The organism is Micromonospora lupini, assembly GCF_026342015.1.
GTDB classification, from domain to species: Bacteria; Actinomycetota; Actinomycetes; order Mycobacteriales; family Micromonosporaceae; genus Micromonospora; species Micromonospora lupini_B.
Window position 1 is genome coordinate 1,770,573 of the sequence record NZ_JAPENL010000001.1, and the last position, 115,343, is coordinate 1,885,915.

The following is a 115,343-nucleotide window of genomic DNA, read 5'->3' on the forward strand; positions in this document are numbered from 1 at the left end:
CCCCCAGCGCCATGGCCGGCCGACGTGCCGGTGACCGGCTCGCCACCGGTGGCGGCCGTGCCGACACCATCGGCGGACTCGGCGCCGCCACCCCTCCGCGCCGCATGCGTGGCGGTACGCGCCACGGCGACGCCACCTCCGGCCGCGCCGCCACCGATGGCCGTCGACGACCCCACGGCCTCGACGGGACACGTCGCCGCGCGCCCCGCCCCGTTGGACGTGGCCGCCGACTATCCCGTCCGGCCCGTCGCGCCGGCCGACCAGGATGCCGCAGGCGTCGACGACGGATCGACGCCGGGACCGGGTCTGCTCCGGCCGGTCGACCGGCAGTCACCCCTCGGTCCCAGAGTGCCCTGCGCACTCGTACCACTTCTCGTCGAGAGCCGCGCTCCGTCTGCGATCGCCCGCCCGGGCTGAGGCCTGTCGACCGACCCGGGTGGCCGCCGACACGCTCGGTTCCACCCTGGCCTGGTCGATAAGCGCCCGTGCCCGTCCGCCGTGACGGTGCCGCGGGCCCATGCCTGTCCGTTCGTCGCGCACGACCGCCCTGACCAACCCGTGGATTTTCCGGGATCGGTGGCCGGTGTGACGCGTACCTGAGATCGGAGAAACGTGGTGATCCACGTTGTCGTCGCCGAGGACATGGGTTTGCTTCGCGGTGCGCTCTGCGCCGCGCTGTCAGGTGAGGAGGACATGAAGGTGGTCGCCGACGTCGAGGGTGTCGGCGAGTTGTTGGCTGTTGTCCGCCGGTGCAGGCCCCAGGTGGTCGTGCTGGCGCTGACACCGGAGTCGCCCGACCCGGTGGAGGTGGTCGCCCGGATCAACGCCGAGGCGCCGCACGCCGCCGTGCTGGCCATGAGCCCACGGTGGAGCCCCAACCTGGTGGAGGCCGCGCTGGCGGCCGGCGCACGCGGCCTGGTCGGGAAGGACAGCTCCCTGGTGGAGCTGGTGCGGGCGATCCGCGCGCTCGCCGCCGGGGAACGGGCGATCGACCCGGGCGCCGCGGTGGCGGTGCTGAGCCCCCCGGAGATCCCGTTGACGGCTCGGGAGATGGACGTGCTGCGGATGGCGGCCGAGGGCCTGCCCCTGAAGGAGATCGCGGCCCGCCTCTTCCTGGCACACGGGACTGTCCGCAACCACCTGTCGGTGATCCTGCGCAAGACGGGCGCTCGCAACCGCTTGGAAGCGGTGTGGCGCGCGCGAAGTAACGGCTGGTTGTAGCCGTCGAGGGGCGGGGCCGGCGGGGGGCGCCGGACCCGCCCTCTCGCCGTGCGGGTCCGGCGGATGCGTGTTTGACTATTGACGTTGTGTGATCGCCGCCGCAGTACGGGAAGGTTCATCGTGATCCGTACCCTGCTCGCCTTGGACGGCGCCCTGGTGCTGGGCGCGCTGTCGTTCGTCCTCGCGGCCGAGGACGACATCCGTGTCGTGGCGGAGGTGGATCGCGGCGACGCGGTCTCCGCGGCCGTCCGCGCCCAACGCCCCGACGTCGTCGTGGCCGACCTCGACGTCGTCGAGGGAGTCGATCCGAGCCGCCTCGGCCGGTGCCCCGTCCTGGTGCTGGCCCATCCACATCGGGCGCGGCGACTGCGCGGCCTGCTCTGCCCGACCCGGACGGTCGGCATCCTGCGCAGCGACGCGGGCCCCCAGCGGGTCATCGACGGGATCCGCCGGCTCGCCCGCCGGGAGCCGGTGCTCGACGCGGATCTCGTCGTCGCGGCGCTGCGCTCGAACGGTCCGCTGACCAGCCGCGAGACCGAGGTGTTGACGCTTACCGCGGCCGGGGCGCCGGTCGCGGAGGTGGCGGCGTCGCTCGGGCTCAGCCGAGGCACCGTCCGCAACCATCTCGGTCGAATCACCCGCAAGGTGGGTGCGCGCACCCGGGTGGAGGCCGTGCGGATGGCGGGCGAGGCAGGCTGGATCTGACGGCGCCGTCGGCTCGGGCGCGTGCAGTTCAGCTCCGCCGCGTCGCCGCCGTCCGGGGCAGCGCCACCGGCTCGTCCCAACAACCGACGAGCGCCCGGTAGGTGGCCGAGCGTGCCATCAACTGCTCGTGCGTTCCCACCACGGGCTCGTCGCCGTCCAGGACCAGCACCCGATCGGCCCGCAGCGCGGAGCTGATCCGGTGCGCGATCACCACGAGGCTGCCGGCCCGCCGGGCGAAGGCGTTCTCGACTGTCGCCTCAAGTACCGGGTCCAGGTGACAGGTCGCCTCGTCGAGAACCACCAGTGGAGCGGGTGCCAGCCAGGCCCGGATCGCCGCGACGAGCTGCCGTTCACCTGCGGAGAGCACAGCCGGCACGACCCGAGCGTCCAGACCGCCCAGGCGGGTCGCCAGGGGACGCGCGCCGAGCGCGGCGAGGGTGACCTCCAACAGGTCGCCGTCGGCTTCCGGCCGCAGGTAGCGGAGGTTGTCGGCAAGGCTGCCGGTGAAGACGTACGCCTCCTGCGGCACCAGCACCCGCATCCGGGCCAGGTCGGCCGGCGCGACGTCGGCCACCGTGACGCCCGCCAGGTGGACCGTGCCGGCCTGCGGTGGCACCAGACCGGCAAGCAGCGCGGCCAATGTGGACTTGCCCACTCCGCTCGGGCCCACCACGGCGAGGTGCTCCCCGTCGGCAAGCGTCAGCGAGAAGTTCTCCAACACGGGCCGGGCGCGCGGGCCGTACCCGAAGGTCAGTCCGCGGACCTCGACGGCCGGTGAGCCGTCGACCGGACCGGCCGGCGGGCGGGCGCGTGGCGTCCGGGCCGCGGGAGCGGTCGGGTGGGGTCCGTCGGACACCGGACCGGCCCGCAGGATGTTCTCCAGGGTGACCGCATACCGCAGGCCGCCGCCGCCGAGGCCCTGCACAAGCGTGTGCAGGGCCGGTTGCAGGCCGGTGGAGACATAGATCAGCGCCCCCAGCACCGCGCCCGCCGTCAATCCGCGCTCGACAAGCCATGGAGCCGCCGAGAGCACCACGACAAGCGGCAACCAGCCGCCGATGCCGAGGCTGAGGCTGCGGATCACCGCCATCCGGGCGAGGGTGCGTTCGGCGGCGGCCTGCGCCGACACCCACAGCTCCACGTCGGACGTGACGCGTGCCTGCGCGCCGCAGGCCACCACGTCGCGGTGGCCGGCCAGCGCGACCGATGCCGACTGGCCGAGCTGTTCACCGGCCCGGACGTACGCGCGCTGGTGCCCGGCCATCGCCGGCAGCGCGGCGAGGAACACGACCAGGCCGGCGAGCAGCGGCGCGGCGGCCAGCGCCGCCACCACCGGCGCCAGGGCGAGCAGGCCGAGCAGGGCCGCGCCGGCGGAGAAGAGGAAACCGCGGGTCACCATCAGCAGACCGGCGAAGGTGTCGCGGACGATCTCCATCTGGTGGGTAAGCCGGGTCACGGCTGCGCTGTCCGGGCGACCACCCGCCCTGGTGGCCTCGCACAGCGCGCCCCCGACCACCCGGGCGGCCACCTCGTCGCGGAACGGCTCGACCACGGCGCCCAGGCTCCGGTACGTCCGACCGGTCGCCGCCGCGCCGACGAGAACGGTCACGGCGAGGACCGCCAACCACGCCAGGCCGGTGAGGAGACGTCCGGCCAGAAACCCTTGGTCGACGGCGCGGGCGACCAGGAGACCGGCGAGCAGCGCGGGCAACGCCTCGACGAGCGACCAGCCGCACAGCCGGGCGAGGTCGCGTCGGCGGGCCCGTAGCGCCCACCAGGTCACCCGCCGTACGCTCGGACGGCTCACGGCCCACCGCCGACCGGCTGGAAGAGCGCCCGGTAGTCCGGGTCGGCCCAGAGTCGCCGGTGCGGCGCCAGGGCGCGCAGCCGACCGCAGTCCAGCCAGGCGACGACGTCGGCCGCCGCTGCCGCCGCGGTCCGGTGGGTCACCACCAGTCGCGTACGCTCGCCGCCGCCTCCGAGAACCGCCTCGCTGATCCGGTGTTCGGTGGCGGTGTCCAGGCTGGACATGGCGTCGTCAAGGATGAGCAGCCGCTCGGCGGCGAACGCCCGAGCCAGGCCGAGGCGTTGCGTCTCACCGCCGGACAGCGGTGCGTCCACAAGTGGGGTGCGGTAACCGTCGGGCAGTCGGTCGATCACGTCGGCGACCGCCGCCAGGCGGGCTGCCCGCCGGACCGCCGGCGTGACCGGCCCAGGGTCGGCGGCCGACGCCGTCGAGTCGACAGGCAGCGCCAAGCCGATCGCGTCGTGCACCGTCGCGCCGATCAGCACCGGTTGATCGAAGGCGTAGCCGACGGCCCGGCGCAGCGCCGCTCTGTCGAGGTCGCGAAGCGGCACGCCGTCGAGTCGCACCTCACCGCCGTCGGGGTCGTGCAGCCGGCCCGCGACGGCGGCCAGGGTCGACTTGCCGGCGCCGGACGCTCCGACGACGGCCACTGTCGCGCCGGCCGGCACGTCCAGGTCGATGCCGTCGAGGAGGGGCCGGCCGTCGTCGGCGTACACGCGCACACCGCGCAGTAGCAGTGCGCCGCCGCCGGGTGGAAGGGGCCGGTCGCCCGGCGGCGCGGCGGGTTGGTGCAGCAGCTCGGCGACCCGGTGCGCTCCCGCGCGGCTGCGCACCAGGTGATTCAGGGTGGCGAGCACGGCACCGAGCCCGGCGCCCATGGCCGCGTACCGGACCGCGGCGACCAGTTGGCCCGGCGTGAGCCAGCCCACCGTCAGGGCGTACCCGCCGACCGCGATGACGCTCAGGTGCAGCAGCGGCGCCACGGCGGCGGTGCGCGCGCTCGCCCGGGCCAACAGGTCCCAACCGCGCCGGCCGTGCCGGCCCAGCTCCGGGAGGTCGGCCAGCACCCGGTCCTCCTCGCGGCGGGTGGTGGCCGCTGCGGCGATGGTCCGGGCGCCGCTCAGCGATTCCAGCAGTCGGCCGGCGATGACGCCGAGCACCCTCTGGTACCCGGCGGTCGCGGCCGAGGCGTCGGCCACGAAGGCACGCATGAGGACGGCGAGCAGACCGAGACCGGCGAGCAGGGTGATCCCCAGGACCGGTTCCATGATGGCGAGCGCGATGACACTGCCCAGTGGCGGGAGCACCGCCACGGTGGCCAGGACCACCGCGTTGCCGGCCTGCCCCGCGTCGGCGACCTGGCCGACCAACCGGCCGACGAGATCACCGACCGGGTATCGGCGGGTGGCGCGGACGTCAAGCGCGAACAGGTGACGCAGCAGATGCCGGCGCAGGTCGGCGGTGGCGCGTGCCGCCCCGAACCCGCTGGCCAGGTCCGTGAGGGCGTCGACGCCGATGAGGACGACCACCAGACCACCTGCGGACACGGCCCACCAGCCGGAGCCGCCGGCGAGGGCGGCGTCCACGGCGCGGCCGAGGGTCGCGGGTAGCAACAGTTCGGCGGTCGCGCCGAGCAGCGCGACCGCCGCGAGTCCACAGGTCCAGCCGCCACCGGCCAGAGCCGTCCGCCGGAGCAACAGGTCCCCCGCGGCGATCGTCGGCATCGGTTCCTCCCGGTGGTACGCCGCTGCCCTGGGTGGGCACGTCTACCCACCCAGGGCGTGTGCGACGGATCAGTTGCAGGTCGTGACGGAGAGCGAGCTGTCGCCGCAGAGCAGCAGGCTCGCCCGGCTACCGCCACCCGTGCGGTCGGCCGGAGCCATCTCCAGGCCCTGGAGGTCCAAGAGCGCCATGTCGTGTCACCTCCCTTCCATCCGTGCATCGGTTCGGTCGCCCCCGCTGTCGCGAGGGAGTCTCTGCGCGCCCGGCAGGGGCGCGAGGAAGGGCAGCACCGGCGGTTGGTCGTGCCGTGCGCTGGCCAGCGCGTGGAGCACGCCGGCGGTGCCGGTGCCGAAGTCCATGGAGAGCCGCAGCAACTGTTCGCCGGGGAACGCGGTCCCCTCGCGGTACGGCAGCGCGTGCCAGGTCAACCGATCGAGCTGCGCGTCGAGCTCCCGGCGGCCGGCGTCGTCGGTCGAGGCGGCGAGGTAGGTGATGATGCCCGCCCGGCCGGCGAAGAGTCCGGACTGCGCGTAGAACGGTGACCGCGCCGCGCGGCGGATCCCCGCGCTGGCCTCGGCGAAGCTGTCGTCGGCGCGGTGGCGCAGGTACTGGTCGAGGACCAGCCCGATACCCACGCTGCCTTGCGCCAGGTACGGCATGGTCCGCCAGCCCTCGTTGACCTCCAGGGCGCCGTCCGGGCGCAGCACGCACCGGCGCAGATCCTGGCGCAGCGCCGTGGCGGCGTGCTCCAACAGTTCGTCGTCACCGCCGAGCTCGTAGAGCCGCAGCACCATCAGCGCCGGTCCGGTCCGGCCGCGCAGCAGCCCGGCGTACGGGTTACGTCCGCCGCTGATGTCCGGGCCCGGGTCGTCGGCCAGCTGCCCGATCACTCGTTCGGCGGCCCGCCACGCGGCGTCGCGCAACGAGGTCTCCCCGGTCCGCGCGGCCATCTCGGCCAGGTTGAGCGCGATCCCGGACAGTCCGCTCGCCAGGCTGTGGTCGAGCCCGTCCAGGGGTTCCCGCAGGCAGATGTCGAGCACGTCCAGCGCGTCCTGCCGGCGTCCGAGGTGATCGAGGGCGTACGCGACGCCGTGCAGCCCGTCGTAGAAGCCGCAGCGGGTGCCGGACGCGGGCGCTGTCGCCCGCCGCACCAGCCAGTCCTCGTGCTCGGGCCACCGCCCGGCGCCGCTCCTGTCGAGCGCGTACAGCACGCCCGCCGCGCCGTGGGCGAGGTTGAGGCCGCCGCTGCGGAACTGCTCGATGTCACCGGGAAAGAGCCTGTCGTCGCGCTCGGGGGTGGCGCTGGCCAGGATGGCTGTCGCCAGCTTCTCCCGCGTGACGGACGCGTCGTGGACGTCCGCGACCTGCGGGCCGCCGGTGATTTCCTCGACCGCGGCGTCCAGGAAGGACCTGGGCACCGGGAAGTTCGCGGCGATGATGTCGGCGAGGTGGGCCGCCTTGCCCGGGGCGAGCCGGACCAGCTGGGTCAGGGGTAGGAACAGCGCCAACCGCAGGCACGCCAGGGCGTACCTGTCGACCGCCGGCCCGCTGCGGTCCCTCGGCGCCGCGAAGCCCTGGTTGCGCAGACCGGGCCGGCGGTGTCCGGCGATCGGCGCGGCGACCTCGAAGTCGACAAGGGCGACCCGGTCGTCCGGCCGGATCATGATGTTGAACAGGTGCAGGTCCCCGTAGACCAGGCCGCGCTCGTGGATCGCCGCGACGACTGACTCGACCTGCTCGTAGGTCTCCCGCGCCCACCTGGCGTACGCCGCGCGGTCGTCGTCCGTCGCGTCGGCGTCGATGAGGGGGTACCTGTCGACGAGCACCTTGTTCAGCGGTCGGCCCTCGATGAACTCGAGCGCGAGGAACCGGTGCTCGCCGAGGGCGAACTCGTCGTGCACCCGCGGCACCTGCGGCAGGTCGGCGAGTTGCCGCAGGGCGTCCGCCTCGCGGGCCAGCCGGGCGACGGCGTCGGTGCCGTCGGCGTCCAGGCCGGCGTGCGGCCGGGCCTCCTTCAGCACCACCTCGGTGTCGGTACGCAGATCCCGGCCCACGTAGAGCCCGCCGCCGTTGGAGAAGTGGATCACTCGCTCGATCCGGTACGGCACCTGGTCGGTGCTGGTGTGGCTGCGGGCGGCCAGGTGCGGGCCGAGGAAGTCGGGCAGGGTGACCCAGGACGGCACGTGGAAGACGGGCTCGCGGCGGTCCGGCACCAGCGTGCCGGAGTCGTCCTCGATCGCCGGCACCACCTGTCCGTCGGGCGAGTGGCAGTAGCGGGCGGCGAAGCCGCCGTAGCGCACGTGGACCGGCCCGTCGCCGTAGCGGAGGTCGCTGAGGATGTACGGTCCGGTCTCGCCGGTGAGCAGTTCGTCGAGCTCCTTGCAGACCAGCTCCAGCTCGGCGTCGTCACGGGGGTAGACGGTGACGAACTTGCCGCTGGCGGCCCGCGCGGCGTACTTGGAGTTGCGCAGCAGCAGCGTGCGGGGCCCGCGCAGGAACTTGAAGGACAGGCCGCGGGGGACGCAGTAGCTCCAGACGGCGTCCAGCACCCGCTCGGCGTTCGCCAGGCCCGCCGAGACGTGGATCTTCCAGCCCTGCTGCGGCAGCGAACCGCCGTCGGGGGCGTAGATCAGCCAGTCGTCGAGCGGCTCGCGGCGCCAGCCGGTGGGGATCGGCCGTTCGGCGGCCGCGAAGACGGGCTGTGCGACGGCGCTGCCGAGCGAGTCGTAGAACAGCCGGTCCGCGGCGCAGTAGCTGTCGTAGCGTTCGTCCACCGTCTCGCCGCCTCTCGAACTCGGCCGGCTGTCGTTCCGGCGTTGAATCGAGTCTCATCGACGGGAGGGGGCGGGCCCCAGTGCGCTTAGTCACGGACTGCGATGCGGGGCGCACCGGTCGGCATGACATTAGTCAGGCCCCTGAATCCAGGGCCGCGGTCGCCGTCCACAGGTTCGCACCTCGGGGATGCTCGCGGACCGCGCGGTGCGATGAAGCCCCTGACCTGGGACCACTCCTCCTCGGGCGGTGACGCAGAGAGTTTGCCCGCTCACTGCCATCCGCGTTCTTGACCCCTGGCACGGGCGGAACTTAGACTCCGGTGATTGTTAGCGTTAACAGTTACGTCACTCGATCGAAATCAGAAGGGTCGTCGCCACCTGACCCACCGTCACTCTCGGTGGCGACGTCGTAGGCCGGTGCCGGCCGGGCCGACGGGACCGTGACGGCGCGTACCACCACCACCCAGGAGGACGAGACATGACGAACGATCAGAACGAGCCGGTACGCGGCGAGCGCAGACTGGTGAGCCGGAGAACCATCCTGACGACCATGGGCGCCGTGCCCGTCGCGACAGTCGCGGCTGTCGCGGGGGCCACGGAAGCCTCGGCGGCTGCGGCGAGCATCAACCTGTCGGCGCAGCGGCAGACGATCCGCGGCTTCGGCGCGATGGCCCACGCCGCCTGGATCGGCGACCTGACGGCCGCCCAGCGGGAGACGGCGTTCGGCACCGGCGAGGGCCGGCTGGGCTTCTCCGTGCTACGGATCCCCGTCAACGAGAACCAGGCGGACTGGAGCGCCGACCTGGCGACGGCGCAGCGCGCGGCCGAACTGGGCGTGACAGTCTTCGCGTCGCCGTGGAATCCCCCGGCCAGCATGATCGAGACCTTCACCCGCGGCGGTCAGACCAACGCGAAGCGCCTCAGGTACAGCTCGTACGGCGCCTACGCCCAGCACCTGAACGACTTCACCACGCACCTGCGCAACAACGGGGTCAACCTGTACGCCATCTCGGTGCAGAACGAGCCCGACTACGCGACGGAGTGGACGTGGTGGACGTCCACGGAGATGGTCCGGTTCCTGCGGGAGAACGCCGGCTCGATCAGCACCAGAGTCATCGCGCCCGAGTCCTTCCAGTACGTGAAGTCCATGTCGGACCCGATCCTCAACGACTCCACGGCTCTCGCGAACGTGGACATCATCGGCGCGCACCTCTACGGCACGTCGTACTCGAACTTCCCCTACCCGCTGTTCAAGCAGAAGGGCGCGGGCAAGGAACTCTGGATGACGGAGGTCTACTACCCCAACAGCAACACCAACTCCGGCGACGCCTGGCCGGAGGCGCTCGACGTGGGCGAGCACATCCACCACGCCATGGTGGACGCGGAATTCCAGGCGTACGTCTGGTGGTACCTGCGGCGCAGCTACGGCCCCATGCGCGAGGACGGCCAGATCAGCAAGCGGGGCGCGATGATGGCGCACTTCGCCAGGTTCGTCCGCCCCGGGTACGTGCGGGTCGACGCGACTGCGAACCCTGCCTCTAACGTCTACGTCTCGGCGTACCGGGGTGGTGACACCGTCGTGATCGTCGCCGTCAACAAGAACACCTCGTCGGTGAGCCAGCAGTTCACCCTGTCGAACACCACCGCGTCCGGCAGCGTCTCGAACTGGCTGACCGACGGGAGCAGGACCGTCGCGCCCCAGGGTGCGCTCACCATGTCGAACGGCTCCCTCACCGTGTCGCTGCCCGCGCGAAGCGTGATGACCTTCGTGGCCAACGTGAGCGGCGGCGGCACCCCCACCGGGGACACCTACAAGCTGGTGAACGTCGACACCGGCGTGGTCCTCGGCGTACAGAACATGTCCACCGCCGACGGCGGTCTGGCCGTGGTGTGGGGCGACACCGGCACCGCCGACCACAACTGGGTCCGGGTCACCGACGGCAGCGCGTTCCGGTTCCGCAACGCCAACAGCGGCAAGGTCCTCGGCGTCGAGAACATGTCGACCGCCGACAACGCCCGCGTCCTGCAGTGGAGCGACAACGGCACCGCCGACCACCGCTGGACGCTGGTGGCCAACAGCGACGGCTCCTACCGGATCCGCAACGTCAACAGCGGCAAGGTGCTCGCCATCCTCAACGGCTCAAGCACCTGGGGCACGCAGGCCGTCCAGTACTCGGACAACGGCAGCACCCGCAACAACTGGCGCCTGGTGCAGGTCGGCTGACCACTGCACGTTCCGGGCCGACCGCACCCGGCCGGCCCGGAGCCGTCGCCACACCGTTCCGCGCGAGCCTCAGCCCGACGGCTGCTCCTTCGTCAGGTGCAGCAGCCACCCCTCGCCGGTGCGGATGAGCGCGTACCGCCTGCGGCCGGATCGCCCGTGCAGCGTGAACAGCATCCGGCGGTCGGTGCGGTCGTGCTCCTCCCAGGTGCCGATGTCGGCGATCGACTTGTCGGCGTCCTCGTAGGTGAGGTGATCAAGGTGGTGGTCAGGCACCGCGATGGCGAGCCGGTTGTCGCGGGGACTGTCCGGCAGGCCACGGGGAACCGCCCACGAGCGCAGCACACCGTTCTCCTCGAGCCGCAGGTCGAAGTGCGGTCGTGGTCTGCGGTGGTGGTGCAGGACGAAAGCCGGGTCCACCCTTGCCATTGTCGGCGATCTCCGGCACGGCCGCCGGGCCGGTGGGAATCAGGCAGGTCTCCCGATCCCCACCGGTCGGTGTGGCGTGCCCTCAGCCCAGGTACTTCTCCCACGGGCCGGTGATGGCCAGGGTGAGGCCGGGGTCCTGCATGTTGACGAAGAGCACCCTGCCGTCGGCCGTGAAGGTCGGCCCGCAGAACTCCGAGTCGTTGAGCTGGTTGCGGGCGATCGGGTACGTCGGCCCGCCCGGGATCGTGCTGAGCACGTGGGAGGCGCCGGTGCCGTCCTCGGCGAGCACCAGGCTGCCCCACGGGGTGACTGTCACGTTGTCCGGGCCGTCGAAGGTGAGGTCCGTGTACTTGACAGGCGTGCCCTCCTCGGAGGCCGTCTGGTGCGGGAAGTAGGTCACCAGTTGGATGGTCTGCGTCCGGAAGTTGTAGAACCAGACCATGCCGTCGTGCGGCGCGGCGTCCGCCGGCAGGTCACCGTCGTCCCAGGCGTACGAGTTGACCACGTACACGCCCTCGTCGGTGGCCCACACGCCCTCGAACTTGCGTCCCCGGGTGACCTGGCCGTCGGCGAACTGCTCGCGGACGGACGTGGTCCGCGCGTCGCGGTCCGGCACCTCGATCCACCGCACCGGGAAGGGGCGGCCCAGCTGGGCGGAGGTCAGGTAGGCGACGTCCGGCAGCACGGAGCCGTCGTCCATGATGATCTGCATCGCCGCGAGGACGCCGGCGTTCGGCGCGAGGCGGGTCAGCACGCCGGGGCCCAGCTTGACCCCGGTCGGGGCCGTCCAGCGGTAGAAGAGGCCGTTGGGCTCGTCCGCGTCCTCGGAGAGGTAGACGTGGGTCCGGTCCTTGTCGACCGCCACTGCCTCGTGGGAGTAGCGGCCCAGGCACTTGATCGGCCGCGGGTCGGCGCTGCCGTCGGCCCAGACCTCGAAGACGTACCCGTGGTCCTTCTGGAAGGTGCCGGTGCGGCCGCTCTCCTCCCACTCGTCGCCGGCCCGGTCCTCGGCCTCCTCGCAGCTCAGCCAGGTCCCCCAGGGGGTCGGCCCGCCGGCGCAGTTGGAGATGGTGCCGGAGAGCGCGACGAACTCGCCCAGGTTGCGGCCCGCACGGTCCGTCCGGATCACGGTGCAACCACCGGCGTCGACGGCGCCCGCGTCGTAGACCGTGCCCTTGACGTGCGGTACGCCGAACTCGGCGCCCGGGTCGATCTCGTGGTTCTGGATGAGTGTGTAGCGGCCGTGGCCGGCGTCGTAGACGGCCATGCCGTCGTGGTCCGACGGCGTCGCGCCCTGACCACGGTCGAGTCGGGTGACGCCGGTCCGGGTGACAACTGTGTAGCTGAAGCCCTCGGGCAGGGCCAGGATCCCCTGGGGATCGTCGACGAGCGGCGGGAAGGGCACGTGACCGCCCTGCACCGGCGGGTGCGGCCGAGCGGGGCTGGCCTGCGCCAGGGACGGCAGGCCGCCGGCGACGGCAAGGCCCACACCGGCGGCGGCGCCGCCAGCGAGGAAGGTACGACGGGAGGAAGGCACGCGGATCAGCTCCTGGTCAGGACAAGTGCGACGGCTGACAGCGAACCCCTGCCGACGGACACCGACACGTCACCCGTGGGGTCGGGTGGTGACATCGGGGTGAAGAATCAGGGTCGCACCCGCCGACGCCGGCTCTCGCCTCACCCGTTTCGGCGCGGCGAGGTCCAGCCCTGCTGGTGCAGCCGTTCGATGCCGTCAAGCAGCAGGTCCAGAGCGAACTCGAACTCGAACTGGTCATCGCAGCCGTCCCCCACGATCGACTGGTCGTCGTGGGACGCCGCCCCGGCGATCTCCGCCAGGTGGGGGAACCGGGCGGCGAACTCCGGCGGTAGGGCGGCGGGCGGCTCGGGGCTTGTGGCGCCGGACCGACCGGCCTGGCGGGAGGCGTCGAACAGTTCCTGGCTGAAGCCCAGAACCCGGCTGCCCATCGTGTGCATCACGTGGTGGGCGAGGTTGGCGGAGAACCCGCCGGCCGTGAAGGTCGCGACCACCGAGTCGAGGTAGGCGAGGACGGCAGGCGTCGCCATCGTCCGGGACTCGATCGCGAGCGGCGCCCAGGGGTGCCGGCGCAGCACCTCCCGCGCCGAGAGGATGCGACTGCGGACGGCGTCCTTCCAGGGGGTGTCGGACGCGGGCGGGTCGATCTGGCCGACGATCACGTCGATCATGCCGTCGAGCAGCTCGTCCTTGTTGGCCACGTGCTTGTAGAGGGCCATCGGCACGACGCCGAGATCCTGGGCGAGGTTGCGCATGCTGAGGGATTCGATGCCTGTCTCGTCGGCGAGCGTCACTGCGGCACGCAGGACGCGGTCCCTGCTCAGCGGCGTCCGGCGCAGCGTCTCAGCCTGCTCAGCCATCTCGTCCTCGTCCTGTCCGGCGGTTGTTGAACCATAACCGCCTTGACAGGTGTACAGCGTACACCTACCGTCGGTGTACGCCGTACACCCCCGGGAGGGACCATGAAGGCGATCGTTCAGGACCGATACGGCCCACCGGAGACGCTCGCGCTCGCCGAGGTCGCCACGCCGACGCCCGCTCCCGACGAGGTGCTCGTCCGGGTGGAGGCCGCCTCGCTCAACGCGTACGACTGGCATGCCATGCGGGGTGATCCCCGGATGGCGCGGTTGGCGCTGGGCCGGACGCGGCCCCGGGCGCGCATCCGTGGCCGCGACGTCGCGGGCCGGGTGGAGGCCGTCGGCGCGGAGGTCCGGCAGCTACGCCCGGGCGACGCCGTCTTCGGTGACCTCGGTGACGCCAATGGCGCGTTCGCCGAGTACGTGTGCGTGCCCGAGACGCTTGTCGCGGCGACGCCCGCGAACCTGACGCCGCAGCAGGCGGCGGCCCTGCCGCTGGCCGGCGTCACCGCGCTCATGGGACTTCGCGACGTCGGTCGGGTCGAGCCCGGCCACCGTGTGCTCATCAACGGCGCCTCGGGCGGCGTCGGCACCCTCGCCGTGCAACTGGGCAAGGCGCTCGGCGCCACCGTGACCGCCGTGTGCAGCGCCCGCAACGTCGACCTGGTCCGTTCCCTCGGCGCCGACCACGTCGTCGACTACCGACGGGACGACTTCGCCGATGGCGCGGACCGCCACGACGTCGTGTTCGACCTGGTCGGCAACCGCCCACTCAGCGAGCTGTTGCGGGCGCTGACACCGACCGGGACGCTCGTGCTCTCCGGTGGCGGCGTGTACGACGGTGGCAGTCTCATCGGACCGGTCTGGCTTATCGCGCGCGGACGGCTGCTGGCACCGCTGGTCCGGCAGCGCATCGTCACGCTCGCGACGACGCCGAGCCGACCGCACCTCGACGCGCTGCGCGGCTACGTCGAAGCCGGCCGTCTCACCCCGGTCATCGACCGTACGTATCCACTCCACGAGGTGCCCGCGGCGATGCGGTACGTCGAAGGCGAGCACGCGCGGGCGAAGGTCGTCATCACCATCTGACGGCCCTGTGCGCCTCCGCTGTCACCACCGACGTGCCTCTTGCGTCGTATGGCCGATTGTCCCCACCGATTGCCGTCGATACCGTGATCCCCGTGTTCGGGGAGGCCGTACAGGAGCTGCGGCGGCACAGCGCGCTGACGCAGGAGGATCTGGCCGCGAAGACGGGGCTGTCGGTCCGGCACCTCCGGGACCTGGAGGCGGGCCGGATCGCGCGGCCGCGACCCGCGACGATGCTGCTGCTGGCCGACGCCTTCGGCCTGCGCGGGGTCCGACGGGACCGGTTTCTCTCCGGTACACCGACGCCTGCCGCCACGGGCGGCGTTCCGGCGCAGTTGCCGGCGGACGGCTTCGGTTTCGTCGGCCGAGCAGGCTCTCTGGCTCGCCTCGACGAGATCCTGGCCCGGGTGGTGGAGCAACCGACAGCGATGGGACTCGCGATCGTGTCCGGCACCGCCGGGGTGGGTAAGACCGCGCTCGCGGTGCACTGGGCGCATCGCGTCGCCGCCCACTTCCCCGACGGCCAGCTCTACGTCAACCTGCGCGGTTTCGACCCGGGCGGCGTCCCGGTCAGCCCGAGCACGGCGCTCGCCGGATTCGTCAACGCTCTCGCGGGACCGGGTGCCCGACCGCCGACCACCCTGGACGAGCAGGTGGCGCGATATCGCAGTCTGCTGGGCGGTCGCCGGGTGCTTGTCGTCCTGGACAACGCCGGCGATGCCGACCAGGTACGTCCGCTCCTGCCGGGCGCGCCGGGCTGCTTCGTCCTCGTCACCAGTCGGGACCAGTTCCTGGGTCTGGTAAGCGTGAACGGCGCCCATCCGATCACCCTGGACGTCATGTCCGGTGGCGACTCCCGCGAACTGCTGACCCGACGCCTCGGCGCGGAGCGCGTGACCGCCGAGCCCGAGGCCGTCGACGTGATCGTCGGCGCCTCCGCCGGGTTGCCTCTGGCGTTGGCAGTCGTCGCCGCCCGAGCGGCCATTCACAGTGGATTTCGCCTGCTGGAGCTGGCGGCGAATCTCCGCCCGATGGCGGGGCGCCTGGACGCCTTCGACGGCGGCGAACCGGTCACCGACCTGCGGCTGGTCATGTCGTGGTCGTACCGGACCCTCGACCCGCTCACCGCCCGGCTGTTCCGGTTGCTGAGCGTCCATCCGGGGCCGGACTTCGCCGTCGCGGCGGCGGCCAGTCTCGCGGGGATCACGCCCGCTCAGGCCCACCGCCACCTGGCCGAGCTGACCCGCGCCCACCTGCTGAGCGAGCACCGCCCCGGACGGTACACGTACCACGATCTGCTGCGCGCGTACGCCGCCGAGCTGACGACCGCCGAGGACAGCGACGCGAACCGTCACGCCGCCCGGTCCCGCCTGCTCGACCACTACCTCTCGGTCGCGTACGCCGCCGACGAGCTGGTCTATCCGCAGCGGGACCGGTTGCCGATCGATCCGCCGGGGCCCGGGGTCGCTCCGGTGGCGCTGCCCGACCGGGACGCGGCCATGTGGTGGTTCGCCGACGAGCACCAGGTGCTGCTCTCAGCCCTGCGGCTGGCCAGCAGCCACGGCTTCGACAGGCACACGTGTCACCTCGCCTGGGCCATCACCACCTACCTCAACCAGCGCGGCTACTGGGAGGACTGGGCCAGCAGCCTGCAGGCGGCGCTGGCGGCGGCCGTCCGGCTGGCCGACGACCGGGCCGAGGCGTACGCCCACGGGGTGCTCGGCTTCGCCGACATCGCGCGACAGCAGTACGCCGACGCGCAGCACCACCTGGAGTCGGCGTACGACAGGTACCGGCGGCTGGGCGACCTGGCCGGGCAGGCCCGGGTCGAACTCAACCTCGGGTGGATCCGCGACCGGACCGGTCAGCCCGAGTTGGCCCTCGACCACGCCCGGGAGGCGCTGCGCCTGCACCGGCAGGCCGGGCATGTCACCGGCCAGGCCTTCGCGCTCAACGCGGTCGGCTGGTCGCACAGCCAGCTCGGTGACCACCACGCCGCGATCGAGAGCTGCGAACAGGCGCTGGCCCTGTTCACGTCGGTCGACAACGTCCTCGGCCAGGCGATCACCTGGGCCAGTCTCGGGCACGCACACCTGCAACTCGACGCGTACACGGAGGCGGTGACCTGCCATGGGCACGCGGTCCGGCTGCGCCGCGAGATCGGTCACCGACGGTTGGAGGCGGATGCGCTTGTGAGCCTCGGCGACGCTCACGTGGCCGCGGGCGACACCGGTTCGGCCCGCACGGCCTGGCAGCAGGCGCTGGACATCCTCGTGTCGCTGCGGGAGGCCGACACCGACGCGATCGAGGCCAAACTCGCCGCACTGCGCTGAGAGCGCGAAGTGCCGGTCAATCTCCGGTCCGGCTCCTGTCCGGGCTACGCGGCGGACGAAACGATTGTGAGGCAAGCCGCGCGCCGCAGCGATGCGCGTGCGACCCACACCTCGACCTGGGGGTTCCCATGTTCCGACGTCTCCTCCGCCTCGGCCTCACCGCTCTGCTCACCGTCACCACCGTGGGCGGCGCGGTGGCGATCTCCTCGCCCGCTCAGGCCGCCCTGCCGCACTGCAACGGCGCGGGCGTCTACACCTCCACGTGGTCCGGCGCCCGCGGTGCGACGGCCTGGATCCCGGCGTACGTCAGCAGCACCATCAACTTCAACTGCCTGCTGATCCGCGGCGACCACAGCTCGGGCGTCGGTGAACTCCAGCGCACGCTGACAGGGATCTACGGGAGGTACCTCGGCCCCAACGGAGTCGACAACGACTTCGGCGGCTACACCCAGAGCGCGTTGCGCAGCGTCCAGGCCGACATCGGCATCTCGGCCGACGGCGAGTACGGGCCGCAGACCCGCGACAACCTGTGCTGGCGGTGGACGGGTAGCGACAACTCCTGCATCTGGCTGAACAACAACCACTGAGGACGCGCGGGGCGCGCCTACGGGGGGCACCCCGCAACCGACCGCCTCGGCTCCGGCCGGGGCGGTCGCCCCTGTCCGTACGACGATCGGGGTATGACCACAAAGCATCGATGGGGAGCAATTGACGGGAGGCCCGCTGTGCCTCTATAACGTGGTACGGGTGCCACCCGACGCCCACCGCCCGCGCGCTTCGGGCTCGGCTGCACGGCCCGCGGCGACCCGCCCTCCGGGAGACGGCATGACACGTCAGGTCACCACCCGCCCCGCCCTGCCCCTACTGCTGCTCCTCACCCTCCTCGTCGGCGTCATCGCCGCGCCCGCCCGACCGGTGCGGGCCGCACCGGCCAAGACGCCGCCGCTGACCACCCCGTGGACCAGCCAGGCGCTGGCCGGAACGCCCCTGCCGGAGTACCCGCGACCGCAGATGACCAGGCCGGACTGGCTCAACCTCAACGGCGAGTGGCAGCTACGCCAGTCCGCCACCGACGACGCCCCGCAGTTCGGCACCGACCTGCCCGAGCGGGTGAACGTGCCCTTCCCGGTCGAGAGCGCGCTCTCCGGCATCAAGCGGGCGGCCAACGACAACCGCAACTACCTGTTCTACCGGCGCACCGTCACCGTCCCGACGAACTGGTCGGGACGGCGGACGCTGCTGCACTTCGGCGCGGTCGACTGGCAGAGCACCGTCTGGGTCAACGGCGTCCGGGTCGGTGCGCACACGGGTGGCTACGACGCCTTCACCTTCGACGTGACCCCCCAGCTCACCGCCGGCGCCAACGAGATCGTCGTCAAGGTCTGGGACCCCACCGACACGCGGCAGAACGGCAGCCTTCCCCCGATCGGAAAGCAGACCAAGCAGCCCGGGGGGATCTTCTACACCCCCAGCTCGGGCATCTGGCAGACAGTGTGGATGGAGCCGGTGCCCGCCGCCTCCATCAGCAGCGTGGACGTCTACCCGAACCTCGCCACCAACACCCTGCGGGTCCGGGTCTTCACCCGGGGCGACGTGAGCGGCCACAGCGTGCTCGCCGAGGCGCTGAACGGAAGCACAGTCGTCGGGTCGGCCGCCGGCGGCTTCACCGACTTCAGCGTGCCGGTGCCCAACGCCCGCCGGTGGTCACCCGACGACCCGTTCCTCTACAACCTGCGGGTTCGCCTGCGCAACGCCAGCGGCGCGACAGTCGACCAGACCGCCCACTACTTCGGCATGCGGGAAACCACCACGGGCCTGGTGAACGGGGTGCTGCGCCCCAAGCTCAACGGCCAGTTCGTGTTCCAGGTCGGCACCCTCGACCAGGGCTTCTGGCCGGACGGGCTCTACACCGCGCCGACCGACGCCGCCCTCGCCTTCGACCTGCAGAAACACAAGGACCTGGGCTTCAACATGGTGCGCAAGCACATCAAGGTCGAACCGCAGCGCTGGTTCTACCACGCAGACCGGCTCGGCCTGCTTGTCTGGCAGGACATCCCGTCGCTTACCGCGCAGAACATCGACCCCACAGATGCCCAGCAGGCGCAGTTCGAGAACGAGGCGCGCGAGATCGTCGACGAGCACCGCAGCTCCCCCGCGGTCGTCGCGTACACGCCCTACAACGAGGGCTGGGGCGAACGCAGCCTGGCCGACACCCGCCGCGTCGCGCAGAACATCAAGACTCAGGACCCCACCCGGCTTGTCAACCCGCACAGCGGGCACAACTGCTGCCAGTCCCTCGGTGACCCCGGCAACGGCGACATCGACGACTGGCACGCCTACCTGGGTCCGGACTCACCCTCGCCGTCGAGCAGCCGGATCGCGGTGCTCGGCGAGTTCGGCGGGCTGGGCCTGCGCACACCGGGCCACGAGTACAGCCCGAACGGGCAGTTCTTCGCCTACGAGTGGCAACCCACCTCCGCCGCGCTCACCGACCGGTACGTGGGGCTGGTGGAGGGTGCGCGGAACCTGATGCTCGGCAAGGGTCTCAGCGCCTCGATCTACACCGAGATCGCCGACCAGGAGGGGGAGTTGAACGGCTTCCTCACCTACGACCGGCAGGTGGTCAAGATGGACCAGGCCCGCGTCCGCGCGGCCAACACCGCCCTCGTCAACGCCTCCCGGACGATCGGCAGCTCCGCCCCCGTCGCCCTGCCGGTCAACACCCGCCGATCGCTGCAGGTGACCACCCCCGGCTACACCAACAGGTACCTGCGCCACCAGAACAGCCTGGCGTACACCGAGGTGGTCGACGCGGGCAGTTCGACGCTGCTCAAGAACGACGCGACGTACACCGTCCGACCCGGCCTGGCCGACGGCGCCTGCTACTCCTTCGAGTCGGTCAACTATCCCGGTCAATACCTACGGCACCAGGATTCCCGGGTCCGCAACTCGCCTGACGACGGGTCGGCGCTCCTGCGGGCCGATGCCACCTGGTGCGCACGGGTGGGACTGACCGGCAGCGGCGTCTCACTGGAGTCGTACAACTTCCGCGGCAAGTACCTCAGGCACTACAACTCGGAGGTCTGGCTCAGCAACGGCACGGGCGGCGACGCCTACAACACGCCCACCCTCTGGGCGGCCGACAGTACCTGGAACATCGCCGCCCCCTGGGCCCCCTGACGTATCGTCGCCACAGCCGCACACGGTGACGGCCAGCAGCTCCGGTCACTCCGGGCGGTAGCCGTCCCGGTCCAGCCGGGTCTTCCAGTCGTCCAGCGGAGTGAGCGGGACCGGCGCGGGCCGCTGCGCCGCAGTCGTCAGCTCGATGCGCCGGCCCTCGGCCGCCGACCGGAGCAGGGTGGTCATCGTCTCGAGGACGTGCAGCGCGATGGCGCCGTCGGCCCGCGGTGGACGCTGACCGTCGGCTCGGACAAGGTCGATCAGGCCGATGCCCCGGGAGCCCTCGGCGTACCCGGCCCGCGGTTCGAGGACGCGCCATTCGGTGTCGCCGAGCGCGCGGAGGCGGACCGTCCCGTCGAAATTGTTCGGGTCGGGTACGGCGAGGGTCCCGGTCTCCCCGTGGACCTCGATCGGTGCGGCGGTGGTCGCGACGCCGTCGAAGCTCGTGGTGATGGTGGAGAGAGCGCCGCTGACATGTTCGAGTACGCCTGTGACGTGGGTGTCCACCTCCACCGGAATCCGCTGGCCGGCGCGCGGACCCGAGCCGATGACGCGCTCGGCGCGCAGGCGGCTGGCGGCCCCGACCACCGCGCGCACCGGCCCGAGCAGGTGGATGAGCGCCGAGATGTAGTACGGCCCCATGTCCAGCAACGGGCCGCCGCCGGCGACGTAGTAGAAGTCGGGGTGGGGATGCCAGCGCTCGTGCCCCGGCGTGACCATGACTGCCGTCGCCGACAGCGGGCGTCCGATCAGCCCGTCGTCGACAGCCGCCCGCGCCGTCTGCGTGCCCGTCCCCAGGACGGTGTCCGGTGCGCATCCCACGTGGACGCGAGCCGCCGTGGCCCGCTCCATGATCGAGCGGCCGTCCGGGAACGTCACAGCGAGTGGCTTCTCGACGTACACGTTCTTGCCCGCGTCGATCGCGCCGAGCGAGATGTCGGCATGCGCCGCGGGGATCGTGAGGTTGAGGACCGTCTGCACGTCCGGGCGGGCGAGCAGATGCTCCACGCTGGACGCCTCGCTGCCGGGGACAGCGGCCGCGACCGCGGCCGACCGGGAGGCGTCGAGGTCGGCCAGGGCGACGATGCGCACGGCAGGGTGGTTCGCGAGGGTGTCCAGGTACGCGCGGGAGATGACCCCGAGACCTACGATGCCGACGCCGTGCGGGTCGCCCACACCATCCCCCTCTCGATGACGGTACGTACGCCCGCGTGCTCCAGCACGTCGAGGCTGTGTCCCGGTGTCGTCACGACGATGCGCCCGGCACCCCAGCGCCGGGTCCAGATCGCCGGCGAGGTGACCGGCCGGTGCCAGGGATGCCACTGCTGCGTGGGGTGGGTGGTGACGGCCAGGACGTCGATCAGGTCGTCGTGCAGCACCCAGTACTGCTCGGTGACCAGGTCGAAGTCCTCGACACCCGCGGTGATCGGATGCTTCCGGCCGAGGTCGGTGATGCGCACCGTGTGCGGCAGGAAGTTGTCCGCCGCGTCGCCGTGCCGCTCACACGGCTCCTTGCCCGGGTGGGTCGCGAACTGGCCGCCCACCAGATGCAGGTACTCCGAGGACGCCCGGAACGAGTCCACGATCCCGCCGTGCCAACCGGTGAAGCCGGTGCCGGCGATGACCGCCGCGCTCAGGCCGGCCGACTGGGCGGTAGTGATCTCGGACATCGTCATGCACTGCACGACGAGGTCGGTGTCGGCCATCTCGGCGGCGTCGGCGTAGATCTCCGCCGACTCCTCGACCCGTACGGCGTAACCGCTTCGTTCGAGGAAGGGGATGAACAACTCGGTCGCCTCGACCGGCTGGTGCCCCTCCCATCCGCCCCGAACCACGAGTGCTCTCCGCTGCGCCACCCTCGCTCCCTTCCCCGTTCCGTCGCCACCGGGTCGGCCCGCTCCCGCCCGGCACCGTGTCGCCGGTGCCCGTGCGTGTCGAGCACCGAAACCGTACCCGTGGTTGCGGGCCGCGGCCGACCAGCGTGACGGCACGGTTCGGTCGGGGCCCCGGTATCGGGGCCCCGACCGAACCTCAGATCGCGGACGTCACGACCACCACGATGGCCGGCAGCAACGCCGTGGCGACCGCCGCGGACTGCACCAGCCGTCGTGGCCCGGGACGCCCAAGGTCACTCACGCTTCCGTGACCGGCGAGAATCGCCACGACCAGCGGTCCGGTGAACGCGAGGCCGAACACCAGCCCACTCCATTGCGGGGCGACGTTGAGCAACGCCGCCACCAACAGGACCCAGGTCGTCGCCGACACCCTGAAGGTGCTCCACATGAGTCCGGTGTCCAGGCCCCAGATCATCGGCGGAACCCACCAGGGGATGTTCTCCCGATGACCGAGTTCCTTGGACGTCTGCCGTCGCAGCCCGGGGGCGTACGAGTCGGTCCGGATCGCCTGCACGTCGAAGGACGCCGCCACCAGTGCCGCCGTCAGACACAGCCCCACAGCGACCCGGGTGTCGAGCCGCCCGGCGAACAGTGTGCCGATCTGGTACAGCGAAGCGGTGACGAAGCCCGCCATGGCGATGTGCGCGACGGACAGTACGGCGACGAAGCGGAGACCGCTTCGAACGAGACGGGACGAGTCCCCTTGCACGAAGGGGCGGATGACTCCGATGAAGGATTGACCTCAAGGGCTGAAGAGCTGAGCGAAGCCCGCCACCGCGGCGAGCACGATTGTCCACAGAACTACCATACGTACCAGATCGAGCAGGCGAAGGGACCTGACCAGCACGTGGTCTTGCTCTTGCTGCATTCACCGCAGCCGTACGTGCGGCCGCCGCTGGTGCAGGTCCAGAACGTACGGTAATAGCCCGACGGGCAGGTGTATCGATCGGGTTCGACCTGGTAGTGGCACCGGGTGCAACTGGCCAGCGAGCAGCAGGGCGACCCCAGGCAGTCGGCGACCGCCGGAGATGCCTTCAGCACGGTGGCCAGGCCCGCGACGACCGACGAGGCCGCGCCCATGAGGGCGAATCGGCGGCTACGACGGCGGTCGGTCAACACCGCCGTCTCGGTCGGTGTCACGCACTCCATCTGATTCGTCATAGCCGTACGGTTCCTTCCTTCGCGACGGGCAGGCTGGTGGGGACGGTGCGGGCGTTCAACAGCGGTTGTAGTTGTCGGAATGACGGCAGCGTCTGGGCGAGGAACGCCTCACCCGAGCGGTAGAGGACCACCGACGGCACGGTGTCGATGCCGATGGCCCGCGCGACTCGTTCGTCGACATCGATGGTCGCCCGATCCAGCGGCATGTTCAGTCCTGCCAGCCACGCGCGACCCTCCTCCTCGGAATGCGCCTGCTGCAGGACGACCCAGACGAGTTCCTGATCCTTGCGACGCAGACCCTCTGCGATCGATCGGCAGGTCGTGCAGGACACGGACAGAAAGAGCAGCGCGAGGTGCGGCTGCACATCGAGCCGTGACGGGAGCCCCACCAGGGAGGGTTTGATCGAATCGTCCATCGGGATCGGGATCGGCGACGGGTTGTCTTCGAGCTTGAGGGACGTACGGATAAGTTCCAGGGTTTGGTATTGGTCGATCAGCGCCAACACGCAGATTCCCATCAGCACGCTCAGTGCGGCGACGACGACCCAGAGGAAGCCCATTGACTCTCCAACACTTTGAGGTAGCTCCAGCTCCGCAGGGCCAGAGGCAACAGCTGACGGATGACGGTCACCACGCACAGCCCCAGCGCCGTCAGCGCGACGGCGTCCGGACCGACGAGCAGATCCGACGTGCCGGTGTGCGCTGTCGCGGCGACGGCGAGCCAGATCGGGAGCAGCGCGAGCTGCGTCCACCCCAGCTTGGCCTCGGACGTGCCGCCGAAGCAGGCGCAGCGCACTGACGCACCCCGGACCAGGGCGATCGTCGCCGCGCCTGCGAACGACCCGCCGAGTGCGACCACCAGGCCCGCTGTCACCCAGGCACGGGGTGCGGTCAGCAGGAGGACCGCGGTGACCAGCTCCACACCGCTGACCAGAACGGACAGGCCACGCGGGTGCGGCATCCTGAGCGCCACGAGCGTGTGGCGGAAGGCGGCGGGTGCGGCGAGCTTCTGACCTGCCGTGTAGAGCAGGACGGCAGCCGCGACGATCCGCACCGAGGCGTCGATCACCGGCAGCATCTCAGGCTGCGACGACCGCGAGGACCTGGGCGTCGGCCAGTTCCGTGTCCAGGACGCAGACCCGTACGCGCCGCGCGGTCCGCCTGTCGAGCAACGGCGACGCGGCCAGCCGCTGACCCGCGACGGCATAGCCGCTGCCGTCTCGCTTCGGCACTCCCGTCACCCAGTGCACCACCGGCACGGCGGCCACCGCGAGACCGGGCCACAGGTCGGTCACCGTGACCAGGTCGCCCGGCCGTGGGGCGATGCCCTCGGGGAAGCCGGCGAACGGAACACGCTCCGCGGCCCGGATCGCGGTGCGGTTCGCCACCCTCGGCGTACCCACCACCGCGCCGCCGGTCTCCACAGTCGACACGCGGGCGAGTTCACCGCGCGACCCGGCCTGCGCGGCATCCGTCCCGGGGTCGGCCGACGCCGACTCGCCCGAGACGGCCACCACTGTGACAGCCGATCCCACCACGGCGCCCACCCGAAGGATCTGCCGCCGTGATAGTCCCTTTTCCTGGTTCATCCGCACTCCTCGGATCTGGTCCATGAGGACGATCTACCGGTATCGGTGCCCGTATCGAGCGATAACCCGCAGGTCCGGAGAAACGCCGCGGCAGGACTGCCAGCCCACTCGTCGACCACCTCTCCGGGCTGCCGTGACCGGTCCGCGGAACGACGAACGGCGTCCCGGACTTTTGGCAGGGTCGATGTCTCTCCGGGCATCGATGCTGCCCCGGCCCATGCCCACAACCGTTTCAAGCGAACATTCGAAGGGTCCAGGGCCGGGAGGTGTTCTTGAAGAGATCTTGACCAAAGCAACCGCGACGAGCGGCTGTCTCGCCGCGCCACCGCAGCCGGCGCACCGGTCCCCGGGCATCGACGGCGCAGTGATCCACGACACGCAAGAATGTCCAGGTACGAGCTTCGATGGGCAGTCGGGGGCATGCCGTTGGTGAGATCATTTCCGGAGTCGGGGTTACCTACGGATCGGACCTGACGTGGACCAAGTCGAGGACGGCCTGCGGATCCGGCTCCTGGGTCCGGTCGGCGTGTGGCACGGCACCCGCTGGCTTGGCCCGTCTGCCGCGCAGCACCGCACCGTGCTGGCCATGCTGGCGCTGGAATGCGGAAACATCGTCTCCTTCGATCGCCTGGTGACGGCACTGTGGGGTTCGGCACCACCCCGATCGGCCCGCAACGCGGTGCAGGGCTGTGTCTCCCGATTACGGGCCCTGTTCAACTCGGTCGACCTGTCGCCACGGTCGGTCGAACTGGTCGCGACGGGGCCCGGCTATCGGCTGACCGCCGACCGGTCCGCGGTGGATCTGCACGAATTTCGTCATCTCCTGCTCCAGGCGCGGACGCGCGAGGCGGAACCGGCTCGTGAACTGGTCGACAGTGCTCTGCGCCAGTGGCGCGGGCCGGCACTGGCCGATGTCGCCGGCCCGTGGCTGGACGAACTCGTCGCCCCGCAGCTCACCGAAGAGCGGTTCGCGGCACTTGAGCTGCGTGCCGACCTCGACCTCAGGCTGGGCCGATACGCTGAGATCATCGACGGACTCTCCGACGTGCTGGCTGAGAACCCGGTCCGGGAGCGGCTCGCGTTGGCACTCCTCATCGCGCTGCACCGGTGCGGCCGTCGGGTCGACGCGCTGACGCTGTTCCGCCGGGTCCGCGAGAGCCTTGTCGAGAGGCTCGGCATCGAGCCGGGCGAGGAGCTCCAGCAGGCCTACCGCGCCATGCTCGCCGGCACCGAGCCCACCGCGAAACCCCCGGGGCAGTGGGCACGGGATCCGACCGGAGAGGTGCCGCGGCAACTCCCCGCGGTCACCCCCGGCTTCGTCGGTCGCCACCGGGAGCTGGCAGTCCTCAACGAGGTGCTGCAGACGCGGTCATCACCGATCACCGTCGTCTGCGGCCCCGCGGGGGCCGGCAAGACCAGCCTGGCCGTGCGATGGGCGCACGACGTCCACCACCAGTTCCCCGACGGGCACCTGTTCCTCGACATGCGCGGGTTCCATCCGCGTCCACGCCGGACCCCCGGCGAGGCGCTGCCGCTGTTGCTGGACGCGCTTGGCGTACCCGCCGAACGGATACCGCCCGAGGCGGACGCGCAAGTCGCGCTGTACCGGTCGGCGCTCGCCGGCCGGCGGGTTCTGCTCCTGCTGGACAACGTCGCCAATGCCGACCAGATCCGGCCACTCATCCCCGGCGGCCCAGGCTGTCTGGTCGTGGTGACCAGCCGAGACAGGCTCAGCGGCCTGGTCGCCCGTGATGGAGCCGCACGGCTCACGCTCGACGTCCTCCCCGCCGCCGACGCGGTGGAACTGCTCGTCGGCACCGCCGGCGCCGAGCGGTTCAACGCCGACCCGATGGCTGCTCGCGAGCTGGCCGAGGTCTGTGGACATCTGCCGTTGGCCCTGCGCATCGCCGGGGCACGCCTGGCCGACCGGGCACACGTGAGCGTGCGCAGGCACCTCGACGAGCTGATCGCGCGGGGCCGGGTCGCGCAGCTACGAGTCGACGGTGACGACAGCTCCGCGGTCCGGGCCGCCTTCGAGCTGTCGTACCAGGCGCTCCCGGCTCCAGCGGGTCGCGTGTTCCGACTGCTCGGGCTGGTGCCGGCGCCGGCGGGCGTCGCCCTGCCCGCGGCAGCAGCGCTGGCCGGCCTGTCCTGCGACGACCTCGAACCGCTCATCGACGCCCTCGCCCGGCTGCACCTGATCCGAATCACCCGGACGGCCCGGATCGTCAGCCACGACCTGCTGCTCGAATACGCGGCGCAACTCGCCGCCGAACATGGCGACGCGGCCGACAACGCCGCCGCCGTGCACCGGCTGCTGCACTTCTACCTGCACGCGGTCGCGCAGGCAAGCACCGTGCTGAACGGACCGTCGCGGCTCCGCCTGCCGCCGGACCCGCCACCACCCGGCGTGTGGGTGCCGCAGCTCGATGACCAGGCGCACGCCCGTGAGTGGCTCGTTGCGGAGTCGGCGAACCTGGTTGCCGCGTTGGAGCACGCGGCTGCCGATGGCCGACACCGGATGGCGTGGCAACTCGCCCACGTCCCGTACGACTTTCTCCGTATGCGGACACCGCTGAGCCAGTGGCGGTCGATCGCCCAGACCGGACTGAGAGCGGCCCGCCGCGACGGCGACCTGCGCGGCGAGGCCGTGATGCGGCAGAGTCTGGGCCTGCTGAACTGGCGGGCCGGCGATCTGCGCGCCGCCCGCACCGAGTACGAGGCGGTCGCGGCCCTCGCTGCCCGAGCCGATTGGCAGGTCGGCGCCTCGGCGGCACACTGCAGCATCGGCATCACACTGGCTCAACTGGGCCGACCTCGGGCCGCGATCAGCCGTTTCGAGCAGGCCCTCGCCATCGACCGGACGATCGGCGACCGCCGAGCGGAGGCCGGCACACTCGCCAACCTGGCCGCCGCCTGCGAGGAAGTGGGCGAGCTGGCCGCAGCCGCCCAGCACGGCGAGCTGGCGATGCGGCTGCTGCGGGAGACCGGCCAACATCTGGGGGCAGCCGTGGCCAGCGAGAACCTCGCGCTGGTCGCCCGGGAGCTGGGCAAGCTCGACGACGCGCGGGCGGCGGCGGAGGAGGCGGTACGCATCGTCAGGACGATCGGCGCGCGGCACGAGGAGGCCGCCTCGCTCACCACGCTCGGCCGCGTACACGGCGACGCGGGCCGCTACGCGGAGGCCGAGGAGGTGCTCGACCTCGGCCTCGACATCGTCCACGGGCTACAGGACGACCAACTGGAGGTGGTCACCCAGACCGCGCTCGCCGAGGTACTGCTGCGACAGGACCGCCTCTCCGAGGCGGACCGCCGGCTTGAGCTGGTGATGGCACTTGTGGACCGTCCCGGCAACGAGCGCGGCAGAGTCGAGGCGCTGATGCTGCTCTCCGACCTCTGCGCAGCCCGTAAGGAGTTCGACAGCGCCCACGAACACGCCAGCAGTGCGATGGCGGCGGCCCGCTCCGGTGGGTACAAGCTGATGGCTGGTCAGGCGCGCAGCCGCCTCGCCGCCGCGATCCTGGGCCTCGGCGATCCCGCGGGGTGCCTCGTCGAGGGCCGTCAGGCACTGCGCGTCCAACGCCGGGCGGGGCAGCGCCTGTCGTACGCCCGCACGTTGATCACCCTCGGCCACGCGGACGCGGCCCTGGGTCGCCCGTCGGCGGCCCAGACCCGGTGGCGGGCGGCGCACGAGCTGTTCCGGGAGATCGGCGCCGCCGAGGCGGCACTGCTCGGCTAGCCGGGACGTCCATAAAGACTCTCTCAAGTTCGATCGCGACGCCTCGACGGCGAGTCACCCACCGAACAGCATTCCGTGCGGGACACGTACACCTCATGCCCTCGACGTCCGCCCATCCGACCGCCGCCTCAGCGGGAAATCAGTGCGGCCTCAGCGTTGTCGGCTGTTATTCGCACCGGAACGACCCCCCGTCCGTTCGGGGCTGACGAGGTGCAGCGACGTCGTCGCCGGCCGCCCTGGCCCGGCGCCGATCCTGCTCTCGTCCGGCGGCGGGTGGGCGCCGCGACGGTGACAGGCGGGGGCGATGCGGATCTTGCTCGTGGAGAATGACCGGCGGATCTCCGCGGCCATGGATTCGAGGCTGCGGCGGCGCGGTTATCAGGTGGAACAGGCGTCGAGCGCCGCGGCGGCGCTCGCGGCGGCCCCCTGCGACCTGGTCCTGCTGAATCTCCACCTGCCCGACGGTGCGGGTCTCGGCGTGTGCCGGGCACTGCGAGAACGCAGCGCCGAGCTGGGCATCATCGCGGTCACCGAACGGGGCGAAGAACGCGACGGCATCGCCGGACTGCGGACGGGCGCCGACGACTATGTCGTCAAGCCGTTCGCAATGGATGAGCTGCAGGCGCGCATCGAGGCATTGCTGCGACGAACAACGCGGCAGGGCCCGCCGCCCGGCGACATCATCGACGTGGGCGGGTTACGGATCGACCTCTCGGGCCGCACGGTGCACGTGGACGCCCGTCCGGTGTCGTTGACCCGCAAGGAATTCGACATCCTGGCCTCGCTCGCCCGCCGGCCCGGCCTCGCGCTCCCACGCGAGCGCATCATGCTTGATGTGTGGCAGACCACCTGGTCGGGCCGGCACACCCTGGCGGTCCACGTGGCGGCGCTGCGCGCCAAACTGGGTCGGCCCGAGTTGATTCAGACGGTACGAGGACTCGGCTACCGCCTACCTGTCGAGTGAGGCGGCACCGCTGGGCTGCGCGCCGAGCTTAATTGCGTAACGCGCATCTTTGCGGGACGCGCAACTAGTGCTACCGTTGTGGCATGACGGGGTTACGGGAGCGCAAGAAGGCCGAGACGCGGGCGGCGCTCGGCTGGGCCGCGATCCACCTCACCGCCGAGCGCGGCTACGACAACGTCCGCGTCGAGGACATCGCCGAGGCGGCAGGCGTCTCCCCGCGCACCTTCAACAACTACTTCTCCAGCAAGGCCGAGGCGATCGCCTCCCGCCACCTCGACCGCAGCATGCGCACCGCCGCCGCGCTGCGCGAACGCCCCGCCGACGAGCCGCTCTGGGCGGCGCTCACCCAGGCCTCGCTGGAACAGTTCACGCGCGGCCCCGAGGTCGATGCCATGCCGTCGCCCGCGCACGCCCAGTGGGTGGCCGGCGTCCGCACCATGCTCGCCGAGCCCGCCCTGCAGGGCGAGCGACTGCGGGCCGTCGCGATCGCCGAGGCCGAGTTGGCCGCCGCGGTCGCCGAGCGCACAGGCACCGACCTCGCCACCGACATGTTTCCCCGGCTCGTCGCGGCCGCCGCCAGCGCGGCAGTCGCCGTCGCCATGCAGCACTATCTCGACAGCCCCGACCCGCCCACCCCGATCGAGCGCCTCATCACCGACGCCTTCGCCCAGGTCGCCGCCGGCCTTCCCGCGCCGCCCCGCTGAAGCCCGACCCTCGCTCAGGGCACCGCCGCACCGAGACGTCTCCAACAGCGTCACACCCCACGGTGGGCCGGCCGCGTGCCGCGCCTGCCGGGGCGATGGCGCGCACCCCGAAGGGATCACTGCCATGATCGACGTCCTCATCGTCGGTGCCGGCCCCAACGGCCTCATGCTCGCCTGTGAGCTGGCCCTCGCCGGCGTCCACCCCGTCGTTCTCGAACGCCACGCCACACCCACCGGCGAGCCCCGCGCCAACGGCGTCGTCGGCCAGGTCGTCCGCCTGCTCGACAGGCGCGGCCTCTACACCCGGCTCAGTGGGGAGAGCACCCCGCCGTCGCCCCAACCAGCCTTCACCTTCGGCGCGTTCCCGCTGGATCTCACGATGCTCGCGGAGAACCCGCACTACGTGCTCGGCGTGCCGCAGGCCCAGCTTGAGGCCACGCTCGCGGCCCGAGCAACCGAGCTCGGAGTCGACCTGCGCCGCGGCCACGAGGTCGTCGACCTTCGCCAACGCCCCGACGCGGTCGAGGTCTGCCTCGCCGACGGTACGCAGCTCACCTCCCGTTTCCTCGTCGGCGCCGACGGTGGCCGCAGCGTGGTGCGCCGCCTCGTCGGCATCGACTTTCCCGGCGCGACGAACGACCGGTCGGTCTCCCGCACCGCCACCGTGACCGTCCCCGCGTCGTCCCTCGACCCCGAGACCGGCGGCCTGCTCGTCCCCGGCTACGGCGTCGTCCCACCGTTCCTGCACACCCGCACCGAGCGCGGCATGATCGCCTGGGCCCCGTTCCCCGGCCGCCCGGCGATCCTCAGCACGACGGAGTGGCCCGACGCGCCGACGAGCGACGAGACCCCGATGAGCCTCACCGACCTCCGCGCCAGCGTCGCCCGGGTACTCGGCGCCGACGTCCCCCTCGGCGAGCCGGACGGCCCCGGCCTGCTGCGGCGGCTGAACGGCCAGAACACCCGCATCGCCGCCCGCTACCGCGCCGACCGGGTGCTGCTGGTCGGCGACGCCGCGCACGTGCACCCGGCGATCGGCGGCCCCGGCCTCAACCTGGGCCTGCAGGACGCCGCCAACCTGGGGTGGAAACTCGCCGCCACCGTGCGCGGCTGGGCGCCGCAGGGCCTGCTCGACACGTACGAGACCGAGCGCCGTCCCGTCGCCGAGCGGGTGGTCATGTCCACCCAGGCGCAGTCGGCGCTCGTCGGCCCCGGCGACGAGATCACCGGCCTGCGGGAACTCCTCGCCGAACTGCTGCGCAAGCCCGAGGTGACCGGGCACATCGCGGCGCTGATGTCCGGGGCGGACACCCACTATCCCGGCGACCCCGCCGACCCGTTGGCCGGCCGGAGTGCCCCCGACGTGGTCGTGGACGGTGACCACGGGACGGTACGCCTCGCCGAGCTGACCCGCACCGCCCGGCCGTTGCTGCTGGATTCCACCGGTGTCTACGCCGAGGTGGTCGCGCCCTGGCGCGACCGGGTCGACGTCGTTACCGGAGCGCTGCAAGGCACGACCGCGACCGCGTTGCTCGTACGTCCGGACTGCTTCGTCGCCTGGTCCGCCGGGGACGCGGACACCCTGCGCGCCTCGCTGACCCACCACTTCGGTTTGCCCGGCTGACCGGAGAACACCGTCCGTCGGATCTCGTGCGGCGAGTACGACCAGCCGTATCGTGGCCGGAGGAGGTGGCGATTCGCAGCCTTCGATGACCCACCACCTGCGGCGGCCGAGGAGATCATGATGATCGGTGTGGCGACCATCGGTGCGATAGTGGCCGTCCTGCTCGTCGGTGTCGTGGTCCTGGTCCGCAAACCGGACGACGCTCGGTGGGTCCTGCGCTGGTCGGCCCTGGCGATCACCGTGCTGGTGGCCGCCGCGCTGACCCCGTACACGGTGGACGACTCCGGGGCCGCTGCCGGTTATCTGCTCGGGGTGCCCGTCGTCGCCGCGGTGCTGCCGGTCCTCGCACAGCGGATCGGCCGGCTGAGCCTGGTCGTCGACCTGGCGGCCGCGCTCGTCATCACCGGGTGGGGGCTGCTGCTCGGGCTGGGCATCGGCGGGGCGTTCCTGCCGGCCGTGGTGCTCCTCGTCGCCAGCGCCGTGAGCACCAGGGCACCCCGACCGTCCACCACCGCCTGACCCGGGATGCACCTCGTGGACGCCGCACACCGCGACGAGTTCCCGGCGGAGCCGGTGGCGGCGCCAGCGTCGGGCGCTGGTGCCGGCCACCGACCACACCGACGACGGAATCAGCCGGTGATCACCGGCCAGGCGTAGGCGAGCAGGGCGCAGGCGGCACCCAGCAGCGCGAACGACACTCCCCGAGTGGGCAGTGGCAGGGCGGCGAGCACGATCAGGATGACCGCGATGACGTAGAGAAATGCCTGGACCGACATGGAGTTCTCCTCAAACGGGGAATTGATGGCGACCGACGTCGACCGCCGGGGTGACACCCCGCTCGTGCAGCGAACGCCGCACGGGCGGGCCGGGCGAATGGGCGTGCTCAACCGTCCGGCGTGAAGAGCCCCTGGATGCCGACGACGATCGCGATGAGACCGAAGATCGCGAGCAACAGGCGGACTCCGGTCGCGCCGTCCGACTGCTCGGCGCGTGGCGTCGGTCGCCCGGTGAGCCGGCCCCACAACAGGGCGAGCCCCACACCGATCCCCACCACCTCGAAGTGGAACACCCGGGGGCCGGACACCAGGTGGACGATGAGGTAGTAGCCGCCTGTCACGAGCGCCACGAGGCCGACCACCCACGCGATCGGGGCCGCCCGACCGGCGAGGCGGCCCAGGTCGTCACCGACGCGCGGCACCAGCCGCAGCACGGAGACGGCGAGCAGGAAACCGCCAACGATGTTGGCGAGGTCGAGCAGCAGAGCCATGATCACGAGGGTCTCCGTCGATCGGATGATCAGCCGGTGGGAGCGTACCCACGGACACGGTCTGTTGAAACGAGTTCTGGTGGCCGACGACGCACCGGCGGCGGTGGATGGTCGAGGGCTCTGCGGCGAAAGGTCCCGGTAGGATGAGTTCCGGTGCGCCGGGAAGTCTGGTCGGCAGATCGCTCCGACCTGTCTTCCGAAAGCTGGCCCGCTTGTGACGTCGAATCCCCCGCCCCGTGTCCTCGGCCGTGGTTCCTGGGCTGAGGCACGCCGCATCGCCGACGTGCTGCGCAAGGAGACGATCGGCGGGGCGCTGCTGCTGATCGGCGCCGTCGTGGCGCTGATCTGGGCGAACTCGCCGTGGGCGCACCGCTACCACGACATGACCGCGTTCACCGTCGGGCCCCGCGCGCTGCACCTCGACCTGCCGCTGGCGATGTGGGCGGCCGACGGGTTGCTGGCGATCTTCTTCTTCGTCGCCGGCCTCGAACTCAAGCGCGAGTTCGTCGCCGGTGACCTGCGTGATCCCCGTCGCGCAGCGGTTCCGGTCGCCGCGGCGGTCGGCGGCGTACTCGTGCCGGCCCTGCTGTATTCGGCGGTGAACTGGGGCGGCGCGGTAAAGGGCTGGGCGGTTCCGACCGCCACGGACATCGCGTTCGCCCTCGCCGTGCTGGCGGTGATCGGCCGGCATCTGCCGAGCGCGCTGCGCACCTTCCTGCTGACCCTGGCAGTGGTGGACGACCTGCTGGCGATCGTCATCATCGCGATCGTCTACACCGCCCACCTGTCGCTGCTGCCGCTGCTGGCCGCGGCGGTGCCGCTGGGCCTGTTCGCGCTGCTGGTACAGCGTCGGGTGCGCTCGTGGTGGCTGCTCCTGCCGCTGGCGTTCGCGACCTGGACGCTTGTGCACGCCTCCGGTGTGCACGCCACAGTCGCCGGAGTGCTGCTCGCTTTCACCGTCCCGGTGCTGCGCTCCACGGGCGCCGGCCCGGGGCCCGGCCTGGCCGAGCACTTCGAGCACCGGTTCCGGCCGATCTCCGCAGGCGTCGCGGTGCCGATTTTCGCGCTGATGTCCGCCGGGGTGGCCGTCGGCGGGCTCGACGGCCTGGCGCGGGCCGCCAGGGACCCGATCGCCGTGGGCATCACGCTCGGCCTGGTCGCCGGCAAGCCGATCGGCATCCTGCTGGCGACCTGGCTCGTCGCCCGGTTCACCAGGGCCCGGCTGGACGCGGGGCTGGCCTGGATCGACGTGGTCGGCCTGTCCGTGCTGGCCGGCATCGGGTTCACCGTCTCCCTGCTGATCGGGGAACTCGCCTTCGGTGTCGGCACCGACGCCGACGGCCGGGTCAAGATCGCCGTGCTGTCGGGCTCCGTGATCGCCGCCGCGCTCGCCACGACCGTCCTGCGGGCGCGGAATCGTGTCTACCGGCGGCTCTACGAGGCCGAGCACGTCGACGAGGACCGCGACGACATTCCCGACGTCTACCAGAACTAGGGCCTGTTTCATAAGGGCGGTCGAGCCGAGGCGGAGTCCGGGCGGCGATCCGGCAAGGCGCGGTTTCGTTCGGATACCGGTGTTGTATCCGGACGAAACCGCAACGCCGCCGGTCGTCGTCCGGGCCCGCCGCAGGCCGGCCAAGTCTTATGAAACAGGCCCTAGGGCCTGTTTCATAAGGGCGGTCGAGCCGAGGCGGAGTCCGGGCGGCGATCCGGCAAGGCGCGGTTTCGTTCGGATACCGGTGTTGTATCCGGAAGAAACCGCAACGCCGCCGGTCGTCGTCCGGGCCCGCCGCAGGCCGGCCAAGTCTTATGAAACAGGCCCTAGGGCTGCCACGCGGCACCTCGGGCCTGCCGCCGACGCGAACCGGAGCGTCGTAAGAGTTCCGCAAGGGGCTCACGACCGGTCCGACCACTGCGACGGTCGTACGCTCCGGGGGTGGGAAAAAGGATCTTCCGGTCGCGAGTGGCCTGGGCCGGTCTCGCCTCCGCCGTCCTCGTGACGGCTCTGGCCCTCTACTGGTTCCAGCCGTGGAAACTGTTCACCGACACGTACGTCGACGAGGCGGTTCCCCCCGCGCGGACTCCCGCGTCCGCGACTTCGGCGACTTCGGCGACGACACCTGCCGGGAACGAGATCCTGGCCGTCGGGGAGTTCGTCACCCACGAGCACCTGACGACCGGCAGTGCGAAGATCCACCGGCTCGCCGACGGGCGCCACCAGCTCGTCATCAGGAACCTGAGCACGTCGAGCGGGCCAGACCTGCGCGTGTGGCTTACCGACCAACCGGTCACCCTCGGCAAGGCCGGGTGGCGGGTGTTCGATGACGGCGAACGGGTCGAACTGGCGAAGCTCAAGGGCAATCAAGGCAACCAGGTGTACGAGATACCGGCCTCGGTCGACCCACGCGACTTCCGGAGCGTCTCCATCTGGTGCAAGCGGTTCGCCGTCTCCTTCGGCGCGGCCGACCTCAGGGCCGCCTGACGCGGGAGTCGCCGGGCTCGCCCGGTGCGAGGCCGACACCCCCGGCGTCGATACGGCGCACACCCCCGGTGCCGGCCATCAGCTCGGTACCGGGGGGTGCGGGCTTCCGTGGATCGGTCGTCACGTCGAGACGAGCGTCAGACCGCCGTACGCGACCACTGCTGGTTGGCGCCGGTGTTGCAGGTGTACTGCTTGAGGATCACGCCGTCCGCGGTCGAGGCGGCCGGTACGTCCACGCACTTGTTGCTGTGTCGGGCGCGGAGCTGGAAGTAGTTGCCGTTGGTGACCATCTGGAACTGCTGGTTGGTGCCGCTGCCGCAGGTGTACTGGACGAGCTCGGCGCCGTCGGCCGTCGACGCGCTCACCACGTCGAGGCACTTTCCGCTGTTTCGGCTGACGATGCGCCAGTAGCCGCTGCCGGCGTCCTGGAACTGCCACTGCTGCCAGGCGTTGCCGCCGTACGTGTACTGACCGACGCGCGCGCCGTTGTCGGTGTTCGGCTGCTGGACGTCCATGGCCTTGCCGCTGTGCCGCACGTCGAGCCGGTAGAACGTTCCCGTCGTGGGCGGAGGCGTCGTCGGGTCACCGCCGCCGATGGTGTCGCCCCACGCGTACCGGATCCGGTCGGCGCCGGAGGTGTTGCGGACGGTCAGGTTGAGGTCGGTGCCGCTGCCGCTGAGGGCGAACATCGAGTACCAGTCGTAGCCGATGGTGCCGGTCTTACCGCCGAGGGCGGGCCAGTAGGTGCCGCCCATCTGGTTGTCGCGCATGACCTGGGCCATCGCGCGGATGTAGCGCACGAAGTTGTCGGTGCTGCCCGCGTCGGCGTAGTTGCGACCGTCGTTCATGGGGCCGCCGAACTCGGTCGCGACCGCGCGGGAGGCGCAGTTGCCGAGGCGGGCCTGGATGTGGCTGCGGAAGCCGTCGTAGGTCATCGCGCCGTAGAAGAAGGCGTAGTAGTGGAAGGACAGCAGCGTCGAGTTGAAGCGGCTGTCGTTGCAGATGTCGCGCAGGTCCTGGCTGAAGCCGGTGCCCCCGATCAGCACCCGGCCGGGCACCGCCGAGGTGTGGTAGCTGAGCCAGTTCGCGGCGACGTTGCGCCACTCCGTCGAGCTGTAGCCGTGCGGCTCGTTCATCGGCTCGAAGTAGACGTTGCTGTTCGAGCCGTACGTGTTGGTCACCGTGGACCACATCGTGTTCCACGCGGCGAGATTCGTGATTCTGCCGCCGGAGGCGGCGGCGTCCTCCCAGTAGGCGAGGATGACTTTGAACCCGCGGGCGGTGGCGGCGTCGATGGCGCCTCGGTAGGCCTCCCACCAGGCGGTACCCACGGTGTGGGTGTTGATGGGCAGCCGGACGGTGTTGACCCCCATGGTGGACGCCATGTCGTCGTAGAGGGCGTTGGCCTTGGCCCGCACTGTCGCGTTGCTGTCGGACATGCTGAGGCCCTGCACGACGAGCGGGCTGGTCTTGAAGTTGTCACCAAGCATGGCCCAGTTCATGCCGCGGAACTGGCTGGTGGCGGCAGTGGCAGGCGACGACGTGACGACGACGATGCCGACGAGCGCGGTCATCGCGCTCAGCAGAGCGATCAGGAGCCGGCGCAGCGGCCGGGTGCCCGGCGAAACGTCTCGGTGGGACAGCCTTTTCCGTTTCATGACAGGTCCAATCGGTGTGGGGGACGGTCGGCGTTCAGGTGGTCAGGCGGAAGGTGGCGGCCGATTCCTTCGGCGTCGCCACCGACCAGGTGGTGAGCAACAGGCACGCGGCGAGCGCCACCGCGTAGAGCCGGGGCGAGGACTCTCGACATCGGTCCTTCTCCTTTGCGGAGGGGCCGTCGCGTCGAACCTCCGATGGGGTGCCGTGGACGACACGCCTCGGGTCGACTTCACGTGTGAGCGCTAACAGCACTGAGGAGGCTCGCCCCCGGGCTGCACGGCTGTGGGTGGTGGTAAACGTGCCGAGCCGGTGTCTCCGGCGAGGCAGACGCCGTGTGTCCAGATCATTAAGTACGTGTTGCGCACAAGTGTTAGCGATCCCATCTGGCGTGTCAAGGCATCGAAGAAGCTCGTTCCACAACGAATGACGTCATACGTCACACCATGATGCTAGTCTATGTGTGGCGTGGCTCACTGCCAGCCGTCGGCCCGGCGACCAGAACCACACTTCGGGGCGTCGGCAGTTCGTCCACCACCACCACAAGGAGGCGCGACTGTGCCACTTCGTAAACTCTCCAGCCCCTGGATCGGGGCCGCCATGGCGGTCATGGTTCTCGTCGCCGTCGGGGCGTACGTCATCATGGCCGGCGGATCGGCATCCGCCGCCACCACCGCCGGTTGCGGCAGGGCGCCCGGCCTGAACAGCGGCACCCACACCGTCCAGAGCAGCGGAAAGACCCGCAGCTTCATCCTTCGGCTGCCCGACAACTACGACAACACCTACGCCCACCGGCTGGCCTTCGGGTTCCACTGGTTGGGCGGCACCGCCGAGCAGGTCGCGTCGGGCGGCAGCGACGGAGCCCCGTGGGCCTACTACGGCATGCTCTCCCAGTCGAACAACACCACGATCTTCGTCGCCCCGCAGGGCATCGGTAACGGCTGGGGCAACTCCAACGGCGAGGACGTGACCTTCACCGACGACATGGTCCGCGTCATCGAGAACGCGCTCTGCGTCGACACGACGCAGCTCTTCTCGGTCGGGTTCAGCTACGGCGGCGCGATGAGCTACTCGTTGGCGTGTTCCCGGCCGACCGTGTTCCGTGCGGTAGCGGCGATCGCGGCACCGGGGGCGATCAGCGGCTGCAGCGGTGGCACCCAGCCAGTGGCGTACCTGGGGATTCACGGCGTCAACGACAACATCCCGAACGGACGGGCGTTGCGCGACAGGTTCGTCCGCAACAACGGTTGCGCCGCGCAGAACCCGCCGGAACCGAGGGCGGGCAGCCTGACCCACATCACCACCGCCTACTCGTGTCAGGCCGGCTACCCCGTGGTCTGGGCCGCGTTCGACGGCGGCCACCAGCAGGGTCCGGTGGACGGGTGTGCCGGCTGTGAGAGCGGCGCGCGGAGCTGGGTCAAGCAGGAGGTGTGGAGGTTCTTCACCCAGTTCGGGTCGACCGTGCCGCCCACCAGCCCTCCGCCCAGCACTCCCCCGCCCAGCACTCCCCCGCCGTCCAGCCAGCAGAACGTGCTGATCGTCGGCAGCCAGTCCGGCCGCTGCATCGACATTCCCAACTCGAGCACCACAAACGGGGCCCGCGCGCAGCTGTGGGACTGTCACGGCCGCACCAACCAGCGCTGGACCCACACCTCCGGCCGCGCCCTGACCGTCTACGGCAACAAGTGCCTGGACGCCAGCGGGGCGGGTAGCAGCAACGGCACGGCGGTCATCATCTGGGACTGCAACGGCCAACCCAACCAGCAGTGGAACCTGAACTCCAACGGCACCATCACCGGAGTCCAGTCGGGGCTGTGCCTCGACGCCGTCAACGCCGGCACGGCCAACGGAACGCAACTGCACCTCTGGGCCTGCCAAGGCAGCGCCAACCAGCAGTGGAGCACGCGCGCCTAGAGCCGCATCCGGCAACGCCGAGCCTGCCGGAGACGCGCCGCCCCTGTCCTGTCCCGGGCGGCGCGTCGCCGTCGGGCCGCACGAGGCACGCATCGCTACAGCCCCACGCTGCGCAGGGTGGGTACGGTCTTACCCACCCAGGCGAGGTCGGCGTCCTCGCGGGCGCCCTGGGTGCGTTGTGTGCCGGCCAGGAACCACAGGAAGTACGTGGTGTAGCCGGGCGCGCTGACCACCGTGTGGTAGCCCTCGGGCATCATCTGCATCACGTGGTCGCGGATGGTGACGTTCTCCTCGTACCCATCGTCGGTGTAGACCCGGCTGATGCCGAACCCGTCCGCCGGGTTGACGCGGTAGTAGTACATCTCCTCGTGCGCGGCCTCGGCGGGCAGGTCGTCGACCCTGTGCCGGTGCGGCGGGTAGGTGCTCCAGTTGCCCGACGGCGTGTAGGTCTCGCCGACGATGAGCCGGCGGGCGGGCAGGTCCGGTTGGGCGATCTCGGTGAGGATCTGGTGGTAGGTGCGGCCGAAGTTGGCAGCTCCCCAACGGCCGGTCGCGACCTGCTCCGGCGCGATGACGTACGGGTCGGTGGCCAGTTCGCTGGGGGCGCTGGGGAGGGCGATCTCCACGTCGGTGACGGCCTCGACGGTGATCGGGGAGCCGGCCGGAAGGTAGACGGAGTGCGGCTTGCCGGAGAACACGTCCGGACGGCTGCCGACCCGTGGGAAGTGGTGGCCGGCGACTGTGAAGCTCGCGGTGCCACCGAGGATGACGGCCAGGATCTCCCGGTCACCGGACTCGCCGGCCCAGGACTCGCCGGCCGACAGTCGCAGCAGGGTGAAGTCCAGCAGGCGGCAGGGATTGAAGGGCAGCGTGTTCCGGCCGTCGGCGGCGGGGATGGAACAGTGGTAGCGGTGGTCCATGATCACCTTTCGTCGGGGTGCGGGGCGGTGCGGGTCGGTCGCTGTGGTCACCAGGGGCTGGTCCAGCCGGGGATCGTGGCGCGGGTGAGGGCTTCCAGGTAGAAGTAGTCGCCCCACAGAGTTCCCTCGTCGACGCCGACGTCCTTGGGTTTGTCGTAGACCCCGTGCAGGATCAGCGCGTTCGAGACCGGGTGGCCGCCCGTGGAGTAGTTGTCGATGAGCGAGCGCAGGATCTCCGCGGCGGCTGTCCGGTACCGGCCGGCGCTGGCCGGGTCGGTGAGGCTGTCGGCCAGTTCGAACAGGCCGCAGGCGGCGATGGCCGCGGCCGAGCTGTCCCGCTCCTGGCCGCTGCCGTCGCCGAACTCCAGGTCCCAGTAGGCGACGTGGTCGTCCGGCAGGCTGGCGAGGAAGCGGTCGGCGCAGGTCCGCGCGGCGGCGAGCAGTGCGGGGTCGCCGATGTGCCGGTGGTTGAGGCTGAAGCCGTAGATGCCCCAGGCCTGCCCGCGGGCCCAGCAGGAGTTGTCGGCGTGGCCCTGTTCGGTCTCCCCGCGCAGTGGCGCACCGCTGTCCGTGTCCCAGTAGAAGGTGTGGAAGGTGGTGCCGTCCGGGCGCAGGATGTGCTGGCGGAGCTGATCGGTGTGCCGGCGGGCCGCGGCGGCGTAGCGGTCGTCGCCTGTGGTCTGGGTGGCCCAGAAGAGCAGCGGCGTGTTCATGAGGCTGTCGATGATGGTGCGGCCCCGTTGGCGGCTGTCGTTCAGGTCGCCCCAGGCCTGGATGATTCCGGCGGGTTCGAGGACACGCGTCATCAGGTGGTCGGCGGCGGCGAGGGCCGCGCCTCGGGCCCGCGGATCGTCGGTACGGCGGGCCGGTGTCGCGCAGGAGAGGGTGTAGAGGAACCCGAGGTCGTGGGTGTCCAGGTCGATGCCGCGGTGCACGCGATCGGCGAAGCTGTCCACGTGGGACAAAGCGGCCCGCAGGTGGCGGTCGTCACCGCTCAGGTCGTGTGCCAGCCAGAGCTGTCCGGGCCAGAAGCTCGTGGTCCAGCCGACGTTTGCGCCCTCGGGTTGGCCTGCGCTCGGTGGCCGAAGCGGGTAGCGGTTGGCGGCTGTGGTGTCCGCGGGGTACCGGTCGCCGAAGACCGCGATGTTCGCGTCGACGGTGTGTATCGCGGCGGCCACCGCGGCCGCCGTGGCCTCTGCGTCGGGACTGGGACGGACGTCGGTCGCCGTCATGGATGCTGTTCTCCCTCGTGGGTCCGGGCCGGTGCCGGGCAGGTGTGTCATCGACGTGCCGGCTCGGTGGCCGGAACGTGGTGGTCAGGTGCTCTGGGGTGCGGTCGTCGACGGCTCGAGGGCGGCGCGCAGTGTGAAGCGGCTGTTGGCCCACACGACATAGAGCAGTGGCGCGGCGGCGAGGCCGAGCGCGATCGCGGGGCGGGCCGCCAGAATCTGGGCGAGCAGCGCGAGCACGAGCAGGGACGCGGCGGTGAGGTACCACCGGCGCACCGCCAGATACACGCAGGTACGGGCAACCTCGCGCAGCGGCGCGCGGGGTCGTTCGGCGATGGTCACCAACCCGAGCAGCGTGGTCGCGACGGTGAGGACGATCAGGGTCGCCAGCACCGGCAGGGCGAGCGCTCCGACCCGGTGACCCCACGCGGCGCGGGCGTCGACGGCGAGCACCACCAGGGCGGTCATGGCCGCCGCCGTCCAGAGCATCGCCGGCCGGGCGGTGGCTCGCCAGGCGCGGCCGAAGGTGCGCAGCACGCCGCCGGTGTCGCCGGCCGAGTAGGCGGACATGACCGTGAAGGCGGCACAGAGCCCAGGCGCGCAGAGCGGGGTGGTCAGCGCGTACAGGGGCCAGGAGCGCGCCGCCTCGGTGGTGAACGCGAGCGTCACCAGTGGCAGGCAACCGAGCACCAGCAGCACGTTGGTGACCAGCGCGACGTAGATCCCGTCGAAGACGGCGGTGATGGTGTTGTGGCGCGATCGCATGGGCCTCAACCCTTCAGTCCGGTCGAGGCGACACCCTCGATGAAGTAACGCTGGCCGAGCAGGAAGATGACAGCGACGGGCAGCACGGACAGCACCGAGCCCGTCATGATCAGCGCGTACTCGGCGTTGTACTGGGAGATGAAGGTGTTCAGGCCCAACTGGATGGTGCGCAGCTCCGGGCTGCGCAGGTAGATCAGTGGGCCGAGGTAGTCGTTCCAGGTGGTCGTGAACATCAGCAGGGCCAGACTGGCAAGCGCCGGCCTGGACAACGGCAGGATGATCCGTCGGTAGATGCCGAACTCGCTGAGCCCGTCGACCCGCGCCGCTTCGCTGAGCTCCTCGGGGATCGTCTCGTAGAACTGCTTCATCAGGAACACGCCTACCGCGCCGAACGCCTGTATCGCGACGATCGACCACAGCGTGTTCGACAGGTGCAGCTTCGACATGAGGATGAACTGCGGGATCATGTACGACTGCCAGGGCACCGCGATCGTCCCGACGTACGCCAGGAAGAGCAGGTCGCGGCCGGGGAAACGGACGCGGGCGAAGCCGTAGGCCGCGAAGCTGCCGGTGAACACCTGCAGGAAGGTGACGACTACCGACAGCAGCAGGGTGTTCCGCAGCCACGTCGTCATGTCCGAGCGCTGCCAGATGTCGACGTAGTTTCGCCACACCACGGGGTCGGGGAGCCAGGTGATCGGGATGGTGAAGACGTCGTTGTTGGTCTTCAACGACGCCACCACCATCCAGAAGAACGGCAGCAGCAGCCCGGCCGCCGCGAGCACGAGAGCGGCGTACCCGAGAAGTCGCCCGCCCCGGGACCTGACACGTCGGACGGACGTCGCGTGGTTGCCGGGCGGGACGATGGCCGGGACGGGCGTGGAGAGGTCGGTCGCGGTCATCAGCTGTTCCTCCGCTTGTTGACCCAGAACTGGATGACCGTGATGCCGAAGCAGATGGCGAACAGGACGATGGAGACCGCCGAGGCGTAGCCGAACTGGTTCTCCTCGAAGCCCTTCTGGTAGATGTACTGCGAGAGCACAAGCGTCGACTGACCCGGTCCGCCGCCGGTCATCACGAGGATGAGGTCGAAGACCTTGAAACTCTCGATGGTGAGCAGCACCGTGACGAAGAAGGTGGTGTGCCGCAGGCCGGGCATGGTCACGTGCACGAACCGCTGCCACGGTGAGGCGCCGTCGGTCTCGGCCGCCTCGTAGAGCTGGGCCGGGATGGTCTGCAGGCCAGCCAGGAACAGCAGCATGTAGTAGCCCATGTACCGCCAGGTGCCGACGATGATGACCGCAGGCATCGACCAGGTCGCCGACGCGGTCCAGCCCGGCGGATTGTCCACCCCGACGGCGCCGAGGAGAGCGTTGATCGGGCCGTACTCCGGGCTGAACAGCTGGTTCCAGACCACCGCGATCGCCACGATCGAGGTGATGTAGGGGAAGAAGGCGACGGTGCGGAAGAACCGTACGCCGCGCAGTTTGCGGTTGAGGAGCAGCGCCAGCCCGAGTGCCGCCGCGAGGGTCAGCGGGATGTGGAAGACGGCGTAGTAGACGGTGTTGCGCAGCGCGGTCCAGAAGCTCGCGTCGCTCCACAACCGCCTGAAGTTGGCGGTGCCGGTCCACTCGGCCACCCCGAAGACGTTCCAGTTGGTGAACGCCACGTAGAACAGCACCGCGACGGGTAGCAGGGTGAGCCCGACGAAGCCGATGAAGTTGGGCAGGATGAACGACCAGCCGGCGACCGTGTTGCGCCACACCAGACGCCGGTACTTGGGTCGCGTGCGCGGCAGTGTTGCCATAGGGGAGTCTCCGGGAGCGATCGGCGTGGCGGCGGGTCCGGCATGCGGCAGAGGCGCGCGCCGGGCCCGCCGTGACCTCACTGGTTGAGGACCTCGTTCTTGGCGCGGGTCTGCGCCTCGCTCAGCGCGGCATCGACACCCTTGCTGTCGGAGAGGATCGTCGAATGCGTCTCGTTGAGGAGATTTTGCAGGCCGGCGGTGTGCTTCGAGACGGGGTTCTCCGGCTTGATCGTGTGTTTGGCGTAGGCGAACTTCGACAGCTCGTCCTGCGGTACGCCGTCCAGACCGAACAGGCTCGCGGTGACCGCGTCGGTGGCCTGTGCGGGGGTGATGCCGATCCCGGCCAGTGCCTTGCCGGCCTCCGGGCCGGCCGCGTACTTGAGGAAGTCCTTCGCCACGGCGGCCTTCGACTTGCTGATCTTCGGGTTGATTCCCAGGCCGGTCGGGTCACCGAAGGTGACAGGCGTGGCGGAGGTGCCGGTGGTCGACTTGTCGAACTGCGGCGCCGGTGCCATCCCCCACTGGAACTTGTCGGCGTCACCGCTCTTTCGCTGGTTGAGCAGCGTGGCCACGTACCAGGTGCCCATCAGCAGCATCGCCGACTGCTGCTTGCCGAACTGCGCCTGGTAGGTGAGTTTGTTGGTCTTCGCCGTGCCGAAGGTCGGCTGCGCGCCGGACGCCTGCAGGTCCAGTGACCGCTCGTAGTACGGCTTCAGGAAGCCGAAGTCCCCGGAGAGCAGGTCCGCGTTGGGGGTCTGGGCGAGCGCGAATCCCTGCACTGTCGACTGGAAGGTGTGCTGGTAGGCGCCTGTCGCGTTCGAGCCGGCCCCCTTCAGCCCGGTGTGCAGTCGCTTCGCCGCGTCGGTGTAGTCGTCCCAGGTCCAACTGCCGTCCGGCAGCGGCACCTTCGCCTTGGCGAACAGATCCTTGTTGTAATAGAGCACCCACGAGTCCTGCCGGTACGGCACCGCGTACGCCTTGCCGTCCACCTGGTACGACGCGAGCGCAGGGCTCGAACCGAGATCCGTGGTGGCGTCGGAGACGTCGAGCAGCTGACCGCCGCTCTGGTACGTGTAGAAGTTCTTGAGGTTCTTCATGACGTACACGTCCGGGGCGGTGCCGGCGGCCAGGTCCGTGATCATCTGGGTGTCGTAGTCGTTGCCCGGGGCGTACTCCTTGAGCTCCACCGTCACGTTCGGGTGGGTCGCCTTGAAGCCGTCGGCGAGCGTCTTGAACTCGGGCGTGGACGCGAGGCTCCAGCCGGCCAGGGTGATCGTCACCGGGGCGTTGGGGTCGACTGGCTCGTCTCCGCCCCCGCAGCCGCCAAGAACAAGCGTCAGGGCCGTCGCAGCGCTGATGACGGCCGGTATCGCACGCTTCATCCCTCTCTCCTTCAGGTCAAGGGGCCCGGACGGGCCCGCACTGCTACCAGGCCGCTCGGGTGGGCCTGGCATGTTCCGTGTCCAGACGGGTCGACGTGCTGATTCCGTCGGGCCAATCGACCGCCAGATGGAGGCCGGCGCCGTCCTCGTCGACCACGGCCTGGCAGGTCCGCCGGGCCGTGGCTGCCGGCACTGTGGACAACTCGATGAGGGCGGCGACCCGTGCGCCCGGCCGGACGGGGTGGTCCAGCCAGGGCACGACGAGCCCGCCGGTCAGGGGCCCGCCGCGCGGAACGGCTGTGACGCCGGCCGATCCGCCACCTAGCACGCTTTCCAGCCTGCTGGTCAGGCCGGCCCCGGTCACGACCGCCACCCGGTCGTCGAAGGTCGCCGTAGCGTCCCCGGCAACTGCCCAGCCGCCGACGCGCAGCAGCAGCGCCGCCGCGTCGAGACCGTCGGCGAGGTCGTCGACGCCTGTCAGACGGAACTCCCACGGGCCGCGGACCAGCGAGTACACCGTGAGGTGCCCGGCCGGTCGGTACCGGCCCGCGCGGCCGCCGCCGTGATCGCGCTGACCCGGATCCGGATCGACCCAGTGGACGAGGGCACGTGATCCGGCGACGCCCACGCCGTCGGCGTCGACGCGCACGGTAAGCGTGCGCATGCCGGCGCGGTGGGTCACCCGGCCCGCGTCGTCGACGAGGGTGACGGACTGGTCGAGCGGACTGAGCCAGCCGCTGTCGTCGAGGACGGGGCTGGTGGCGGTGGAGTAGCCCAGCCGGGCGTAGAGCGGCGAATCTCCGACGGTGGCGCCCTCGACGGCATGGTCGGTGCCGTGGTTGACGACGCGGACGATCCCGTCGGCACGGGTGCCGGAGACCAGCCAGCCGGGCGCGTGTATCGCCCGTACCTCGTCCCGCTCCTGCACCGGCAGTGGCTCCTCGGGGGCCGACCACACCGGATGGTCGGCCGGCAGCGCGATGCCGAGCAGGCCCTTGCTGGCCCAGTACGGCGAGCCCGGCCCGGAGTACGACTGCGCCAGGCGCGGCCACGGCCGGTGCCAGCCGAGGGTGAGCAGGCCGCGTTCGTCCAGAGCGCCGTTGGCGACGAAGTGGCGCACGATGCGGGTGGCCGCGCCGCGCAACTGGCCCAGGCTGACCGAGGGCACGCCGGCGATGGCGCCGACCCAGAACGGCGCCGCCGCGGCGAAGCGGTAGATCAGGCTTCGTCCCTGGATCAACGGTGCTCCGTCGGCGCCCACGAGCGCGACCGCGTCGCGCAGGAAGCGGTCGAGGCCCGCCAGGTCCCGTTCGCGGCGCTGCTCGGCAAGGTCGGCGGCACCGGCCATTCGCGCCCACAGCGTCGGGTACAGGTGCAGGGCCCAGCCCACATAGTGGTCGTACGCGCGGTCCGGCCCGTCGGACATCCAGCCGTCCCCGCGGGCGAAACCGTCGTGCGTGCGCAGGTCCTCGGCCATCTCGTCGAGCGAGTGCGGCCCGCCCACCGACCGCAGGAACGTCTGGACGACCAGCCGGAACCAGACCCAGTTGATCCGCGGGTACGTGTCGTCGCCGACCGCGGGGCGCAGGTAGTCGACCACTCGCTCCTGCACCGCGGACGGCAGCCGGTCCCAGATCCACGGGCGGGTCAGGTCCAGGACCAGCGCGATGGAGGCGGCCTCCACCTTGGCCTGGGGGTGCTCGTCCAGGCGTACCCAGCGGTCTGGAGCGCTCGGGTCGGTGCCGGCGGCGATGCCTGTCGCGTACCGGTCCACCAGCTCGTCCACGCCCACTCCCCGGGCGCCGGTGATGCGGAAACCGGCCAGGAGGAAGGTGCGGGCGAAACCCTCCAGGCCGTCGACGGCCCGCCCGTAGCCGCCCTCCGGGCCGGGAAGGGTGACGAGGGCGCGGCCGGGCGACGCGAACGGCCGGGTCGCGGCGAGCATCCGGTCGGCGAGGGCCAGCAGGTCATCCCGGTTCCAGGTCGCGGCGGTAGCGGCATCCGGGGCCGCCCCCGGTGCCAACTGGCCGGTCGTCCCGGACGTCATCCCAGATCCTGTCGCATCGATCCGTCTCCGTGGAGTGTGGCGAGCGGGGCGTTGCCCACGAATGTGACGGGCCGGCATCCGCGAGGTTTCCGAAGTAAAACGCTCACATCAGATCAAGTCAATGCTGATCTCAAACCAGTTCGAGCACATCCGATCAAAAGGACACACGTAGCCGCTGTGGCCTGCGGCGACGAGGACCGCCGTTCGGCCTGGCCGCGGCTCGATCGGCCGCAACCCATGACAGACGGGCCAGCGCGTTCAACGCCACAACTGATCTGATACGATCAGAATCACTCATAGCCGCTCTGTCAGCCCGAGGGGCCATGGCCGTCGCAGACCGTCTCGCCGCCCGTCCGGCTGCGGTGGCGGGCAACAGGATGGAATTGCTGGCACGGGTGCCCGCGCAGCCGCGTTCAACCCGCCCGGCAAGCTCGTCGTCACCACGCGAGAGCTCTCGCCGTACGAAGCGTTCCTCGGAGGTCTCCCCCATGACCAAGGACAGTCCCGGCGTCGCCACGGCGGAGGCGTCCCGCGCGCCGCTTCAGGTCGCCCGCCGCCAGCAACTGCTGGCAGCCCTGCAACGCGACGGCTCGATGCGCGTCTCCGACCTGTCACACGTGCTCGGCGCCGCGCCTGTCACCATCCGGCGCGACATCGCGGAGCTCGCCGCCGAAGGATTGGTCCGCCGGGTCCACGGTGGGGTCGCCCTGCTCCTGCCCGACGACGTCCCGGCAGCCGAGGAGCCGGCCGCCACGGGCCTGAACCCGCTGGGCGGGCGCACCCTCGGCATGCTCGTGCCCTCGTTGGACTACTACTGGCCGGACGTGGCGCGCGGCGTCGAGAGCGCCGCCCGCGAGCTGGACATGCGCGTGGTTCTGCGCGGCTCCTCCTACGACACGGAGGACGACCAGCCGCAACTGGCCCGCATGGTGGGGCGGATGGGCGTCGATGCGCTGATCATCGCGCCGAGCATGGCCGCGCCGACCGCCGAGCGCACCATCGAGTGGCTCGACCAGGTCGGCGTTCCCGTCGTCCTGCTGGAACGCACCGCCACGGTCGGCAGCCATCACGCCGTCATGGAATCGGTGGTCACCGACCACGCGCTCGGTGCGGCCATGGCGGTGCGCCACCTCACCTCACTCGGACACCGCAAGGTCGGCCTGGTGCTCGACGCCGACAGCCCCACCAGCCAGCACGTACGGCGCGGCTGGCTCGATGCCACGACCGAGTACGGCCTCGACTCGGACGCGACGGTGGTGGCCGTAGTGCCCGACACGCGGTCGCCCGAGCGGGACACCGTGCTCGACGGCGTACTCGACAGGTGCCGGGCCACCGGGACGACGGCGCTGCTGGTACACGCCGACGCCGAGGCGATCGCGCTCGTGCAGCACTGCGAGGAGCGGCACCTCTCCGTCCCCGGCGACCTCTCCATCGTGGCGTACGACGACGAGGTCGCCGGGCTCTTCAGCCCGCCACTGACCGCGGTCCGACCGCCGCGACGCTCGATCGGACGGGCCGCCGTGCGTCTCGTCGCCGACCGGCTCGCCGACCCCGACCGACCGACGCACCGGATCGTCATCAGCCCATCGCTGCGGATCCGGGAGTCGACCGCGCCGCCACGGGCGTAGGTGCTCTTCACGGCCCCCACCTGCGGCCCCTACGAAGCACCGTCGCCGGCGGTGGCGGCGCGCAACTCCTTGAGCACGTACATGGCGGCCCTCTCGACGACGCGGATGCCCTCCTTCTGGCTCACGTGATGGTCGGAGAGCACGGCGATCAGCCAGTCGTGACGGGCCTCGACGATCCGTCCGATGCTGTTGACGAGCCAACGGCCACCGTCCACATCGACGGTGTCCCAGCCGTTCTTGACGTAGTAGGAACGAGTGTCCGGCTCGCGCGCGGCGGTGACTCCCCATCGTTGCTCGGGGATCACCTTCTTCATGAGGCCCATGATGAAAGTACGGTCCTGCGGGGTCAGCGGTCCCGTCGGCGACGTCAGCGCGGTCAGCAGACGGAGCTGGTCGTCAGCCGTGGTAGTGGTGATTCCCCAGTGCGAGCTGGGCTTGGTCTCCCGTAGACCGAGTGCACGGTTCGCGGCGGCGAGGCCACGCGAACCGTCGATCCGCTGCCACAGGGCTATCGCCGCGTCGTTGTCACTGGACACGATCATCTTCTCGGCCAACCGTCGGGTGTCAGCGCTCAGGGCCCTGCCCGGCGGGCTCTGGCGTAGCAGCAGTGCCGCGAGGATGTTGACTTTGACGACGCTGGCGGTCTCGAACCGTCTGGCGCCCGCCGTCACCGCAGCCGTTCCCTGTCGGTCCCGCGCCGCGACCGCCAGGTGGCCGTCGTACCGCTCCACGTAGGCCCTGATGCGCGTCCTCGCCTGGTCGATCCGGTCGACGGCCGGCGTGGTGGGGACCGGACTGGCAGGGGAAGGACCGCGCGATGGACCAGCTCCGTCGCCGTCGCGAGCGCGCGTGGCACCGAAGGCTGCCGTCGCGACACCTGCCAGGGACATGGTGCCCAACGCGACGACCCAGCGGCGCGACACCTGCCGTCCTCCGCGCTCAGCCAAGGCGGGCCACCGCCCTCGCCGCGATCGAGTCCACCGCTGCCCTACTGCTCGGATCAGGCAGGCGGACCGTCGAAACGGTCTCCCCTCGCTTCAGCATCACGAAGTAGGTGACGGTATCCGGGACGTCCCCACGGGCGATGCGACCTCGGATGAGCATGCCAGCACCCTTCAGGTAGTGGGGATCGACGACGTCGAACGAGACCTGGGATCCGAGGACCGGGTAGCTCGCGCACCGCAACAGGACCCGACGGACGTCATCGGTGTTCCGCTCGGCCCATCCAGGTTCGTACGTCTCCACGACGTGGTAGGCCGACGACGAGCCGTCAGGCGGCCGGTAGTAGCGCTCCACGGCGGTGCGCCGGTGCGACTTGGCCGGGTAGTCGCCGCTCTGATAGTTGGGGCAGTTGTCCTGCTCCCACGGCCAGGGCGGCAGACCGGTTCGAGCATCGGCCACACGCCAGTCCGCTCCCAGATCGCCCGCACCCAGCAGTTGGCTCAGATCGCCCCGATCCGCGTTCGCGCTGCGTCGCTCCTCGGCACCGACGTCGGACTCCCGCCGATCGCATCCCGCGGCCATCACGACCAGCGCCGACAGGACTGCCAGCACGACAGCGGCCGAGACTCGGCCCCTACCGCGAATCCGGCCGCGGCATGTCCTGCTCCTCGACTCAGACACCGGACACCTCCCCCAAACGCACAAATATTTGCCAACCACGGTGGCGCTTCAGACGACGATGCGTGGTGGCGCGTTCGTCGCCGCCGCAGCGCAGGCACAGCGGCCGACGGCCCGACACCACCGGAATCCGCCGCTCCCCCGCCGCGGACGGGACCGGTCAATGGCGTTCCTCGGCGAACAGGTCGCAACGGGTCTCCGCGAGCAATTCGCGCAGGCGGCTGAGGGAGCGCATGCTCTGGCTCTTGACGACCGCGATGGAGACGCCCACCACCTCGGCGGTTGCCTCCACGCTCAGGTCGTCCCAGTAACGGAGGACGATGATCGCCCGGTCCCGCATCGGCAGGGTGGCGACCGCGTCCAGCAACGTCATGCGCAGCTCAGCCGGATGTTCCTCGCCCCGCTCCGGGGGCGCCGACATCGCGAGCTCGCGGCTGGAGCGACGCCGCTGCTGGTCGATCATGCAACGAAGCAGTATCTTGCGGGCGTACGCGTGAGGGTCGTCGGCCCGGCGGACCCGCCTCCAGTTGGCGTACACCTTGGCCAGCGTCGTCTGGGTGAGGTCCTGGGCGAGATGCCAGTCGCGACACATCAGGAACGCGGCGTCGCGCAGCCGGCCAGCGGCCGCCTGCGCGAACTCCAGGAAGTCCTCGTCAGCCATTCGACCGGGCCAGCGCCGGGAACCTCTTGGCACCGTTGATGACGTACTCGGTCGGCAGTCTCGTCCCCCAGATCGGGTTGGCGGCGATCTCGGTCGCCTCCTTCAGGGACAGGACGGGCGGTGCCGACAGCTTGCCCTTGCCGTCCCAGGCCAGGCAGGTGGAAATCATCAGATCGACCTGAAGACCATCGCGGTGGTGCACGGTGATCATCTGGTTCTGCACGCAGTTGTCGGGTACCTCGGTCAGCTCCACAGTCCCCGGGGCCGGGTCGCCGCCGAGCCTGTCCCGGTAGATGGAGAGCCGCAGCATCCCCGGTCCATCGCCCCGGTCCAGGTAGAGCTGGACGAACGGCATGCCGGGGCCTGCTCCACTGCTCTCCAGACTCGCAAAACCGCTTGTCTCTCCCGGGGGCAGCAGCCGGGTCAGCAGTTCCAGCGCGCCCTGCGGTGTGGTCGTCAGCAGCTCACCGCCCGGCCCCCGCCCAATCGTCAGGGTGTCGATCACTCTGGGCGAGGGAGCCGACGGCACGAGCCGATGGGGCGCATCTCCGTGCTCCTCGTCGGCGCCCGTCTCGATCCCGCCCGGTGCGCCACCGGAGGACGCAGCCGGGGACGGCGTGGCGATGTCGACAGACCCACCCGGCAAACCCACGTTTGGTCCGCCGGGCTGACCGACGTCGTGGGCACCGACACCGGGCGGCCCGGCGGCCAGGCCGATCACGAGCAGCATGGCCAACGCCGAGCCGCCGCCACCGAACTGCGCCAGGCGGCGTCGGCGACGCAGTCGGCGACCCTGCACCATCGACTGCTCGACCAGGTCACCCAGGGGCGGGGCGGGGTGTCGGGCCAGGTCGTCCCTGAAGCGCCTTCGGACGTCCCCCATGTCCCATCCCTTCTCGGCTGGCCGCCCGCAGTGGCGACCCGTCACTGACCTGACGGATTGGTCAGCCGATTTGGTTTCCGAATTTCGGCGTGAAATCTCAGTCACACCTGTCGGCTGAACGCGATGTTTCAGGACGTGTGCGGCCACCTCCGTAGCGTCACGTTTCTCGTGCCAGGAGCGTTGCTGCGGACGGACCTCGGCGGCCAACGGCACCGCGAGGGTGGCGACCGAGCCCATCCGATCCGGAAATGCCGCCGGTCCGGGGGTCGACCGCGCCGCCACAGGCGTAGCGGGTCTTCAAGTCCTCGGCCACCGACGGCGGACATGGCACGATGGCCGTGTCCTGCGCCGCCGGTGGCCGGGCACGACGCTTATGGAGTCGGGATGTCAGAACTGGCCGGCACGCCGGTGCCAGGGTTGGCGAAACTGTGGACGCACGATCCGGTCACCGCCGGCCCGTACCGGCTGGTCGGCCGGCTGGGCGCGGGTGGGCAGGGGGTCGTCTACCTCGGTGAGGACGACGCCGGTGACCGGGTCGCGGTCAAGATGGTCAACATCGATCTGAGTGACCCCCGGGCCCGGTCGCAGTTCGTGAAGGAGATCGCCGCCGCACGCCGGGTCGCTCCGTTCTGCACCGCGCAGGTGCTCTTCGCCGAGGTGGACGGCGAACGGCCCTACGTGGTCAGCGAGTTCATCGAGGGCCTGACCCTGCACCGCCACGTCCGCGAGCGCGGCCCGGTGACCGGAAACGCCCTGCACCGGCTCGCAGTCGGCACCGTCACCGCGCTCGCCGCGATCCACAGCGCCGGGGTGGTGCACTGCGATTTCAAGCCGGACAACGTGGTGTTGGGCGAGGACGGTCCCCGAGTGATCGACTTCGGTATCGCCCGCGCGTTGGGTGTCACCGAGACGGCGTCCAGCCGGGTCATGGGGACCACCGCGTACATGGCGCCGGAGCGGTTCCGCAACGATGCTGTCGGTCCGCCCTGCGACGTCTTCGCCTGGGCGGCCACGATCGCCTTCGCCGCCGGTGGTCGGCCGCCGTTCGGCAACGACTCGCTGTTCGCCGTGATGCACCGGGTGCTGCACGATCCGCCCGAGCTGCCGGCGTTGCCTCCCGTCCTGGACGAGCTGATCCGGGAGTGCCTGGCCAAGGACCCTGCCGACCGGCCGGGCGCCGAGCGCGTGCTGGTACGGCTGCTCCGGCAGGACGGCACGGTCGGCGAGCCGCTACGTCGGGAGACCCTGCTGGAGGTCGGCAACGAGACCGCTGGCGCACCGACGCCAAACGACCCGCTGCCGCAGGTCACGCCGACGGCGCCGCAGCCACGCCCGACGCGACAGCAGACACAGCCGCAGGCACCGACGCAGCCGACGGTGCCGACCCAGGCCCGACCGACCCAGCTGGTGACGACGCGGCCGGCACACCAGCCGGTGACGACGCGGCCGGTCCACCAGCCGGTGACGGAACCCCGCGTCGGTGCCGGAGGTGGTGGCGGCGCGTGGCGGCGGTTGCGTGGTGAGGCCCTCGACGCCTGGGGCATCTCGACCGCGCTCTTCCTCGGTTCGGCTGGCGCCGCAGCCGGCTACGTCGCGTCGAGCGCGACCGCCCCGGCCGCCGCGGCCGGTGGGGTCACCTTCGTCGTGGTCTACCTGGTTCGGCTGCTGGTCGCGACTGCGGTCGGGGGACGGCCCGACCACGGGTGACAGGCGCGCTGGGGTCAGGGTCACCGGCTGGCGCCGGATCGATAGGTTGACTGCCACCAGCCGCCTGCCGAGGAGGACGTCCCGATGGCCCCATCCGCTACGCGTACGCGGCAGTGGTTGCCGTACACCGCCGCCGTCACCGCCGGGCTGGTGGTCATCGCCGGGGCGTTCGTGTTCGTCCGGCAGCGCGAAGCGGGCAACGAGGGGGCGCGCGGCGACTGCGCCACCACCCTCCAGGTCAACTCCTCCACGGAGAAGGCGGCTCTGCTTGTCGAGCTGGCCGAGCGCTACAACCGCAGCGACAGGTCGATCGACGGCGGTGGCTGCGCCCAGGTGCACGTCAGTGCGCTGAACTCGGGCAAGGCCACCGAGGCGCTGGCCACCGGCTGGACCCACACCGGTCTGCCGCAGCCACAGGTCTGGCTGCCGACGTCGAGCCTGTGGACCGGTCAGCTCCGCCTGCTCGACCAGGCCGCCGGGCGGGAGCTGCAGACCCCGGACCGCTATCCGTCGATCGCCAACAGTCCGCTCGTGATCGCGATGCCGCAGCCCAAGGCCGAGCTGCTACGCCAGCGCGGGCCGCTGGGCTGGGGGGAGATCCTGGGCCTGTCCGGACGGGACGGGTGGGCGGGCTTCGGCAAGCCGGAGTGGGGCCGCTTCACCTTCGGCAAGGACAACCCGAACCTGTCCACCTCCGGGCTGGCGGCGACCATCGCCACCTACTACGCGGCGGTGCAACGGTCGAGCGACCTGACCCGGTCCGACCTGGCCGACCCCGCGGTCACCCAGTTCGTACGCCGGATCGAGGCCAACGTGTCGCACTACAGCGACGACTCGGTGGACCTCCTGCGCAGCCTCGCCGAGGCGGACCTGGCCGGCGGGGCGGGCAGTACTGACGACATGAGTGCCATAGTCCTCCAGGAGGAGCTGGTGGACCTCTACAACACGGGCGCGCTGAGTCCCCGGCAGGACGGGCAGGAGCGGGGTCGCCGGCCGAACGTGCCGCTTGTCGCCGTCCACCCCAAGGAGGGCACGTTCAACCTGGACCACCCGTTCGTGGTGCTGCCCACCGCCGATCAGCGGCAGCGTGCGGCGGCAGCCGACTTCCAGAATTTCCTGACCGAGGACGCCCAGCAGGAGAGCTTCGCCCGCCTCGGCTTCCGGGACCACGAGGGCCGCGCCTCGGCGGAGCTACTTGCCAGCGTCGGCGCCGAGCCCAGCGGCGGACTCAGCTACTTCAAGCCGCCGGCCCCGGAGGTGGTCGGCGCGATGCTTGACGGTTGGCGCACGCTCCGCAAGAAGGCCAACATCCTGATCGCCCTGGACACCTCGGGGTCGATGCAGACGATGGTCGGCACCCGCACCCGTTTCCAGGTCGCCTCGGCGGCGGCGGGCAAGGGCCTCGCGCTGCTCAACAGCGAAGACCGGGTAGGGCTCTTGTCGTTCTCCTCGGAGACCCCGAAGCGGCCGAAGAGCCCCTACCGGACGGAGGTGCCTCTCGACGAGTTCGACCAGAAGCGGATCAACAGCAAGATCGCCGGCCTGCATGTCGAGGGTGGCACCGCGCTCTACGCGACGGTCCGGGCCGCACACCGCGAGCTCGTCGACAGGTACGACCCGCAGCGGATCAACGCGATCGTCGTCCTGACCGACGGCAAGAACGAGTACAGCAAGGACAACGACCTGGCCCGGTTGCTCGCCGAGGTCGCCCTGGACCCGCAGCGTCCGGTGAAGGTGTTCTGCATCGCCTTCGACCGGGAGTCCGACTTCGCCACCCTGGACCAGATCGCCAAGGCATCGTCGGGCAAGGCGTTCGACGCCACCGATCCCGCCACGATCGACGAGGCATTCGTGAAGCTGGTCAGCAGCTTCTGACGCTCCCCCTGGCCCGCACCGGGCCCGTTCGCCGGCCCGGCGGCGCCGCCCACGTCCTGCGCCGCCGGCGTTGCGGCCGGCCTACGAACGACTTGCCGCCGCCGGGACTTCGCCGTCCCCGCCGCGCTCGCGTTACGGCAATGCCCGCCAGCCCGGAACTTTCGCGCTACGGCGTTCGACAAACGATGCAGCAGCAACCATCGGAGGAAGAACCCATGCGCACCACCACCAGCCCGTTCGGATCGCGCCGACGCTCGGCCGTTGCCCTCGCCACCGCCGCCGCGCTCGTGGCGGTCGGTGCCGCCGGCTGCGGCTCGTCCGACTCGCCGTCCTCCGCCCAGCCCGGCCCGTCGGCGAGCGCCGCCGCCGGCGTGGTCGCGATTCGCGACCCGTGGGTGAAGGCTGCCGACAAGGGGATGACGGCGGCCTTCGGGACCCTCGTCAACGACGGCGACGCCGACGTCACGGTGACCGGTGCCGCGACCTCGGTGTCGTCGATGGAGCTGCACGAGATGGCCATGCAGGACGGCAAGATGGTCATGCGGCAGAAGCAGGGCGGCATCGTGGTCAAGGCCAGGAGCACCCACGCGTTGGAGCCCGGCGGTGACCACCTCATGCTGATGAACCTCACCAGGCCCGTCCAGGCCGGCGACGAGTTGACCTTCACGCTCACCTTCGCCGACGGCAGGACCCAGCAGTTCAACGCCGTGGCCAAGCCGTTCACCGGCGCGCAGGAGAGCTACGCTCCCGGTCACGGCGAGCCGATGACCGGCATGAGCGCCACGCCGGAGATGAGCATGAGCCCGGCATCGTGACCGACACGCCGACTGCCCGGCCGGTGAGCAGGCGTGGCCTGCTCACCGGTGGGGCGCTGGCTGCGGGAGGCGCCCTGGCCGGCGGTGCCACGATCGCCGCGACGCGTACCGACGGGGGCGGGCGACCGGACGCGGTCGGTGCCGACGCGACGCCTGTGGCGAGCGCCGGCGGCCTGGTCGAGCCCTTTCACGGCACGCGCCAGGCCGGGGTGGCCACCGAACCGCAGGCGCATGCGTCGTTCGTGGCGCTCACCCTGCGGGCCGGCGTCGACCGGACCGCGCTGAGTCGGATGCTGCGACTGCTCACCGACGACGCGGCCCGTCTCACCCAGGGCACACCCGCGCTGGCCGACACCGAGGCCGAACTCGGGCTGCTGCCGGCACGGTTGACCGTGACCTTCGGCTTCGGGCCCGGCCTCTACCGCGCCGCCGGGGTCGACGATCGACGGCCGGCATCGGTCGCCGACCTGCCGTCGTTCCGCGTCGACCGCCTCCAGCCGGCCTGGACCGGCGGTGACCTGCTGGTGCAGATCTGCGCGGACGACGCGATCACCGTCGCCCACGCCCAACGAGTCCTGATGAAGGACAGCCGGCCCTTCGCCACCGTCCGATGGGTCCAGCAGGGCTTCCGGCGCAGCCCCGGCGTCGAGCCGGGCGGCCACACCCAACGCAACCTGTTCGGCCAGCTCGACGGCACCGCCAACCCCCGGCCCGGAGCCCCACTGGACACCGCCCTCTGGGTGCCGGACGGCCCGGCGTGGCTACGCGACAGCACCACAGTGGTGGTCCGGCGGATCAGCATGAACATGGAGACCTGGGATCTGCTCGGTCGGACCGATCGCGAACTCGCCATCGGCCGACGCCTCGACACCGGCGCCCCGCTCACCGGCACCGCCGAGCACGACGCACCCGACTTCGCCGCCACCGGCCCGGACGGCCTCACCGTCATCCCGGACTTCTCGCACCTGACCCGCGCCCACGTCACCGACGACAGGCTGAGGATCCTGCGTCGGCCCTACAACTACGACGGGGCGCCGACGGCGCAGGGTCACGCGGACAGCGGCCTCATCTTCACGTCCTACCAGGCCGACATCGCCCGGCAGTACCTGCCCATCCAACGCCGGCTGGCCGATCAGGACCTGCTCAACGAGTGGACCACGCCAATCGGGTCCGCCGTCTTCGCCATCCCGCCCGGTTGCCGGCCGGGAGGATGGATCGGCGAGCAGGTGCTCGCATGAGCGTGCAGTCGTCCCGCCCCGCCGCCGTCCGATTCGGCGCGGCGCTGCTCGCCGTCGTCGTGGCCCTGCTCATCCCGGCCAGCCCGGCGTGGGCGCACAACACACTCCGGTCGGCGGCACCGGTCCAGGAGTCGACACTGTCCCGCGCGCCCACCGAGATCGTGCTCGAGTTCGTGGAACGGCTCGACCCGCCGTTCACGACAATCGTGCTCACCGACGCCGCCAAGCGGAAGATTCCCACGGGCGACCCGGTGGTCGACGGGGCAAAGGGGTCGGTCCAGGTGACCGAGGCACTGCCGAACGGCAGTTACACGGTCGCCTACCGGGTCGTCTCCACCGACGGTCACCCGGTCCAGGGTTCGTACCCGTTCACTGTGGCCGACCCCGCTTCCAGCGCCGCGCCGATCGTCAGCGCGACGACCGAGGGGCTGCCCGCCGCCACGTCGGCGACGGACGACGGTGGTCGGGGTGCCGGCGTCCTGGCCGCCGGCGTCGCGCTGGCCATCCTCGTCGTGGTGGCCGCCGGGCTGCTGTGGCGACGAGCGAGCCGTCGATGACCAGACCGCTCCTCGCCAGGTCCGCCGGTCGGTCCCGGTCCGCGGTCCCACGTGCGGGGTCGGCGGCGTACGACTTGCTGACTGTCGTCGCCGCCTGCGCCTCGGGGGTCGCTCTGCTGCTGCTCGGTCTGCGGGTCGGAGGCGCCCTCACCGCCGCGATTCCGGGCCTGCCGGACGCGGGACCGGCCACGACCTGGGCGCTGCCGGTGGTCCGTCTGCTCTCCGACGGCCTCGCCACCGTCACCGTCGGCATGCTGGTGACCTCCGCCTTCCTGCTGCCCGGCGACGGACGGACCGTCTCGCCGCACGGTTACCTGCTGCTCCGGCGAGCGAGCGTCGGTGCGCTGGGGTGGGCGATCACTGCACTGTCGCTGCTGGTGCTGACGGTCTCGGACCTGCTCGGCCAACCGCCGGCGACGCTCAGGCCCGCGACTGTCGTCAGTTTCGCCACCACGATCTCGCAGGGGCAGTCGCTCATGCTGCAGGCCGGACTGGCCCTGACCGTGGCCCTGCTGGCCCGCGCCGGGGTGTCCCGGGGGCTGGCGGCGACAGTCACGATCCTGGCCCTGGTGGCGGTGCTGCCTCCGGCCTTCACCGGTCACTCCGCCGGGGCCGGCAACCACCAGATCGCCGTCACCTCCCTGGCCCTGCACGTCCTGGCCGCCGCGGTGTGGGTCGGTGGGCTCGTCGCCCTGGTGATGGTGCGGCGCAGTCGACTGCTGGCCGAGGCCGCCAGCCGGTACAGTCGCCTCGCCCTGGGCTGTTTCGTCGCCGTGACGGTCAGCGGGCTCGCCAACGCCACCGTCCGCCTCGGCGCCGTCGACCAGCTCTGGCAGTCCCGGTACGGCTGGCTGGTCCTCGGCAAGCTCGCCGCCCTGCTGATCCTCGGCGTGCTCGGTGCGGTACACCGCTCCCACACCGTGCCGGCGTTGCGGGCCGGGAGGCACCGGGCGTTCGGCCGACTGGCTGCCGGGGAGCTGATCGTCTTCGCCGCCACCGTGGGGCTGGCCGTGGCGCTGTCACGCAGCCCCACACCCATCCCCGACTCCGGCATCGACGCCGACCCGATCACCGAGCTGCTCGGCTTTCCGATGCCCACCGCACCCACCGCGGGCAACCTCCTCGGCCAACCGCTGCCGGACATGTTCTTCCTGACTCTCTGCGCCCTCGGTGTCGGCGGGTACCTGGCCGGCGTGCGCCGGATGCACACGGCAGGGCACCGCTGGCCGGTCGCCCGAACGGCGAGTTGGCTGGGCGGGATGCTCCTGTTGGCGGCGGCCACCGACCTCGGTGCCGCGCGCTACGCGTACGTGCTGTTCAGCGCGCACATGGCACAGCACATGGTGTTGTCGATGCTGGTGCCGATCCTGCTGGTCGGAGGCGCACCGGTCACGCTGGCCCTGCGCGCCCTGCGCCGACCCGCCGACCCCCAGGTACGCGGCGCCCGGGAATGGTTGCTGATCGCGTTGCACAGCCGTGCCACCAGACTCCTCACCCACCCGCTCGTCGCGCTGGGCATCTACACCGCGAGCCTGTTCGGCCTGTACCTCAGCGACCTGCTCGGCGTGCTGATGCGCTCCCACCTCGGTCACCTCGCGATGCTCACCCACTTCGTGGTCACGGGCTATCTGCTGTTCTGGGTGCTCATCGGCGTCGACCCGGGCCGCCGACGCCTCCCCCATCCCCTGCTGGTGATCATCCATCTGGCGTCGATGATGGCGCACGGCTTCTTCGGCCTGGTCCTCATGCAGACGACCACGGTCATCGCCCCCGACTGGTACACCGCGGTCCACCCCGCCTGGGCGTCGTCGCTGCTGGCCGACCAGAAACTCGGCGCCGGCATCGCCTGGGCGTTCGGAGAGCTGCCCGCCGTCCTCGTCATGGTCATCCTGATTCGTCAGTGGATTCGCGCCGACCACCGTGAACAGGGCCGCCTCGACCGGGCCGCGGACCGGGCCGACGCCACAGGCGCGGAGGACGACCTCGCCCGCTACAACGCGTTCCTCGCCGCGGCCGGAGGCACCGACGGCGACCCGGGCCGCACCGCCGGGCCCGACCGGCCCTGATCTCGCGGACCCGATCGTCCACTTTCCCGGGAACCACTGGCGTCTCTCGTCCGACTACCAATCAGGGCCGACGCGACACACCACCGGGCGACCAGACCAGTACGGGAAACAGCTTCGGATGCTTCCCGACTCTTCCGATCGGATCTCCATGTCTCTCACCGAGTTGTCCGGCGTACCGACGTCGGAGCCCTCCACCACCGCCGAGAAACCGGCCCGGCCGGCCCGGCGCACGTCACCGTTCGGCGCGCTGCTGCTGCGGCTGCACTTCTACGCCGGCATCCTCGTCGCCCCGTTCCTGGTGGTCGCCGCACTGACCGGCCTGGCCTACACCACGACACCGCAACTCGACGCGATCCTCTACGGCGACCAGCTGACCGTCGACCAGGTGGGTGACCGCCCGCTCCCGCTGGCCGAGCAGATCGGGGCAGCGCGCAACGCGCACCCCGACGGGAGCATCATCACCGTGCAACCCGGCGACGGCGACCGGACCACCAGGGTCGTGTTCTCCCTGCCCGAGCTCGGCGAGAAGCAACACACCGTCTACGTCAACCCGTACACCGCCGAGTCCCAGGGGCAGCTCACCACCTGGTTCGGCTCCACGCCGGCCGTCACCTGGCTGGACGACCTGCACCGCCACCTGCACCTGGGCACGGTGGGTGAGAACTATTCCGAGCTGGCGGCGAGCTGGCTGTGGGTGATGGCGCTCGGCGGGGTCGTCCTCTGGTGGCGTCGACGCGGCGCCACCCGAGCCACCGCTCGGCACCTGCTCGTACCGGACCTGTCCGCCGGCAGGGGTGTCCGCCGCACCCGGGGCTGGCACGCGACCACAGGCATCTGGCTGACAGTCGGCCTGCTCTTCCTCTCGGCCACCGGCCTGACCTGGTCCCGCTACGCCGGCGCGAACTTCGCCGCCGGCCTCGACGCGCTCAGCGCCCGTACGCCGGAGATCTCCACGAGCCTCGCCGCCGTTCCCGCCGAGCCTGCCGGCGGTCACCACCACGGTGACGCCGTCGCGGGCGGGACTGTCGAGTCGGCGGCCTTCGACCGGGTCCTGACAGTCGCCCGCGACGCGGGCCTCTCCGGGCCGGTCGAGATCACCCCCGCGCCGGGGCCGGGCACCGCCTGGACCGTCACGCAGACCGACAACACCTGGCCGGTCCACAAGGACCGCATCGCCGTCGACCCGGCCACCAGCACGATCACCGCCCGCAGCGACTTCGCCGACTGGCCCCTGCTGGCCCAACTGAGCGGTCTCGGCATTCAGGCCCACATGGGTCTGCTCTTCGGCGTGGCCAACCAGATCCTGCTCGCCGCGCTCGCCCTCGGTCTGCTCTGCGTCATCGTCTGGGGCTATCGCATGTGGTGGCAACGCCGACCGACCCGCACCGACAGGCGCACCCTCGCCGGCACCCCGCCGGCCCGCGGCGGCGTACGCGGCCTGCCGCTCTGGACACTGCTGATCGGCGTACCGGTGATGGCGGCGATCGGTTGGGCGCTGCCCCTGTTCGGGAGCACAGTGCTCGCCTTCCTGGTCGTCGACGTCATCGCCGGCGCGGTGGCTCGACGCCGGCGACCTGCCGCCGCGCCCACCTCCCCGGCGCCCGCCGGCACCTGACGCCCGGCCACCCGTCCAGGGCAGGACGGCCGCTGTCCGGGCCGGCAGCGTGAGACGCGTGTGGCCGGCCACCGTCGCTCACGTGCCGGCGCCGGCCAGCGGCGCTGTGCTCTGCCGCACCACGAGTGTGGGGACGACCAACGGCAGGGGCTGCGGCACCGTGTCGTCGATGGCCTGGGTGACGGCCGTGATGGCCCGTCGACCGACCGCGTCGAAGTCCTGCTGGATCGTGGTCAACGGCGGGATCAGATAGGCCGCCTCGGGGACGTCGTCGAATCCGACGACGGAGATGTCCTGTGGCACTCGCCGCCCACGCTCGTGCAGCGCGCGCAGCACACCGATGGCCATCTGGTCGTTTGCGGCGAAGACCGCTGTGGTCCCGGGCATCTCGCAGACTCGCAGCCCGGCGACGTAGCCGCTGTGCGCCCTCCAGTCGCCCTGGACCGGCTCGGGCGGGCGTAGGCCCGCCGCGGTCATCGCCGCGCGCCAGCCGTCGCGACGGGCGCGCGCCTCCGCCCAGTTGAGCGGGCCGGACACGTGCACGATCTCCCGGTGTCCGAGGCCGAGCAGGTGGTCGGTCGCCATCCGGGCGCCGAGCACCTGGTCGACGCCGACGGTGACGCTGGCCCTGGACAGGTCGCCCTCCACCACGACGAAGGGGACGCCGGACCGGGTCATCCGCACCACCTCGAGCGCCTCGTCGTTGCCGGCGATCATCACGACGCCTTCCACGCCGACGCGCATGAGGTGTTCGGTGGCGTCGCTGAGCGCCCGTACCGTCACCTCGGAGAGGCTCACCGAGGTGGCGAAGTAGCCGGCGGCGCGGGCGGCATCCTCGACACTGCGGTGGATGCTCGTCGGACCGAACAGCGTCCGGGCCGTGCCGATGATGCCGATCATCCCGGACCGGCCGCGGACCAACGCGCGGGCTGCGGTGTTGGGGCGGTAGTCGAGCCGTCGGATGGCCTCGAGAACCCGCTCCCGCGTCTCGCGCCTGATGGCGGGCGCCCCGTTGATGACCCGGGACACCGTCTGGTGCGACACGCCCGCCAGGCGGGCGACGTCCGCCATGACCGGTGGCCGATGGGCGGCCGTCACCGCTTTCTCCGTGTGAACTCGCACTGGCGGGCCGTCCGTTCTTCCATGAGTCGGTTCCTCGTCTGGTCCCCGGCACTCAGTGTGAGTGACGGGGCACCGCGCTGCCGCTGCCACCGACGAGGAAGTCGAGGTCCGCGCCGCTGTCGGCCTGGAGAACATGCTCGCTGTACAGCCGCACCCAACCACGGTCGGCCACCGGCTTCGGCGGCGCCCAGCCAGACCGGCGTTCGGCGAGTTCCACGTCGTCGACCAGGAGGTCCAGGCGGCGTGCGGTGACGTCGACGCTGATCAGGTCGCCGGTGCGCACCAGCGCGAGGGGGCCGCCCACGGACGCCTCGGGCGCCACGTGCAGGACGCACGTCCCATAGCCGGTGCCGCTCATGCGGGCGTCCGAGATCCGCACCATGTCCGTGATGCCGTCGGCGAGCAACCGGCGGGGCATCGGCACGTTGCCCACCTCCGGAAAGCCGGGGTAGCCGCGCGGTCCGGCGTTGCGGACGACGATCACCGTGTCGGCTGTGACGTCGAGGTCCGGGTCGTCGGCGGCGACGACGTACTCCTCGATCCGGTCGAAGACGAGCGCCGGGCCGGTGTGCGTGAGCAGGTGCGCGGAGGCGGCGGAGACCTTCAGCACCGCCCCGGACGGCGCGAGCGACCCGCGCAGCACGACGGTGCCCGAGCCGGCGGGCTGGAACGGCTCCTCCAGGGTGCCGATGACGTCCCGGTTCCAGCACTGGGCGCCGTCGACGTTCTCGGCCACGCTCCTGCCACTGACGGTGACGTGGTCCATGTGCAGCAGCGGGGCGAGTTCCCTCATCACCACCGGAAGGCCGCCCGCGTAGGCGAAGTCCTCCATCAGGTACGCCCCGGACGGCATGAGGTTGACGAGCATCGGCACGTCGGCGGTGAGGGTGTCGAAGTCTTCGAGCGACAGGGGGACGCCGAGGCGTCCGGCGATCGCGAGCAGGTGCACGACCGCGTTGGTGGAGCCGCCGATCGCGGCGTTGACCCGAATGGCGTTCTCGAACGCCTCCCGGGTGAGCACCGAGGACAACCGCTGGTCCTGCTCGACCATCGTGACGATCCGACGTCCGGCGGCCTGCGCGAGCGCGTACCGCCGGGAGTCGACCGCCGGCACGGCGGCCGCGCCCGGCAGTTGCACGCCAAGCGCCTCGGTCACGCAGGCCATGGTGGACGCCGTACCCATCGTCATGCAGTGGCCTCGACTGCGGGACATGCCGACCTCCGCCTCGGCGCAGTCGGCAGCGGTCATCCGGCCCGCCCGCATCTCCTCGGTGAAGCGCCAGACGACAGTGCCGGAGCCGATGTCCTGGCCGCGGAACTTGCCGTTGAGCATCGGGCCGCCGGTCAACATCAGCGTCGGCAGGTCGACGCTCGCGGCCCCCATCAGCAGGCCGGGGGTGGTCTTGTCACAGCCGGAGAGCAGGACCACCCCGTCGAGCGGGTTGGCGCGGACCGACTCCTCCAACTCCATCGCCAACAGGTTGCGGTAGAGCATGGTGGTGGGTCGCATGAGCGGCTCGCCCAGGCTCATCGCCGGGAACTCCAGCGGCAGGCCGCCGCTCTCCCACACGCCCCGTTTCACCGATTCGGCCAGGTCGCGCAGGTGGGCGTTGCAGGGCGTCAGCTCCGACCAGGTGGTGGCGATGCCGATCACCGGGCGACCGTCGAAGACGTCGTCCGCGAAACCCTGGTTACGCATCCAGGACCGATGGATGAAGCCGTTGCGGCCCTCCGCACCGAACCACTGCCCGCTGCGCAGCGACCGATCCGTCGTCGACATCAGCACACCTCTCTGTTCGTCCGTACGCGTGGCTGGCGGAAGGGCGGTCCTACCGGAGGCCCCCGACGGACAGTCCGCCGCGCCAGTGTCGTTGCAGGCTGAAGAACGCGATGACAAGTGGGATCACGGACACGAGCGAGCCCAGGATGATGAGGCTCCACAGCGAGGTGCCTCCCGAGTTGTTCGCGGAGGCGATCCCCTGCCAGAGGCCGAGGCCGACAGTCACCGGGAAGAGCCGGTTGTCGGAGAGCATGGCCAGGGGCAGGAAGTAGTTGTTCCAGGACGCCACGGCCGACAGGAGCAGCACGGTGACCACCGCGGGGCGCATCAGCGGAAGGGCGATCTGGAGGAACGTCCGCACCTCTCCCGCGCCGTCGACCCGCGCCGCGTCGAGGAGCTCGTCGGGCACCGCGTCGCGGGCGTACACGTGCATCAGGTAGACGCCGAACGGGTTGAGCAGCGACGGGAGGATCACCGCCCAGACCGTGTTCGTCAGGCCGAGCCGGGAGAACATGATGAAGGTCGGGATGACCAGTGCGGTGGCGGGCACCATGAGCGCGCCGAGCACCACGGCGAAGCTGAAGCGGCGCGCGGCGAACCGGTACTTGGCGAACCCGTAGCCGGCCATGACCGCCAGGACGGTGGCGCCGATCCCGCCGGCGACGGCGTACAGCGTGGAGTTGAGGATCCACCGAAGGTAGATGCCACCGTCGTAGGTGAAGAGCTGTCTGAGGTTGCCGACGTAGTCGATCTGGTCGGTGAACCACAGCGTGTTGCCGCCGCCGAACAGGCCCGGCGCGTCCTTCGAGGAGTTGACGATGACCCACCAGAACGGCACGAGGAAGTAGATCACCAGGAAGCCGAGGAGGATCTGCAGAGGGAGGTAGCGCTGGGGGCGGCGGGCACCTGCGCGGACGCGTGTGCGGTCGGCCATCACAGGAAGCTCCTCCGCTTGCGGGTGAAGAACAGGAAGGCGTACACGCAGATGAACACGATGCCGCCGAGGGCGAACGAGATCGCGGACCCGTAGTTGAAGTTGGCGAGCGAGAACGCCTGCTGGTACGCGTACATGTTGGGCGTGAAGTCGGTCCCGATCGTGCCCGCGGCGAGGTAGCGCAGGATCTGGGGCTCGTTGAAGAACTGCAGGGTGCCGATGAGCGAGAAGACCAGGATCAGGATCAGCGCGGGGGCGATCAGCGGGATCTTGATGCGCGTCGCGATCTGCCATCGTCCGGCGCCGTCCATCCGGGCGGCCTCGTAGAGCGTCGGGTCGACACCCTGCAACGCCGCGTACAGGATGATCATGTAGTAGCCGGCCCACTGCCAGGTGACGACGTTGAGCAGGCCGTAGAAGATCAGGTCACTGCCCAGGAAGTCGGGTGCGGTGGCGCCGAACAGCCCGAAGATGTCGGTGAGCGGGCCGAAGCCCTTGCTGTAGAGGAACCCCCACATCACGGCCCCGATGACTGTCGGGATCGCGTACGGAAGAAAGATCATGAGGCGGGAGAAGCGCGCAAACAGGGTGGTCACCGCGTCCAGGATGAGGGCCAGGACGAGCGCGATGCCGATCTGCAGCGGGATGGAGACGAGCGAGAAGCGGAGAACGAACCACGCCCCGGACAGGAAGCTCGGGTCGGTGAACGCCTTCACGTAGTTGTCGAAGAGGACGAAGCTGGTGCCGCCGATCAGCTTCTTCTGGAAGAGACTGAGGTACAACGCGTACGTCAGCGGCGCGATGAGGAACGCCACGAAGACGACCGCGAACGGCCCGACGAAGAGCCACCCCATCAGGTGCTCGCGGAGGTGCACCTTGCCACGGATCTTGCGCGTCTCATGCTGACGACGCCGTGCGCGCTTCTCGGTCAGGAGTGTCATCTGTGGTCTCCGGGACGTGGACGCTGGGGGTCGTGGGTGGGCCGGCCGCAGTTGCCGGCGCGGCCCACCCATCCGGTCACTGGACGGTGAAGCCCTGTTCCTTGGCGTACTTCGCCACGTCCTCCTGGATCTTGTCGGCGGCCTGCGAACCGGTGACCGAACCCTTGATGATCTCGCTCACCTGCTTCGTCACGGCGTCGAGGTAGTACTGGCCGAAGGGCGCGTAGGCGACACCCTTGTAGGCCTCGGCGGCGGGAAGGTAGACCTCCTTGTTCGCCTGCTGCCCGCCGAAGAACGCCACCTTCAGGTCGACGAACGCCGGATCCTTGAGCGCCGCGAGGTTCAGCGGGAAGATGATCTGGTTGGTCCAGCCGTCGGTGAGCGACTCCTTGTCGGCGTAGAGCCCGTAGGCGACCTTCGCCGCCAGCTCCGGCTTCTTCGCCTGCTTGGTCACCGAGAAGGCCGACCCACCCCAGTTGACCTGCACCGGGTTCGCCGGATCCCACTGCGGCAGCGGCGCCACCGCGAACGTGCCGGTGTCCTGACCCTTACCGACACCCGCGCCGGTGAGGTAGCCGGGCGCCCAGGCCGCCGAGATGTACGTCGCGTAGTTGCCGTTGATCACGCCGGAGATGTACTCCGGGGTGAACTGGTCCTGCGTGCCGACCAGGCCCTTCTTGGCGAGGCCGCCCCAGTAGTCAAGCACGTCCTTGGATGCCTGGTCGTTGAGCTTCACGCCTATCGACTTCGGCTGCGTCGGATCGAAGGTGAAGGGCGCGGCGCCCCTCTGGATCTGCAGCGCCATCAGGACCGCCGGTACGTTCGCGCCGAGGTCGCCGAAGAGCGGGCCACCGGCGTCCTTCACCTTCTGCGCGGCCTGCTCGTACTCGGCCCAGGTCTTCGGCGGGGTGATCTTGTACTTGTCGAAGATGTCCTTGCGGTAGATCATGCCCATCGGGCCACCGTCGACAGGCACGCCGTAGACCGCGTCGCCGACCGACACGTCCTTCCAGGCGCCCTCGCCGTAGTTGGCCTTCACCGCGTCGTAGCCGTACTGCTTGATGTCGACGAGCGCGCCCTGGATCTGGAAGGTCGGGATCCGGTCCGCCTCGACCATGATCACGTCGGGCGCTCCGGTGCCCGCCGAGATGGCCGTCTGGAACTTGTCGTACTCGTCGCCGCCCTGCCCGACGTTGGTCCAGCAGACCTGCACGTCGTCGTGCTGCTTGTTGAAGTTGTCCACGACGAGCTGGGTGTTGGGGTACCAGCCCCACATCGTCACGACCGGCACGTTCTGCTTGGTGATGGTGTTCGTGCAGTTGCTCGCGTCGCTGCCGCCCTCGTCGGAGGAGCAGGCGACCAGGCCGCTCCCGGCCGCGAGCATGGCCACCGTGGCGAGTAAGCGTCTTCTCTTCATTGAGATGGTTCCCTTCGAAGGTGGCGGTGCGGGCATCCCTGCGCCGGCGGCCGCCACCGGGGCAGGAGAACCTGCTCCCGGTGGCGTCGCCGGAAGGGGCTCCTAGCGCTTGAACAGACGCGGAGCCAGGTCGATGAGGTTCTTCTGCCACACGTCCCAGCCGTGCGGTCCGGGGGTGACCCCGTCGAACTCGTAGCGGATACCGAGGGTGTCAAGCGTGGTCAGTGACGCCATGAAGCTCGGGTGGACGAAGTCGGTCTGGTCGCCCACGTACAGGCGCAGCATCTTCGTCCCGCTGTTGATCGCCTCGACGTCGACGCCGGCGCCGTTGCCGAACCCGGCCGAGAGGGCCGCGACGTACGCGAACTCCCCCGGGTATGCCTTCAGCACCCCGAGCGCCTGCCCGCCGCCCATCGACAGGCCGGCGAGCGCCTGCTGCGACGGATCGCTGGAGATGTGGTAGCGGGCACGGGCCGTCGGCACGATGTTCTCCAACAGTTCCCGGTTGAAGTTCGACGAGTTGCCGTTGCCCATCACGACGACCATCGGCGTGAGGTCGCCGTCGAGGAACTGGTGGTCGAGGATCTGCTTGGCGCGGCCCATCTCGACCCAGTCGGTGTAGCTCTGGCCGCTGCCGTGCTGGAGATAGAGGACCGGGTACGGCTGTGCTCGACCCCTGTCGTACCCGGGTGGGGTCCACACCAGCGCGGTGCGGTCCTGACCGGCCACCGAGCTGGGGTAGGTCATGCTCTCGACGGTTCCGCCCCGACCGGCGGGCACGTCCGACAGCAGTCGGGCGCCCGGCCCCGGGAGGAAGAAGGTGCTCCACATCGGTTCGGAGGTCACAGAGGTCGGGTTGGAGGTGTCCTTGACCGCGACCCGGTCCACGATCAGCCGGTAGTAGTAGAACCAGGGCTTCAGCGGGCCGACCGTCGCCCGCCACCGGTCGCCGTCGCGCGTCATCGGCACGCGCAGCCAACTGCCGCCCGGCGCGATGTTGGCCCACACCGTGACGTGCTGGGCGTCGGTGAACTCGGTGGTGGTCTCGAAGGTGACGAACCCGCCCTCGCTGACGAACGGCGTCGGCGTGGTGCCGGCCGGCGGCGGGGTGAACTCCCGCCGCAGCTTCTGGTGACCGGGGCTGGGCCGGTGGTCGGACACGTGCCGGAACAGCCGCGGCAGGAAGTCGACCAGGTTCTCCTGCCAGGTGGTCCAGTTCGCGCCGCCGTCCGGCTTGACCCCGTCGAACTCGAACCGGACATCGGCGCGATCCAGCGCCTTCATCAGCCGGTAGGTGGGGTTGTACGCGGGATCGGTGACGTTGCCCGTGTAGAGGCGCAGCAGCTTGACGCCGCGGTTGGTCGCCGTGGCGTGCTTCCGGTCGATCGTCGGAGCCGACGTGCCCGAGAACGACCCGACGTAGCCGAACTGACCCGGCTTGGCGAGAGCGGCCCGCAGCGCCTGCGTGCCACCGTCGGCCACGCCCGCGATTGCCTGGTGTGCCTGATCGCGAAGGACCCGGTAGGTGTCGGCGACAGCCTTCCGGAGGTCCGTCAACTCCTTGTCGTCCGAGGCGTCGGCGTCACTGATCACCACCACCATCGGGCTGATGGCGCGCGCGGCCGAGAGGTTGTCGAGGATCTGCTTCGACCTGCCGAGGTCGAACCAGTCGGTGGCGGCAGCGCCGGCGCCCGACCGCAGGAGGAGCACCGGGTAACCCTTCGGCCCCTTGGCCGCGTACCCCGGTGGCGTCCAGACCAGGGCGGAGCGCTGCGCGTTCCTGGTGCGGTAGGTAAGCGTGTCGATCTTCCCGCCGGTGCCGGCCGGCGCGTCGGCCAGCCACCGCGCCGAGTCACCCGCGACCAGGAAGGTGCTCAGCAGCGGGTTGGACGCCACGCTCGTGCTGTTCGTCGGGTCCTTGATGGACTTCGTGTCGTCGGCGGTGACCTGGTACTGGTACAGACCCGGCGCGAGCGCGCCGAGCACACCCGACCACACGTCACCGCGACGTGTCAGACCGAATTCCGCCCAGCTGGCGGACGGCCCGAAGTTGCCCTCGACGACGACCTGCGAGACGGCGCCCAGCTTCTCCTGGACGTAGGCCGCCGGGACGGCGAACGAGGCGTAGCGGTCCTGGGAGACGTCCAGCCACGGCGTGTCCGCCGTCGCGGGTTGCGGGGCGAGCAGGGCCGCCGCGACGGCGACGACTCCGGCGGTGAACGCCGCCGAGACCCGCCGGCGTACGCCCGGACGGCGTAGGCGCCCGTGATAATGTGCGGTTGTCACGCTCCACTCCTCTCATGTGCCGGCAGCGGATGCGACCCGCTGGCCGGCTCAACTCATCGGTGGATCTCGCCGTGCGTGGTGCGTGCACCTCCTTCCCGCTCCTGCCACGGATGCGCCCGACCTGATCACTCCGTCGGGAGCGACCCGGTCCTGGTGCCCGTCGACTGACGTCACGGTCGTGCCGCGCTGTTCGGCGGCGCGGTCGAGCTGCGGACCACGAGGCTTGTCGGAAGCACTATCTGGTGGGGCTCGTCCCACTCGCCGGTCACCAGTGACTTGAGCATCCGCGCGGCCTCGTACCCGAGCTGGTACATCGACTGGTCCACGGTTGTCAGACCCGGCTCGGTCAGCGCCGACTCCGGGATGTTGTCGAACCCGACGACTGACAGGTCCCCGGGGACGGCGAGGCCCAACTCCCTGGCGACCTCCAGGACCTTGAGGGCCATCCCGTCGCTCGCCGCGAAGATCGCCGACGGCCGGTCCGCTCGTTGCAGCAGGGCACGCGCCAACGGAACTGCCGACTCGGGGTTGAAGTCCCCCCTGCCGACAAACGTCGGGTCGACCGGGACGCCGGCCTCGGTCAGCGCGGCCCGGTAGCCCTCCTCACGCGACCACGCCGAGGCCAGACTGTCGCGGCCCGCGATGAACCCGATGCGCCGATGGCCCAGGCCGAGCAGGTGCTCGACCGCGGTGGTGGCGCCCACGAGGTTGTCGGCCGTGACCGAGGGCGCCGTCGAACCTCGCACCGGGTCGATGGCCACGACGGGTGTCCGGCTGCGTACCTCACCCCAGGGCGTGACGACGATGCACCCGTCGGTGAGGGTGCCCGACAGCCGGGTCAGATGCCGCTGCTCCCAGCCCTCCGAGTACGACCCGTAGAGGTCGCTGTTGGCGTAGATGATGAGGTCGAAGCCCGAGCGGCTCAGGGCCTTCATGACCCCCTTGAGCACCTCGGCCGTGTACGACTGGAAGCTGTGCGCCACGAGGCCCAGCACGTTTGTGCGGCTGCGCCGGAGGCTCGATGCCACCAGGCTCGACTCGTAGCCGAGCTGCTCGATCGCTGTCCGCACCTGGGCGATCGTGCGGGCGCTGACGCCGTAATGCCCGTTGACGACCCGCGAGACGGTGGCTGTGGAAACGCCGGCGACCCGGGCGACATCACTCATTGTCACCGGCGCATTGGCTTCGATCATGCCGCTCTCTCTGGACTGCAATCGTTATCGGTTACGTTTCCAGGATGTTGCCAACGTAACGGACGACGATTACGAACACAAGACTCCTTCACCGGCACGAGAACCCGGATCGGAAGGTCCTAACGGGATGCTCACAGGGTGGACTTCCCACCTCGATAACCGATGCGCGGAACGCGGACGGCCGCCACTCCGGCGGCCTGAGTGGATCGCCATTCCGCGACGGCTCCACCCGATGACAACGGGACGGCACTCTCCGTCAGGAACCATTCCCGGACGCCCGTGTACGAGTACGGCGCCGGCACGAGCCCGGGGCCCACGACACCCGCGTGGCGTGCGGCCGCCCGACGCGAACATTGGTGACGGCCACCGTGTTCCCTGCCGCAAACGTGATCGGTAACGTTTACATAGATCGAGAACGTAACCGACGATCATGGCGATGTCCAGAGCTCGCACCGACCCACCACCCCCCTCGGTCCCGGCACCGCGACGGAGATCTCGACGTCGGGGCCCCGCACGAAGGAGCCCGCCCTGAACACCCACCACCACCGCGCCGCGCTGCCGGTCCGGCCCCGTCGAAACCAGCAGGGAGGACTGTCGTGAACACCGCGCGCCTGCTCCTCGATCCACGCCGACGCGTCGCGCCGGTGCCGCGCCGGCTCTTCGGCTCGTTCGTCGAGCACCTGGGCCGCAGTGTCTACGGCGGAATCCACGAGCCGGGCCACCCGACCGCCGACGCGGACGGCTTCCGAGGCGACGTCCTCGCGCTCGTCCGTGAACTGGGCGTGACCACGGTTCGCTACCCGGGTGGCAACTTCGTCTCCTCCTACCGCTGGGAGGACGGCGTCGGCCCGGTCGACGAACGACCCGCCCGGCTCGACCTCGCCTGGCACAGTCTGGAGACAAACGCCTTCGGGCTCGACGAGTTCATGCGCTGGGTCGGCAAGGCCGGCGTCGACCCGATCATGGCGGTCAACCTCGGCACCCGCGGCACCGCGGAGGCCGTCGACCTGCTGGAGTACGCCAACCACCGCGCGGGGAGTCACCTCGCCGACAAGCGCCGCGAGAACGGCGCCGCCGACCCGTACGGGATCAGGCTGTGGTGCCTGGGCAACGAGATGGACGGCCCGTGGCAGGTGGGCCAGCGCAGCGCGACCGAGTACGGGCGGCTCGCCGCGCAGACCGCGAAGGCCATGCGCCGATTCGACCCGGACCTCGAACTCGTCGCCTGCGGCTCGTCCCACCTCGGCATGCCCACCTTCGGCAGCTGGGAGCGCGACGTGCTGACCGAGGCGTACGAAGACGTCGACCTGATCTCGCTGCACGCCTACTACCAGCCCGTCGACGACGACCTGCCCAGCTTCCTCGCCTCGGCCGAGGACATGGACGCCTACATCGACGCCGTCACCGCCATCGCCGACTCGGTAGGCGCGATCCGCCGGTCAACCAAGAAGATCATGATCGCGTTCGACGAGTGGAACGTCTGGTACCAGTCCGCAGCTCCGTCCACCCCGCCGAGCGGCGAGGACTGGCCGGTCGCGCCGCCCCTGCTTGAGGACCACTACAGCGTGGCCGACGCCGTCGTCGTCGGTGGCCTGCTCATCAGCCTGCTGCGGCACAGCGACCGGGTGACCGCGGCGTGCCAGGCCCAACTGGTGAACGTCATCGCCCCGATCATGACCGAACCGGGCGGCCCCGCCTGGCGGCAGACCATCTTCCATCCCTTCGCCCGCACGGCCCGGCACGCCCGGGGCGCGGTTCTCGACGTGCTCCGCGACAGCACCACGACGACCACCGACCGCTACGGCACGGTCGACGCGGTCGACGCGGTCTCCACCTGGGACGACGACACCCGGGAGATGACCGTGTTCCTCGTCAACCGGGTCGTCGACACTCCGGCCGAGGTGACAGTCGACGTCGTCGGCGCCCAGGTGGGCGGGATCATCGAGTGCGTCACGGTCGGCGGCGCGGACCTCGATGCCAAGAACACCGCCGACGGGCCGGACCACGCCGAGCCGCGTCCCAACGACACGGCTCGGGGCCGCGACGCCAGCGTCCAGCTGACTCTTCCGCCCGCGTCCTGGACCATGCTGCGGCTCCACGCGACCGACGTGACCCCGTAAGCCGCCCCGGCCGCGCGCCCCCTGGTTTGACCCGGGGGCGCGCGGCCGGGATTTCCTCATCACAGGGAGTACGTCAGCAGAACCAGGAATTGCGATGACGGCCATAACGGGTCGGAAGATCGGATCGGAAAATCACTCCGACAACCATTCCGGCGCGTTTCAGCGACATCTGTCGCGGGTGGCCCGGAAACGCACGCGCGAGAGAGCTGTGGACGCAATTATTCGGCCGCTGGCGTCAACCTCCCGTCGACGCGTCGGGGAATGGCGGCGTACTCGTCGCGCAACTCCTCGGGAAGCACCCAGGCCGGGGCGTCCTGCCACGCCAACGGGCGGAGGAACCGTCGGATCGACGTCGCGCCCACCGACGTGTGCACCGCGTTCGTCGACGGCCAGGGTCCACCGTGGTGCTGGGCCCACGACACCCGTACACCTGTGGGATAGCCGTCGAAGACGATGCGACCCGCGCGGGCGGCGAGCACGTCGACCAACAGGCGTACGACGTCGGCCTCGTCACCCGGGCCGCGATGGACGGAGCCGGTCAGCGACGGCGGGACGGCGTTCAGCGCGGCGTCGAGGTCGCCGACATCGTGATACCTGACCACCACCATGAGCGGGCCGAAGCACTCGTCGGCGATCTCGGCGGTCAGTCCCGGCAGGTCGACCTCCAGGAGCCGCGGTGCGGCGGTGAAGCCCGCGCCGGGGTCGACCTGGGGCCGCGCCGACACCCGGGCGCCGGCCCGTTCGAACTCCGCGGCCCGGCTCTCGTACGCGTCCCGGATGCGCTCGTTGAGCAGGACCGTGCCGCCCGAGGTGGCGACCTTCTCCCGCAGAGTCTCGACAAGCCGGTCACCGCCCCGACCCGTCGGGATGAACGCCAGGCCGGGCTTGGTGCAGAGCTGACCGCCGGAGGCGGTGAACGAGGCGAACAGCCCCTCGGCGATCTGGTCGGACCGGTCGGCGGCGGCGTCGGGCAGGACGACGATCGGGTTCACGCTGCTCAGTTCGGCGTACAGCGGAATGGGGTCGGGTCGTTCGTCGATGGCCGCCTGGATGGCGCGGGCGGCCTTGACCGAACCGGTCAGGGCGGCCGCGCGGATCGCGGGGTGACGCACCAGCGAACGGCCGGCCTGCTCCCCGTACACGGTCGCGATGACACCCTCCGGCCCGCCCAGGTCTCGCACGGCCGACCCGATCGCGGCGGCGGAGGCGTGCGAGGTCAACGGGTGGGACGGGTGGGCCTTCAGGACCGCGGGACAGCCGGCGGCGAGCGCGGCGGCCGTGTCACCGCCGGCGATCGAGAAGGCGAACGGGAAGTTGCTGGCTCCGAAGACGGCGACAGGCCCGAGGGGCACGAGCATCCGCCGCACGTCCGGGCCGGGGCCGAGCGGCGTGTCGGCGGCGTGGTCGATGGCCGCCTCGACGTACGCCCCGTCGCGCAGCACGTCGCCGAACATCCGGAACTGGACCGCGGCCCTGGTGAGTTCCTGGTCGAGCCGCGCGTGGGCCAGCCCGGTCTCCGCCTCGGCGGCGGCGACCAGGTCCACCCGACGGGCCTCAAGCGACGCGGCGACCGCGTCCAGCAGGTCCGCCCGGCCGAGCCTCCCGAGGCCGGCCAACCACCGCGTCGCCCGGGACGCCTGGTCGACGATCACCTCCAGCCGGGACTCGTCGGTCTCGGTGAGATCCGTCGCGCGACGCCGGCCGTCGCGCGGATCGACCGTGCTGACCACGTTCACAGCAGTCCTCTCCTTACCAGATTGCCCATGAGATCGCGGACGCCGAAGTGCCAGGGCTCGCACTCCTCGGCCCGCCGCACCCGGTTGACCAGGGTGCCGAGCGCCGGGCAGCTGATCCGTACCACGTCGTCGACCTTGTGGGTGAAGCCCTCACCGGGGCGGTCCCGGTCCTGGATGGGCGCGAACATGGTGCCGAGCATCAGGGCGGCGCCATCGGGATAGCTGTGGTGCGGGCCGATCAACTGGCGCACCAGGTCCTCCGGGTCGCGCGACATCCGGGTCATCTCGGAGACCGCCTCCAGCAGGAAGCCGTCCACGCCACGGACCTCCAGGCGCACCTCGAGCTCGCGCACCCGATCCATTCCGAACCGGTCGTCGAAGAGCCGGATCAGGGGGCCGAGGGCGCAGGAGGCGTTGTTGTCCTTCGCCAGGGGGAGCAGGAGCGCCGAGCGGCCCTCGATGTCGCGCAGGTTCACGTCGTTGCCGAGGGTGGCGCCGACGATCCGGCCGTTGGACGCGACGACGAGCGTGACCTCGGGCTCCGGGTTGTTCCAGGTCGAGGCGGCGAGCACGCCTACGTCCACGGCGGTGCCGACGGCGGAGAGGATCTGCCCCTTGGTGAAGATCTCGGCGTCCGGGCCGATCCCCACCTCCAGATACTGACTCCACATGCCCTCGGCGACCAGCAGGCTCTTGAGCCGGTCCGCCTCGGCCGAGCCGGGTTCCAGGTTGTGCAGGTCCACACCGATGTCGGCGAACATCCGTTGCCTGATGTCCGCCGCGAGCGCCAGGTCTCCCCGTGCCCGTTCCTCGATGACGCGTTCGATCATCGAGATGGGGAAGGTCACGCCCGCGGCCTTGAGCGCCTGGAGGTCGACCGGGGCGAGCAGCCAGGGCAGGCCACGGTCCCGGGTCGCGGCCCCCGTGTTGGCCAGGATCTCCCCGAAGTCGCCCAGCCGCGCCCCGTCGAGCCCGGCCACGGTCGCGGCGGGGTCGGGCAGCTCACAGATGTCCCGGACGGTCGGGAAGCGGTGGCTGAGGTCGATGACCTCGCCGTTCCGGACGGCCACGGGCGTGGGGCCGTCGACTGTGGGGTCCCAGATCCGGCCGATGAGAACGCCGTCCTCATCGGCCGGCAACGCCTCGGCGGCCGTCCCGACCCAGTCCGCGTCGGCGCCCGCCCCTCGGGGCCGTGGCACCGTCATGAGCCGCTCGCCAGGTCGACGGGGGTCGCGGCGCCGACGGGGGCCGGCCGCAGGTCCGGAATGACGACGAACGTCACGGTGAACACGTACCCGTTGCGGGCGTAAGGGCGCGCTGCCTACCCATCGTCACTCCACTGTTACACGTTGGCGTAAACGAATGAAATTGCAACGATCGTAGCGACATGTGCAACGGTGTCAAGTGATGATTGCGCATTGCGTCGTGTCGATTGCACATGATGCAATGGCAGCGACCGTGCTGCCCGTCGTGCGAGGGGAGACGCAGCCTTGGCGCAATCGATACGCCGCGCGATCGACCTCATCCGTCGATCGGCCGAGCACCCGCTGTCCCTGACGGAGGCCGCCGACGTGCTCGGCGTCCACAAGTCCACGGCCCTGCGGATCCTGCAGACACTGGAATCGGCGCGCTTCGTCCGCCGGACCGGTGCGGGCACCTACGTGCTCGGTAGCGGGCTGATCGAGCTTTCCGAACTCGCGCTTGGCTCGATGGACCTGCGCCAGCCCGCCGCCGCGCACCTCCGTGCGCTGCAACGCGAAACCGGCCACACGGTGCACCTGGCCCAACTGACCGGCGACGAGATCATCTATATCGACAAGGTGGACAGTCCGGCGTTCGACGCCGTCAAGCTGCCCTCGCGGATCGGGCGCGCGGTGTCCATCTACGCGAGCGCGGTGGGCAAGACGATCCTGGCCCACCTGCCTCGCGAGGAACGCGACAGGCTCCTCTCCCACGTCGTCTTCGAGAGGTTCACCGACACCACACTCACCGACCACGATTCCCTCGAAGCCGAACTCGCCCACATCCACGAACGCGGCTGGGCCGTGGACAACGGCGAACACGACGCGTACGTGCTGTGCGTGGCCGCACCGATCCGGGACTCACGAGGTCAGGTCATCGCCGCCGTGTCGATCACGGCGATCGAGGTCATCGCGAGCCTCGGCCAACTGAGGAGCAACCTTCCGCTCCTGCGGGAGACGGCCAGCCAGATCTCGTACGAACTCGGTTACCCGCGGCCCTCCGCGAACCCGGACGGTGACGGCCGGTCCGCGACCTGACCACGCGTGGTCCGGGCATCAACGCTCGTCATCCTGGCCGATCGCCAGGGGGGTGCCCTCGGCCGTGGTCAGACGCCCCTGCCGCACCGCTCGCCTGATCAGGAGGATGTCGACGGCCACGGCGCCGAACAGCGCGGTGATGGTGACCAGCGAGATGCTCAGCGGCTGCAGCAGGAGCAGCACGGGGCTCAGCAGGCCGAGAATCGCGAGGCCGGCGAACCCCGGCCAGGGCAGGCGGTGGAACACCGCCACGTGGTACATGATCCGACCGAACAGGAAGAGCGCGGCGCCACCGACGATGAGCATCACCCACGCACCCTTCGGATCACCGAGCGGCTCGGCGACGAGCACCTCGTTACCGACCGCGGTGAGCAGGGTTCCCGCGATCACCATCGCGTGGCACAGCGCGACGGTGACCGCCAGTCGGGGCCGATTCTGGTCGAGGATGCCGCCGATTCGGAGATCACCGGGGATCAGGTAGCCGCGCCAGAGCAGCACCACGTTGAGGAACGCCAGTCCGAAGGCGAGCGTGCGCACCGCGGTGATTCCCGCGTTGGCGTACGCGAGACCACTGACCAGGATCGCCTCACCCAGGGCGATGATGAACACCTGCTGGTACCGCTCCGACAGATGCTCGCCGACGTTGCGCAGGCTCTCGTCCGGCACCCGGCCGAGCCCGGGAGTCGGCCAGCCGAGCCAGGCGATTCCGTAGTCGATTGTCAGTGCGACGAGCCACAGCACCACCCGCTCGGGCCCCGGCCGGAAGGCGCCGACCAGCCAGGGCACCGCCGAGATCGCGAACCAGATCAGAATCAGCAACGACCGCTGTCGCAGCGGATGCCCGCGCAGCAGCGTGAGCAACACCGCGCCCCGGGCGAAGTGCACGAGGACGTACGCCCCGGCGAACATGAATCCGCGCCCGCCGAACGCCGACGGTATCGCGGACACCATCACCAGGCCGACGAACATGATGCCGAGGATGAGACCCTTGATGATCAGGTGGTTGGGGTTGTACCAGTCGGTGGCCCAGGCGGTCGCGATCCAGATCCAGTAGGCGCCCGCGAACAGGATCAGCGTCTCGAACGTGTTGCCCCAGGTCAGGTCATGGAAAAGGCGCCTGGACAGCAGGGTCAGCCCGAGAATGAAGGACAGGTCGAAGAAGAGTTCGAGGGCGGACGCCTGGCGCGGATCCTCGCGCTTGCGCAGCAGCCCGGCCACCGGTTCACCCACCACTGTCCGTCCACCTCACCCGATCCGTCCGACTGCCACGCCGCGGTGTCCTCGGGAACCGGTCGTCCCGGCACGGCCCGACGCGGCCCCGCGCCGCCGACCCCGACCACGAAGAGGTCAACCGGCCGCACGGTAGACGGCGGCGCCCATCGGCTTGTCGACTTCCAGATCCGTCGCCGCCGCGACCCGCGCGATCATCATGTACTGCCCGATCACCATCAGGAGTTCGACGACCTCGCGGGGGGAGAGCAGCCCGGTCAGCGCGGTGACGGTGTCGTCGGAGGGGCGGACGTCGCGGACGACCTCGGTCGTGAAACGCAGGACAACCCGCTGGTCCGGCGAGAAACAGCCGGCCTCGATCTCGTCGCGCCCGAGCGAGCGGACCATCTCGTCCGTCGCGCCTGCGGAACTGGCGATCGGCTCGTGCTGAACCCACTCGTACCTGACGTCGCTCAGTCCGGCGACTCGCAGGATCGCGATCTCCCGGAGCAGCGGGTCGAGCGCCAGGTCCTTGAGCAGCGTGCCTCCCCACCGCATCCAGTCCGGAAAGGCCGTCTCGGCGTGGGCCATGATGCGGAAGAAATTCAGGGGTGCCGCGGCCTGCAGCGCCTCGCGGACCGGCGCTGGGGCGTCGGCGGGGTTCACGTACGGCAGGCGACTCACGGTTTTCCCCTCAAAACCGGCGAATAGGGCGTCCCGCACCATATCCGATCCCGGTTGCGCTCGCCGCCGATCCGCCCAGGGAGACCGCCGGCGGGTCCCGCTCCGCACCCGCTGGGGGAAGCCCCCACCGCCGGCTTTTCCCATCCCCCCTGCGCGGGATTGACCCTCGAAGACGCCCGATGTTAACTGCATGTCAACGATGTAGGTCGATGTTCATCTCGCCGGAACCCGCTGCGGTGACAACGATCCGCGTCATCTCGTATCGCCCCCGTTTCGGCGGACGTGGGCAGACCGGGGCACGCCCCGGGGTGCGAGACATCCGCACGGACGATCCAGAGGAGATCGGGTCGATGACGATGACGACGCCGCTACGAATCGCGCCCACTGTCCCGCGATCGACCCCCCGGGAGAAGTTCGGCCTGATCACCCCCTGACGACGAGCCGGCGGGTCCGCGATGGCCCGTCGGCCGGAGTCACCTCATCGAGCCTGGCGTCGGCGGCCCGGCTTTGTCCATCCGCCCTGGTGAACGTGCACCCACCGGTGCGCGTGCGCCCGACCGTCCAGCCGACCCCGACCCGGGAGCACGCCATGCTCACACCACGTCCGCGCCTCACCGCGGCCGTCGTCCTGGCGATCCTCGCCAGCCTCCTGCCGATCCTGGTGGCGGTCACCGTTGCCGCACCGCCAGCGGCCGCGGCGCCCCCCGCGACCACCCAGTTCGAGAAGGTCAAGCTCGACGGTGGGCTCTCCATGGGAGAGCCGATCGAGCTGTCCGTCCTACCCGACGCCAAGGTGCTCTACATCAACCGGGGCACCAGTTCCGGCGGTGGGCAGGTGCGCCTCTACAACCCGACCACCCGTACGACGACAGTCGCGCTGACGCTGCAACTGGACGCCCGGTTCGAGGACGGTCTGATCGGCATCACCGCCCACCCGAGGTTCGCCACGAACCGCTGGGTGTACCTGTTCTACTCGCCGGCCACCACGCCGCTTGTCAACCGCATCTCACGGTTCACCTTCAACCCGAGCACGCTGGTGCTCGACCCGGCGAGCGAGACCCGGCTCATCGAGTGGCCGACCGAGCGCCGGCTCTGCTGCCACTCGGCGGGCTCGATGACCTGGGACAGCAACGAGAATCTCTACTTCGCCGTCGGCGACAACACCAACTCCGGTGGCGACTCGGCGGGCATGGCGCCGATCGACGAGCGGACGAGCCGCGACGCCCAGTACGACGCGCAACGAACCGCAGGCAACACCAACGACCTGCGCGGCAAGATCAACCGCATCCACCCGGAGGACAACGGCACCTACACCGTTCCGACGGGCAACCTCTTCGCCGCGGGCACCAGCGGCACCCGTCCGGAGATCTACGTCATGGGGGTGCGCAACCCCTACCGCCTGTGGGTGGACCGCACGAGCAGCAACACGCTCTACTGGGGCGAGGTCGGGCCGGACGCCGGAGCGACGATCGCCAACCGGGGGCCGGCGGCGTACGACGAGTGGAACCGGGCCACCTCGCCGGGCAACCACGGATGGCCGTACTGCGGCGGCCCCAACGTCGCCTACAACGACTGGGACTTCGCCACCAACTCACCGCGCGGCTGGTTCCCGTGCGGCGGCAGCACCGGCCCGGTGAACGACTCGCCCCGCAACACGGGCCTCCAGCAACTCCCGCCGACCCGGGGCGCGCTGGTCTGGGAGCAGCACGGCGGCAGCCGGGACTGGCCGGCCCTGGACACTCCGGGCGGCTGCGGCTCGCCCAACCATGCCGAGGTCTACCACTACGACCCCGGCCTCGCCTCGGACGTGAAGTGGCCGCAGTACTACGACAACAAGCTGGTCATCAGCGAGTACTGCCGTAACTGGATCAAGGAGGTCCAGTTCGACAACGGCAACCCGCGTACCGGCAACCCGAGCGTCATCGAACCGGTGCTGGCCGGCATGTCGTTCGTCCACCCGATCGACATGGAGTTCGGGCCGGACGGTTCTCTCTACCTGCTGGAGTACGGCAACGGCTACTTCTCCGGCGACGCCGCCGCGGGTCTCTACAAAATCAACTACGTCGCCGGCGGCCGGTCACCCACCGCCGTCGCCTCGGCCACCCCCGACAACGGCGTCAGCCCGCTGACCGTCAGCTTCTCCAGCGCCGGCAGCACCGACCCGGACGGCGACCCACTCACCTACGCGTGGGACTTCGACAGCAACGGCACAGTCGACTCCACCGCCGCGAATCCCACCTACACGTACGCCAGTAACGGCGACAAGCGCGCCCGGCTCACGGTGTCCGACGGCACGGGCCGGTCCGGCACCACCCAGGTGGCAGTCGTCGTGGGCAACACCAGGCCCACCGTCGCCCTCAACGGCGTCCCCAACGGCGGGCTGTTCTCCTGGGACGAGAACCTGACCGCCACCGCCACCGCCGCTGACGCCCAGGACGGCACGATTCAATGCGCGAACGTGACGATCCGGGCGGCCCTCGGCCACCAGGAGCACGCACACGAGGAGGGCCAGGGCACCGGCTGCGGCTTCACCGTCAACACGGGACCGGTGCACGCCGGGCCGGACTCGGTGCTCTTCTTCCTGCTGCGGGCCGGTTACACCGACCGGGGCGCGGCCGGCAGCGTGCCGCTCACCGCCGAGAAGGACGTCACCCTCTGGCCCAAGCAGTGGCAGGCCGAGCACTATGTCTCGCTGCGCGGCCCCCAGGTCATCACCGCGGGAGGCGCCGAGGGCGGCCGGCGTCTCGGTGACATCCAGGACGGCGAGTACGTTCGGCACCACGCGGTGAGCCTCAAGGGCATCACTGGCGTCCGGGCCCGGGTCTCCTCCGACAAGGCCGGCAACGTCGCCTCCTTCCGGTACGACTCACCGACCGGCCCCGAGATCGCCCGGGTCACCGTGCCCAACACCGGCGGTTGGGACACCTACACCGAGATCAGCGCGCCGGTCACCAGGCCCGACGACAACACGCACGACCTGTACGTCGTGTTCACGGGCGGCAGCGGAGGAGCCCTGCTCGACCTGGACAGCTACACGTTCACCGGCGTCGGCGTGAGCACCCCGGCGAGCGGCCCCCGCACCGGCCCGATCCGGGGCATGGGCAAGTGCGTCGACGTCAACGCCGGCGGGACCACCGACGGCACCAGCGTCCAGATGTGGGACTGCATTGTCGGTGCGACAAACCAGCAGTGGACGCTGCCCGGCGACGGCACCATCCGCAGCCTGGGCAAGTGCCTGGACGTGAAGTCCAGCGGCACCACCAACGGCACCCCGATCCACCTGTGGACCTGCAACGGCACCGGGGCCCAGCAGTGGGTGGCCGGCACCGCCGGCAGTCTGCGCAACCCGCAGGCCAACCGGTGCCTCGACATCCCCGCCTCCACCCCCACCAACGGCCGGCAGTTGCAGATCTACGACTGCAACGGCACCGCCGCGCAGAACTGGACCCTGCCGTGACCCGCCCGTCCACTCTCCCGCGAGGAGCGCTCATGCCCAGACGCACCATCGTCGCAGTCGCCACCGCAGTGGTCGCCGGACTCACCGTCGCGGCCGGCGCGACGAACCTGGCCCCGGCCCCGGCCGAGGCCGCACCGCTGAGCAAGGTCCTGGTGTTCTCCAAGACCGCCGGCTTCCGGCACTCCTCCATCCCGAACGGCATCGCCGCCATCCAACAACTTGGTACGACGAACGGCTTCACCGTCACCGCCACCGAGGACGCGACCAGCTTCACCACCGCCAACCTCGCCCAGTACCAGGCGGTGGTCTTCCTCAGCACCACAGGCGACGTGCTCGACGCCGGCCAACAGAGCGCGTTCGAGGCGTACATGGCCGCCGGTGGTGGCTTCGTGGGCGTGCACGCCGCCTCCGACACCGAGTACGACTGGCCGTGGTACGGCGGCCTGGTCGGCGCGTACTTCACCTCGCACCCGGCGATCCAGCAGGCGACCGTCCGGGTCGAGGACCGGGCCAACGCCTCCACCGCACACCTGCCGTCGACCTGGACCCGCACCGACGAGTGGTACAACTACCGGGCCAACCCCCGCTCGGCGGTCAAGGTGCTGGCCAGCCTCGACGAGTCGTCGTACACCGGTGGGTCGATGGGTGGTGACCACCCGATCACCTGGTGCCACAGCTACGGCGGCGGACGTTCCTGGTACACCGGTCTCGGCCACACCGAAGAGAGCTACACCGACCCGAACTTCACCCGGATGCTGCTCGGCGGCATTCGGGTGACAGCCGGGGCGGTGGCGGCCGACTGCCGGCCGGAGGCCGGTTACACCCCGCTGTTCGACGGCACCCAGGCCAGCCTCGGGCAGTGGCGGCAGGCGGGCCCTGGCGGGTTCACCCTCACCGACGGCACCCTGACCTCGAACGGCGGTATGGGGTTGCTCTGGTACCCGGTACGCACCTTCGGCAACTACTCGCTCAAGGTCGACTGGATGATGCCCGGCGACGACAACGGTGGGGTTTTCATCGGGTTTCCCGATCCGCAGGGCGACCCGTGGGGTCCGGTCGACGCCGGTCACGAGATCCAGATCGACGCCACCGACGGCGATCCGTCGCGCACCACCGGCAGCGTCTACGGTCTCCAGGCGCCGAACCAGGCCGCCCGCGCGGCGGCGCTCAACCCGCCCGGCTCCTGGAACACCTACGAGATCGGCGTGCACGGCCAGCGGGTCGAGATCTGGCTCAACGGCGTCAAGATCAATGATTACGTCAGCAGCCGGGCCATCGCCAACGGCTACATCGGGGTGCAGAACGACGGCGCCGGGATGGACATCAACTACCGCAACGTGCGGATCAGGACCGACGGCCCGAGCGAGCCGCCCGCCACCGACCTGGCCCGAGGCCGGCCGGTGACGGCGTCAAGCGTCGAGCCGGGCAGCACGCACACGGCGGCCAACGCCGTGGACGGCAACGCGACCACCCGCTGGGGCAGCGCGTACACCGACCCGCAGTGGATCACCGTCGACCTGGGGGGCACCTACGCGATCAACCGGGTACGGCTGGCCTGGGAAACGGCCCACGCGCGGGCGTACCAGGTCCAGGTGTCGCCGGACAATGCCACCTGGTCGGCGGTGCACACCACGACCGCCGGCGATGGCGGCGTCGACGATCTCACGGTCACCGGCACCGGGCGCTACCTGCGGGTGTACGGCACCCAACGCGCCACCCAGTGGGGCTACTCGCTGTGGGACCTGAACGTCTACGGCACCGCCGCCGGCAGCACCCTGCTCTCCCGGGGTCGGCCTGTCACCGCGTCGAGTGTGGAGCCGGGCAGCGCGCACGTGGCGGCCAACGCCGTGGACGGCATCGCGACCACCCGCTGGGGTAGCGCCTACGCCGACCCACAATGGATCTCGGTGGACCTCGGCGCGTCCCGTACCCTCGACCGCGTCCGGCTGACCTGGGAGGCGGCGTACGCGCGGGCCTACCAGGTCCAGGTCTCCCCGGACAATGTCACCTGGTCGCCGGTCTACACCACGACCACCGGCGACGGCGGCGTGGACGACATCGCCATCTCGGCCACCGGCCGCTACCTGCGTGTCCAGGGCACCCAACGGGCCCTGCCCGCGTACGGCTACTCGTTGTGGGAACTGGAGGTCCACGGCCCGGTCGCCTGATCCGCGCCCGGTAGGTCACCTCGGCATCTCGCTCGGGGTGGCCTGCCGGCGCGACAGCCACTCCGCCGGCGCCCCCCGCACCGGCGGCCCGCGAGCAGCGGCCTGCTGCGGTGACCTCGGAAGGAGACGACGCCGTTCAGCCCGGGGTGGACGGCATCGACGTCGCTGGGTGGGCGGACGATAGGCTGCGCTCGGCGTCCGACTGACCTAAGGGGAACGGGTGATAGGCGGAGCGGTTCGCGCGGTGGTCGCTGTCTGCGGGCATCCGGCGTGAGCAACGGGCTGCGTCCCGGTGACCCGGCCCGCCTCGGCGCGTACGAGGTGGTCGCCCGGCTCGGCGACGGAGGCATGGGCAGTGTCTTCCTGGCCCGCTCGCCTGATGGACGACAGGTGGCGGTCAAGGTCGTCCGCGCGGAGTTCGCGCACGACGAGGAGTTCCGGGGTCGGTTCCGTAGTGAGGTGAACCGCGCCCGTCAGGTTCCACCGTTCTGCACCGCCGAGGTCGTGGACGCCGACCCGGACCACGACCCGCCGTACCTGGTGGTGGAGTACGTCGAGGGCCCCAGTCTGGCCCAGGTGATCCGGGAACGGGGGCCGCTGGGGGCCGCGCAGGTGCACAGCATCGCGGTCGGGGTGGCCACCGCACTCACCGCCATCCACGGCGCCGGGGTGATCCACCGGGACCTGAAGCCGGCGAACGTCCTTGTCGCGCCGGGTGGGATCAAGGTCATCGACTTCGGCATCGCCCGCGCGTTCGAGGCGACGAGCCAGCACACCCGGACCAACCAGGTGGTCGGGACCGTCTCGTACATGGCTCCGGAGCGGTTCGACGCGACGTTGGGCCGTCCGGTGGGCCCGCCGGCGGACATCTTCGCCTGGGGTGCCGTTGTCGCCCACGCCGCGACCGGCCGCAACCCCTTCGCGGGCGACTCCCCCACCGCCACCGCGATGCGGATCCTCACCCAACCGCCGGACCTGGCCGGGCTCGGTGGGCCGTTGCGGGAGTTGGTCTCTCGCGCGTTGGAGAAGGATCCCGCTGCTCGGCCCACCGCCCGGGAGTTGCTCGACGGACTACTGACCGCAGCGGATCCGGGCGGGGCCGCCGGGCCGGCCCGACGCCCGGGCGCGACGCCGACGGCGGTCGTGGTGCCCGCTGCCGGTCACGCCGGCCAGGGCCGGCCGTCGGTGCCGCCGGGTCCGGCCACCGCCGGTGGCGCGGGCTCGCGCCGGCGTGGCTGGCCCACCCTGCTGGGGGCGACCGCGGCGGTGATCGCGGTGGTGGTGCCCGCTTCCCTGTTCGGTCCAAAACTGCTGGATGGGCGGTCCACACCGGATCGGGCCGGCTCCACGGCCGCGACCGGCGGCCCGGCAACGAGCGGTCCGGCGGCCACCGCGTCGATGCCCGCATCGGGAACGCCGGCCGCCTCACCCTCGACCAGCGTGGACCCGACAAACGCCATGCTGGCCGGTCAGCGGCGAATCCTGCTGCACGTGGTGGAGATCGACGGTGACCTGTCGCTGCCGTCGCACGGCGAGCTGGAGGTCGGCAACGGAACCGGCAAGGATGCGCTCTTCGTGCTCGAACCGGTAGGCGTCGACTACATGATCAAATCGGTGAACCCCGAGATCGCCCACCGACCCTGTCTCGGGGTCAAGCGCGATGCGAAGGGAAACAAGACGCTTGTGGGGGCCGACTGTCGGCCGAGCGACGCAACAGTGTTCGCGCTGTCCCGCGAGGGCAAGGACGACAAGGGGCGCACCTCCTACACCATCCTCAACGACGAGTACGGCGTGGTGCAGTGGAGCCCGACCAAGAAGGAGATCTACGTCGAGTTCCTCGGTGACGCCCCGATCGACACCACGTTCAGCCTTGTCGACCGCGGCGCGGTCTGACTTGCGCGTACCCGACGGGGCAGACCGAACCGGCGTTGGTCGCTGAGGGTCGCGGCCGGCCGCGTCGTCAGCGCAGCAGCGCCATCCGTTCGATGACCGAGTCGCGCAGCTCCGGCGGCCACGGGAACAGCGGCGTCGCCACCCGGAGCTGGGCGAAGCCGTGCAGCCCGACCCAGAGCGCCGTCGCGTCGCCGAACGGGTCCGTGCTGGCCGACCGTCCCTCCGCGACGCAGTCGGCGAGCGTACGCCGGAAGATCTCGAAGGCTCCCATGCCGAGCACGCCAAGCTCGTCTGCCAGGCCCGGGGTCCGCTCCAGGGCCTGCCCGGCGTCCCAGACCGCGCCGAACATCACCCGGTACTGCTGGGGCCTGCGTTCGGCGAAGGCCAGGTAGGCCGCGCAGACCGCGCGCAGCCGCTCGACCGGATCCGCGTCATCCGGGGCGCCCAGCTCCTGCTCAAGGATTCCGAAGGCGCGTTGCGCGACCGCGAGCAGGATCGAGTCCAGGTCCGGGAAGTGGGGATAGATCGATGGCGCGGAGATGCCGGCCCGCCGGGCGATCCCCCGCAGGGTCACGTTCTGCGGTGCGTCGTCCTCCAGGAGCTCCAGCGCGGCGTCGACGATCTCGTCGCGGAGCTGGGCACCCTGGCCGCGCTTGTTGCGGGCCCGCGTTCTCGGTGTGGTCACCCTTTGACTTTACATCTGTTAGGCGAGGGCATAAGTTAACGCTTGTAAGTTAACGCTCGTTTCCCTAGGGATGGAGTCCCCCATGACCGCCGCGACCACTACTCGAATCGACACCGCCGCCCCCGCCCACCGCGCAGACCTCGTCGGCCGCGGACTGGCCGCCCTCGCATCCCTCGCCACCGCCGTCGCGTTCGTCAACGGAGCGCTGCTGACCATCAACGCCAGCGACGATCGCCTGTTCATCGAGGGCTGGCGGGTCTCCAGCTTCGGCATCTTCGCCGCGCTCTTCGCCCTGCTCGCGCTCAGGCCGCGTCAGACAGCAGGCGTCTGGGAGATCGTGCTCGCCGGCAAGGCCGCCCTCGTCGTGTTCGGGGCACTGATCGGAGACGTCCCCGAGGCACGCCTGTCGGCAATCATCGACTTCGGGCTCGTCGCCGTCGTCGCGGCGGCCTATGTGCTCTGCCGCGGCTGGTTGGCGTGGCGTCCCGTGACCACCAACCCGAGCCGATGACGGGGACGACAGTGCCCCACCTGAGGGAGAGCACCGGATCGCCCGCCCCGTCATCGGACGGTGGCGGGCGATCCGCGTACTCAGTATCGAGGGAACGGGCCCCACTGCCTGGCGGCGAACGACTCGCCCTGCCGCTCGATCTCCAGGGCGGAGCGACCGCTGAAGTGCGCCGGCAGCACCAGCGCCCGAGTGTCGGCCGCCCAGCCGAGCAGACGGCGGCGGGTGATCGCGGCCTGGATCGGGTCCTCGCAGAAGCAACTGCTGTGATCGTGTTGGCGCAGTTGGAGCGGGGTGTGCAGGATGTCGCCGGCGAACAGGGCCCGCTCGCCAGCCGACTCCACAGTGAGCACGGCATGGCCTGGCGTGTGCCCGGGTGCGGCCTCCAGCCGCAGATTGCCGTCGATCAGGTACGTGTCCTCCCACAGCTGGACCTGCCCGTTGGCGTGCACCGGGGCGATGCTGTCCTCGTACGCGTTCTCGTTGACACTCCCGGCGATGCCGGGATTGTTCGCGGGGTTCCAGTGCTGGAAGTCGACGGCGGGCATCAGGTAGGTGGCGTTCGGGAACGTCGGCAGCCACTGACCGTCGACGAGCCTGGTGTTCCAGCCGATGTGGTCGGCGTGCAGGTGTGTGTTGATCACCAGGTCGACGTCCTCGGGCCTGGTCCCCGCCTCGGCCAGCCGGTCCAGGTAGTTCACCTGTTGCCGGTGCCAGGGTTCGACAGCGGGCCGGTCCTTGTCGTTGCCGACCCCGGTGTCCACCAGAATGGTGCGACCCTCGCTGCGCAGCAGCCAACTCTGCATGGCGACGTGCACCATGTCGTCGTCCACGCCAAGGTGGTCCGGAGTCAGCAGGTCGCGCTCCGTACGCCAGGCGTCAGCCGGGATGGTGGGGAAGAAGGCGCCGGTCGGCATGATCGGGCCGTGCGTCTCCTCGATGCGGGTGACGCTCACACCGCCGAGCTGGATCTCGTGCATGCGATTCTCCAAGGGGGTACGGGTCAGCGGCCCGGCAGGGTGGCCAGTGCCAGGTTGGGGTCGACGCCTGTGGTGTACGCGGCGCTGAGCACGTAGAGGGTGCGGCCACGCACGGCCACCGAGGTCGGGTTCTGCAACCCGTCGGCAGCGGTCAGCAGCGTTCGCGAACGGCCGGCCGCGTCGATGCTCACCACCGTGTTCGGTCCGTTGAGCGTGGCGACGACCTGTTGGTCACCGGCACCGACGAACGTGAAGTCGTCGATGCCGACCAGGCCGGTCGCCGCCACCCGGACAGGTCCGGGACGGCCGTGCCGCACCGGGATGCGCAGCAGCGTGCCGTGGTCGAGGTTGGTCGCCCAGATCGCGTCGGCGCGTACCTTGATGCCGTTGGCGCCGAGGAAACCCGCCGCGGCGAGCTCGGGCGCCGAGGACCAGACCTCGACACGGCCGCCGTCGAGGGAGACCGTCGAGATCGTGCCGAGCACCGAGTCGGTGAGGTAGAACCTCTTCGCCTCCGCGTCGAACGCCAGGCCGTTGGGCAGCCCGCCCGCCGGCAGGGCGGCGATGCGGTGCGGGGTCCGGCCGGGGCGTAGCCGGTACAGACCGGTGGAGGCGGCGTCGCCGCTCGCGTACAGGAAGTAGAGGGTGCCGTCGGTCATGCGGACGATGCCCGTGGTCAGCGCGAACGCGAGTACCGGCGTGTTGACGCCGCCATCGGCGGGGGCCGGCAGGGTCGCCAGGATCCGCGTCCCGCCGGACGGGGTGACCGCGGCGACCTGTCGAGAGGCAGCGAAGGTGACGTAGGCCGTGCCGTCCGGGCCGACGGCGACGTTCTCCGGCATCTGCCCCTTCGTCAGGTCGAAGTGGTTCGCGATCCGCGAGGGCGCGGCGGACGCTCGGGCCGCCGCGGTGGCGGCCGGCACGGCGCTCGACGGTACGACCGTCACGACGCCGATCCCCGCTGCTGCGACGGCGATTGCGAGGGTCATCGTTCTCGTACGCATTTCTGTCCTTACTCACGGTGTTGTTGATGGGCGCGAAGAGGGCGCGACGGGTCCGGCGCTCCGTACGGAGCACCTCGGGTCGAGCCGATGGGAGGGGCTACTCGCGCCTGGCGAGCGGCTGTGCGGCGCCGGCACGGGTGGTGAGGGCGCCGTGCACGAGCAAGGTCATCGCGGCGTGCGATGCCGAGCCGGGTTCGGTGGTGGCGACGACGACGCTCTGACCGTCCTCGGTACGCAGGGCCTGCTGCGTCACGTCCATGGCGCCGACAAGCGGGTGACGCATCTGGTAGACCGTGTCGCCGCCGGCCTTCACCCGGTGGTCGGCCCACATGGTGGCGAACTCCGGGCTCCGTACCGTCAACTCGCCGACAAGCGCGGCCATCAGCGGGTCGTCCGGATGCTGCCCGGAGGCCATCCGCAGCGCCGCCACCACCGCGCGGGCCTTGGTGGGCCAGTCCGCGTACAGGTCGCGGGTGTGCGCGTCCAGGAACACCAGTCGTGCCATGTTCGGGTACTGGCTCGGCCGTCGGAGGATCTCCGGGGCCAGGTGACCGGCGAACAGGGCATGACCCGCGGTGTTCCACGCCAGCACGTCGGCGCGGCGACCGAGCACCACCACGGGTACGTCACCGAGCGTCGCGACGAGCTGGCGTACCGCCGGGCTCACCCGCTCCGGGGCCGGGCGACGCACGGCGGGCCGACGGCGGGTCCCGGCCGCCAACTCGAACAGGTGGCGGCGTTCCGCGTCGTCGAGCCGCAGCGCCCGGGCGAGCGCGTCGAGCACCTCCGGTGAGGCGTTCACGGCCTGACCCTGCTCCAACCGCGAGTAGTACGACACGCTCACCCCGGCCAGCAGCGCCAACTCCTCCCGGCGCAGCCCACGAACCCGGCGCCGCTCACCGTACGTCGCCACGCCGGTGTCCTCCGGCCGCAGCTGGGAGCGCCGGGCCTGGAGGAAATCACCGAGCTGTCCTCTCGCGTTCATGACTCGAAGTATCACCAGCCCTGCCGGCGCCAACCACTCCCCACCAGGGGTAGGCACCGCATGGCGAGGCGGCCCGTGCCGACACCACTCCCGGGCCGGGCGCCGGCAGCCAGGCATGGTGATGCCACGGTTGGTCTCGGTCGGGCGGGGTACACCGCCGCGAGTGGCGAGGGGTCCCCGGCGGGGTTCGCCCGGCTTGCCACCGGAAGCGCTCCGGGGGTTCCGATGTCGGGTTCATCAGCGCGGTCGAGCGGGCCGCGGATGTCCGGCGACGTGGTGGAGCTGCGGGTTCATGGCACCGCCACGGCGAGCGCCGGCCAGGTTCTGGACGTGTCGCAGGTCGAACAGGTAGCGGGCGACCGCAGTGGGGGCTTCTACCGACCCCGCCGCCCATGTTCGTGCCGCAGCGGCGACGACGGGGTGACGCTTGAGGCGTACCGCTGGGCCGACCTGCCCTCCGGAACCGTGGTCCGAACAATGTCGCTGGTGTTCCTGCTTCCGTTCATGCTGGCAAACGTCGCGATCTGGATGCGACCGGCGAACCCTGGCTCGGATGCGCTGGTCAGATCCCTGTGCCGGTTGCTGGCGCTCACTCTCACCGCGCTGTATGTGCTTGCCTTCGCCGGCGTCACGCTGGACCTGATCGCGTGGAAATGTCTGGGCTCGTCCGACTGCCTGGCCGGGCGCATCTGGTTGTCCTGGTTGGGTGGGCAACCGGTGGGCCTGCGCCTGGCGGCGCTCGCGGTGGTTCCGGCCGCCGCCATCGGCCTGCTCTGGCGGGCCAGCGCGCGACCACGGGAGGTGTTCGAAGCGTTTCGCGCTCCGGCGGACCAGGTCTCCGAGCATCGACTCAGCGAGATTGGCCAGTGGGACGCCGGGCCACTGGTGGGCCGGCTGCGCTCGATTCACGTCGCGGCGGCGTTCGCGACACTTGACGTCGCTCTGCTCGCCGCCCGAGCCGCGACCGGCGCCACGGCCGGCACGATCGCGCTTGCCGTGGCCAGCGGGACGGTGCTGGCCACCTGCGTGATCCTGCTCTGCATGCCCCGGCTGATCGACCGATCCTCCTCGGATCAGCGACTGGACCGACTGACCCGTGCGGTGCGGACGGTCGCCGTCGCCCTGACAGTCGTGGTGACGGCCCACGTCCTGACCAGCCCAGCGCCCTGGAACGAGGGGGGCGGCCTGCCCGGATACGGCGCAATCCTCACCTCGCTCTTCGTTGCCCAGACGAGCCTGCTGACGGCCCTTGGAGCTGTGCTGCTCCGGGGCCGGCGACGGGGCGGCACCCCGCTGCTCGGGCTGGGCGCGCTGGTGATCGCGGCCGGCGCGGTCAGTCTGGCGGTGGCGGTGTCCGCCGAGTTCGTCTACCGGGTGGCCGACTTCCTGGACCGCGACGCACCGACCGGGGAGGGCCTTGCCTCCGGACTGCCGCCGGCGTTCACCTGGGCATTCTTCGGCTTCTTCCGGGCAGTGCTGTTCACGCTCGTCGTAGCGGTACCGGTCGTCCTGCTCTCCCGACGCCGCCGACTCCGTGCCGCGGCGGCGATTGTCGCGTGCGACTACCCGGATCGCCCGGCCGGAGCAGCGGCCCGACTGCGGCAGGTGCGGAAGGCGATAGCTCGGGCTCGCTTCACGGAGAGACTCATTCCATTGGCAATGGTCTATGCCTGCCTCGCCGGGCTCGGGACGGCGACCACCACTCTCGGTCTGCTGCAGTTGCTCCCGAGCGAATCCGTGCAGCGCTACGCACGGCTGCCCGGCAGCCTGATCACCTTCGCCATCGCGTTCGGGAGCTGGGGAATCGCCGCGGTCATCGTCGGTCTGGCCATCGGCGGGATCTTCGCCTACCGGACAGTCGAATTCAGGCGCCACGTCGGTGTCCTGTGGGACCTGGGCACGTTCTGGCCTCGGGCCGCCCACCCGTTCGCGCCACCGTGCTACGCCGAACGAGCGGTGCCGGAGCTGACGCGACGCATCATCTACCTGGTCTCGCGCGGCAACGCCGTGCTGCTGACCGCGCACAGCCATGGTTCCGTCCTGGCCGCCGCGACCGTGCTCCAGTTACCGCCCCAGGTCAGCAGCCGAGTCGCGCTGCTCACCCATGGGTCACCACTGAGCCGACTCTACGCGCGACTGTTCCCCGCCTTCGTCGACGACGAGGTGCTGCACGAGATCGGCGATCGGGTGGGGTGGCGATGGGTGAACCTGTGGCGCGACACCGACTCGATTGGCGGCTGGATATTCTCCGCCCGCCGGGCGATCGCGCCGGTGACCGTCGCCCACCCGGCGGCAGAGGTCGATCGCCGGCTACGAGATCCCGCGGACGTGGTTGCCCTTCCGGGGGACAGCGTCCCGCCACCGATCCAGGGGCACCGGCCCTCCGGGTCGGACCAGCGGTACGCCGAGGCGGCCCGTACGTTGATCGAGCGCCTTCGCCGGTGAGGCGGACCACTCACACGGTGGCGAATCCCTCCCGCCAGGAGGGATGGGTCGGGACCCAGCCGAGGTGCGTACGGGCGAACCGGTTGCTCGCTCCCCGCGCCCAGCCGTGTCGCTCGCCCCGGGTCACCGCGGGTGCCGGCACCCCGGCCGCCGCGCAGAACGCGGGCACCCACTGCGACGCGGCGGCCGGCTCATCGTCACAGACGTTGACGACGCCGACGGGCCACTCCAGGGCCGCGACCGCGGCGGCGACGGCGTCGTCGACGTGCAGCAGGCTGCTCACGTCCGCATCGGCGGGGACCCGGCCGGCGGCGGCGAACTGGGCCATCAGGCCGTCGCGGGCGTACCAGGTGCCCGGGCCGTAGAGGGTGCCGTACCGCAGCGCGACCCACTCGGGCGCCTCCTGAACGGCGGATTCGAGCGCGGCGACACCTGCCACACTTGTCTGCCGCGGTTCGGCGGCGTCGTGGTCGAGCGGGGTCTTCTCGGTCGCGGGCTCGGCACCCGGCTCGTATGCCCAGGCGATGCTCTGTGCGACGATCCGGCGCACCCCGGCGGCGAGCGCCGCGTCGACCAGGTTGCGGGTCCCGGTCCGACGCAGACGCGCATTGGCGGCGAGGTCGCCGCTGCTCAGGCTGGTCAGTTGGTGCATCACCACGTCAGGGCGGGCGTCGCGGACGGCGGCCACCACCGCGTCCCGGTCGAGCACGTCGACGGCAACCTGGCCGTTGCGGGCCAGCCCGATGACCTCGTGCCCCTGGGCGGTCAGGAGCGGCCCGAGCCGGCGGCCGATGACGCCTGTCGAACCGGCGAGAACGATACGCATGATGGTGCCCTCCGTCAGTTCGTCCGGGACGAGCGGCGGTCCTTGCGCTGTTCGAGCTCCTCAGGGCTCACCAGCACCAGCATTTCCCGGTCGGGCGCGCACACCATGACGACCAGGAATGTGGTCACCCGATCGGGCAGGTTGTTGGCGGACCGGTAGTGGATGACATCGCCGCCGGGCTCCCAGAACGCCTCACCGGCCTTGATCACCCGTTCGGGCTCGCCCTCCAGCTCGAAGATCATCTCCCCCTCGAGCAGGTAGCCGAAGACCGGGCCGGAGTGCCGGTGCGGTGGCGTGCCCGGGTCACCCGGTGGTAGTTCGATCGTCGCCGTCATGACGTGCGAGCCCTCCGGCAGCTCCGGAGGCACAGCCGTGCCCAGCAGCACGATTTCGTTGTTTCCGATCTTCATGGTCTGCATGAATCGAACGTATCCCCGACCGGACCAACCCGATGGACCAGTTAACGACCAACCTGTTGGACCAGTCGGCGGAGCCCGGACAACGCCTCCTGCCAGGCATGATTCGGCGGCGCCGCGTATCCCAAGACCAGGGCCGCCGCCTGCCGCTCGTCCACCGGATCGTGCCAGTAGCCGTTGCCGTGCAGGCCGATCAGCTGCAGCCCCTGACGGACCCCGGACTGGATGAGCCAGCGCTCCGTCGCCACGGACGCCAGCGGCAGCAGCGCGTGCATGCCGGCCGCGATGCCCTCCAGTGGGGTCGCAGTCACCTCGGCCAGATGGTCGGCCAGCTCGCTCCGGCGGCGTCGGTAGGTCAGGCGCATGCGGCGGACGTGCCTGTCGTAGCCACCGCTTGTGAGCAGGTCGGCCATGGCGAGCTGGTCGATCGCGGAGACTGCGGCGCCGGCCTCCATGATCATCTTCGTCAGTTCGCGACGCAACGGCTCGGGCACGACGAACCAGCCCAGGCGGACGCCCGGCGCCAGCGACTTGCTCGTACTGCCGGCGTAGACGATCCGTTCCGGCGCCAGCGCCTGCATGGCACCCACCGGGCGCTGGTCGTAGCGGAACTCGCCGTCGTAGTCGTCCTCGATCAGGAACGCGTCGTGCTCCCGTGCCCAGGTGACGAATCGGTAGCGGTGCTCGGGGGCGAGCACCGCTCCGGTCGGATGCTGGTGCGCCGGAGTGAGCAGAGCGGCCTGACCCGCCGCGTCGTCAGGATTGGCCCCGCCCGTGCCGACGCTGAGCGGGGTGACCGTCAGACCCGCGGCGCGAAGCACCACGCGGTGCGGGGCCAAGCCGGGGTTCTCGGTGGCGATGGCGCGTACACCGCGCCGGTGCAGCGTCCGCGCCAGCAGGGAGAGTCCCTGGGTGAATCCCGCCGTGATCACCACCGCGTCCGGGTCGCAGCGAACTCCACGGGTACGCGCGAGATAGCCGGCCACCGCCGTCCGCAATCCGAGCAGCCCTGTCGGCTCGGGGTAGTCGAGCATGCCGCGCGAGGCAGTTGCCAGGGCCCGGCGGACACTGTCGGTCCAGGCCGCTCGGGGGAACGAACCGAGATCGGGAACCCCCGGCCGCAACTCGATCATCGGCCCGGCCGGCGGCAACGGCCGCCGTTGCCCTCGCGGGCCGGGCGGATCATGGAGTACGTCCGCCACCCGGGTGCCCGAGCCGGGTGCCGCCACCAACCACCCTTCCGCCACCAGCTGCGCGTACGCCTGCACCACCGTGCCCCGTGCCAGGCTCAGGTCGGCGGCCAGACTCCGGCTCCCCGGTAGACGAGACCCGGCCCGCAGCCGGCCGGTCCGGATGCTCTCCCGTAACGCGCTCTCCAGCGAGCGACCCGGGAAACCCGCACCCCGATCGAACTCCAGATGCAGGTCAAGCGACTTCGCCACACCGCAACGATCTCACCCGCGTGCCTTCGGGTATTGCTCGAACCGGGCGAGTTTCTGTGGGTTGAGGACGATGAGCACCCGCGAAGGGACTGTCGGTGCGACTCTGCTGGTCGTCTGTCATCGTGTACCAGCCGGTGTACGCCTCCTTCACCGCCTGTTCGGCGACGTCGACCGAGCCGACCAGGTGGTACGCGAGGTTCTTCAGGAGGCGCCGTTCGGCGACGACGGCGAACCGCTGGGCGGACCCGATGAACGAGGACCAGTCACCCGCCGCACCACAGTTCGCCGCACCAGACGGACGGGGCTCCAAGCTGACCGCACTGGTCCGGATCGCCCTCGCCGTCCTCTTCCTCGACGAACTCGTTGTCGGTTTCTGGAACCAGTTCTTCCCCGAGAGCTTCTACAACAACTTCCCGACCGTCACCCTCACCCCGCCGTTCAGTGAGCACTACGCGCGAGACTTCGGCGGCGCCACCCTCGGCCTGGCCGTCGTCCTCGGCGTAGCGCTCGTCGCACCTCGGGCCGCATTCGTCATCCCCGCCGCAGCGGCGTTCTCCACCTACGCCATACCGCACTTCTTCTTCCACGTGACCCACCTCGGCCACGCCAGCCCCGGCGAGGCGGTGTTCCTCACGATCGCCAACGCCGTCGTCGCTCTGCTCGGCCTTCTCGCCATCACCCTGACGCTCGTCCGAGACGCCGGGCACCGCCGCAGTGGAACCTGAACGCCAACTGTCGTGGGAACGCGCGGCTACAGTGCGACGCGATCCGTGCCGCTCACCCTCGCCCGCCGTCCACCCCCGGGGCCGCGGCGGTTCCCGGGAAGCGTTCCGCGAACGTGCGAAACACAGGTGTTCCCGGCACGTTGTCGAGGATGGCGAACACCACGTGGTCGAAGCGATCGACCTCCCGCAGGGCGTCGGCGAAGGCGTCGGCCACCGTGGCGGGATCGTTGCGGAAGACGCCGCATCCCCACGCTCCCAACACCACAGTCCGCTGTCCGTGCGCGGCCGCGACCTCCAGCACCCGGCGAGCACGTCGGGCCAGCACCGCCGGTACGTCCGGACCGTGTTCGGGCTGGTTGCGCAGGATCGCGCCCAGGTTCGGCGCCGCGGCGGTCAGGAACGACGCCGTGTACGGCTGGTCGAGCAGGTCGCCCCTGTCGTCCCGGAACACCGGCACGTCCGGCGAGAAGATGACGCGGTCGCTGTACCGCAGGTCCCGCTGGTCGCGGTGGAACGCGTAGAACTCCCGGGCGGCGAGGAGACACGGGTACAGCGCCGAGGACCGGGCGATGCTCTCCTCCTGCGCCTTCGCCCCGCCCAGGAACCCACCACCCGGGTTCTTCGCCGAGGCGAACACCAGGCAGGCCGCTCCGGGCGCCAGTCGACGGGCTGCCTGCAACGTCGACTCGTTCGTCACCTCCACCCTGCGGCCGCCGGGCTCGGCGCTTTCCGCCGCGGGCACCTCGTCCGGCAGGTGGAGACGAGTGCCGGCGACTGCGGCACGTACCAGCTCGCCGATGCCCACCTCGTCGCCCGCGGCATTGCGATAGCGACCCGAATCAGCGATTGCGACCGTCTGCCGGGCGATCTCGCGAAGACGACCGCTCACCCGGCGTACCCGTCCGCGCTACGACAGTCGTTCACCATGATGAGCAAGTTAGGCAGTCCCGCCCCGACGGGCAAGCGGTTTCGTACGTGGTTCTCGGGTACGCCTGCGCCAGGCGTCGATGATGTCGGGGCGGAGCAGGTGGCCGAAGCCGGCGCGGTCGAGGCGTTGGACCAGGGCGTTCCTGTCGGCGCCGAGTGTCGCGGCGGTGGCGTCGAGGTCCCAGTCGTTGGCGGCGAGCTGGGACAGCAGATGCCCACGGCGGGTCTGGGCAGCCGACAGCCGGAACGTCTTGAGGTAGGCCAGCCGGCCGGCCTCGTCGGTGATGGTCTCGCCGATGTGGTTGTCGGTGTCGAGGTCGAACGCGGGCAGGAACCGCGCCAGGGTGAAGCGACCCATGCGGTGCACAGGCGTGACGGTGAGTCGCCCGGCGGCGAGCAAGCCATCGGCCAGGCCGGCGTGGAAGGACTTCCAGTCGGCATCGGCCCGGGTCAGCTGGGCGCGCAGGTCGGCGATGCTGGCGACGCGGGTGTCGTCGAGGCGGGGGCTGAACTCGGGCACGGCCGGATACAGGTGCGCGTAGTGGAACAGCAGCTCACCGTAGAGATCCTGCAACAGCGTGGGGTGCAGGGCGCGGTAGTCGTCCGGGTGCGGGACGACGAACGCGGCCGCGAGCGCGTCTGCGGCGTACAGCATCATGCCGCACTGGTCCGGGTGGATCTCGAAGACGCGCAGCGCGTCGTCGAGGCCGGCGATGCTGGCGCCTGTGTAGCCGGCCTCCACCCGGGGGGACAGGCCGCAGGTGACGGCATGGTGGGTCCATTCCTGCCAGGCGATGGAGGGGCCACCGAACTGCAGCGCGAGGTAACCCTCCAGGGCCAGGTGCAGCGGCAGGAAACGCAGCCGCTGCCGGGCCTCCCGGCGAGCCAGGCGACGGCGGAACGTCAGCCGGATACCGCTCGGAGCGCGGGTGTCGGCGGGGGCGCGGAGCTGGGTGCCGTAGGCGGCGGCCGGGGTGGCGTCGGTGGTCCAGGTGGCGACAAACGAGTGCGGGATGTAGGAGACGTACGCCGTGCGGGGCTCGACGTGGACCACTGACAGTTCGTCGGGGTCGTAGAGGCGGGCATGCAGGCGCAGATCGGTGACGGGGCTCGCCCGCAGTAGCGGGACGAGGCGGATCGCGCCCCACGTCTGGGCGGGGCCCGCCGTCAGCCCGGTCAGGTCGATCCCGTCGCCGGCGTTCGTCACGGCGCTGCCCCCTCCGGGGTGAGGAACCGCTCGACGCGGTCGGCGAGGTGGTGGCGCAGCTCGTCGAAGCCGGCGCTGCCCGTGGCGAAACGAGCCAGTTCGACGAGCGCGGCGACGTCCTCGGCGTCGCGGACACCGACGGTGGCCACGCCGGCGGCGAGACGGCGTACGTCGAACGTGTCGGCGTCGTAGACGGGGTTCAGGTGCACGACGCTCGTGGCCTGGTGGGGATCGAGGCGGCTACGCCACACCCGCAGCACCTCGGCGGCCTGCCCGGGTGGGGCGTTGTCCCAGCCGTCGGAGACGATGACGAGCCGGTCGGGGCGGTGTTCGAGGCCGTCGACGATGCGCGTGCCCAACCCGGTGGCGCCGATGGGGTGGACCAGCAGCGGGTCGCCGCGGTGGTGCAGCCACAGTCCCGTGTAGTCGGCGGCCAGGGACTCCAGCAGATAGTGCGTGGCCAGGGCGACGGCGAGCGGCCGGCGGCGCTTCACACCGGAGCCGGCCGCGGAGTAGCTGTCGTCGAGGACCGCCACCACCCGTCCCCAGGTGCCGGCCTGGCGGCGGGCGGCCCGGCGTGCGGCGGCCTGGAGCGCGCCGGTCAGCTCGTCGCGGCGTCGGGCGCGTTCCGGGCGGGGCAGCGACAGCACGTGGATCGCGAGGCGGGTCAGGGGTGCGGTGGCGAGGTCCATCGCGATCGACTCGACCCTGTGCCGTGCGGCGGTTCCCTGCAGCCGCAGCCGTTCACGGTCGGTGAGCCTGGGCGCGATGCCGGTCAGGAACCGGGCCCGGTCGATGCCGTGCTGGGCGGCCAGCCCCTCGGCGACTGTGTACGGCAGCTCGTACAGGGCCCGCTGCTCGTAGTGGGCGCGTCGCCACGCCTCAAGTATCGGAGTCTCGTAGCGCTTCGGTCGGCGCCAGTCGAACAGCACCGTCCCGACCTCGCCGGGAAGTGGCAGGTGTGCGTGCCGGGCGGCGACCGACAACGATCGGCGGTACTTGATCGCGTCGAACGCCGGGTCGGGTCGCGCCGCCACCCAGTCACGCACTATGGCGCGGGTGCGCCGGTTGTTGATCCGCAACCGGCGCAGCTCGCGGATCACGCCGTACACCCGCTGTGGCGGCAGCGACCGCAGTCGCGCCGCGATCAGCCGCCCCTCCACCGCCCGCTGCGCGGCGCTGGCCTCCCGCGCGGTGCGGAGCAGGTTCGTCACCACCAGGGCCGCGTTGCGGTCGTTGACGTCCAGGGCCAGGGTCGCGGCATACAGGTCGCGGTAGTTGCCCAGCACGTACTCGTGCAGGAACCCCAACGACAGGCGCTGCGCGGCGGCGTCGGAGCGGAACTCGCGCTGGGCCGTCGAGGCGATCGCGGCGTTGACGAACATGACCACGTCCTCGCACGCGACCCGATCCGCCCGCGACATGACCGCGACCCACCCTTCCCTGCTGTGACGACGGGGCCGGCCGGGGAATGGGGGCACGAACTGCGAAGCATCGCTTCAGAGGCGGGTTCCGGAAGTCGCACCGAAGTCCCGCGGCCGGCCCGGCCACGATACCCGCCACGGGTGCTTGTGGTGCCGAGTGCCGCAGGCGATGAGGATCCCGCAACGCGGCCCTTGTGCCCGAGCAGCGAGAAGAGAGATCATCACGCATGCTCGACCCCTCCCCCGAGGACGACGGAACCGCGCCGACCGTCTCCACGCCACAGTTCGTGGGCCGTGATCGGGAGATGGCGGCGCTTCGCGGCGCCCTGGCCCGCCCACCGGCGATCGTGCTCGTGGAGGGCGAGGCGGGGATCGGAAAGAGCCGACTGCTGCGGGAGTGGCTGGCCGCGCCGGAGAGGCGCACCGCCCTGGTGTCGGTGTGCCCACCGCTTCGCGAGTCGCTGACGTTGGGGCCGATCGTCGACGCGTTCCGGGGGATCGACCGCCCGGTGTCGCACCTGCGGCTCACCGAGCTGGCGGGTGCGTTGCAGCCCCTGTTCCCGGAATGGTCCGCGGACCTGCCGCCGGCACTGCCGCCCCTGGACGATGCGAAGGCGGCACGGCATCGCCTGTTCCGCGCCCTGGACGAGCTGCTGCGGGCCATGCGTGTCGACGTTCTCGTGCTGGAGGACGCGCACTGGGCCGACGAGGTGACCCTGGAGTTCCTGCTGTTCGTCACCTCCCGACAGCAGTCGCACGGACCGAGCCTCGTGATCTCCTATCGGCCGGAGGAGGTGGACGACGGATCGCTGTTGCTGCGGCTGACGTCAAGGTTGCCCGCCGGCGTGACCCAGCTGAGGATCGCCCTGGCGCCCATGCAACCCGACGACACGGCAGCGCTGGTGTCGTCGATGCTTGACGGCAACCCGATATCGCAGGAGTTCACGACGTTCATGCACGAGCGGACCGGCGGTGTTCCGCTGGCCCTGGAGGAGTCCGTTCGCCTGATGTGCGACCGCGCCGACCTCGTCTTCCGGGACGGACAGTGGGTCCGGCTGAAGCTGCGCGAACTCCAGGTGCCGCCGACGGTGCGCGACTCCACCCGCGAGCGGGTGAGCCGTCTGTCGCCGACGGCGCAGCAGGTGTTGCGGGCCGCGGCCACGTTGGCCGAGCGGTCCTCGGTGGCCACGATCGCGATGACCGCCGGCCTGTCACCGGCCGCGTGCCGAGGCGCTGTCGCGGAGGCGGCCAGCGCCGGCGTCCTGGACGGCGACGACCGCGGCCGGTGGCGGTTCCGGCATGTGCTGGCCGCCACGGCCGTGTACGAGGCGATCCCGTTGACCGACCGCAGACACTTCCACCTGCTGGCCGGCCGGGCCCTGGAGCACGATTCTCCGCCGGCCGTGGCACGCCTCGCCCACCACTTCCGCGAGGCGGGCGAAACGCGGTCCTGGGCACGGTACGCCGAGCAGGGCGCCGAGCTGGCGATGGCCTCGGGTGACCACACCAAGGCTGTCGACCTGCTTGTCGATCTGATGACGCGGGCCGTGCTGCCGCCCGTGGATCGGGCACGGGTCGCGCGCATCGCCGGAGTCGCCGCGCTGGGCCGCCGCGAACCGGTCGACGGGGTCTACCACCGGGTGATCCGTACTCTGCGCTCGGTGCTGGAGACCCCCGGCCTCTCCGCCCGGCAGCAGGCCGAGATCCGCAACCCCCTGGGTCGGCTCCTCATCACCGGGGGCGAGGCGCAGGCGGCGCTCAGCGAGCTGGAGCAGGCGGTGGCGAACCTCGACCATGACCCGGTCGAGGCGGCTCGGGCGATGACCTACCTCGGCTGGGCCTACGCGGGACCGTGGCCGGCGTCGACGCACAGGCGTTGGCTCGATCGCGCCGCCGAACTCACCGCCGAATTCGACTCTCCCGCGGAGCGGCTGAACCTGGCCGGCAACCGAGCCGCGGCGTTGCTCATGCTCGGCGAGGAGGAAGCCTGGGACGTCGTCGCCGACCTGCCCGTCGACGGCGCGACCGCGGCGGAGCGTCTCGACGTGGCCCGCATCCACGCGAACATCGGGACCGGCGCGCTGATCTGGGGTCGGTACGCCGACGCGGAGGACCACCTCGCCGTGGCCCTGCGCCTCGCCGAGGCCGAGCAGGCGTTCCGGTTACACCACAACGTCCGACTCGAACTGGCCAACCTGGCGTGGCTCACCGGTCGGTGGGAGGGCCTCGCGGAGCGGAGCGCGGCACTCGCCGATGCCGACCGCGACCGACCGGCGCACTACCTCGGCAGCATTCGCCTCGCTGCCCGGCTGGCAGCCGCGGCCGGACGACGACGCGCAGCCGAGGAGCAGTTCCGGCTGGTCCTGGAGGAGTCCGCCCGTCTCGGCGCGGCCGACGACACGATGGAGGCCGCCGCCGCGCTGGCCAGACTGTGGCTGACGGACGGAAACAGCGGCCGGGCGCTGCACATCACGAACGAGCCGATGGACACCGTACGGAGGAAGGGCATCTGGATCTGGGCGACGGATCTCGTCCCCGCCCGGATCGAGGCGCACCTCGCCGCGGGCGACCGGAAGGCCGCTACGCGCCTGGGCGACCAGTTCGCCAGGGGACTGCGTGGCAGTACGGCGCCGGCGCCTCGCGCCGCGCTCACGGTATGCCGTGCCCTGCTGCTCGCCGCGGCCGGAGAGCACGCCCGCGCGGCGACGGCGTGGGATCGAGCGGCGCGCGCCTGGAGCGCGTTGCCCCGCCCCTACGACGCGATGCTCGCCCGCGAGCGTCAGGCCGAGGCGCTCATCGCGCACGGCCGGATCGACAAGGGCAGAGAGCTGCTGGCGACCCAGTACGAGCAGCTGTTCAGGCTCGGCGCCCGCGGTGATGCGGATCGTGTCGCGCAGCGCCTTCGCGAACACGGCGCCGAGGTCCCGAGACTGTGGCGCGGCGGCCGGCGCGGGTACGGCGACCAGCTCTCGCCTCGCGAACTCGACGTGGTCCAACTGGTTGTCGCCGGCAAGACGAACCGGGAGATCAGCCGGATCCTGGCCAAGTCTCCGGCCACTGTGGACCAGCAACTTCGTGCGGCGATGCGCAAGCTGAAGGTGACCTCCCGGACGGCGCTCGCGGTCAAGGCCGTGGAGGCCGGAGTGTTCGCGGAAGAGGACTCTCTCGACGACGCGTCATGAATATTGACGTATCCGCTGGATAGCGAAGGTCACGTGTCCCGCCGAGCATGAGTCCATGATCCATAGCCATTGGGCAATGCATGCCTGAGCGACACGTCGCGCGTGACGACGCCGCGATCGAGCAGCAGCCGCCACCTGAGCCGCCCCGCGAGCCGCGCGTCAGTGCCCCCGACGCCCATGACGCCGACGGTGCCGACGACCACATGAACCACGACCCCTACCAACCCCTGTAGGTCGAAGGACTCTCATGAAACTCAAAGCCCTCGCGGCTTCGCTTGCCGTAGCGGTCGGCCTGAGCATGATCCAGGCACCACCGGCATCCGCCGCCGAGCCTGATCCAGGCCCCGCCAACAAGATCGCCTCGAACCTCAAGGACCGCTTCCGCGCGCAGCCACAGTCCGACTTCTGGATCACGTTCGAGACCGGAGCCGACCTCGGGCCGGCGAAGAAGCTCAGCGACTGGACCGCACGTGGTCAGTTCGTCTACGACGCGCTGAACGCGGCGGCGAAGAAGTCCCTGGCATCCGTCGCCAGCGACCTCGACCGGGCAGGCGTCACGTACACCTCCTACCCGATCGCCAACGCCGTGCTCGTCAAGGGGGGCACCGAGAAGCTCGCCCTCAACGTGGCCTCGAAGGTGCAGGTCGCCGAGATCCACGCGACGCCGCAGGTCGCGCTCGTCGAGCCGGTGGACGAGAAGATCCCCACCGACCAGGCTGCCCGACCCGCCGCCGGAAAGAAGGCCGCCGAGGCAGGCACCTCCACGTGGGGTCTGGACGCCATCCACGCCCCCGAGGCCTGGGCCATGGGGGCCACCGGCGCGGGCATCACGGTGTCCAACCTCGACTCGGGCGTTCAGTTCGACCACCCCGCCCTCATGCAGCAGTACCGGGGCACGAAGCCCGACGGCACCATCGACCACAACTACAACTGGATGGCCACCCGGGGCACGTGCACGGGAGCGCCGTGCGACGACAACGGACACGGCACGCACACCATGGGCACCATGGTCGGTGACGACGGCACCAACCACGTCGGCGTCGCGCCGGACGCGCAGTGGATCGCGACGAACGGCTGCTGCGACAGCACAGGCGTCGAGTCGCTACTGCGGTCCGGCTGGTGGCTGCTCGCCCCGACCGACCTCCAGGGCAACAACCCCGACCCGTCCAAGCGCCCCCACGTCATCAACAACTCGTGGGGCCAGACCGTAGAGCACAACTTCGACGACTTCTTCCAGGCCATCGACGAGGCATGGAGCGCCGCGGGTATGTTCAGCGTCTGGTCGTCGGGCAACACCACGCCGTACGCGGACTGTGACACCGTCTCCTCGCCCGGCTCCGCCACGAGCGCCTACTCCGTCGGCGCCTACTCGTCGGACGGCACGCTCGCGGCGTTCTCCCGCAAGGGCGAGGGCGAAGGCGGCCGGATCAAGCCCGAGATCTCCGCCCCGGGTGACCTCGTCCGTTCGTCCTATCCGAACAACAGCTACGTCGAGATGTCCGGTACGTCGATGGCGGCACCGCACGTCGCCGGCGCCGTGGCGGCGCTCTGGAGCTACGACCCGACTCTGATCGGACAGGTCGAGGAGACCCGCCGCCTGCTCGGCGAGTCGGCAGTCGACGTCGACGACACCGAGTGCGGCGGCACCGCCGAGATCAACAACAAGTACGGCGAGGGCCGGCTCGACCTCGTTCGCCTGCTGAAGCTCGCGCCCCGTAAGGGCGGCACCCTCACCGGTGTCGTCACCGCCGACGGCGCCCCGGTCCCCGCGGCCGACGTGACGATCAGCGGGCCGTTCAGCCGGTCGATCGGCACCGACAAGGACGGCCGGTTCACGACGAACCTCCCGGTCGGCGACTACCAGCTCAGCACCAAGGTCTTCGGCTACCTGACCGCGACCGCAAACGTCACCATCACTCTCGGCCAGGACACCTCGGTCAAGCTGCCGCTCACCGCCGCCGCCAAGCACGACATCAGCGGCCGGGTCGTCGACGACAAGAAGCAGCCGGTCCCGAACGCCGACGTGTCCGTCACGGACACGCCGCTGAAGCCGGTGCGCACCGATACCAACGGCGCGTTCACGATCACCGCTGTGCCCGAGGGCGCGTACAAGCTGGCCGTCAAGCCCAACGCCTGCTTCTCGCCCAGCACGGTCCCGCTGACCGTCGGCGCGCAGAACCCGTCGACCGAGATTTCGGTCGGGCTCGTCGTCGACAAGGGCGGCTACAGCTGTGCCGTCGCCGACGGCGAGTACCTGCGCGGCACCGAACCGGTAGCCTTCGGCAGCGGCGTGTGGGCCACGGTGCAGCTGCCGTTCCCGATCGCGCTCTACAACGGCAGCCACGACAGCCTCGGCATCGGCCTGCGCGGCGTGATCGCCCCGGACGGCGCCACCGGACCCGGCTATGGCGGGGCCGGCATCTTCCCGTTCTACGTCGAGACCCCCGTCGAGTTCGCCCCCGGTGGAGGCGTCTTCACGGCAGCCACCAAGGTCAACGGCGAGGACGCGTTCGTCATCGAGTACCGCAACGCCAAGCTCTGGGCCTATCCGGACCGGACGGAGTACACCGAACCGGTCAACTTCTCGGCCACGCTCACCCGCTCCGGCACGGTGATCTTCGGGTACGGCGACGGCGTCGGGTCCGACGACCCGGTGACCGCCGGCGTGCACGCCGTCACCGGCATCCAGGGCTGGGCAGGCGTCGACGGCATCCGGTTCTCCGACCACGCCCCGGTGCTGCGCGACGGGATGGTCGTCACCTACGACCTGCCCGACTTCGGGTACCTCGACGCGACAGTCGTCGACAAGAACGACGGGCAGCCGGTGGCCGGTGCCAAGGTCTCCTTCAGCAACAAGGACGGCCTCGTCGAGACGGTCACTACCAACGGGACCGGCGTCGTGCATCGCCAGCTTCCGGTGGGCGACTACACCATGACCGTCGACGCGCCGAACTACACGACCGCGGCGTACCCGTTCTCGCTCGACAAGCTCTACGCCAAGGCCACGGTCGACGCGCGGCTGATCACTGGCGTCGCCGGCCTGAAGGCCGACGGCCTCGACGCGCTGTTGGGCGCCGACCAGAACGGCACGGGTTCGCTGACGCTCACCAACAACGGCTCCGCCCCCCTCACGTACAACCTGGGTGAGGCCGCGCGTCACCCCGAGCTCGACGCCGCCGGCGCCACCGGGCGCACCGGGAAGGGCGCGGCCAGCACGATCGACCTCGCCGCCTGGAAGACCGGCGCGAGCGGGATGAAGCCGTCGAACGTCGACGGCAAGGCCGCGACGGCGAGCGCCGCTGAGGCACAGGCGGCCGCCAAGGTCGGTACGACCTCCGGCGGTGACGTCATCACCCGGATCGCCATTCCGGGCACGATCGCGGAGAAGGAGCCCTCCGGCGTCGGGTACGACGGCGACGTCTGGGTCCACGACTACAACGCCCGGACCAACACCGCCTACACAGTGACCGGCAAGCCGACCGGGAAGGTCTTCGACGCGGCATGGAACCCCGCGTACCGGGCGTTCGACATGGCGCTCGACACCAAGACCGGTGACATGTGCCAGATGGAGGACAGCCCGGCCAGCTTCATCCACTGCTTCAACACCGACACCGGCAAGGAGACGAGGCAGATCAAGGGTGACTGGTCCACGCTCCAACTGACCGGACTCGCCTACAACCCGACGCAGGACGTGTTCTATGTCGGCGGCCGGGCGAACGGCATGATCGGCACCGTCGCCGGCACGTCGCACGACAACCCGGGTGCGCTGCTGTCCTTCTGCTCACCGCCGCTGCCCGAGGTGATGGGCCTGGCCTACAACCAGGCGTCCGACACCATCTGGTACACCGACCTCACCTCGAACCGGCCCACCCGTCTCCTCCAGGTCGACCCCGACGACTGCTCGCTTGTGAACGCGTGGTGGTTCCCCGGCCAGAAGGCGGGCCAGGGCGGTGGCCTCGAGACCGACTCGACAGGCGCGCTGTGGGCGGTGGACCAGGTCGCCGACGACGTCGCGCTCGTCGACGTCGAGGACGACCTGCTCACCGACCTGCCGTGGCTGTCGCTCTCCTCGACCGGCGGCACCCTCGCCCCGGGCGAGTCGACGACTGTCAAGGTCTCGCTGTCCTCGAAGGGTGCCAAGCCCGGAGTCCTCGGCGCGAACATCGTGGTGCGGTCGGACTCCGGACGCCAGTCCAAGACCTACGTCCCGGTGACGCTCACGACCACGAAGTACCAGGTCGGCGTCAACGCCGGTGGCGCGAAGTTCACCGACGGCTCCGGCTACGCCTGGTCGGCGGACCAGCCCGCCGGCAAGAAGACATGGGGCTACGAGGGGAAGACCAAGGTCGCCGCCACGAACGCCGGGATCGCCGGCACGACTGACGACGCCCTGTTCCAGTCGCAGCGCACCACGGCGGACAAGCAACTGTTCTACACGTTCCCCGACGCGCCCAAGGGCACCTACGCGATCGACCTCGGGTTCGCCGAGATCGACAAGGTGGCCAAGGGGAAGCGGGTGTTCGACGTCGTCGTCGACGGTGCGCTGACGGACTACGCGTACGACGCGGCCGCGGCCGTGGGGCCGAACGCCGCCGACTGGCGTAAGGCTGTCGTGCAGCACGAGGGTGGTCCGCTGACCGTGGAGTTGCGGGGCTCGAAGGGCCTGAAGGCCCCGAGCATCGCCGCCCTGCGGGTGACGCGCGACCCGCGCGCGGACGCGGTGGAGCCGGACCCCGAGCCCGAGCAGCCGGATCCGGGTCCCGTACCTGTGGCGCCCGCAGGTCGCTCGTACTCGATGAAGGTGACCGACGGGCTCTACCGCCAGGGCACCCAGGAGTCCGGGTGGCACGGCGACGACCTCTGCGGCGTGCTGTGGTTCGACTCCAGCTTCGTGTTCCCGTTCTACGACACGGCCTGGGACGGCGTGTGCGTGACGACGAACGGCACGCTTGCCTTCGACCGCGCCAGCACGTCGGGGAGCAACACGGCACTGCCGTCGCCGTACCCGATCGACGCGATCTATCCGCTCTGGGACGACCTCATCGTCGACGACGAGGCGGGCATCTACTACGGCACCACGACCGTGGACGGGCTGGCGGCGCAGGTGATCGAGTGGCGCAACGTCGCCTTCTACGGTGACCAGACGGCTCGCGTGAGCTTCTCGGTCACCCTGATCGCGGACGGACGGATCCAGATCGGGTACGGCGACGGCGTCGGCGGCGACAACCCCCTCACCAAGGGCTCGTCGGCGACTGTCGGCGTGGAGAGCCTGACCCGCAACCCCGCCGGCCAGTTCTCCGTCAACCAGACGGTCCTGAAGGCCGGTCTGGGCCTGGAGTACACCCTTCCGGCCGCGGGCACGATCGAGGGCACCGTCACCGACAAGAACGACGGCAAGCCCATGGCGGGCGCGATCGTCACGCTCAAGGGGCCGAACGGTGAGCGGGTCATCACGACCGACGTGAAGGGCCGGTGGAAGACTCAGGCGCTGGTCGGCGAGAACACGGTGCAGATCGAGGCGCCGAACTACGTCACCGTCAGCCACCCGGTGACCATCACGAAGAAGGACCAGGCCGAGGTCGTCGACACGGCGCTGACCACGGGCATCGCCACCGTCACGGGAGCTGACCTCGACTGGCTCCTCGACAAGAACCAGAAGGCGACGGCCGACGTGACAGTCACGAACACCGGCTCCGCCCCGCTCGACGTGCGGGTCAGCGAGCAGCAGCGCACAAGCGACGGCGGACACGAGGCCGCCGACCTTGCCTGGCTGGCCCTCACGGGCGCGGCCGCGACGGGCACCGTCACGCTCGCGGCCGGCGCGTCCACCACGGTCACGGTGACGGCCGACAACGCCGGCAGCAAGCCCGGTGTGCTCGTCGGGGACGTGCTCGTGGCGTCGAACGCCGGCAAGGGCGAGACCCAGCTCAAGCCGGTCCGACTGGCGACGTCCGCCTACTGGAAGGGCGTCGACGCGGGCGGTTCGGGGTACGTCGATTCCGACGGCTTCTTCTGGGCGCCCGACCAGGCGCTCGGCTCGCGCCCCTGGGGCCACGTCGGCGGAAAGGTGAATACCACAAGGGCCGACATCGCCGGCACCGAGGACGACGCGCTGTTCCGCACCCAGCGGACCGGCCAGACGTTCACCTACGTGTTCAAGAACGCCCCCGCCGGCACGTACCGGATCGGCCTCGACTTCGCGGAGATCGAGAAGGTCAAGGCCGGCAAGCGTGCGTTCGATGTGCTCGCCGACGGCAAGGTCGTTCTCTACGACCACGACGTGCAGGCGACTGTCGGCGCGCTGACCGCGGAGACGAAAGCGGTCACCGTCGAGCACACCGGTGGCGATCTGAAGATCGAGCTTCGCCGCGACAAGGGCGAGGCGGACCCGATCCTCAACGCCCTGAAGGTTCAGCAGGACCCGCGCCTCTGAGAGTGGTTGCGCAGCGGAGGGGGCGGCGGGTGATTCCCGCCGCCCCCTCCGGCACTGTCACTTCCCGTACAGCTCGAATTCGTAGAGCGAGAACCCGTACGAGGTCGCCCGCTTGACCCCGTACACCCGTACGTAGCGGGCGGTGACCGGCGCGAAGGTGGCGTTGTCGACGCCGCCGTTACCGGTGGTGGTGGTGAACACAGGCGTCCAGGAGCTGCCGTCGCCGGAGACCTCGATCCGGTACGAGGTCCCGTATGCCGACTCCCAGCGCAGCACCGCCCGACTGACCGTGCGGGCCGCGCCGAGGTCGACCCGGAGCCACTGGTTGTCGTTATAGCTGCTGGCCCACCGGCTGTCGAGGCTGCCGTCGACCGCCTTCCCCGGGGTGTAGCTGGTCAGGAACTGGGTGCTCGACGCGGTCGCCGAGCGGCCCTGGGCCAGGTTGGTGACGTCGTCGCCCCGGTGCGCCGGGAACGAGACGACCTGTTGGTAGGTGGGGCGGTTCTGCCAGGCGATCAGCGGGTGGGTGATGCCGCCGAGGCCGGACTGGGCGATCGAGTCGGCGCACCACTGGTCACCGGCCCCGCAGGACTTGTCACCCGGGTACACGGTGGTGGCCGGCACCGCGGCGGCCTGGCCGAGCGCGTCGAGCAGCGACTGCCGGCATGCGCCGACGTTGCCGTCGCCGCAGTACGCGCGGCCCAGCCCACCGGCCACCGGGTCGCCGAGCACGGTGCGCAGGTCCTTGTCGACGTAGCCCCACCAGCCGTGCTGGAACGACGAGCCCTTGTGTGCCTGCCCCTGCGACGCCCAGCTCGGGGCGCCGTCGCGTCCCCCGTTCTGGCCGCCCGACGGCGCCTCGTTCACCTCGATGGCGTCGACCAGCGCCGCGTAGAGGTCCGGGCCGAGGCCGGGGCGGAACTCCGCCGAGGCCAGCAGCGGCCACCACGCGTCGAAGATCCGGATGGCGTCGGCGTGCTGGTAGACCTTCGACCCGGGAGACGTCTCCACCCGTCGGGTGCCGGCCTGCTGCCAGGCCCGCAGCTTGCCGATCGCGTCGGCAAGCGCCGGGTCAGTGACCGGCGTGCTGTCCAGCACCCGCAGCAGGTCACCGAGGACCTGCTGGCCGCGCAGGTCGGTCACCGCCGCATCCGCCATGATCTTGACGACGTCGGCCCGGCCGAGCTTCCGCTGGGCGATCGCGGCGCGCACCGGGCCGTCGAGCAACTGAGCACGGTGTACGGAGCCGAAGCTGAAGTTGCCGTCCGCGGCCCCGAAGTCCTTCGCCTGCTTGTTGTTCCAGCTGACGTAGTAGTCCTGGTTCACCGACTGCGGATGCGCCGACGCCGGGGTGTACGTGGCGTCGTTGGTGTCCGGGTTCCAGCCAGCCCACTCGTACGCCGGTTCGGCCTTCGTGGGCAGGTTCGGGTCGGCGGTGGACGGACGAACCGGGTTCGAGCCGGAGTTGAAGTACGCCGCCTCGGTCGAGTTGACGTAGAACCAGTTGAACGCGTACCCGACGCTTGCCGCGGACGCCTGGAACGCCGCCGCGCTGCCCATCGCCGACGGGTCGTTGAAGGCCTGGAAGCCGATCGCCGAGTCGGCCTCGTGCCGGTAGGTCGAGCGCAGCTTGGTGAACGCGGTCGGCTGCCCGTTCACCAGCCCCCGGTAGGCCACCAGCCCGTACTTCGTGCGCAGAGCCCGCAGCGTGTACGAGCCGGCCGGGGTGGAGTCGGCAAGCGTCGGGGACCAGGAGTTGCGCTGCTCCAGCGCCTCCATGGCGAGGCACTGCCCGTGGTAGAGGTAGCGGTTGGTGCGCAGCGTCGGCGCGCTGCCGTCGGTGGTGCACAGCGGCACCGCGTACGTGTCGGTCAGGTCCTGGGAGGCTGAGGTGGCGCTCCACGCGTAGTCCTGACCCCGGCCGAGGAGCACGTAGAGGTTGAGCCCGGCGAACGCGGCGCCGCGCGCGCTGATACCCGGCCCCTGCAACTCCTGGAGCATCAGCAACTGCGGTGCGAAGTAGCCGGTCTGCGGCCCGAACACGGCGACCGGGTTGCCGGTGGTGGTGTGCTGTCCGGAGACCACGACCGCGTTGGACATGCCGTGCGCGCGCAGGTTGGACAGACCACCAAGCAGTTCCTTCGTGGCGGTGCTGGCGCCGGCGCGGGCGGCGGCCCCGCCTGTGGCGTCGTACGCGAGGGGCTCGGCGACCACCGAGCCGGCGTCGGGGAGCACCGCGCTCGTCGCGCCCGGCGGCGTCGCCCCGTACGGGAAGCTCTGCCCGTCGTGCAGGGTGAGCACGGTCTCCGGGTCGTTCTGCGACCGGAACGCCGCCCAGACCCGGTCGCCCTCGGTGGCACCGTACTTGGCTCGGGCGGCCACCCGGACCAGCGCGGACTGGATCTCGCTGCCGCCGCCTCCACCGAAGAGCCCGCCGACGACACCGGCGGTGGCGATGAGGTCGGTCATGGTGAAGTGCGTCGGCTTGCCGGCGCCGGCGAGCACGTACTCGCCCGGGTAGTTGTCGTCGGCGATCGACTTGTCGATGTAGGCATTGATGCCGGCGATGTAGTCGACCACGTCGGTGTAGAGCTGCTGCCCCCGGGCGCCCTTGGTCCGCAGCGCGTCCACCTGTGCCTGGAGGTCCGCCTCCGTGTAGGGCGAGTTGGCCCAGACACTCTGCTCCAGTTCCCGGTTGCCGGGGGCGCCGCCGGCGAACGAGGTGACGTTGCCGCGGCCGACGTGCCGCAGCAGGTCCATCACCCAGAGCCGGTCCTGTGCCCCGGCGTAGCCGGCGCCGAACATGGTGCCGGCGCGGGTGGTGCCGGTGACGTGCGGCACGCCTGTGGCCTTGTCCCGCACGATGGTGACGTCGGCGCGCGGCGAGACGGTGCTCTCCACCTGCGCGGCGGGAACGCCGAACGAGGCGTCGTTGTAGAAGTGGGCGATCTGCTCGTCGGTCAGCCCGGCGTAGTTGTAGACCAGGTTCGCGTACTCGTCGAGTTGGTCGCTGGAGTGCGCCGGGCGGGTGCCGAGCGCCTGGTGCGCCAGGATGGCGACGAGCGTGGCGTTGCCGTTCTGCCCGGGGGGCAGGATGTCGGCGCACTGGCCGAGGCAGTAGTCGTTGGCGGCGAACGTGCTGGCGGCCAGCGCCGGCGTCGGCGGGGTCACCGTCAGGACGCTCGCGGTCAGGGCGGCGGCGGTGAACGCCGCGAGCCGGTTACGGACAGTGGGACGGGGCATGGCGATCCTCCGGGGACGCGGAGTCGGGCCGTTCGGTCACGCCCGGCTTCCGGTGCCGATGTCTCGCCCTCCTCGCCCGGGCGATCCGCCAGGAGGTGAGAGTGACTCATGTCTATTCCCGGGCAATGATCGACGCAGGAACCCCGTTCGGGATACCCGTCGTTCACCACGCGCCAATGCCGACGTTTCGCCGCCTTCCGGCCAGAGGGGACGAGCGGCGGACCACCTCGTCCGCGCCGAGCAGGGGGCCGGCCCTCTCACGCCCTGGCCGGTAACGCGCCCTCCCGGCGGGATGACGTGGTGAGGCCAGCGACGAGCAGCAGGTACCCGGCCAGTTCGACCACCGCCGTGAGCGCCGGCACCGGTTGCGGCATGGACAGTGTGGGCCTGATGGCATCCCCGCCGAACAGGGCGTTGACGCTGCCCACGTACAGGGGCATCGGGACCATGGTGATGCAGGTGTCCATCAGCGGCAGCGCCATCAGGGCCAGCAGGACCGCACCGATCGACGCGAGCCGTCGACTGTGGCCGGCGAGCGCCGAGGCGAGCGCCAGCGCGGTGATCCCGAGGGCCAGGGGCGGCAGGACGGCCATGCTCACGGCCATCATCAGCTCGGCCACATCGGTGCCGGCCCCTCGTGGAGGGTCGGCGACAACGGCACGCCGAATGCTGACGACACGGAAGGCCGCGTACCCGATGATCAGCGCCGCCCCCACGACACCCGGCGCCACCGTTCGTCGCTGCCAGCCACCGCGACGCCACGCGACGAGCAGCACCAACACCACAGTCAGCGACGCCCAACAGAGCGAGAAACCCATTTCCAACGCGGACGGCACCTCAGGGTCCGGACCGGGCCCGAAAGTCATCCCGCCGTATTCGGCGCCGTCCCGAGGAGCAGGCGTCGTGCGGACCGCGTCCACGAGCAGGACCGCGAGGGCGGTCCCCAGCGCCCATCGGGAACCGGGCGACCGGCTGACCAGGGCGCAGGCGAGGAGCAGACCGATGCTCACCACCTCTGCGAAACGCCAGATCGGACGGGCCGTCAGGACGCCCGCACCATGGAAGGCGGCGCCGGAGGCAGCAGCGGACAGGAGGAGAAGCCGAAGACGCACTGGCGCATCCTGTCAGGCGCATCCACTGTCGCGGGGGCGCACGAGATCGCTCCGGGGTGCGGCGGGCGCCAAGGGCGATGTCAGGATGGCAGCGTGCTGACCATCGGCCCGTTGACCGAACCCGATCGCGACGAGTGGGAAGGGTTGACCCGAAGCTTCCACGCGCACTGGGCCGGCCGCCCGGGTCGGCCCGCGACCGAGGTTGACGACGATGGCTACGAACGGACGTGGCAACGCCTGGTCGACGGAGAGCAGATCCGTGGCGTCTGTGCACGGCTCGACGACAGGATGGTGGGCATCGCGCACTACCTGTTCCACGCAAGCGTCTGGGGTGCCGGGCGCTGCTACCTGGCGGACCTGTTCGTCGATCCGCAGGTGCGACGGCGAGGCATCGCGACGGCGATGATCGAGTGGGTGGCCAGGGATGGCGATGAGCACGGCGCCCCACGCCTGTACTGGAACACCGAGATCGACGCCGACGCTCGCGTCCTGTACGACAAGCTCGCCGTCTACCGGGGCTACATCGTGTACAACTATTCGCGGCCCGCCACCACCGGCGCGACGTGAACCAGACCGTCGCTCACCTCGGGTCCGCTCCGGGCGGCGGCAGCCCGTTCACGGCCTCCGACGGCTCGCTTCGATCGTGGATATGTGTTGCTCGGCCCACGCTCGGACCACTGCCAGTGGAGCGTCCAGGGAGAGACCCAGGCTGGTGAGCGCGTAGTGGACCCGCGGCGGCACGCTCGCCTCGACCCGGCGGGTGACCAGACCGTCGCGGCACAGGCTCTGCAGCGTCTGCGACAACATCTTGTTCGACACCCCGGGGGCGCGACGGCGTAGCTCCGCGAACCCGAGCTCTGCCGGATGGCTCTCCGCCAGCACCTTGATCAGCATCGACGTC

At 70.7% G+C, this 115,343-nt stretch carries 88 protein-coding genes (2 of these 88 cut by a window edge); 36 read left to right on the forward strand and 52 right to left on the reverse strand.

Annotated features, from left to right (window positions below):
- The 3 genes from OOJ91_RS07830 to OOJ91_RS07840 all read left to right on the forward strand — a co-directional run.
- Positions 1 to 417: the 3' portion of a hypothetical protein gene (locus tag OOJ91_RS07830; protein WP_266243926.1), read on the forward strand. It extends 156 nt beyond the left edge of the window; 417 of the gene's 573 nt are visible here — the last part of the coding sequence; its start codon lies off the left edge, out of view; the stop codon is at positions 415 to 417.
- A 198-nt stretch (positions 418 to 615) separates the two neighbouring features.
- Positions 616 to 1,221: a response regulator transcription factor gene (locus tag OOJ91_RS07835; RefSeq protein ID WP_266243928.1), complete on the forward strand. Its 606-nt coding sequence runs from the start codon at positions 616 to 618 to the stop codon at positions 1,219 to 1,221.
- 120 nt (positions 1,222 to 1,341) lie between these two features.
- The gene (locus OOJ91_RS07840) at positions 1,342 to 1,926 is read left to right on the forward strand and encodes a response regulator transcription factor (protein WP_266243930.1); all 585 of its coding nucleotides are present in this window, start codon (positions 1,342 to 1,344) and stop codon (positions 1,924 to 1,926) included.
- Positions 1,927 to 1,954: 28 nt separating this feature from the next.
- On the opposite strand, the gene OOJ91_RS07845 is transcribed toward OOJ91_RS07840, so the two are convergent.
- From OOJ91_RS07845 to lanKC, 4 genes are all read right to left on the reverse strand, one after another.
- Entirely contained in the window at positions 1,955 to 3,733 is a 1,779-nt protein-coding gene (locus OOJ91_RS07845) for an ATP-binding cassette domain-containing protein (RefSeq protein ID WP_266243932.1), read from the reverse strand.
- The gene (locus tag OOJ91_RS07850) at positions 3,730 to 5,457 is read right to left on the reverse strand and encodes an ABC transporter ATP-binding protein (protein WP_266243933.1); all 1,728 of its coding nucleotides are present in this window, start codon (positions 5,455 to 5,457) and stop codon (positions 3,730 to 3,732) included. Before OOJ91_RS07850 ends, OOJ91_RS07845 begins: the two co-directional genes overlap by 4 nt.
- A gap of 69 nt (positions 5,458 to 5,526) precedes the next feature.
- Complete coding sequence (locus OOJ91_RS07855) at positions 5,527 to 5,646, reverse strand: SapB/AmfS family lanthipeptide (protein ID WP_013734295.1); 120 nt, start codon at positions 5,644 to 5,646, stop codon at positions 5,527 to 5,529.
- A 6-nt stretch (positions 5,647 to 5,652) separates the two neighbouring features.
- Positions 5,653 to 8,229 (reverse strand): class III lanthionine synthetase LanKC, encoded by a 2,577-nt coding sequence (lanKC, locus tag OOJ91_RS07860; protein ID WP_266243939.1) that lies wholly within the window; start codon positions 8,227 to 8,229, stop codon positions 5,653 to 5,655.
- Between the two features lie 478 nt (positions 8,230 to 8,707).
- On the opposite strand from lanKC, the gene OOJ91_RS34355 reads away from it, so the two are divergent.
- Positions 8,708 to 10,453: an RICIN domain-containing protein gene (locus OOJ91_RS34355; RefSeq protein ID WP_323178427.1), complete on the forward strand. Its 1,746-nt coding sequence runs from the start codon at positions 8,708 to 8,710 to the stop codon at positions 10,451 to 10,453.
- Between the two features lie 69 nt (positions 10,454 to 10,522).
- Here OOJ91_RS34355 and OOJ91_RS07870 read toward each other — a convergent pair whose 3' ends face one another.
- The 3 genes from OOJ91_RS07870 to OOJ91_RS07880 form a co-directional block, all read right to left on the reverse strand.
- A complete protein-coding gene (locus OOJ91_RS07870; protein WP_266243940.1) occupies positions 10,523 to 10,879 on the reverse strand; it encodes a DNA polymerase ligase N-terminal domain-containing protein in 357 nt (118 codons plus the stop codon).
- A gap of 82 nt (positions 10,880 to 10,961) precedes the next feature.
- On the reverse strand, positions 10,962 to 12,416 hold the full coding sequence (locus OOJ91_RS07875) for an alkaline phosphatase PhoX (RefSeq protein WP_266243941.1): 1,455 nt from the start codon (positions 12,414 to 12,416) through the stop codon (positions 10,962 to 10,964).
- Positions 12,417 to 12,556: 140 nt separating this feature from the next.
- Positions 12,557 to 13,273, reverse strand: a complete 717-nt coding sequence (locus OOJ91_RS07880) for a TetR/AcrR family transcriptional regulator (protein ID WP_266243942.1) — start codon at positions 13,271 to 13,273, stop codon at positions 12,557 to 12,559.
- A 102-nt stretch (positions 13,274 to 13,375) separates the two neighbouring features.
- On the opposite strand from OOJ91_RS07880, the gene OOJ91_RS07885 reads away from it, so the two are divergent.
- The 4 genes from OOJ91_RS07885 (at position 13,376) to OOJ91_RS07900 (ending at position 19,869) form a co-directional block, all read left to right on the forward strand.
- Positions 13,376 to 14,359: an NAD(P)-dependent alcohol dehydrogenase gene (locus OOJ91_RS07885; RefSeq protein WP_266243943.1), complete on the forward strand. Its 984-nt coding sequence runs from the start codon at positions 13,376 to 13,378 to the stop codon at positions 14,357 to 14,359.
- A 92-nt stretch (positions 14,360 to 14,451) separates the two neighbouring features.
- A complete protein-coding gene (locus OOJ91_RS07890) occupies positions 14,452 to 16,689 on the forward strand; it encodes an ATP-binding protein (protein WP_266243945.1) in 2,238 nt (745 codons plus the stop codon).
- Positions 16,690 to 16,817: 128 nt separating this feature from the next.
- On the forward strand, positions 16,818 to 17,276 hold the full coding sequence (locus OOJ91_RS07895; RefSeq protein WP_266243946.1) for a peptidoglycan-binding domain-containing protein: 459 nt from the start codon (positions 16,818 to 16,820) through the stop codon (positions 17,274 to 17,276).
- 238 nt (positions 17,277 to 17,514) lie between these two features.
- Positions 17,515 to 19,869 (forward strand): AbfB domain-containing protein, encoded by a 2,355-nt coding sequence (locus tag OOJ91_RS07900; protein ID WP_266243947.1) that lies wholly within the window; start codon positions 17,515 to 17,517, stop codon positions 19,867 to 19,869.
- 45 nt (positions 19,870 to 19,914) lie between these two features.
- Here the strand turns inward: OOJ91_RS07900 and OOJ91_RS07905 are convergent, their stop codons facing one another.
- The 7 genes from OOJ91_RS07905 to OOJ91_RS07935 form a co-directional block, all read right to left on the reverse strand.
- Positions 19,915 to 21,045, reverse strand: a complete 1,131-nt coding sequence (locus OOJ91_RS07905; RefSeq protein WP_266243948.1) for a Gfo/Idh/MocA family protein — start codon at positions 21,043 to 21,045, stop codon at positions 19,915 to 19,917.
- Complete coding sequence (locus OOJ91_RS07910) at positions 21,015 to 21,725, reverse strand: ThuA domain-containing protein (RefSeq protein WP_266243949.1); 711 nt, start codon at positions 21,723 to 21,725, stop codon at positions 21,015 to 21,017. The genes OOJ91_RS07905 and OOJ91_RS07910 overlap by 31 nt, the downstream gene beginning before the upstream one ends.
- Before the next feature lie 175 nt (positions 21,726 to 21,900).
- Complete coding sequence (locus OOJ91_RS07915; RefSeq protein WP_266243950.1) at positions 21,901 to 22,398, reverse strand: hypothetical protein; 498 nt, start codon at positions 22,396 to 22,398, stop codon at positions 21,901 to 21,903.
- A gap of 167 nt (positions 22,399 to 22,565) precedes the next feature.
- Complete coding sequence (locus OOJ91_RS07920) at positions 22,566 to 22,904, reverse strand: hypothetical protein (RefSeq protein ID WP_266243951.1); 339 nt, start codon at positions 22,902 to 22,904, stop codon at positions 22,566 to 22,568.
- Between the two features lie 17 nt (positions 22,905 to 22,921).
- A complete protein-coding gene (locus OOJ91_RS07925; protein WP_266243952.1) occupies positions 22,922 to 23,485 on the reverse strand; it encodes a hypothetical protein in 564 nt (187 codons plus the stop codon).
- On the reverse strand, positions 23,452 to 24,003 hold the full coding sequence (locus OOJ91_RS07930; RefSeq protein ID WP_266243954.1) for a MauE/DoxX family redox-associated membrane protein: 552 nt from the start codon (positions 24,001 to 24,003) through the stop codon (positions 23,452 to 23,454). Before OOJ91_RS07930 ends, OOJ91_RS07925 begins: the two co-directional genes overlap by 34 nt.
- A gap of 1 nt (position 24,004) precedes the next feature.
- Positions 24,005 to 24,463: a hypothetical protein gene (locus OOJ91_RS07935; RefSeq protein WP_266243955.1), complete on the reverse strand. Its 459-nt coding sequence runs from the start codon at positions 24,461 to 24,463 to the stop codon at positions 24,005 to 24,007.
- Between the two features lie 526 nt (positions 24,464 to 24,989).
- Between OOJ91_RS07935 and OOJ91_RS07940 the strand changes: the two genes are divergently transcribed.
- From OOJ91_RS07940 to OOJ91_RS07960, 5 genes are all read left to right on the forward strand, one after another.
- Positions 24,990 to 28,253 (forward strand): AfsR/SARP family transcriptional regulator, encoded by a 3,264-nt coding sequence (locus OOJ91_RS07940; protein ID WP_266243957.1) that lies wholly within the window; start codon positions 24,990 to 24,992, stop codon positions 28,251 to 28,253.
- A 304-nt stretch (positions 28,254 to 28,557) separates the two neighbouring features.
- A complete protein-coding gene (locus OOJ91_RS07945) occupies positions 28,558 to 29,217 on the forward strand; it encodes a response regulator transcription factor (RefSeq protein ID WP_266243958.1) in 660 nt (219 codons plus the stop codon).
- Between the two features lie 83 nt (positions 29,218 to 29,300).
- Positions 29,301 to 29,921: an acyl-CoA-like ligand-binding transcription factor gene (locus tag OOJ91_RS07950; protein WP_266243960.1), complete on the forward strand. Its 621-nt coding sequence runs from the start codon at positions 29,301 to 29,303 to the stop codon at positions 29,919 to 29,921.
- 124 nt (positions 29,922 to 30,045) lie between these two features.
- The gene (locus OOJ91_RS07955) at positions 30,046 to 31,545 is read left to right on the forward strand and encodes an FAD-dependent monooxygenase (protein ID WP_266243961.1); all 1,500 of its coding nucleotides are present in this window, start codon (positions 30,046 to 30,048) and stop codon (positions 31,543 to 31,545) included.
- Positions 31,546 to 31,674: 129 nt separating this feature from the next.
- Positions 31,675 to 32,064 carry a hypothetical protein gene (locus OOJ91_RS07960; RefSeq protein WP_266243962.1) on the forward strand — a complete coding sequence of 130 codons (390 nt, stop codon included), beginning with the start codon at positions 31,675 to 31,677 and terminating at the stop codon, positions 32,062 to 32,064.
- A gap of 110 nt (positions 32,065 to 32,174) precedes the next feature.
- Here OOJ91_RS07960 and OOJ91_RS07965 read toward each other — a convergent pair whose 3' ends face one another.
- Both OOJ91_RS07965 and OOJ91_RS07970 read right to left on the reverse strand, forming a co-directional pair.
- On the reverse strand, positions 32,175 to 32,321 hold the full coding sequence (locus OOJ91_RS07965) for a hypothetical protein (protein WP_266243963.1): 147 nt from the start codon (positions 32,319 to 32,321) through the stop codon (positions 32,175 to 32,177).
- 107 nt (positions 32,322 to 32,428) lie between these two features.
- Entirely contained in the window at positions 32,429 to 32,812 is a 384-nt protein-coding gene (locus tag OOJ91_RS07970; RefSeq protein WP_266243964.1) for a hypothetical protein, read from the reverse strand.
- Positions 32,813 to 33,026: 214 nt separating this feature from the next.
- Between OOJ91_RS07970 and nhaA the strand changes: the two genes are divergently transcribed.
- Together nhaA and OOJ91_RS07980 are read left to right on the forward strand one after the other, a co-directional pair.
- A complete protein-coding gene (gene nhaA / locus OOJ91_RS07975) occupies positions 33,027 to 34,307 on the forward strand; it encodes a Na+/H+ antiporter NhaA (protein ID WP_266243966.1) in 1,281 nt (426 codons plus the stop codon).
- A 441-nt stretch (positions 34,308 to 34,748) separates the two neighbouring features.
- On the forward strand, positions 34,749 to 35,294 hold the full coding sequence (locus OOJ91_RS07980) for a DM13 domain-containing protein (RefSeq protein WP_439117029.1): 546 nt from the start codon (positions 34,749 to 34,751) through the stop codon (positions 35,292 to 35,294).
- Positions 35,295 to 35,431: 137 nt separating this feature from the next.
- Here the strand turns inward: OOJ91_RS07980 and OOJ91_RS07985 are convergent, their stop codons facing one another.
- On the reverse strand, positions 35,432 to 36,952 hold the full coding sequence (locus tag OOJ91_RS07985; protein WP_266243967.1) for an RICIN domain-containing protein: 1,521 nt from the start codon (positions 36,950 to 36,952) through the stop codon (positions 35,432 to 35,434).
- Between the two features lie 556 nt (positions 36,953 to 37,508).
- On the opposite strand from OOJ91_RS07985, the gene OOJ91_RS07990 reads away from it, so the two are divergent.
- A complete protein-coding gene (locus OOJ91_RS07990; RefSeq protein ID WP_439117030.1) occupies positions 37,509 to 38,864 on the forward strand; it encodes a ricin-type beta-trefoil lectin domain protein in 1,356 nt (451 codons plus the stop codon).
- Positions 38,865 to 38,959: 95 nt separating this feature from the next.
- Here OOJ91_RS07990 and iolB read toward each other — a convergent pair whose 3' ends face one another.
- The 7 genes from iolB to OOJ91_RS08025 form a co-directional block, all read right to left on the reverse strand.
- Positions 38,960 to 39,835, reverse strand: coding sequence for a 5-deoxy-glucuronate isomerase (iolB, locus tag OOJ91_RS07995; protein WP_266243968.1), 876 nt, complete (start codon positions 39,833 to 39,835; stop codon positions 38,960 to 38,962).
- Positions 39,832 to 41,016 carry a glycoside hydrolase family 88 protein gene (locus OOJ91_RS08000; protein WP_266243969.1) on the reverse strand — a complete coding sequence of 395 codons (1,185 nt, stop codon included), beginning with the start codon at positions 41,014 to 41,016 and terminating at the stop codon, positions 39,832 to 39,834. Before OOJ91_RS08000 ends, iolB begins: the two co-directional genes overlap by 4 nt.
- 84 nt (positions 41,017 to 41,100) lie before the next feature.
- On the reverse strand, positions 41,101 to 41,778 hold the full coding sequence (locus OOJ91_RS08005; RefSeq protein WP_266243970.1) for a hypothetical protein: 678 nt from the start codon (positions 41,776 to 41,778) through the stop codon (positions 41,101 to 41,103).
- A 5-nt stretch (positions 41,779 to 41,783) separates the two neighbouring features.
- Entirely contained in the window at positions 41,784 to 42,680 is an 897-nt protein-coding gene (locus OOJ91_RS08010; protein WP_266243971.1) for a carbohydrate ABC transporter permease, read from the reverse strand.
- On the reverse strand, positions 42,680 to 43,585 hold the full coding sequence (locus tag OOJ91_RS08015) for a carbohydrate ABC transporter permease (RefSeq protein ID WP_266243973.1): 906 nt from the start codon (positions 43,583 to 43,585) through the stop codon (positions 42,680 to 42,682). The genes OOJ91_RS08010 and OOJ91_RS08015 overlap by 1 nt, the downstream gene beginning before the upstream one ends.
- A 77-nt stretch (positions 43,586 to 43,662) precedes the next feature.
- Positions 43,663 to 44,967, reverse strand: a complete 1,305-nt coding sequence (locus OOJ91_RS08020) for an ABC transporter substrate-binding protein (RefSeq protein WP_266243975.1) — start codon at positions 44,965 to 44,967, stop codon at positions 43,663 to 43,665.
- A gap of 43 nt (positions 44,968 to 45,010) precedes the next feature.
- Positions 45,011 to 47,014 (reverse strand): DUF2264 domain-containing protein, encoded by a 2,004-nt coding sequence (locus tag OOJ91_RS08025; protein ID WP_266243976.1) that lies wholly within the window; start codon positions 47,012 to 47,014, stop codon positions 45,011 to 45,013.
- 488 nt (positions 47,015 to 47,502) lie between these two features.
- Between OOJ91_RS08025 and OOJ91_RS08030 the strand changes: the two genes are divergently transcribed.
- A complete protein-coding gene (locus OOJ91_RS08030; RefSeq protein WP_266243977.1) occupies positions 47,503 to 48,642 on the forward strand; it encodes a substrate-binding domain-containing protein in 1,140 nt (379 codons plus the stop codon).
- A 29-nt stretch (positions 48,643 to 48,671) separates the two neighbouring features.
- Here OOJ91_RS08030 and OOJ91_RS08035 read toward each other — a convergent pair whose 3' ends face one another.
- The 4 genes from OOJ91_RS08035 to OOJ91_RS08050 all read right to left on the reverse strand — a co-directional run bounded on the left by OOJ91_RS08035 (position 48,672) and on the right by OOJ91_RS08050 (position 51,806).
- The gene (locus OOJ91_RS08035) at positions 48,672 to 49,373 is read right to left on the reverse strand and encodes a serine hydrolase (RefSeq protein WP_266243979.1); all 702 of its coding nucleotides are present in this window, start codon (positions 49,371 to 49,373) and stop codon (positions 48,672 to 48,674) included.
- 208 nt (positions 49,374 to 49,581) lie between these two features.
- A complete protein-coding gene (locus tag OOJ91_RS08040) occupies positions 49,582 to 50,196 on the reverse strand; it encodes a hypothetical protein (RefSeq protein WP_266243981.1) in 615 nt (204 codons plus the stop codon).
- 226 nt (positions 50,197 to 50,422) lie between these two features.
- Entirely contained in the window at positions 50,423 to 50,923 is a 501-nt protein-coding gene (locus OOJ91_RS08045; protein ID WP_266243983.1) for a SigE family RNA polymerase sigma factor, read from the reverse strand.
- Positions 50,916 to 51,806 carry a hypothetical protein gene (locus tag OOJ91_RS08050; RefSeq protein ID WP_266243985.1) on the reverse strand — a complete coding sequence of 297 codons (891 nt, stop codon included), beginning with the start codon at positions 51,804 to 51,806 and terminating at the stop codon, positions 50,916 to 50,918. Before OOJ91_RS08050 ends, OOJ91_RS08045 begins: the two co-directional genes overlap by 8 nt.
- A gap of 384 nt (positions 51,807 to 52,190) precedes the next feature.
- On the opposite strand from OOJ91_RS08050, the gene OOJ91_RS08055 reads away from it, so the two are divergent.
- The 7 genes from OOJ91_RS08055 to OOJ91_RS08085 all read left to right on the forward strand — a co-directional run bounded on the left by OOJ91_RS08055 (position 52,191) and on the right by OOJ91_RS08085 (position 61,679).
- Positions 52,191 to 53,513, forward strand: a complete 1,323-nt coding sequence (locus OOJ91_RS08055) for a serine/threonine-protein kinase (RefSeq protein ID WP_266243987.1) — start codon at positions 52,191 to 52,193, stop codon at positions 53,511 to 53,513.
- Positions 53,514 to 53,597: 84 nt separating this feature from the next.
- Positions 53,598 to 55,388 carry a vWA domain-containing protein gene (locus OOJ91_RS08060; RefSeq protein ID WP_266243989.1) on the forward strand — a complete coding sequence of 597 codons (1,791 nt, stop codon included), beginning with the start codon at positions 53,598 to 53,600 and terminating at the stop codon, positions 55,386 to 55,388.
- Positions 55,389 to 55,603: 215 nt separating this feature from the next.
- Positions 55,604 to 56,203: a copper chaperone PCu(A)C gene (locus OOJ91_RS08065; protein WP_266243991.1), complete on the forward strand. Its 600-nt coding sequence runs from the start codon at positions 55,604 to 55,606 to the stop codon at positions 56,201 to 56,203.
- 23 nt (positions 56,204 to 56,226) lie between these two features.
- A complete protein-coding gene (locus OOJ91_RS08070; protein WP_439117054.1) occupies positions 56,227 to 57,441 on the forward strand; it encodes a Dyp-type peroxidase in 1,215 nt (404 codons plus the stop codon).
- Positions 57,438 to 57,998 carry a copper resistance CopC family protein gene (locus tag OOJ91_RS08075; protein WP_266243993.1) on the forward strand — a complete coding sequence of 187 codons (561 nt, stop codon included), beginning with the start codon at positions 57,438 to 57,440 and terminating at the stop codon, positions 57,996 to 57,998. The genes OOJ91_RS08070 and OOJ91_RS08075 overlap by 4 nt, the downstream gene beginning before the upstream one ends.
- Positions 57,995 to 60,064, forward strand: coding sequence for a cytochrome c oxidase assembly protein (locus OOJ91_RS08080; protein WP_266243994.1), 2,070 nt, complete (start codon positions 57,995 to 57,997; stop codon positions 60,062 to 60,064). Before OOJ91_RS08075 ends, OOJ91_RS08080 begins: the two co-directional genes overlap by 4 nt.
- A gap of 148 nt (positions 60,065 to 60,212) precedes the next feature.
- On the forward strand, positions 60,213 to 61,679 hold the full coding sequence (locus tag OOJ91_RS08085; RefSeq protein ID WP_266243996.1) for a PepSY-associated TM helix domain-containing protein: 1,467 nt from the start codon (positions 60,213 to 60,215) through the stop codon (positions 61,677 to 61,679).
- Positions 61,680 to 61,757: 78 nt separating this feature from the next.
- On the opposite strand, the gene OOJ91_RS08090 is transcribed toward OOJ91_RS08085, so the two are convergent.
- The 7 genes from OOJ91_RS08090 to OOJ91_RS08120 all read right to left on the reverse strand — a co-directional run bounded on the left by OOJ91_RS08090 (position 61,758) and on the right by OOJ91_RS08120 (position 71,352).
- Positions 61,758 to 62,777: a LacI family DNA-binding transcriptional regulator gene (locus OOJ91_RS08090; RefSeq protein WP_266243998.1), complete on the reverse strand. Its 1,020-nt coding sequence runs from the start codon at positions 62,775 to 62,777 to the stop codon at positions 61,758 to 61,760.
- A gap of 76 nt (positions 62,778 to 62,853) precedes the next feature.
- Complete coding sequence (locus tag OOJ91_RS08095; RefSeq protein WP_266243999.1) at positions 62,854 to 64,581, reverse strand: IlvD/Edd family dehydratase; 1,728 nt, start codon at positions 64,579 to 64,581, stop codon at positions 62,854 to 62,856.
- Between the two features lie 49 nt (positions 64,582 to 64,630).
- A complete protein-coding gene (locus OOJ91_RS08100; protein WP_266244001.1) occupies positions 64,631 to 65,515 on the reverse strand; it encodes a carbohydrate ABC transporter permease in 885 nt (294 codons plus the stop codon).
- Positions 65,515 to 66,456 (reverse strand): carbohydrate ABC transporter permease, encoded by a 942-nt coding sequence (locus OOJ91_RS08105; RefSeq protein ID WP_266244002.1) that lies wholly within the window; start codon positions 66,454 to 66,456, stop codon positions 65,515 to 65,517. The genes OOJ91_RS08100 and OOJ91_RS08105 overlap by 1 nt, the downstream gene beginning before the upstream one ends.
- 76 nt (positions 66,457 to 66,532) lie before the next feature.
- Entirely contained in the window at positions 66,533 to 67,873 is a 1,341-nt protein-coding gene (locus OOJ91_RS08110; RefSeq protein ID WP_266244003.1) for an ABC transporter substrate-binding protein, read from the reverse strand.
- A 102-nt stretch (positions 67,874 to 67,975) separates the two neighbouring features.
- The gene (locus tag OOJ91_RS08115) at positions 67,976 to 70,159 is read right to left on the reverse strand and encodes an alpha/beta hydrolase (RefSeq protein ID WP_266244004.1); all 2,184 of its coding nucleotides are present in this window, start codon (positions 70,157 to 70,159) and stop codon (positions 67,976 to 67,978) included.
- A gap of 170 nt (positions 70,160 to 70,329) precedes the next feature.
- Entirely contained in the window at positions 70,330 to 71,352 is a 1,023-nt protein-coding gene (locus tag OOJ91_RS08120; RefSeq protein WP_266244006.1) for a LacI family DNA-binding transcriptional regulator, read from the reverse strand.
- 596 nt (positions 71,353 to 71,948) lie between these two features.
- Between OOJ91_RS08120 and arfA the strand changes: the two genes are divergently transcribed.
- Positions 71,949 to 73,472 (forward strand): arabinosylfuranosidase ArfA, encoded by a 1,524-nt coding sequence (gene arfA, locus OOJ91_RS08125; protein ID WP_266244007.1) that lies wholly within the window; start codon positions 71,949 to 71,951, stop codon positions 73,470 to 73,472.
- A gap of 218 nt (positions 73,473 to 73,690) precedes the next feature.
- Here the strand turns inward: arfA and OOJ91_RS08130 are convergent, their stop codons facing one another.
- Together OOJ91_RS08130 and OOJ91_RS08135 are read right to left on the reverse strand one after the other, a co-directional pair.
- On the reverse strand, positions 73,691 to 75,208 hold the full coding sequence (locus tag OOJ91_RS08130) for an aldehyde dehydrogenase family protein (RefSeq protein ID WP_266244008.1): 1,518 nt from the start codon (positions 75,206 to 75,208) through the stop codon (positions 73,691 to 73,693).
- Entirely contained in the window at positions 75,205 to 76,413 is a 1,209-nt protein-coding gene (locus tag OOJ91_RS08135) for a fumarylacetoacetate hydrolase family protein (protein ID WP_266244009.1), read from the reverse strand. The genes OOJ91_RS08130 and OOJ91_RS08135 overlap by 4 nt, the downstream gene beginning before the upstream one ends.
- Before the next feature lie 285 nt (positions 76,414 to 76,698).
- On the opposite strand from OOJ91_RS08135, the gene OOJ91_RS08140 reads away from it, so the two are divergent.
- Positions 76,699 to 77,487, forward strand: coding sequence for an IclR family transcriptional regulator (locus OOJ91_RS08140; protein ID WP_266244010.1), 789 nt, complete (start codon positions 76,699 to 76,701; stop codon positions 77,485 to 77,487).
- Positions 77,488 to 77,505: 18 nt separating this feature from the next.
- Here the strand turns inward: OOJ91_RS08140 and OOJ91_RS08145 are convergent, their stop codons facing one another.
- Positions 77,506 to 78,717 (reverse strand): low temperature requirement protein A, encoded by a 1,212-nt coding sequence (locus OOJ91_RS08145; protein ID WP_266244011.1) that lies wholly within the window; start codon positions 78,715 to 78,717, stop codon positions 77,506 to 77,508.
- 117 nt (positions 78,718 to 78,834) lie between these two features.
- On the reverse strand, positions 78,835 to 79,422 hold the full coding sequence (locus OOJ91_RS08150; RefSeq protein WP_266244012.1) for a carboxymuconolactone decarboxylase family protein: 588 nt from the start codon (positions 79,420 to 79,422) through the stop codon (positions 78,835 to 78,837).
- A 547-nt stretch (positions 79,423 to 79,969) separates the two neighbouring features.
- On the opposite strand from OOJ91_RS08150, the gene OOJ91_RS08155 reads away from it, so the two are divergent.
- The 3 genes from OOJ91_RS08155 to OOJ91_RS08165 all read left to right on the forward strand — a co-directional run bounded on the left by OOJ91_RS08155 (position 79,970) and on the right by OOJ91_RS08165 (position 86,898).
- Complete coding sequence (locus tag OOJ91_RS08155; RefSeq protein WP_266244013.1) at positions 79,970 to 82,837, forward strand: ricin-type beta-trefoil lectin domain protein; 2,868 nt, start codon at positions 79,970 to 79,972, stop codon at positions 82,835 to 82,837.
- A 32-nt stretch (positions 82,838 to 82,869) separates the two neighbouring features.
- Positions 82,870 to 85,005, forward strand: a complete 2,136-nt coding sequence (locus OOJ91_RS08160; protein ID WP_266244014.1) for a ThuA domain-containing protein — start codon at positions 82,870 to 82,872, stop codon at positions 85,003 to 85,005.
- A gap of 270 nt (positions 85,006 to 85,275) precedes the next feature.
- A complete protein-coding gene (locus OOJ91_RS08165) occupies positions 85,276 to 86,898 on the forward strand; it encodes a serine/threonine-protein kinase (RefSeq protein WP_266244016.1) in 1,623 nt (540 codons plus the stop codon).
- A gap of 67 nt (positions 86,899 to 86,965) precedes the next feature.
- Here OOJ91_RS08165 and OOJ91_RS08170 read toward each other — a convergent pair whose 3' ends face one another.
- Positions 86,966 to 87,583 carry a TetR/AcrR family transcriptional regulator gene (locus tag OOJ91_RS08170; protein ID WP_266244018.1) on the reverse strand — a complete coding sequence of 206 codons (618 nt, stop codon included), beginning with the start codon at positions 87,581 to 87,583 and terminating at the stop codon, positions 86,966 to 86,968.
- An 82-nt stretch (positions 87,584 to 87,665) separates the two neighbouring features.
- On the opposite strand from OOJ91_RS08170, the gene OOJ91_RS08175 reads away from it, so the two are divergent.
- Positions 87,666 to 88,094, forward strand: coding sequence for a hypothetical protein (locus OOJ91_RS08175; RefSeq protein WP_266244020.1), 429 nt, complete (start codon positions 87,666 to 87,668; stop codon positions 88,092 to 88,094).
- Positions 88,095 to 88,174: 80 nt separating this feature from the next.
- On the opposite strand, the gene OOJ91_RS08180 is transcribed toward OOJ91_RS08175, so the two are convergent.
- The 3 genes from OOJ91_RS08180 to OOJ91_RS08190 all read right to left on the reverse strand — a co-directional run bounded on the left by OOJ91_RS08180 (position 88,175) and on the right by OOJ91_RS08190 (position 91,060).
- The gene (locus OOJ91_RS08180; protein WP_266244021.1) at positions 88,175 to 89,071 is read right to left on the reverse strand and encodes an MBL fold metallo-hydrolase; all 897 of its coding nucleotides are present in this window, start codon (positions 89,069 to 89,071) and stop codon (positions 88,175 to 88,177) included.
- Positions 89,072 to 89,094: 23 nt separating this feature from the next.
- Positions 89,095 to 90,075 carry a hypothetical protein gene (locus OOJ91_RS08185; RefSeq protein WP_266244023.1) on the reverse strand — a complete coding sequence of 327 codons (981 nt, stop codon included), beginning with the start codon at positions 90,073 to 90,075 and terminating at the stop codon, positions 89,095 to 89,097.
- 97 nt (positions 90,076 to 90,172) lie between these two features.
- Positions 90,173 to 91,060: a helix-turn-helix transcriptional regulator gene (locus OOJ91_RS08190; RefSeq protein WP_266244024.1), complete on the reverse strand. Its 888-nt coding sequence runs from the start codon at positions 91,058 to 91,060 to the stop codon at positions 90,173 to 90,175.
- Positions 91,061 to 91,321: 261 nt separating this feature from the next.
- Here OOJ91_RS08190 and OOJ91_RS08195 point away from each other — a divergent pair, with 261 nt between their 5' ends.
- Positions 91,322 to 93,505 (forward strand): hypothetical protein, encoded by a 2,184-nt coding sequence (locus OOJ91_RS08195; RefSeq protein ID WP_266244025.1) that lies wholly within the window; start codon positions 91,322 to 91,324, stop codon positions 93,503 to 93,505.
- A gap of 10 nt (positions 93,506 to 93,515) precedes the next feature.
- Here the strand turns inward: OOJ91_RS08195 and OOJ91_RS08200 are convergent, their stop codons facing one another.
- From OOJ91_RS08200 to OOJ91_RS08210, 3 genes are read right to left on the reverse strand one after another with little or no spacing between them, the layout of a single operon-like run.
- Positions 93,516 to 94,331, reverse strand: coding sequence for an NAD-dependent epimerase/dehydratase family protein (locus OOJ91_RS08200; protein WP_266244027.1), 816 nt, complete (start codon positions 94,329 to 94,331; stop codon positions 93,516 to 93,518).
- A 14-nt stretch (positions 94,332 to 94,345) separates the two neighbouring features.
- Entirely contained in the window at positions 94,346 to 94,750 is a 405-nt protein-coding gene (locus OOJ91_RS08205; protein WP_266244029.1) for a cupin domain-containing protein, read from the reverse strand.
- A 41-nt stretch (positions 94,751 to 94,791) separates the two neighbouring features.
- Positions 94,792 to 96,189, reverse strand: a complete 1,398-nt coding sequence (locus OOJ91_RS08210) for a PLP-dependent aminotransferase family protein (RefSeq protein WP_266244031.1) — start codon at positions 96,187 to 96,189, stop codon at positions 94,792 to 94,794.
- A 248-nt stretch (positions 96,190 to 96,437) separates the two neighbouring features.
- Between OOJ91_RS08210 and OOJ91_RS08215 the strand changes: the two genes are divergently transcribed.
- On the forward strand, positions 96,438 to 96,914 hold the full coding sequence (locus OOJ91_RS08215) for a hypothetical protein (protein WP_266244033.1): 477 nt from the start codon (positions 96,438 to 96,440) through the stop codon (positions 96,912 to 96,914).
- Between the two features lie 52 nt (positions 96,915 to 96,966).
- On the opposite strand, the gene OOJ91_RS08220 is transcribed toward OOJ91_RS08215, so the two are convergent.
- The 3 genes from OOJ91_RS08220 to OOJ91_RS08230 are packed head-to-tail and all read right to left on the reverse strand — an operon-like array spanning position 96,967 to position 100,472.
- Positions 96,967 to 97,803, reverse strand: a complete 837-nt coding sequence (locus tag OOJ91_RS08220; RefSeq protein ID WP_266244035.1) for a TIGR02452 family protein — start codon at positions 97,801 to 97,803, stop codon at positions 96,967 to 96,969.
- A 48-nt stretch (positions 97,804 to 97,851) separates the two neighbouring features.
- Positions 97,852 to 99,048 (reverse strand): ARPP-2 domain-containing protein, encoded by a 1,197-nt coding sequence (locus tag OOJ91_RS08225; RefSeq protein ID WP_266244036.1) that lies wholly within the window; start codon positions 99,046 to 99,048, stop codon positions 97,852 to 97,854.
- Entirely contained in the window at positions 99,045 to 100,472 is a 1,428-nt protein-coding gene (locus tag OOJ91_RS08230) for a hypothetical protein (RefSeq protein WP_266244037.1), read from the reverse strand. Before OOJ91_RS08230 ends, OOJ91_RS08225 begins: the two co-directional genes overlap by 4 nt.
- A 227-nt stretch (positions 100,473 to 100,699) precedes the next feature.
- On the opposite strand from OOJ91_RS08230, the gene OOJ91_RS08235 reads away from it, so the two are divergent.
- The 3 genes from OOJ91_RS08235 (at position 100,700) to OOJ91_RS08245 (ending at position 110,087) form a co-directional block, all read left to right on the forward strand.
- Positions 100,700 to 103,654, forward strand: coding sequence for an ATP-binding protein (locus OOJ91_RS08235; protein ID WP_266244038.1), 2,955 nt, complete (start codon positions 100,700 to 100,702; stop codon positions 103,652 to 103,654).
- An 80-nt stretch (positions 103,655 to 103,734) separates the two neighbouring features.
- Positions 103,735 to 103,887, forward strand: coding sequence for a hypothetical protein (locus tag OOJ91_RS08240; protein ID WP_266244039.1), 153 nt, complete (start codon positions 103,735 to 103,737; stop codon positions 103,885 to 103,887).
- Between the two features lie 14 nt (positions 103,888 to 103,901).
- Positions 103,902 to 110,087: a S8 family serine peptidase gene (locus tag OOJ91_RS08245; protein WP_266244040.1), complete on the forward strand. Its 6,186-nt coding sequence runs from the start codon at positions 103,902 to 103,904 to the stop codon at positions 110,085 to 110,087.
- Positions 110,088 to 110,144: 57 nt separating this feature from the next.
- Here OOJ91_RS08245 and OOJ91_RS08250 read toward each other — a convergent pair whose 3' ends face one another.
- Both OOJ91_RS08250 and OOJ91_RS08255 read right to left on the reverse strand, forming a co-directional pair.
- Positions 110,145 to 113,330 (reverse strand): penicillin acylase family protein, encoded by a 3,186-nt coding sequence (locus OOJ91_RS08250; protein ID WP_266244041.1) that lies wholly within the window; start codon positions 113,328 to 113,330, stop codon positions 110,145 to 110,147.
- Positions 113,331 to 113,587: 257 nt separating this feature from the next.
- The gene (locus OOJ91_RS08255; RefSeq protein ID WP_266244042.1) at positions 113,588 to 114,340 is read right to left on the reverse strand and encodes a hypothetical protein; all 753 of its coding nucleotides are present in this window, start codon (positions 114,338 to 114,340) and stop codon (positions 113,588 to 113,590) included.
- A 48-nt stretch (positions 114,341 to 114,388) separates the two neighbouring features.
- Here OOJ91_RS08255 and OOJ91_RS08260 point away from each other — a divergent pair, with 48 nt between their 5' ends.
- Positions 114,389 to 115,009 carry a GNAT family N-acetyltransferase gene (locus OOJ91_RS08260; protein ID WP_266244043.1) on the forward strand — a complete coding sequence of 207 codons (621 nt, stop codon included), beginning with the start codon at positions 114,389 to 114,391 and terminating at the stop codon, positions 115,007 to 115,009.
- 48 nt (positions 115,010 to 115,057) lie between these two features.
- On the opposite strand, the gene OOJ91_RS08265 is transcribed toward OOJ91_RS08260, so the two are convergent.
- A protein-coding gene (locus OOJ91_RS08265; protein ID WP_266244044.1) for a winged helix-turn-helix transcriptional regulator crosses the window boundary here: on the reverse strand, positions 115,058 to 115,343 show its 3' portion. The gene runs 113 nt beyond the window's last position; only the last 286 of its 399 coding nucleotides appear in the window; the start codon falls outside the window, past its right edge; its stop codon occupies positions 115,058 to 115,060.

What these genes read in the sequence shown, in the direction of transcription:
- OOJ91_RS08250 (WP_266244041.1), bottom strand. Translation starts at nt 113,330, where the DNA reads ATGCCCCGTCCCACTGTCCGTAACCGGCTCGCGGCGTTCACCGCCGCC.
- OOJ91_RS07925 (WP_266243952.1), bottom strand. Translation starts at nt 23,485, where the DNA reads ATGGGCTTCCTCTGGGTCGTCGTCGCCGCACTGAGCGTGCTGATGGGA.
- OOJ91_RS07855 (WP_013734295.1), bottom strand. Translation starts at nt 5,646, where the DNA reads ATGGCGCTCTTGGACCTCCAGGGCCTGGAGATGGCTCCGGCCGACCGC.
- OOJ91_RS08085 (WP_266243996.1), top strand. Translation starts at nt 60,213, where the DNA reads ATGTCTCTCACCGAGTTGTCCGGCGTACCGACGTCGGAGCCCTCCACC.
- OOJ91_RS08045 (WP_266243983.1), bottom strand. Translation starts at nt 50,923, where the DNA reads ATGGCTGACGAGGACTTCCTGGAGTTCGCGCAGGCGGCCGCTGGCCGG.
- OOJ91_RS08190 (WP_266244024.1), bottom strand. Translation starts at nt 91,060, where the DNA reads ATGAACGCGAGAGGACAGCTCGGTGATTTCCTCCAGGCCCGGCGCTCC.
- OOJ91_RS07900 (WP_266243947.1), top strand. Translation starts at nt 17,515, where the DNA reads ATGACACGTCAGGTCACCACCCGCCCCGCCCTGCCCCTACTGCTGCTC.
- OOJ91_RS07880 (WP_266243942.1), bottom strand. Translation starts at nt 13,273, where the DNA reads ATGGCTGAGCAGGCTGAGACGCTGCGCCGGACGCCGCTGAGCAGGGAC.
- OOJ91_RS08230 (WP_266244037.1), bottom strand. Translation starts at nt 100,472, where the DNA reads ATGTCGCGGGCGGATCGGGTCGCGTGCGAGGACGTGGTCATGTTCGTC.
- OOJ91_RS07915 (WP_266243950.1), bottom strand. Translation starts at nt 22,398, where the DNA reads ATGGCGGGCTTCGTCACCGCTTCGCTGTACCAGATCGGCACACTGTTC.
- OOJ91_RS08200 (WP_266244027.1), bottom strand. Translation starts at nt 94,331, where the DNA reads ATGCGTATCGTTCTCGCCGGTTCGACAGGCGTCATCGGCCGCCGGCTC.
- OOJ91_RS08025 (WP_266243976.1), bottom strand. Translation starts at nt 47,014, where the DNA reads ATGACGTCCGGGACGACCGGCCAGTTGGCACCGGGGGCGGCCCCGGAT.
- OOJ91_RS08180 (WP_266244021.1), bottom strand. Translation starts at nt 89,071, where the DNA reads ATGCACGAGATCCAGCTCGGCGGTGTGAGCGTCACCCGCATCGAGGAG.
- OOJ91_RS08005 (WP_266243970.1), bottom strand. Translation starts at nt 41,778, where the DNA reads ATGCGATCGCGCCACAACACCATCACCGCCGTCTTCGACGGGATCTAC.
- OOJ91_RS07885 (WP_266243943.1), top strand. Translation starts at nt 13,376, where the DNA reads ATGAAGGCGATCGTTCAGGACCGATACGGCCCACCGGAGACGCTCGCG.
- OOJ91_RS08160 (WP_266244014.1), top strand. Translation starts at nt 82,870, where the DNA reads ATGCCCAGACGCACCATCGTCGCAGTCGCCACCGCAGTGGTCGCCGGA.
- OOJ91_RS08120 (WP_266244006.1), bottom strand. Translation starts at nt 71,352, where the DNA reads ATGATCGAAGCCAATGCGCCGGTGACAATGAGTGATGTCGCCCGGGTC.
- OOJ91_RS08110 (WP_266244003.1), bottom strand. Translation starts at nt 67,873, where the DNA reads ATGAAGAGAAGACGCTTACTCGCCACGGTGGCCATGCTCGCGGCCGGG.
- OOJ91_RS07945 (WP_266243958.1), top strand. Translation starts at nt 28,558, where the DNA reads ATGCGGATCTTGCTCGTGGAGAATGACCGGCGGATCTCCGCGGCCATG.
- OOJ91_RS08000 (WP_266243969.1), bottom strand. Translation starts at nt 41,016, where the DNA reads ATGACGGCGACCGACGTCCGTCCCAGTCCCGACGCAGAGGCCACGGCG.
- OOJ91_RS08105 (WP_266244002.1), bottom strand. Translation starts at nt 66,456, where the DNA reads ATGACACTCCTGACCGAGAAGCGCGCACGGCGTCGTCAGCATGAGACG.
- OOJ91_RS08185 (WP_266244023.1), bottom strand. Translation starts at nt 90,075, where the DNA reads ATGCGTACGAGAACGATGACCCTCGCAATCGCCGTCGCAGCAGCGGGG.
- OOJ91_RS08135 (WP_266244009.1), bottom strand. Translation starts at nt 76,413, where the DNA reads ATGACGGTGCCACGGCCCCGAGGGGCGGGCGCCGACGCGGACTGGGTC.
- OOJ91_RS08055 (WP_266243987.1), top strand. Translation starts at nt 52,191, where the DNA reads ATGTCAGAACTGGCCGGCACGCCGGTGCCAGGGTTGGCGAAACTGTGG.
- OOJ91_RS07970 (WP_266243964.1), bottom strand. Translation starts at nt 32,812, where the DNA reads ATGGCTCTGCTGCTCGACCTCGCCAACATCGTTGGCGGTTTCCTGCTC.
- OOJ91_RS08215 (WP_266244033.1), top strand. Translation starts at nt 96,438, where the DNA reads ATGAACGAGGACCAGTCACCCGCCGCACCACAGTTCGCCGCACCAGAC.
- OOJ91_RS08175 (WP_266244020.1), top strand. Translation starts at nt 87,666, where the DNA reads ATGACCGCCGCGACCACTACTCGAATCGACACCGCCGCCCCCGCCCAC.
- OOJ91_RS08205 (WP_266244029.1), bottom strand. Translation starts at nt 94,750, where the DNA reads ATGCAGACCATGAAGATCGGAAACAACGAAATCGTGCTGCTGGGCACG.
- OOJ91_RS08195 (WP_266244025.1), top strand. Translation starts at nt 91,322, where the DNA reads ATGTCCGGCGACGTGGTGGAGCTGCGGGTTCATGGCACCGCCACGGCG.
- OOJ91_RS08080 (WP_266243994.1), top strand. Translation starts at nt 57,995, where the DNA reads ATGACCAGACCGCTCCTCGCCAGGTCCGCCGGTCGGTCCCGGTCCGCG.
- OOJ91_RS07850 (WP_266243933.1), bottom strand. Translation starts at nt 5,457, where the DNA reads ATGCCGACGATCGCCGCGGGGGACCTGTTGCTCCGGCGGACGGCTCTG.
- OOJ91_RS08060 (WP_266243989.1), top strand. Translation starts at nt 53,598, where the DNA reads ATGGCCCCATCCGCTACGCGTACGCGGCAGTGGTTGCCGTACACCGCC.
- OOJ91_RS08240 (WP_266244039.1), top strand. Translation starts at nt 103,735, where the DNA reads ATGCCTGAGCGACACGTCGCGCGTGACGACGCCGCGATCGAGCAGCAG.
- OOJ91_RS08075 (WP_266243993.1), top strand. Translation starts at nt 57,438, where the DNA reads ATGAGCGTGCAGTCGTCCCGCCCCGCCGCCGTCCGATTCGGCGCGGCG.
- OOJ91_RS08100 (WP_266244001.1), bottom strand. Translation starts at nt 65,515, where the DNA reads ATGGCCGACCGCACACGCGTCCGCGCAGGTGCCCGCCGCCCCCAGCGC.
- OOJ91_RS08065 (WP_266243991.1), top strand. Translation starts at nt 55,604, where the DNA reads ATGCGCACCACCACCAGCCCGTTCGGATCGCGCCGACGCTCGGCCGTT.
- OOJ91_RS08150 (WP_266244012.1), bottom strand. Translation starts at nt 79,422, where the DNA reads ATGGTGCGGGACGCCCTATTCGCCGGTTTTGAGGGGAAAACCGTGAGT.
- OOJ91_RS08020 (WP_266243975.1), bottom strand. Translation starts at nt 44,967, where the DNA reads ATGAAGCGTGCGATACCGGCCGTCATCAGCGCTGCGACGGCCCTGACG.
- OOJ91_RS07870 (WP_266243940.1), bottom strand. Translation starts at nt 10,879, where the DNA reads ATGGCAAGGGTGGACCCGGCTTTCGTCCTGCACCACCACCGCAGACCA.
- OOJ91_RS07950 (WP_266243960.1), top strand. Translation starts at nt 29,301, where the DNA reads ATGACGGGGTTACGGGAGCGCAAGAAGGCCGAGACGCGGGCGGCGCTC.
- OOJ91_RS08010 (WP_266243971.1), bottom strand. Translation starts at nt 42,680, where the DNA reads ATGACCGCGACCGACCTCTCCACGCCCGTCCCGGCCATCGTCCCGCCC.
- OOJ91_RS08050 (WP_266243985.1), bottom strand. Translation starts at nt 51,806, where the DNA reads ATGGGGGACGTCCGAAGGCGCTTCAGGGACGACCTGGCCCGACACCCC.
- OOJ91_RS08260 (WP_266244043.1), top strand. Translation starts at nt 114,389, where the DNA reads ATGGAAGGCGGCGCCGGAGGCAGCAGCGGACAGGAGGAGAAGCCGAAG.
- OOJ91_RS07955 (WP_266243961.1), top strand. Translation starts at nt 30,046, where the DNA reads ATGATCGACGTCCTCATCGTCGGTGCCGGCCCCAACGGCCTCATGCTC.
- OOJ91_RS08155 (WP_266244013.1), top strand. Translation starts at nt 79,970, where the DNA reads ATGCTCACACCACGTCCGCGCCTCACCGCGGCCGTCGTCCTGGCGATC.
- OOJ91_RS08030 (WP_266243977.1), top strand. Translation starts at nt 47,503, where the DNA reads ATGACCAAGGACAGTCCCGGCGTCGCCACGGCGGAGGCGTCCCGCGCG.
- OOJ91_RS08095 (WP_266243999.1), bottom strand. Translation starts at nt 64,581, where the DNA reads ATGTCGACGACGGATCGGTCGCTGCGCAGCGGGCAGTGGTTCGGTGCG.
- OOJ91_RS08245 (WP_266244040.1), top strand. Translation starts at nt 103,902, where the DNA reads ATGAAACTCAAAGCCCTCGCGGCTTCGCTTGCCGTAGCGGTCGGCCTG.
- OOJ91_RS07965 (WP_266243963.1), bottom strand. Translation starts at nt 32,321, where the DNA reads ATGTCGGTCCAGGCATTTCTCTACGTCATCGCGGTCATCCTGATCGTG.
- OOJ91_RS07930 (WP_266243954.1), bottom strand. Translation starts at nt 24,003, where the DNA reads ATGCTGCCGGTGATCGACGCCTCGGTGCGGATCGTCGCGGCTGCCGTC.
- OOJ91_RS08015 (WP_266243973.1), bottom strand. Translation starts at nt 43,585, where the DNA reads ATGGCAACACTGCCGCGCACGCGACCCAAGTACCGGCGTCTGGTGTGG.
- OOJ91_RS07985 (WP_266243967.1), bottom strand. Translation starts at nt 36,952, where the DNA reads ATGAAACGGAAAAGGCTGTCCCACCGAGACGTTTCGCCGGGCACCCGG.
- OOJ91_RS07895 (WP_266243946.1), top strand. Translation starts at nt 16,818, where the DNA reads ATGTTCCGACGTCTCCTCCGCCTCGGCCTCACCGCTCTGCTCACCGTC.
- OOJ91_RS34355 (WP_323178427.1), top strand. Translation starts at nt 8,708, where the DNA reads ATGACGAACGATCAGAACGAGCCGGTACGCGGCGAGCGCAGACTGGTG.
- OOJ91_RS08235 (WP_266244038.1), top strand. Translation starts at nt 100,700, where the DNA reads ATGCTCGACCCCTCCCCCGAGGACGACGGAACCGCGCCGACCGTCTCC.